The sequence below is a fragment of the Saccharopolyspora dendranthemae genome (assembly GCF_007829955.1).
In the GTDB taxonomy this organism is placed as follows: Bacteria; Actinomycetota; Actinomycetes; order Mycobacteriales; family Pseudonocardiaceae; genus Saccharopolyspora; species Saccharopolyspora dendranthemae.
This window is the reverse complement of sequence record NZ_VIWX01000003.1, coordinates 281,413-396,755: the sequence shown is the minus strand read 5'-3', so window position 1 is coordinate 396,755 and position 115,343 is coordinate 281,413. Positions and strand designations below refer to the sequence as shown.

102 protein-coding genes, 2 tRNA genes and 1 pseudogene (2 of these 105 only partly in view) are annotated in these 115,343 nt (G+C 69.5%); 54 read left to right on the top strand and 51 right to left on the bottom strand.

Annotated elements, in window-relative coordinates; translation table 11 throughout:
* Positions 1-1,137, bottom strand: partial view of an extracellular solute-binding protein gene (locus FHU35_RS17030; RefSeq protein WP_145740794.1) — the 5' portion only. 198 nt of this gene lie to the left of the window's left edge; the window shows 1,137 of its 1,335 coding nt (coding positions 1-1,137); the start codon lies at positions 1,135-1,137; its stop codon lies beyond the left edge, outside the window.
* Between the two features lie 121 nt (positions 1,138-1,258).
* On the opposite strand from FHU35_RS17030, the gene FHU35_RS17025 reads away from it, so the two are divergent.
* Complete coding sequence (locus tag FHU35_RS17025; RefSeq protein WP_145740792.1) at positions 1,259-2,473, top strand: ROK family transcriptional regulator; 1,215 nt, start codon at positions 1,259-1,261, stop codon at positions 2,471-2,473.
* On the opposite strand, the gene FHU35_RS17020 is transcribed toward FHU35_RS17025, so the two are convergent.
* The 9 genes from FHU35_RS17020 to FHU35_RS16980 all read right to left on the bottom strand — a co-directional run bounded on the left by FHU35_RS17020 (position 2,441) and on the right by FHU35_RS16980 (position 15,109).
* Positions 2,441-3,307: an SGNH/GDSL hydrolase family protein gene (locus FHU35_RS17020; RefSeq protein ID WP_246110364.1), complete on the bottom strand. Its 867-nt coding sequence runs from the start codon at positions 3,305-3,307 to the stop codon at positions 2,441-2,443. The genes FHU35_RS17025 and FHU35_RS17020 overlap by 33 nt on opposite strands.
* Before the next feature lie 206 nt (positions 3,308-3,513).
* Entirely contained in the window at positions 3,514-5,790 is a 2,277-nt protein-coding gene (locus FHU35_RS17015) for a translocation/assembly module TamB domain-containing protein (protein ID WP_145740790.1), read from the bottom strand.
* Positions 5,791-6,153: 363 nt separating this feature from the next.
* Positions 6,154-6,906 carry an amino acid ABC transporter ATP-binding protein gene (locus tag FHU35_RS17010; protein ID WP_145740788.1) on the bottom strand — a complete coding sequence of 251 codons (753 nt, stop codon included), beginning with the start codon at positions 6,904-6,906 and terminating at the stop codon, positions 6,154-6,156.
* The gene (locus FHU35_RS17005; protein WP_145741475.1) at positions 6,903-7,700 is read right to left on the bottom strand and encodes an amino acid ABC transporter permease; all 798 of its coding nucleotides are present in this window, start codon (positions 7,698-7,700) and stop codon (positions 6,903-6,905) included. Before FHU35_RS17005 ends, FHU35_RS17010 begins: the two co-directional genes overlap by 4 nt.
* A gap of 143 nt (positions 7,701-7,843) precedes the next feature.
* Positions 7,844-8,656 (bottom strand): basic amino acid ABC transporter substrate-binding protein, encoded by an 813-nt coding sequence (locus FHU35_RS17000; protein WP_145740783.1) that lies wholly within the window; start codon positions 8,654-8,656, stop codon positions 7,844-7,846.
* A gap of 524 nt (positions 8,657-9,180) precedes the next feature.
* Entirely contained in the window at positions 9,181-11,286 is a 2,106-nt protein-coding gene (locus FHU35_RS16995) for a VanW family protein (RefSeq protein WP_145740780.1), read from the bottom strand.
* An 86-nt stretch (positions 11,287-11,372) separates the two neighbouring features.
* Positions 11,373-11,693 carry a GroES family chaperonin gene (locus tag FHU35_RS16990; RefSeq protein WP_145740778.1) on the bottom strand — a complete coding sequence of 107 codons (321 nt, stop codon included), beginning with the start codon at positions 11,691-11,693 and terminating at the stop codon, positions 11,373-11,375.
* Between the two features lie 202 nt (positions 11,694-11,895).
* Positions 11,896-13,863 (bottom strand): NHL domain-containing thioredoxin family protein, encoded by a 1,968-nt coding sequence (locus FHU35_RS16985; protein WP_145740776.1) that lies wholly within the window; start codon positions 13,861-13,863, stop codon positions 11,896-11,898.
* Between the two features lie 334 nt (positions 13,864-14,197).
* On the bottom strand, positions 14,198-15,109 hold the full coding sequence (locus FHU35_RS16980; protein ID WP_145740774.1) for a LysR family transcriptional regulator: 912 nt from the start codon (positions 15,107-15,109) through the stop codon (positions 14,198-14,200).
* Positions 15,110-15,185: 76 nt separating this feature from the next.
* Between FHU35_RS16980 and FHU35_RS16975 the strand changes: the two genes are divergently transcribed.
* The 3 genes from FHU35_RS16975 (at position 15,186) to FHU35_RS16965 (ending at position 18,393) form a co-directional block, all read left to right on the top strand.
* The gene (locus FHU35_RS16975; RefSeq protein ID WP_342788512.1) at positions 15,186-16,643 is read left to right on the top strand and encodes an MFS transporter; all 1,458 of its coding nucleotides are present in this window, start codon (positions 15,186-15,188) and stop codon (positions 16,641-16,643) included.
* On the top strand, positions 16,528-17,307 hold the full coding sequence (locus FHU35_RS16970) for an aminoglycoside phosphotransferase family protein (protein WP_484336724.1): 780 nt from the start codon (positions 16,528-16,530) through the stop codon (positions 17,305-17,307). The genes FHU35_RS16975 and FHU35_RS16970 overlap by 116 nt, the downstream gene beginning before the upstream one ends.
* Positions 17,308-17,427: 120 nt before the next feature.
* Positions 17,428-18,393, top strand: coding sequence for a glycoside hydrolase family 26 protein (locus FHU35_RS16965; protein WP_222429411.1), 966 nt, complete (start codon positions 17,428-17,430; stop codon positions 18,391-18,393).
* A 400-nt stretch (positions 18,394-18,793) separates the two neighbouring features.
* Here the strand turns inward: FHU35_RS16965 and FHU35_RS16960 are convergent, their stop codons facing one another.
* Together FHU35_RS16960 and FHU35_RS16955 are read right to left on the bottom strand one after the other, a co-directional pair.
* Positions 18,794-19,984, bottom strand: coding sequence for an AAA family ATPase (locus tag FHU35_RS16960; protein ID WP_145740770.1), 1,191 nt, complete (start codon positions 19,982-19,984; stop codon positions 18,794-18,796).
* Positions 19,985-20,215: 231 nt separating this feature from the next.
* On the bottom strand, positions 20,216-21,493 hold the full coding sequence (locus tag FHU35_RS16955; protein ID WP_145740768.1) for an acetyl-CoA C-acetyltransferase: 1,278 nt from the start codon (positions 21,491-21,493) through the stop codon (positions 20,216-20,218).
* A 126-nt stretch (positions 21,494-21,619) separates the two neighbouring features.
* Here FHU35_RS16955 and FHU35_RS16950 point away from each other — a divergent pair, with 126 nt between their 5' ends.
* Both FHU35_RS16950 and FHU35_RS16945 read left to right on the top strand, forming a co-directional pair.
* The gene (locus FHU35_RS16950; RefSeq protein WP_145740766.1) at positions 21,620-22,951 is read left to right on the top strand and encodes a 3-oxoacyl-ACP reductase; all 1,332 of its coding nucleotides are present in this window, start codon (positions 21,620-21,622) and stop codon (positions 22,949-22,951) included.
* Positions 22,952-22,965: 14 nt separating this feature from the next.
* On the top strand, positions 22,966-23,802 hold the full coding sequence (locus tag FHU35_RS16945; RefSeq protein WP_145740763.1) for a MaoC/PaaZ C-terminal domain-containing protein: 837 nt from the start codon (positions 22,966-22,968) through the stop codon (positions 23,800-23,802).
* 71 nt (positions 23,803-23,873) lie between these two features.
* On the opposite strand, the gene FHU35_RS16940 is transcribed toward FHU35_RS16945, so the two are convergent.
* The gene (locus FHU35_RS16940; RefSeq protein ID WP_425474150.1) at positions 23,874-24,506 is read right to left on the bottom strand and encodes a TetR/AcrR family transcriptional regulator; all 633 of its coding nucleotides are present in this window, start codon (positions 24,504-24,506) and stop codon (positions 23,874-23,876) included.
* 174 nt (positions 24,507-24,680) lie between these two features.
* Between FHU35_RS16940 and FHU35_RS16935 the strand changes: the two genes are divergently transcribed.
* The 3 genes from FHU35_RS16935 (at position 24,681) to FHU35_RS16925 (ending at position 26,550) form a co-directional block, all read left to right on the top strand.
* On the top strand, positions 24,681-25,232 hold the full coding sequence (locus tag FHU35_RS16935) for an SCP2 sterol-binding domain-containing protein (RefSeq protein ID WP_425474149.1): 552 nt from the start codon (positions 24,681-24,683) through the stop codon (positions 25,230-25,232).
* Positions 25,233-25,691: 459 nt separating this feature from the next.
* Positions 25,692-25,976: a hypothetical protein gene (locus FHU35_RS16930; protein WP_425474148.1), complete on the top strand. Its 285-nt coding sequence runs from the start codon at positions 25,692-25,694 to the stop codon at positions 25,974-25,976.
* 79 nt (positions 25,977-26,055) lie between these two features.
* Positions 26,056-26,550 (top strand): pyridoxamine 5'-phosphate oxidase family protein, encoded by a 495-nt coding sequence (locus tag FHU35_RS16925; RefSeq protein ID WP_246110362.1) that lies wholly within the window; start codon positions 26,056-26,058, stop codon positions 26,548-26,550.
* A gap of 40 nt (positions 26,551-26,590) precedes the next feature.
* Here FHU35_RS16925 and FHU35_RS16920 read toward each other — a convergent pair whose 3' ends face one another.
* From FHU35_RS16920 to pdhA, 3 genes are read right to left on the bottom strand one after another with little or no spacing between them, the layout of a single operon-like run.
* Entirely contained in the window at positions 26,591-27,934 is a 1,344-nt protein-coding gene (locus FHU35_RS16920) for a dihydrolipoamide acetyltransferase family protein (protein ID WP_145740757.1), read from the bottom strand.
* A gap of 13 nt (positions 27,935-27,947) precedes the next feature.
* Positions 27,948-28,964, bottom strand: a complete 1,017-nt coding sequence (locus tag FHU35_RS16915) for an alpha-ketoacid dehydrogenase subunit beta (RefSeq protein ID WP_145740755.1) — start codon at positions 28,962-28,964, stop codon at positions 27,948-27,950.
* The gene (gene pdhA, locus FHU35_RS16910) at positions 28,964-30,205 is read right to left on the bottom strand and encodes a pyruvate dehydrogenase (acetyl-transferring) E1 component subunit alpha (protein WP_145740752.1); all 1,242 of its coding nucleotides are present in this window, start codon (positions 30,203-30,205) and stop codon (positions 28,964-28,966) included. Before pdhA ends, FHU35_RS16915 begins: the two co-directional genes overlap by 1 nt.
* Before the next feature lie 465 nt (positions 30,206-30,670).
* On the opposite strand from pdhA, the gene FHU35_RS16905 reads away from it, so the two are divergent.
* The 4 genes from FHU35_RS16905 (at position 30,671) to FHU35_RS16890 (ending at position 34,300) form a co-directional block, all read left to right on the top strand.
* Positions 30,671-31,315 (top strand): GOLPH3/VPS74 family protein, encoded by a 645-nt coding sequence (locus FHU35_RS16905; protein WP_145740750.1) that lies wholly within the window; start codon positions 30,671-30,673, stop codon positions 31,313-31,315.
* Between the two features lie 65 nt (positions 31,316-31,380).
* Positions 31,381-32,796: a M20/M25/M40 family metallo-hydrolase gene (locus tag FHU35_RS16900; RefSeq protein WP_186459467.1), complete on the top strand. Its 1,416-nt coding sequence runs from the start codon at positions 31,381-31,383 to the stop codon at positions 32,794-32,796.
* Entirely contained in the window at positions 32,793-33,638 is an 846-nt protein-coding gene (locus FHU35_RS16895; protein ID WP_186459466.1) for an ABC transporter ATP-binding protein, read from the top strand. Before FHU35_RS16900 ends, FHU35_RS16895 begins: the two co-directional genes overlap by 4 nt.
* Positions 33,635-34,300 (top strand): hypothetical protein, encoded by a 666-nt coding sequence (locus FHU35_RS16890; RefSeq protein ID WP_145740748.1) that lies wholly within the window; start codon positions 33,635-33,637, stop codon positions 34,298-34,300. The genes FHU35_RS16895 and FHU35_RS16890 overlap by 4 nt, the downstream gene beginning before the upstream one ends.
* On the opposite strand, the gene FHU35_RS16885 is transcribed toward FHU35_RS16890, so the two are convergent.
* The 6 genes from FHU35_RS16885 to FHU35_RS16855 form a co-directional block, all read right to left on the bottom strand.
* A complete protein-coding gene (locus FHU35_RS16885; RefSeq protein WP_145740746.1) occupies positions 34,264-34,458 on the bottom strand; it encodes a PspC domain-containing protein in 195 nt (64 codons plus the stop codon). The two genes, FHU35_RS16890 and FHU35_RS16885, sit on opposite strands and share 37 nt — an antisense overlap.
* A 162-nt stretch (positions 34,459-34,620) precedes the next feature.
* Complete coding sequence (locus FHU35_RS16880) at positions 34,621-35,841, bottom strand: IS30 family transposase (RefSeq protein ID WP_186459227.1); 1,221 nt, start codon at positions 35,839-35,841, stop codon at positions 34,621-34,623.
* Between the two features lie 80 nt (positions 35,842-35,921).
* On the bottom strand, positions 35,922-36,326 hold the full coding sequence (locus FHU35_RS16875; protein WP_145740744.1) for a hypothetical protein: 405 nt from the start codon (positions 36,324-36,326) through the stop codon (positions 35,922-35,924).
* Positions 36,327-36,355: 29 nt separating this feature from the next.
* Entirely contained in the window at positions 36,356-37,996 is a 1,641-nt protein-coding gene (locus FHU35_RS16870; protein WP_425474147.1) for a glycosyltransferase family 87 protein, read from the bottom strand.
* Positions 37,997-38,074: 78 nt separating this feature from the next.
* Positions 38,075-41,119, bottom strand: coding sequence for a transglycosylase domain-containing protein (locus tag FHU35_RS16865; RefSeq protein ID WP_186459465.1), 3,045 nt, complete (start codon positions 41,117-41,119; stop codon positions 38,075-38,077).
* Positions 41,120-41,221: 102 nt separating this feature from the next.
* The gene (locus tag FHU35_RS16855; RefSeq protein WP_222429410.1) at positions 41,222-41,626 is read right to left on the bottom strand and encodes a DUF5318 domain-containing protein; all 405 of its coding nucleotides are present in this window, start codon (positions 41,624-41,626) and stop codon (positions 41,222-41,224) included.
* Between the two features lie 213 nt (positions 41,627-41,839).
* On the opposite strand from FHU35_RS16855, the gene FHU35_RS16850 reads away from it, so the two are divergent.
* Both FHU35_RS16850 and FHU35_RS16845 read left to right on the top strand, forming a co-directional pair.
* Complete coding sequence (locus tag FHU35_RS16850; RefSeq protein WP_145740733.1) at positions 41,840-42,463, top strand: PadR family transcriptional regulator; 624 nt, start codon at positions 41,840-41,842, stop codon at positions 42,461-42,463.
* On the top strand, positions 42,460-43,581 hold the full coding sequence (locus tag FHU35_RS16845) for an inositol-3-phosphate synthase (RefSeq protein WP_425474146.1): 1,122 nt from the start codon (positions 42,460-42,462) through the stop codon (positions 43,579-43,581). Before FHU35_RS16850 ends, FHU35_RS16845 begins: the two co-directional genes overlap by 4 nt.
* A 111-nt stretch (positions 43,582-43,692) precedes the next feature.
* Here FHU35_RS16845 and FHU35_RS16840 read toward each other — a convergent pair whose 3' ends face one another.
* Entirely contained in the window at positions 43,693-44,535 is an 843-nt protein-coding gene (locus FHU35_RS16840) for a GGDEF domain-containing protein (protein WP_246110361.1), read from the bottom strand.
* A 354-nt stretch (positions 44,536-44,889) separates the two neighbouring features.
* Here FHU35_RS16840 and FHU35_RS16835 point away from each other — a divergent pair, with 354 nt between their 5' ends.
* Positions 44,890-46,194 (top strand): glycosyltransferase 87 family protein, encoded by a 1,305-nt coding sequence (locus FHU35_RS16835; protein ID WP_145740728.1) that lies wholly within the window; start codon positions 44,890-44,892, stop codon positions 46,192-46,194.
* A gap of 58 nt (positions 46,195-46,252) precedes the next feature.
* Here the strand turns inward: FHU35_RS16835 and FHU35_RS16830 are convergent, their stop codons facing one another.
* Together FHU35_RS16830 and FHU35_RS16825 are read right to left on the bottom strand one after the other, a co-directional pair.
* The gene (locus FHU35_RS16830; RefSeq protein ID WP_145740726.1) at positions 46,253-47,377 is read right to left on the bottom strand and encodes a hypothetical protein; all 1,125 of its coding nucleotides are present in this window, start codon (positions 47,375-47,377) and stop codon (positions 46,253-46,255) included.
* A gap of 161 nt (positions 47,378-47,538) precedes the next feature.
* On the bottom strand, positions 47,539-48,309 hold the full coding sequence (locus FHU35_RS16825; RefSeq protein ID WP_145740724.1) for a hypothetical protein: 771 nt from the start codon (positions 48,307-48,309) through the stop codon (positions 47,539-47,541).
* Positions 48,310-48,623: 314 nt separating this feature from the next.
* On the opposite strand from FHU35_RS16825, the gene FHU35_RS16820 reads away from it, so the two are divergent.
* On the top strand, positions 48,624-49,832 hold the full coding sequence (locus tag FHU35_RS16820) for an AI-2E family transporter (protein WP_145740722.1): 1,209 nt from the start codon (positions 48,624-48,626) through the stop codon (positions 49,830-49,832).
* A gap of 257 nt (positions 49,833-50,089) precedes the next feature.
* Here the strand turns inward: FHU35_RS16820 and FHU35_RS16815 are convergent, their stop codons facing one another.
* Complete coding sequence (locus tag FHU35_RS16815; protein WP_145740720.1) at positions 50,090-51,286, bottom strand: diguanylate cyclase; 1,197 nt, start codon at positions 51,284-51,286, stop codon at positions 50,090-50,092.
* Between the two features lie 208 nt (positions 51,287-51,494).
* On the opposite strand from FHU35_RS16815, the gene macS reads away from it, so the two are divergent.
* Together macS and FHU35_RS16805 are read left to right on the top strand one after the other, a co-directional pair.
* Positions 51,495-52,670, top strand: coding sequence for a MacS family sensor histidine kinase (macS, locus tag FHU35_RS16810; RefSeq protein WP_222429409.1), 1,176 nt, complete (start codon positions 51,495-51,497; stop codon positions 52,668-52,670).
* Positions 52,667-53,344: a response regulator gene (locus FHU35_RS16805; protein ID WP_145740717.1), complete on the top strand. Its 678-nt coding sequence runs from the start codon at positions 52,667-52,669 to the stop codon at positions 53,342-53,344. Before macS ends, FHU35_RS16805 begins: the two co-directional genes overlap by 4 nt.
* 24 nt (positions 53,345-53,368) lie before the next feature.
* Here FHU35_RS16805 and ptsP read toward each other — a convergent pair whose 3' ends face one another.
* Positions 53,369-55,003 (bottom strand): phosphoenolpyruvate--protein phosphotransferase, encoded by a 1,635-nt coding sequence (gene ptsP / locus FHU35_RS16800; protein ID WP_145740715.1) that lies wholly within the window; start codon positions 55,001-55,003, stop codon positions 53,369-53,371.
* A 257-nt stretch (positions 55,004-55,260) separates the two neighbouring features.
* On the opposite strand from ptsP, the gene FHU35_RS16795 reads away from it, so the two are divergent.
* Positions 55,261-55,545 (top strand): hypothetical protein, encoded by a 285-nt coding sequence (locus tag FHU35_RS16795; protein ID WP_145740713.1) that lies wholly within the window; start codon positions 55,261-55,263, stop codon positions 55,543-55,545.
* 238 nt (positions 55,546-55,783) lie between these two features.
* On the opposite strand, the gene FHU35_RS16790 is transcribed toward FHU35_RS16795, so the two are convergent.
* Positions 55,784-56,050 carry a mycoredoxin gene (locus tag FHU35_RS16790; RefSeq protein WP_145740711.1) on the bottom strand — a complete coding sequence of 89 codons (267 nt, stop codon included), beginning with the start codon at positions 56,048-56,050 and terminating at the stop codon, positions 55,784-55,786.
* A 188-nt stretch (positions 56,051-56,238) separates the two neighbouring features.
* On the opposite strand from FHU35_RS16790, the gene FHU35_RS16785 reads away from it, so the two are divergent.
* Positions 56,239-56,937, top strand: a complete 699-nt coding sequence (locus FHU35_RS16785) for a TetR/AcrR family transcriptional regulator (protein WP_145740709.1) — start codon at positions 56,239-56,241, stop codon at positions 56,935-56,937.
* 1 nt (position 56,938) lies between these two features.
* Here FHU35_RS16785 and FHU35_RS16780 read toward each other — a convergent pair whose 3' ends face one another.
* Complete coding sequence (locus FHU35_RS16780; RefSeq protein ID WP_145740707.1) at positions 56,939-57,322, bottom strand: hypothetical protein; 384 nt, start codon at positions 57,320-57,322, stop codon at positions 56,939-56,941.
* Positions 57,323-57,505: 183 nt separating this feature from the next.
* On the opposite strand from FHU35_RS16780, the gene FHU35_RS16775 reads away from it, so the two are divergent.
* Complete coding sequence (locus FHU35_RS16775) at positions 57,506-58,144, top strand: phosphatase PAP2 family protein (protein WP_425474145.1); 639 nt, start codon at positions 57,506-57,508, stop codon at positions 58,142-58,144.
* On the opposite strand, the gene FHU35_RS16770 is transcribed toward FHU35_RS16775, so the two are convergent.
* From FHU35_RS16770 to dnaN (FHU35_RS16755), 4 genes are all read right to left on the bottom strand, one after another.
* A complete protein-coding gene (locus FHU35_RS16770) occupies positions 58,132-59,331 on the bottom strand; it encodes an MAB_1171c family putative transporter (protein WP_145740705.1) in 1,200 nt (399 codons plus the stop codon). The genes FHU35_RS16775 and FHU35_RS16770 overlap by 13 nt on opposite strands.
* Complete coding sequence (locus tag FHU35_RS16765; RefSeq protein ID WP_145740703.1) at positions 59,328-59,975, bottom strand: M48 family metalloprotease; 648 nt, start codon at positions 59,973-59,975, stop codon at positions 59,328-59,330. The genes FHU35_RS16770 and FHU35_RS16765 overlap by 4 nt, the downstream gene beginning before the upstream one ends.
* Positions 59,965-60,372 (bottom strand): helix-turn-helix domain-containing protein, encoded by a 408-nt coding sequence (locus FHU35_RS16760; protein WP_145740701.1) that lies wholly within the window; start codon positions 60,370-60,372, stop codon positions 59,965-59,967. Before FHU35_RS16760 ends, FHU35_RS16765 begins: the two co-directional genes overlap by 11 nt.
* A 186-nt stretch (positions 60,373-60,558) precedes the next feature.
* The gene (gene dnaN, locus FHU35_RS16755; protein ID WP_145740699.1) at positions 60,559-61,647 is read right to left on the bottom strand and encodes a DNA polymerase III subunit beta; all 1,089 of its coding nucleotides are present in this window, start codon (positions 61,645-61,647) and stop codon (positions 60,559-60,561) included.
* Between the two features lie 501 nt (positions 61,648-62,148).
* Here dnaN (FHU35_RS16755) and FHU35_RS16750 point away from each other — a divergent pair.
* The 4 genes from FHU35_RS16750 to FHU35_RS16735 are packed head-to-tail and all read left to right on the top strand — an operon-like array spanning position 62,149 to position 65,311.
* A complete protein-coding gene (locus FHU35_RS16750; RefSeq protein ID WP_246110360.1) occupies positions 62,149-63,267 on the top strand; it encodes an ATP-binding protein in 1,119 nt (372 codons plus the stop codon).
* Positions 63,264-63,671: a roadblock/LC7 domain-containing protein gene (locus FHU35_RS16745; protein ID WP_145740694.1), complete on the top strand. Its 408-nt coding sequence runs from the start codon at positions 63,264-63,266 to the stop codon at positions 63,669-63,671. Before FHU35_RS16750 ends, FHU35_RS16745 begins: the two co-directional genes overlap by 4 nt.
* Entirely contained in the window at positions 63,668-64,015 is a 348-nt protein-coding gene (locus FHU35_RS16740; protein ID WP_145740692.1) for a DUF742 domain-containing protein, read from the top strand. The genes FHU35_RS16745 and FHU35_RS16740 overlap by 4 nt, the downstream gene beginning before the upstream one ends.
* Positions 64,016-64,030: 15 nt before the next feature.
* Positions 64,031-65,311: a cytochrome P450 family protein gene (locus tag FHU35_RS16735; protein WP_145740690.1), complete on the top strand. Its 1,281-nt coding sequence runs from the start codon at positions 64,031-64,033 to the stop codon at positions 65,309-65,311.
* Here FHU35_RS16735 and FHU35_RS16730 read toward each other — a convergent pair whose 3' ends face one another.
* The 3 genes from FHU35_RS16730 to leuS form a co-directional block, all read right to left on the bottom strand.
* Positions 65,312-66,277 carry a hypothetical protein gene (locus tag FHU35_RS16730; protein WP_145740687.1) on the bottom strand — a complete coding sequence of 322 codons (966 nt, stop codon included), beginning with the start codon at positions 66,275-66,277 and terminating at the stop codon, positions 65,312-65,314. It abuts the gene before it with no gap.
* Between the two features lie 197 nt (positions 66,278-66,474).
* Positions 66,475-68,418, bottom strand: a complete 1,944-nt coding sequence (locus FHU35_RS16725) for an acyl-CoA dehydrogenase family protein (RefSeq protein WP_186459464.1) — start codon at positions 68,416-68,418, stop codon at positions 66,475-66,477.
* A 225-nt stretch (positions 68,419-68,643) separates the two neighbouring features.
* Positions 68,644-71,550, bottom strand: a complete 2,907-nt coding sequence (gene leuS / locus FHU35_RS16720; protein ID WP_145740685.1) for a leucine--tRNA ligase — start codon at positions 71,548-71,550, stop codon at positions 68,644-68,646.
* A gap of 291 nt (positions 71,551-71,841) precedes the next feature.
* Between leuS and FHU35_RS16715 the strand changes: the two genes are divergently transcribed.
* A complete protein-coding gene (locus FHU35_RS16715; RefSeq protein WP_145740683.1) occupies positions 71,842-72,243 on the top strand; it encodes an SdpI family protein in 402 nt (133 codons plus the stop codon).
* A 115-nt stretch (positions 72,244-72,358) separates the two neighbouring features.
* Here FHU35_RS16715 and FHU35_RS16710 read toward each other — a convergent pair whose 3' ends face one another.
* Together FHU35_RS16710 and FHU35_RS16705 are read right to left on the bottom strand one after the other, a co-directional pair.
* Positions 72,359-72,931 (bottom strand): YqgE/AlgH family protein, encoded by a 573-nt coding sequence (locus FHU35_RS16710; protein WP_145740681.1) that lies wholly within the window; start codon positions 72,929-72,931, stop codon positions 72,359-72,361.
* A 151-nt stretch (positions 72,932-73,082) separates the two neighbouring features.
* A complete protein-coding gene (locus tag FHU35_RS16705; protein ID WP_246110359.1) occupies positions 73,083-74,567 on the bottom strand; it encodes a CCA tRNA nucleotidyltransferase in 1,485 nt (494 codons plus the stop codon).
* Positions 74,568-74,691: 124 nt separating this feature from the next.
* Here FHU35_RS16705 and FHU35_RS16700 point away from each other — a divergent pair, with 124 nt between their 5' ends.
* From FHU35_RS16700 to FHU35_RS16660, 9 genes are all read left to right on the top strand, one after another.
* Positions 74,692-75,264 (top strand): NUDIX hydrolase, encoded by a 573-nt coding sequence (locus tag FHU35_RS16700; protein WP_145740679.1) that lies wholly within the window; start codon positions 74,692-74,694, stop codon positions 75,262-75,264.
* Positions 75,261-77,471, top strand: a complete 2,211-nt coding sequence (locus FHU35_RS16695; protein WP_145740677.1) for a DUF6049 family protein — start codon at positions 75,261-75,263, stop codon at positions 77,469-77,471. The genes FHU35_RS16700 and FHU35_RS16695 overlap by 4 nt, the downstream gene beginning before the upstream one ends.
* Positions 77,472-77,613: 142 nt before the next feature.
* The gene (murJ, locus tag FHU35_RS16690; protein ID WP_246110358.1) at positions 77,614-79,422 is read left to right on the top strand and encodes a murein biosynthesis integral membrane protein MurJ; all 1,809 of its coding nucleotides are present in this window, start codon (positions 77,614-77,616) and stop codon (positions 79,420-79,422) included.
* A gap of 84 nt (positions 79,423-79,506) precedes the next feature.
* Entirely contained in the window at positions 79,507-81,063 is a 1,557-nt protein-coding gene (locus FHU35_RS16685) for a protein kinase family protein (protein WP_145740675.1), read from the top strand.
* Between the two features lie 132 nt (positions 81,064-81,195).
* The gene (sigM, locus tag FHU35_RS16680) at positions 81,196-81,801 is read left to right on the top strand and encodes an RNA polymerase sigma factor SigM (RefSeq protein WP_145740672.1); all 606 of its coding nucleotides are present in this window, start codon (positions 81,196-81,198) and stop codon (positions 81,799-81,801) included.
* Positions 81,798-82,604, top strand: coding sequence for an anti-sigma factor (locus FHU35_RS16675; RefSeq protein WP_145740670.1), 807 nt, complete (start codon positions 81,798-81,800; stop codon positions 82,602-82,604). Before sigM ends, FHU35_RS16675 begins: the two co-directional genes overlap by 4 nt.
* Positions 82,605-82,938: 334 nt before the next feature.
* Positions 82,939-83,919, top strand: a complete 981-nt coding sequence (gene trxB, locus FHU35_RS16670) for a thioredoxin-disulfide reductase (RefSeq protein ID WP_145740668.1) — start codon at positions 82,939-82,941, stop codon at positions 83,917-83,919.
* 55 nt (positions 83,920-83,974) lie between these two features.
* Positions 83,975-84,307, top strand: coding sequence for a thioredoxin (gene trxA / locus FHU35_RS16665; protein WP_484336723.1), 333 nt, complete (start codon positions 83,975-83,977; stop codon positions 84,305-84,307).
* A gap of 349 nt (positions 84,308-84,656) precedes the next feature.
* A complete protein-coding gene (locus FHU35_RS16660; RefSeq protein ID WP_145740663.1) occupies positions 84,657-85,805 on the top strand; it encodes an N-acetylmuramoyl-L-alanine amidase in 1,149 nt (382 codons plus the stop codon).
* Positions 85,806-85,893: 88 nt separating this feature from the next.
* Here the strand turns inward: FHU35_RS16660 and FHU35_RS16655 are convergent, their stop codons facing one another.
* Positions 85,894-86,520 (bottom strand): GNAT family N-acetyltransferase, encoded by a 627-nt coding sequence (locus FHU35_RS16655; protein ID WP_145740660.1) that lies wholly within the window; start codon positions 86,518-86,520, stop codon positions 85,894-85,896.
* Between the two features lie 405 nt (positions 86,521-86,925).
* Here FHU35_RS16655 and FHU35_RS16650 point away from each other — a divergent pair, with 405 nt between their 5' ends.
* Positions 86,926-88,263, top strand: coding sequence for an aminotransferase-like domain-containing protein (locus tag FHU35_RS16650; RefSeq protein WP_145740658.1), 1,338 nt, complete (start codon positions 86,926-86,928; stop codon positions 88,261-88,263).
* A 79-nt stretch (positions 88,264-88,342) separates the two neighbouring features.
* A complete protein-coding gene (locus tag FHU35_RS16645; protein ID WP_145740655.1) occupies positions 88,343-89,293 on the top strand; it encodes a D-alanine--D-alanine ligase family protein in 951 nt (316 codons plus the stop codon).
* Positions 89,294-89,439: 146 nt separating this feature from the next.
* Here the strand turns inward: FHU35_RS16645 and FHU35_RS16640 are convergent, their stop codons facing one another.
* The 8 genes from FHU35_RS16640 to rpmH all read right to left on the bottom strand — a co-directional run bounded on the left by FHU35_RS16640 (position 89,440) and on the right by rpmH (position 94,893).
* Positions 89,440-90,450, bottom strand: coding sequence for a ParB/RepB/Spo0J family partition protein (locus FHU35_RS16640; RefSeq protein WP_145740653.1), 1,011 nt, complete (start codon positions 90,448-90,450; stop codon positions 89,440-89,442).
* A complete protein-coding gene (locus FHU35_RS16635; RefSeq protein WP_281290242.1) occupies positions 90,447-91,376 on the bottom strand; it encodes a ParA family protein in 930 nt (309 codons plus the stop codon). Before FHU35_RS16635 ends, FHU35_RS16640 begins: the two co-directional genes overlap by 4 nt.
* Positions 91,377-91,438: 62 nt before the next feature.
* The gene (gene rsmG, locus FHU35_RS16630; RefSeq protein WP_145740651.1) at positions 91,439-92,134 is read right to left on the bottom strand and encodes a 16S rRNA (guanine(527)-N(7))-methyltransferase RsmG; all 696 of its coding nucleotides are present in this window, start codon (positions 92,132-92,134) and stop codon (positions 91,439-91,441) included.
* Positions 92,135-92,417: 283 nt separating this feature from the next.
* Complete coding sequence (locus FHU35_RS16625; protein ID WP_145740649.1) at positions 92,418-92,981, bottom strand: Jag family protein; 564 nt, start codon at positions 92,979-92,981, stop codon at positions 92,418-92,420.
* Between the two features lie 33 nt (positions 92,982-93,014).
* Positions 93,015-93,953, bottom strand: coding sequence for a membrane protein insertase YidC (gene yidC, locus FHU35_RS16620; RefSeq protein ID WP_145740647.1), 939 nt, complete (start codon positions 93,951-93,953; stop codon positions 93,015-93,017).
* Between the two features lie 5 nt (positions 93,954-93,958).
* Positions 93,959-94,288, bottom strand: coding sequence for a membrane protein insertion efficiency factor YidD (gene yidD / locus FHU35_RS16615; RefSeq protein ID WP_145740645.1), 330 nt, complete (start codon positions 94,286-94,288; stop codon positions 93,959-93,961).
* A gap of 17 nt (positions 94,289-94,305) precedes the next feature.
* On the bottom strand, positions 94,306-94,737 hold the full coding sequence (rnpA, locus tag FHU35_RS16610; RefSeq protein WP_145740643.1) for a ribonuclease P protein component: 432 nt from the start codon (positions 94,735-94,737) through the stop codon (positions 94,306-94,308).
* A 12-nt stretch (positions 94,738-94,749) separates the two neighbouring features.
* A complete protein-coding gene (rpmH, locus tag FHU35_RS16605) occupies positions 94,750-94,893 on the bottom strand; it encodes a 50S ribosomal protein L34 (RefSeq protein ID WP_132626978.1) in 144 nt (47 codons plus the stop codon).
* Positions 94,894-95,561: 668 nt separating this feature from the next.
* On the opposite strand from rpmH, the gene dnaA reads away from it, so the two are divergent.
* From dnaA to FHU35_RS16555, 11 genes and pseudogenes are all read left to right on the top strand, one after another.
* A complete protein-coding gene (gene dnaA, locus FHU35_RS16600) occupies positions 95,562-97,412 on the top strand; it encodes a chromosomal replication initiator protein DnaA (RefSeq protein WP_145740641.1) in 1,851 nt (616 codons plus the stop codon).
* A 1,220-nt stretch (positions 97,413-98,632) separates the two neighbouring features.
* Positions 98,633-99,757, top strand: a complete 1,125-nt coding sequence (gene dnaN, locus FHU35_RS16595; protein WP_145740639.1) for a DNA polymerase III subunit beta — start codon at positions 98,633-98,635, stop codon at positions 99,755-99,757.
* A gap of 172 nt (positions 99,758-99,929) precedes the next feature.
* Entirely contained in the window at positions 99,930-100,817 is an 888-nt protein-coding gene (gnd, locus tag FHU35_RS16590; protein ID WP_145740636.1) for a phosphogluconate dehydrogenase (NAD(+)-dependent, decarboxylating), read from the top strand.
* A 325-nt stretch (positions 100,818-101,142) separates the two neighbouring features.
* Positions 101,143-102,330 carry a DNA replication/repair protein RecF gene (gene recF / locus FHU35_RS16585; protein ID WP_145740634.1) on the top strand — a complete coding sequence of 396 codons (1,188 nt, stop codon included), beginning with the start codon at positions 101,143-101,145 and terminating at the stop codon, positions 102,328-102,330.
* A gap of 91 nt (positions 102,331-102,421) precedes the next feature.
* Positions 102,422-103,009, top strand: coding sequence for a DciA family protein (locus FHU35_RS16580; protein WP_186459493.1), 588 nt, complete (start codon positions 102,422-102,424; stop codon positions 103,007-103,009).
* Positions 103,010-103,397: 388 nt separating this feature from the next.
* On the top strand, positions 103,398-105,371 hold the full coding sequence (gyrB, locus tag FHU35_RS16575) for a DNA topoisomerase (ATP-hydrolyzing) subunit B (RefSeq protein ID WP_145740632.1): 1,974 nt from the start codon (positions 103,398-103,400) through the stop codon (positions 105,369-105,371).
* Between the two features lie 49 nt (positions 105,372-105,420).
* Positions 105,421-107,916 carry a DNA gyrase subunit A gene (gene gyrA, locus FHU35_RS16570; protein ID WP_145740630.1) on the top strand — a complete coding sequence of 832 codons (2,496 nt, stop codon included), beginning with the start codon at positions 105,421-105,423 and terminating at the stop codon, positions 107,914-107,916.
* A gap of 77 nt (positions 107,917-107,993) precedes the next feature.
* On the top strand, positions 107,994-108,881 hold the full coding sequence (locus FHU35_RS16565) for a DUF3566 domain-containing protein (protein WP_145740628.1): 888 nt from the start codon (positions 107,994-107,996) through the stop codon (positions 108,879-108,881).
* Between the two features lie 126 nt (positions 108,882-109,007).
* Positions 109,008-109,081 (top strand) — tRNA-Ile (locus FHU35_RS16560).
* 79 nt (positions 109,082-109,160) lie between these two features.
* Positions 109,161-109,268, top strand: a pseudogene (locus tag FHU35_RS29655) (DLW-39 family protein); the annotation flags it as partial.
* Between the two features lie 45 nt (positions 109,269-109,313).
* Positions 109,314-109,386: transfer RNA gene (locus tag FHU35_RS16555), tRNA-Ala, on the top strand.
* A 170-nt stretch (positions 109,387-109,556) separates the two neighbouring features.
* Here FHU35_RS16555 and FHU35_RS16550 read toward each other — a convergent pair.
* The gene (locus FHU35_RS16550) at positions 109,557-110,123 is read right to left on the bottom strand and encodes a hypothetical protein (RefSeq protein WP_145740626.1); all 567 of its coding nucleotides are present in this window, start codon (positions 110,121-110,123) and stop codon (positions 109,557-109,559) included.
* Positions 110,124-110,284: 161 nt separating this feature from the next.
* Between FHU35_RS16550 and FHU35_RS16545 the strand changes: the two genes are divergently transcribed.
* Positions 110,285-110,833 carry a peptidylprolyl isomerase gene (locus tag FHU35_RS16545; protein ID WP_186459462.1) on the top strand — a complete coding sequence of 183 codons (549 nt, stop codon included), beginning with the start codon at positions 110,285-110,287 and terminating at the stop codon, positions 110,831-110,833.
* 231 nt (positions 110,834-111,064) lie between these two features.
* Entirely contained in the window at positions 111,065-111,778 is a 714-nt protein-coding gene (locus tag FHU35_RS16540; RefSeq protein ID WP_342788510.1) for a rhomboid family intramembrane serine protease, read from the top strand.
* Position 111,779: 1 nt separating this feature from the next.
* Here FHU35_RS16540 and FHU35_RS16535 read toward each other — a convergent pair whose 3' ends face one another.
* Both FHU35_RS16535 and crgA read right to left on the bottom strand, forming a co-directional pair.
* Positions 111,780-112,169, bottom strand: a complete 390-nt coding sequence (locus FHU35_RS16535) for a PH domain-containing protein (protein WP_145740622.1) — start codon at positions 112,167-112,169, stop codon at positions 111,780-111,782.
* 261 nt (positions 112,170-112,430) lie between these two features.
* On the bottom strand, positions 112,431-112,697 hold the full coding sequence (gene crgA / locus FHU35_RS16530; RefSeq protein ID WP_145740620.1) for a cell division protein CrgA: 267 nt from the start codon (positions 112,695-112,697) through the stop codon (positions 112,431-112,433).
* A 155-nt stretch (positions 112,698-112,852) separates the two neighbouring features.
* Between crgA and FHU35_RS16525 the strand changes: the two genes are divergently transcribed.
* The 3 genes from FHU35_RS16525 to FHU35_RS16520 are packed head-to-tail and all read left to right on the top strand — an operon-like array spanning position 112,853 to position 114,531.
* A complete protein-coding gene (locus FHU35_RS16525; protein WP_145740617.1) occupies positions 112,853-113,686 on the top strand; it encodes a class E sortase in 834 nt (277 codons plus the stop codon).
* On the top strand, positions 113,686-113,841 hold the full coding sequence (locus tag FHU35_RS29325) for a hypothetical protein (protein ID WP_186459461.1): 156 nt from the start codon (positions 113,686-113,688) through the stop codon (positions 113,839-113,841). The genes FHU35_RS16525 and FHU35_RS29325 overlap by 1 nt, the downstream gene beginning before the upstream one ends.
* 51 nt (positions 113,842-113,892) lie before the next feature.
* On the top strand, positions 113,893-114,531 hold the full coding sequence (locus FHU35_RS16520; RefSeq protein WP_145740616.1) for an aminodeoxychorismate/anthranilate synthase component II: 639 nt from the start codon (positions 113,893-113,895) through the stop codon (positions 114,529-114,531).
* A 73-nt stretch (positions 114,532-114,604) separates the two neighbouring features.
* Here the strand turns inward: FHU35_RS16520 and pknB are convergent, their stop codons facing one another.
* Positions 114,605-115,343 carry the 3' portion of a Stk1 family PASTA domain-containing Ser/Thr kinase gene (gene pknB / locus FHU35_RS16515; RefSeq protein ID WP_145740614.1) on the bottom strand. It continues 1,220 nt past the right edge of the window, so 739 of the gene's 1,959 nt are visible here — the last part of the coding sequence; its start codon lies off the right edge, out of view — the gene reads right to left on this strand; the stop codon is at positions 114,605-114,607.

The window sequence follows — 115,343 nt, the reverse complement described above, 5'->3', positions numbered from 1 at the left end:
GTTGGCCCCGGTCACCCGCGGGTCGGCGGCGGCATCGGCCCGCGCCGGGAGGTTCCCGGTGGCCGCCGAGTACTGCACCACGTTGTCCTTGCTCAGCGCCTGCTTGATGAACTCGAAGGAGTCGTCGGGCTTGTCGGTCTCCGCGCTGATCGCCAGCGTCCAGCCGCCGGAGAGCGTCACGGTCCCGGGCGCCTGGCCGAACTGGGTGGGCATCGGTGTGGCGGACATGGTCTGGGCCCAGTCCGTCCAGCCCGCGTCCTGCCAGTTGCCGGAGGCGAAGCTGCCGTCGAGCCGGATGCCGACCTTGCCCTCCTGGGCGAGCTGGTCGCGCTGGTTCTTGTCGTACTGGGCGTCGGCGATCTGCGGCTTGCTCTGCGTCAGGTTCTCGCCGACCGCCGTGGACAGGAAGCTCATCGCGTCGGTGAACCCCTTGCTGGGCGCGATCCACTTGCGCTGCTGCTCGTCGTGGAGGGTCCCGGTTTCGGTTCCGTAGAGCAGCATTTCGACGGTCTGCATGCTCACCGACTCGCCTTCGGCCTTGCCCAGCGGCATGTCGATGCCGATCACGTCGGGACGCTTCTGCTTGATCTGGCGGGCCGCGGCCAGGACGTCCTCCCAGTTGCGCGGCGTCCACTCCTCCGGCAGCCCGACCTCGGCGAACAGCTGCCGGTTGTACCAGAGCCCTCGGGTGTCGGTGTCGAGCGGAACGCCGTAGATGCGGCCGTCGGCGGCCTTGCCCGCCTGCTTGGTCGTGCCGATGTAGGAGGAGTTCCAGTCCGGCCACCGCGCGAGCCGGTCGTCCAGCGGCAGCAGGTAGCCGGCGTCGACGTCGGAGTTGACCTGGAAGCTGTCCTCGTAGAGCACGTCCGGCGCGGTGGACTTCGAGCGCATCCGCAGCTGGAGCTTGGACAGGTACTCGCTCTCGGGCGCCACGACCGGGTCGAGCTTGACGTGCTTGCCGGGGTGCGCCTGCTCGTACTGCTGCTTGACGCGCTGCATCAGCACGTCCACCTGCAGCGTGTTGCCGTAGCGGTGGTAGGCGACGGTGATCGTGTTCGGGTCCTCGGCGGATCCGCCGCAGGCGGACAGGCCCAGGGCAGCGGTGAGGATGGCGGCTAACGCAGTTCTCCGGCGCATCTGGCTCCTCCGGCCTGTGACGCTTGCGGCTAACCTGAGATCCGGATCACACTCGTGGGCAACATAAGTCCAAACGTTTGCACAAGTCAATGATCTTGCGGGTCTCAACGAGGAGCGCTGCATGACCAATCCGTCGTGGCAAGGCACCAACCTGCCCCGAGTCGGTGGGTTCAACCGCGCGGTCGTGCTCGACACGATCCGCCGCCACGGCGAGATCAGCCGCGTCGAACTGGCGCAGCGGACCGGGCTGACCGCGCAGACGATGTCCAACATCGTGCGGGCGCTGATGGACGACGGCCTGGTCACCGAGAACGGGCACGCGCCCTCCACCGGCGGCAAGCGCCGGGTGCTGCTGAAGGTCGTGCCCGACGCGTACACCGCCGTCGGACTGCACCTCGATCCGGAGCGCATCACCGGCGTGCTCGTCGACCTCGCCGGCGGCGTCCGGCTGCGCGCCACCCGGCGCCTCCCCGCCGACGCCACGCCCGCCTCCATCGCGGCCGCGCTGACCCGCATCGGGCAGCAGCTGGTGCGCCGCTCGGGACTCGAAGCCGAACGCGTGCTCGGCGTCGGCCTCGCCGTGCCGGGACCGCTGGATCCCGCGCACCGCACGGTCCTCGACCCGCCCAACCTCGACGGCTGGACCGAGGTCCCGCTCGCCGACCTCGTCGAAGAGCGCTTCGGACTGCCGGTGGTGATGGACAACGACGCGACCGCCGCCGCGATCGGCGAGCGCTGGTCCGGCTGCGCGCAGCGCTCCGGCTCGTTCGTCTACGTCTACCTGGGAACCGGCGTGGGCATCGGCGTCGTGCTCGGCGATCAGGTGCACCGCGGGGTCAGCAACAACGCGGGCGAGATCGGGCACGTGCACAGCGGCGGCGCGCGGGAGTGCCACTGCGGCAGGCGGGGCTGCCTGGAGGCCTACTGCTCGATGCGGTCCATCGTGGCCGACTGGCGCACCGCCATCGGCCGCCCGGCACCCACCTCGGTGGCCGCCGCCTACGACCAGCTGTGCCGCGACGCGGTGGCCGGCGAGCCCGCGGCCCGCAAGGTGCTGCGGCAGACCGCGACCCGGCTCGGCCAGGCCCTCGCGTCGGTGGTCAGCGTGCTGGACGTGGACCGCGTGGTGCTCGGCGGACCCGCGCTGCGGCAGGTCTCCGAGCTGGTGCGCAACCGGGTGTCGAAGGTGATCACCGCGCAGGTGTGGGCACCCCAGGTCCGCCCGGTGCGCGTGGAGAACGCGCTGATCGGCGAGGACGCCGCGGCGGTCGGCGCGGCGTCACTGGTGTTCGACCACGCCTACTCACCCCGCCTGAACACGCTGCTGGGTTCCTGACACGGCGTCCGCGACGGCGTTGCCGAAGGCCGTCATGCCGAGGGCGTTCGGGTGCAGGGGAGCGGCCCAGGAGGTCGGGACGACGCCCTCGAAGTACTTCTGCTCCGGCGCCTGGCAGACGTCGTGGCCCTCGCTGACCGGTCCGAGGTCGACGAAGGTCGCGCCGTGCGCACGAGCCCGCTCACCGAGCCGGGCGCTGAGGTCGTCCACGCTGGACTGGATGTAGTCGGCGTCGCGCGCCCACATCGGCTGCTTCGGGTAGCAGCCCCCCGGCGGCAGGTAGGTGCCGTAGCCGACCACCACGACCTCGGCGTTCGGCGCTCGGTCGGTGATCTCCTCCAGCGCCTCGTCGAAGTCCGGGGTGAGCTCGTCGATGCGCTCGGCGAGCTCGTCGCCGTTGGCGGTGAAGCTGTCCGCGCAGGACTTCCCGACCGGCTCGGGGAAGGCGTTCAAGCACGAGATCGCGGCCTGGACCAGTCCGACGTCGTTGCCGCCGATGGTCACCGTGACCAGGTCGGTGCTGTCGCTCAGCGCCTCGTACTGCGGGGGGAGAACCGCGTGCTGCCTGCCCGCGAAGTCCTCGGTCTTGGCGCCGGAGCACGTCACGTCCTTGAGCTCGGCGCCCAGCCTCGCCGCCGCGACCTGCGGGTAGTTCTTCGTCGAGCGGAAGCACAGCAGGTTCGGGTCCGGGCTCGGGACCAGCGGGCCAGCCGCCGCCGAATCCCCCATCGCCACGTACTCGAACCCGTCCCGCTCAGCTCCTGCGGGAGCGCCCGAACCCAGCAACGCCACAACACCGACACCGGCAACGACGGACGACCGGATTCCGACCACGCAGACCTCCCGAGCCGATCAAGGCAACAACTCCTCGATCTGAGCACGAAATCCGCCCCCGGCCCCTGGAGAACACCCGCTCGCGAGCAGGAATCCCCCGAAGGGAGGGGTCTTTTCGAACGTCGCGCGACGTTCGACTGCCCGATTTCGGACTCGAAACTCCGCGCGACATGCGCATCACCCGAGGTGGCGTCGCGAACCCGGGATCACTGGATGTCGCGGCGCAGCGCCCGGGTGATGCCCGCCGCGACCGTGGTCGCCAGGATCCAGCCCGCCGCGATGAGCGCGACGGTGATCCACTGCGAGGTGCCCTGGGTCTTCCACATGACGTCGTGGCCCAGGTTGATGATCGGAACCAGCTGGTCGACGGTGTAGAGCAGCGGGCTCCAGTGCGGGTGATCCTCGGCGTTGATCGGCGTCAGCGGGCCGTGCGACGAGAACCAGGTGGTGCCCGCCGCCGTGAGCAGCACCAGCCAGATCAGCGCGCGCAACGGCCGGTAGCCGTAGCTGACGGTCACCAGCTGCAGCAGGCTCCACAACCGGACCGGCGGCCGGAACACCGCGCGGCTGGAGGCCGCGATCGACTTGTAGCGGTGCCGCTGCTTCTCGATCAGGACCGTGACCGCGTGCTCCTCGTTGCCGTTGCCGCTGAAGACCCGCGCGAGCTGGTCGTAGGAACCCGGCTGGTAGCGATCACCGGAGTTGGCCCGGAGCCAGGCAAGCCGCTCCTGGACCTTGCGCACGTCGGTGGGTTCGACGCTGTCGGTGAAGTTGTCGTAGCTGAAGTCCTCGACGTCGACGCCGCCGCTGGCCTCCCACAGCCGGGCGTTGTCCGCGAGCAGCTCGCACTGGGCCTGCCGCAGCAGGATCCGGCCCCTCGGCGGGTCGTCGACGCTGAGCGTCAGCTCCTGCACCACCATGCCGAACCCATTGATCGCGTTGCGGCTCAACCCGTCCCCGAGCCGGGCGCCCCAGAAGTTGGCCTGCCTGCCGATCTCGGCCCTGCGCAGCTGCACCTCGCCCTCGGACACGAACGCCCGGACTCCCGACGCGCACACCAGGTCTCGCGCGATCCGCGCTCCGCGCAGGTCGACCGAGGGCTTGTAGGCGAGCTTGTGCCGGTGCCAGGCGGGTTTCGTGAGCTCGGTGGCGCGGAAGTCGACGTTCGCGCCGATCGAGGCGCCCTGCAGCTGGATCGACCCGCTCACATCGGCTTCCCGGCAGTCGAAGTTGCTGCCGACGATCACCCGGGACGCCTGCAGCACGTCGGTCCGCGCGCCGGTCAAGCGCGCCCGGTTGAGCTGGAAGCTGCCGTGCACCTGCACGTCCGTCATCCGCCACTCGCCCCAGACGTCGACCCGCCCGGCGGCGAGGTTGCCGCGGATCTCGGTCCCGTCGATGTGCAGCGCGCGCAGCGAGCGGTCCACCGCGGCCCGGGCCGACTGCGCCCAGGTGAGGTCGATCTGCGCGCCGGAGAGCCGGAGATCTCCCTCTATCCGGGCGCTGACCATGCGAATCGTGCCGCCGCTGCGGAAGTTCTCGTCCATCTCGACGTCACCGGCGACGTGGCTGCGGTCGGCGATGAGCGTGCTGGTCGGGTCGTCGTAGGGCGACTCACCGCGCCTCGGCGGGCTCATCCCGGGTTCCAGGACGGCATCGCGCATCCGCAGGTCGCCGGCGATGGTCGCGCTCGGGATGAAGATCAGCCCGGCCACCGTGAAGGACTTGCCGGTGCTCGGGTCGGCGTCGCAGCGCAGCGACCCGCCGAGCTGGATCCCGTTGGCGTTGAGCGCCAACCGGCCTCGGTTGCGCAGCGTCGCTCCCGCCAGCGTGAGGTTGCCGCCGATCTTGGCGCCGGGGATGCGGATCTCGCCCGCGACGGTGATCCGCATGGCCAGCATCGCCCCGGCCACGGTCAGCCGGTCGGCGTAGATGGCGCGGCGGCCGGGGTTGTTCAGGTCGCTGCCGTTGAGCAGCAGCGATCCGCCGAGCTCGGCGTCGGCGAGGTCGATGACCCCGTCGCGGCTGGTGCAGTGCAGCAGGTGGGTGTCGCTGGTGGTGCGGAGGTTTCGCCCCTGCATCCCGGGCAGCAGGCACTCCCGCAGGACCAGACCGGCCATCGACGCCTGCCGGACGTCGGGCGCTTCCACGAACCGGCAGCGGACGAACTCCAGCAGGTACGGCAGTTCGGCGGCGCGCAGGTTCAGGCGGCCGCTGATCACCGCGTCCTGGATGAGGATCACCGGCTGCTGCCGGGCTCGCCGCTGGAACGGACGCCAGCTCGATTCGTCCGGGGACTCGATCAGCCGCCGGGAGAGGAAATCGCCGCGGATCTCCTGCTCCGGATCGTGGTCCTCGGCCTGCACGTCGAGCTGCTCGCCCTCGGGCGTCTCCTGCCTGCCCTGCCGCAGCAGCTCGTCCACCCGCCGCTCGGCCGCGGTCAGCGGACCGTTGCCGTTCTCCCTCACCTTGCCGCTAGGCACAGCAGCCCCCGAAACCCCGCGAAACGTTGTCGATCATCTACCTATTAGGACGTCTGACCACCGCTTGAGGTTTCGCCCCACGCCAGAAAACACCGGGATGGCGTATTTCCCCTGCCGTTCCACGTGAAACGGCCCCGGCGTGTCGCAAACCGACACGCCGGGGCCGTTCGGGGTTGTTCAACGGGGCGGAGCCGCTGCTTCAGGTGTGGGACTCAGCCCGCACCGCCGCGGGTTCTGACACGTCTTCTGGGGAGGACAGCCGTAGCGCCGCGTATCCGCTCATACTCAAGTCGCGGATCCCGGACCCAGAAGGCGTGTCAGGTTCCGCCACCCGCACCGCCACGCAACTCAATTCATGAAGCCTCAGTCCGTCTGGACCGGGTTGAGGACTCGGGCGAGGAAGGCCTGGGTGCGCTCTTCCTTGGGGTCGCTGATGACCTCCGCCGCGGGCCCCTGCTCGACGATGCCGCCGCCGTCCATGAACAGCACGCGGTCGGCGACCTCGCGGGCGAACTGCATCTCGTGGGTCACCACCAGCATCGTCATGCCCTCGTCGGCGAGCTGCCGCATCACGCCGAGCACGTCGCCGACCAGCTCCGGGTCCAGCGCGGACGTCGGTTCGTCGAAGAGCATCACGTGCGGGTTCATCGACAGCGCCCGCGCGATCGCGACCCGCTGCTGCTGACCGCCGGAGAGCTGCGCCGGCATCGAGTCGGCCTTCTCGGAGAGCCCGACCTTCGCCAGGTTCTCCTTCGCGACCTTCTCCGACTCCTCCTTCGAACGGCCCAGCACCTTGCGCTGCGCCACCGTCAGGTTCTCCAGCACCGACAGGTGGGAGAAGAGGTTGAACTGCTGGAAGACCATGCCGACGTGGCGGCGCGCGCCATCGAGGTCGGTTTCCGGGTCGGTCAGCTCGGTGCCGTCCACCGAAACCTTGCCCGCGGAAGGCTCTTCCAGCAGGTTCACGCAGCGCAGCAGGGTCGACTTGCCGGAGCCGGAGGGCCCGATGACGCACACGACCTCACCGCGCTCGACCTGCACGTCGATGTCGCGCAGCACTTCCAGCGAGCCGAAGGACTTGCTCAGCCCGGAGAGCTCGATCATCACGTCGCTCACTTGGTGGCCCCCTTGGTCCGGACGCCGCCGAATTTGCGCTCCAGCAGGTCGGAGACGCGGGACAGCGGAATCGTGATGATCAGATAGCACAGACCGGCGATCAGGATCGGCGTCAGCGACTGGTACTGGTTCAGCGCCCCGCGCCCGAACTTCGCCAGCTCGTACTGGCTGACGGACAGCCCCAGCAGGTAGATCAGCGAGGAGTCCTTGGTCAGCAGGATCAGCTCGTTGGTCAGCGGCGGGAGGATGATCCGGAACGCCTGCGGCAGCACCACGGTCACCATCGTGCGGCTCGACGACATGCCCAGCGAGCGGGCCGCCTCGACCTGCCCCTTCGGCACGGCCTGGATACCCGCGCGGATCGTCTCGGCCATGTAGGCCGCGCCGACCAGGCCGAGGCTCAGCATCACGGTCGAGAGGTTGGTGAACTTGACGCCGAACGCGATCGGCAGGCCGTAGCCGAACGCGATGAACACCAGCAGCGCGGGAAGTCCGCGGAACAACTCGATGTAGCCGGTGGCGATCCACCGGTAGGGGGCGACCGGCGACATCTTCATCAGCGCCAGCAGGACCGCCAGCGCGAGGCCGAACGCGAAGCCCACCGCGGTGTAGAGGACGGTGTTGAGCAGCGCGGTGGTGATCACGTCGGGGAACTGGGCCTTCGCGACCTCGACGTTGAAGAACGCCCGGCCGATCGAACCCCAGTCCGCGACGAAGACCAGCGCCGCGACGGCCACGATCAGCACCGCGTACTGGATGCCGAGGTTGAGCCGTGCCCGCTGTCGTCGGCCCATGCCTGCCTTGGGCCGCTCGATCTCGGTTGTCATCGACTTCTCTCCATGTATCCGGCGGGCACCGCGACGGTGTTCACGGCCCCGCAGCACCGTTCGGGGCCGGCGTGATCGACGCCGGCCCCGATCAGGCACGAATCAGCGGGTCACTCCGGCTTCTTGCCGAACCACTTCTCGTAGATGCGGTCGTACTCACCGGACTGCTTGGCCTTGGCCAGCGCTTCGTTGACCTTGGTCTGCAGCGCGGTGTTGCCCTTGCGGACGCCGATGCCGTACTTGTCGCCGGTCACGAACTCCTTGGTGACCTCGACGTCCTGGTTGTTCTTGGCGAAGCTGTAGAGCACGCCGTTGTCGTTGATCGCGGCGTCGACGCGGTTGATCTGCACGCCGTTCTGCTGCAGGGCCAGGTCGTCGAAGTCCACGACCTCGTAACCGAACTCGGCCTTGTGCGCCTCGGCGTAGTCCTTGCCGGTGGTGCCGACCTGCACGCCCAGCTTCTTGCCGCGCAGCTGGGAGAGGTCGGTGATGCCCGAGCCCTTCTTGACCATCAGCGCCTGCTCGGCATCGAAGTACGGGTCGGAGAAGTCCAGGTTCTGCTTGCGGGAGTCGGTGATGGTCATCGCGGCGGCGGCCACGTCGCACTGACCGCTGTTGAGCGACTCGCCCGACTGGATGCCTTCGTCGAAGGGAGCGTCGACGATCTTCTGCTGCACACCGAGGTCGCGCGCGACCAGGTCGACCAGATCGACGTCGAAGCCGACGATCTTGCCGCCCTCGCCGGGGAACTGGAACGGCTCGTAGGGCAGGTGGGTGCAGGTGGTCAGCGACCCCGGAGCGATGAGGCTGAGCTCGCCGCCCTGGCCACCGCCGCCCGTGGATTCGACACAACCTGTCACTGCCACAGCCAGGCTCAGCGCGGGCAGCACTGCCAGCGCACGGAGGGTTCTGCGACGCGCCACGATGTAACTCCTAGTAGGTGAGAACGCGGGTGCTCGAATGGTGCCACTCGATCGGACGTAAACCCAATACCTCGTGTTGCGAATCCATCAAGTTCGCCGAAAACCGCGATCCACCCATCAGCCACCGCACGGCAAACCTGCCTCACCAGGACCGGTCGAGCGAGATAATTTCCGGCGCTCACACGTCTTCCACACCGGAACCACGCCCTCCCCACCGCTCTGACCTCGCCGATCTGTGTCCACCACCACGACTCCCACCCCGACCCTCCACCACGCACAGTGGCCGACGCTCCCCCGAACACCGACATGTCGACATCTCGCCAACCCGACACCGCCCTCGGGAACACGTCGGACCCGCCTCGCGCCCACCGCGGGGAGGGACCCGCCCGGAGGCCACGTCGCGAGGGTGCCGTTCGTCGCCATGTCGACAAGTCCCCGCGCCGGGGGTGTCGACAAGTCCCCAAGACGACGAAAGGGCCCTTCCCGGATCCGGGAAGGGCCCTCTTCGTGGGTGTTTCAGCTGATCAGCGCGGTGCTGCTGGTGGGCAGTGGATGATCGGCTGCGGGTTGTACTTGACCTTCTTGTTCTCGGTGCGGACCTCGCCGGTCGTGATGTCCCGGATGGTCCGGGTGTCGACGACGGTGAAGCCGGGCGCGCCCTTGCTCGGGCTGCACGGACCGTTCGTCGGCCCCGGCTTCTCCACCGGCGGCGTCGGTTCGGTGCGCGGGCCCGTCGACGACTGCACGTCGAACTGCTTGGTGCCCCAGAGCTTCACCTTGATCGACGACGGCGTCCACTCGGTGGTGATCAAGATGCCGCTCTTGGCGACGTTCTTGAACTTCACGTCGATGATGCTCGCACCGCTCGGCGACTGGAACACCGTCGCCTCGCGACCGGCCGGGTAGCGGCTGATGTAGTAGCTGTGCGGCTTGTGCTCGATGTCCTTCATGCCCGCGAAGTACGAGGCGTTGAAGATCGTGGTCGCGAACTGCGAGATGCCGCCGCCCACGGCCTTGCCCGGGTGGCCGTCCTCGATGATCCCCGACTCCACGTAGCCCTGCGGGACACCGCGCGGACCCGTGTAGCCGTTGAGGCTGAACGTCTCGCCCGGACGCAGCAGCGCGCCGTTGACCTGCTCGGCGACCCGGCGGATGTTCACGCCCGAAGCCGGTTCGAAACCGCCGGTCTCGAACTCGCCGACGACCTCGCGGATGCCCAGCTGGTTGGCCTGGTCAGTGGTGAACTGCGCCGGCGCGGGCACGTAGACCGCCTGCACCGCGCGGTCCTGCGGCTTGGTGACGGTGTCGAGCATCGGCGCCAGGGACTTCTCCCAGTCCACGCCGACGCCGTCCTCCGACGGGTGCACGACCGGGGCGCCGCCCTCGACCTTGATCTCGGCGTTCTTGCCCGGCTTCATGGTGTCGCGCAGCTGCGGTTCGAGCGCCCCGACCAGCGCCGCGCCGTCGAGGTCGGCCTTCAGCCCGCCCTGGCCGTCGGGGGTGAAGCGCAGCGCCTGGGCGATCGCCTCCGGCTCCAGCGTCGCGTTCTTGCCCTGCCCGCGCACCGTCACCGGAGCGGACACCGCGGGCTCGGCGATCTGGTGCAGCGCCTTCTGCACGCCCTCGCGGGTCGTGCTCACCGGAAGCTGCGTGACCGGCAGCGGGATCGTCTTGCCCTCGGCCCACTTCGCCTGCACCGCGTCCGCCGCGTGCTGGATGTCGAGGTTCTGGCCGGGCACCGGGTTCACCGGGATCGGCTTGGTGCCCTCGAAGCGGATGTTGCCGTCCGTGGGCTCCAGGCCCAGCTGGGGGCTGACCTCCTGCAACGCGGCCACCAACTGCTCCCGGTCGCTGTTGCTGACCGGGACGACGTCGTGGGTGCTGAACAGCGAGCCGATCCGGGTGAAGGGGTTCAGCGGCTGGTCATCGGCCTTCTTGACGGTCTCGGCCCAGTCCATCTGCAGGCCGACGTCGGCGGGCTTGACCGTGGCGCCGCGGTCACCGACCTGCAGGCGCACCGGCTTGTTCAGGCCCGGTTCGAGCTCGTCGCGGAGCTTGGTCTCGGCGGCGGCGGGGTCGAGCGTCCCCACGTCCACACCGGCGACGACGGTGCCGCGCGGCAGCGAGCCGCTGGTGAACAGCAGGTCACCGACGTAGAGGAGGACCAGCGCCGCGGCGGCGGCACCGGCGATCAGGCCGCCCTTGAGGAGCTTCTGCCGCTTCTCGTCGGCGGGCCTCGGCTCGTCGTCATGCGCGTTCCAGCCGAGCTGGGTGCCCGCAACGCCCCCGTACCCGCCACGCGCGCCACCGGGGTTGGTCTGCTCGACATCGCGGTAGGCGGTGGGCTGGTCGGAGCCGTGGTACGCCGTGGGCTGATCCGAGCCGACGGCGTTGATGGTCTGCGTGGCGCCGAGGGGGAAACCGCTGAAGTCAGCGGGCAGCGCGGCGATCTGCTGGGTGCGCTCGCTGTCCGACTCGGACGTGGGCGGTCCGCTCTGACCGTGGGGGTCCTGAACGGGCCAGGCCTGCTGCGTTGTCTCGGCGTCGGACGCGTTCTGCTGGTCCGAGTCGGTGCGCAGCCGTTCGGTGGACGGATCCGCACCGTTGCGGTTGTCGTGGTTTTCCGGCACCGCTTCCCCTTCTCCTGTCGGTCGTGCGGTGGGGGCGTTGGAAGTGCTCGCCCGCTCTCGCCGGGAGCCCGGCCAGGGGGCGCCGACTACAGGTACAGGCCCGTGCCCTGCTCGGTCTGCTCCGTGGCCACGGCGTGCAGATCCCGCTCCCGCATCACCAAGTAGGCCTGGCCCTGGACCTCGACCTCGTACTGCTCATCGGGGTTGAACAGGACCTGGTCACCGACCTTGACGGTCCGCACGTGACTTCCCACGCCGAAGACCTCTCCCCAGATCAGCCGCTTGGCCATCTGCGCGGTCGCCGGAATCACGATCCCGCCGCTGCTGCGGCGTTCCCCGGATTCGGCGGCGATGCGCACCATGACCCTGTCGTGCAGCATCTGGATTTCGAGCTTGGCATCGGTCACCCGAAGAGTTTACGTGCCCCCACCGGGTGACCCGAGGACCAGGGGCCCCTCGAAACACCGCGTTGACCACGCAATTCGCGATCGCGCAGGGCAATGCGCGTCGAAGGGGCCGGCCCCTGGTGGGACCGGCCCCTTCCGCACGCTCACGACCTGGGGTTTTGGAGTGAGTACCAGAACGGTCTCAATTCACCCGCCGCGCTGGTCAGGCGTCCAGACCGCCCATCACCAGCGGGAGCCGGCCCGGTCCGCCGGGCGAGAGGGTGATCGGCACGCCCCAGTCCTGGCGGGTGAGCCGGCACGCGGGGTGCTCGATCTCATCGTCGTCGTCGCAGCTCGCGGCCTGGGCGACCACGTGCAGGACGCCGTGCTCCACGCCCTCGGCCAGCACCAGGCGACGCGTCAGGTCGGTGCCCACGCCCGCGCCCTCGACCAGCAGGCCCTCGGGCGTCGAGGTGATCTCCAACCGGGTGGAGGGCCCGTACCGCTCGTCGAGCTTGGTGCCCGGCGGCGGAGTGAACACCACCGCGAGCTCCACCTCACCCGATCCGATCTCGGTGGCGGGCCGCTTGACCTGCTGCGACGCACCGTCGATCAGCTTCGCCGCCAGACCGGGCGGCACCGGGCGCTCCAGCCGGTGCGCGGCGGAGGCCACCACGACCAGCTCTCCGTCGACGACGGTCGCACCAGAAGGCTCTGCGACGTCCGTGGCCAGCGTGGACACCTCGTCGGCAGCGGGTTCGTAGCGGCGGATCGCACCGTTGTAGGTGTCGCAGACCGCGACCGAACCGTCCGGCAGCACGGTGACCCCGAGCGGGTGCTGGAGCAGCGCCTCGTCCGCAGGTCCGTCGGCGTGCCCGAAGTCGAACAGGCCGGTGCCCACGGCCGTGCGGATCGCGAACCCGTCGTCGGCGGCTTCCACCCAGCGCAGCGCGGAGGTCTCCGAATCGGCCAGCCACAGCTTGTCGCCCCCGTCGGCGAGGCCCGAGGGCTGCGCGAAGAAGGCCTCCTCGGCCGCACCGTCGCGCAGTCCTTCCACCGTGGTGCCCGCGAAGCGGCGGACCTCGCCGGTGCGCGGGTCGAACAGACCGAGGGTGTGATTCCCGGCCATCGCGATCACCACACCGCCGGCGGGCTCCCACCACGCGACGTCCCACGGGCTGGTCAGCGGCGTCTCCAGCGCGGGGCCGCCGTCGGATCCGTCCCGCCACTGCTCACCGGTGCCCGCCAGAGTCGTCACCTCGCCGTCGGAGAGCCGCAGTCCGCGCAGCAGGTGGTTCACGGTGTCGGCGACGATCACGTCGTAGCCGGCCTCCGCGGCCACCTCCGCGGGCAGCGCCGCGAGCCCGGCGGGCTCGGCGAACGTCGGCTCGACGCCGTCGGCGCGCCCGCGCTCACCGGTGCCGATGCGCCGCACGACGGTCTCGCCGTCGGCCTCGAACTCCACGAGCGAGTGGTTCGCCGAGTCCGAGACCAGCAGGTTCCCGCTGCTGAGCGCGATCACCTTGCCCGGGAAGCGCAGCGTCGTCGCGGGCGCGGGCGGCGGCACGTACGGGCCGTCGCCGCGGTGCAGCGTCCCCTTGGCGTCGTGCTCGGCCACGACCTCGGCGATCACGCTGCGCAAGGCCTCGACGTGCCCCTCACCTGCGGCGACGTGCACGACGTAGCCCTCGGGGTCGATCACGACGAGGGTCGGCCACGCCTTCACGGCGTAGTTCTGCCAGGTGGTCAGCTCGGGGTCGTCGAGCACCGGGTGGTGCACGGCGTAGCGCTCGACGGCCGCGATCAGCGCGTCCGGGTCGGCTTCGTGCTCGAACTTCGGCGAGTGCACGCCGACGGTCACGAGCTCCTCGGCGAACTCGGCTTCCAGCGGGCGGAGCTCGTCGATCACGTGCAGGCAGTTGATGCAGCAGAAGGTCCAGAAGTCCAGGACCACGACCTTGCCGCGGAAGTCGGCGAGCCGGAGCTCGGCGCCTCCGGTGTTCAACCACTGCCGTCCCACGAGCTCGGCGGCCCGCACCCGGCCTCGACGTTTCTGCTGCTCAGTCACATCGGGAGTCAACAACACCGCCCGCGCGTCCTGTTCCCAGCCCGACCCGATCGAGCCGAACGTCACGCGACCCGGCAGCCCGCTCCTGGACACCACGCGCCTGCGGACCCGCGACCTGGGCATCTCCCAGTTTTAGTCCAAACCGAGCCATGATCATGTCCGTTTTGCCCACCTAGTTTGGACTAAAACTGGGAAATGTCTCCCCGATCGGACGACGCGCCCACACCGCGCCCAACGCGAGAGGCGCATTGGCGGGCGCCGGGTCAGCGGGGTGGGGTGCCGGGTCAGCGGGGTGGATCAACCGAGGCGGAAGGTGTTGAGGACTTCGAGGCCGCTGAGGATGCCTACGAGGGTCAGGACCAGGCATGCGGCGATGGCCGAGAGCGTCCAGGGGCGGCGGCGTGCGGTTTCAAGAACTCGATCACCCGTAGCTGAGGAGAGGAATCCGCCCATCGGCTCAGGGTGGGGGGAGGAGGGTTTTCGCCGTGGTGGTGATGGTGGTGAGGGCTGTTCTGGCCATCGGGTGGGTGCTGCCGCCGAGCCGGGTGGCGGCGAGGATCCGGCGGGCCGGGGCCGGTTCGCCGTGCAGCGGGATGCGGACGACGGGCCAGTCGTGCAGGCGCGCGAGCCGGGAGACCAGGATGACGCCGAAGTGGTGCGCGACCAGCGCCGTTCCGGTCTCCCACTCGTCGGCGTAGTGCGCGATGTTCGGGCTGAACCCGGCTGACATGCAGGCCGCGCGCATCAGCTGGTGGTAGCTGCTGTCCGGGCGGCCGACGATCCACTGCTCGTCGGCCGCGTCCGCCAGCCTCACCCGGGTGCGGTCGGCCAACCGGTGACCGCGGGGCACCACCAGGTCCAGCGGGTCGTCGACGAGCGGCCGCTGGTCGAAGCGCTCGTCGGCGGACGGCGGCAGGTCAGCGGTGTTGATGACCAGCGCCAGATCGGCGTCGCCGGAGAGCAGCAGGTCGAAGCAGCGCTCCGGTTCCGCCTCGATCACCCGGACCCGGGCGTGCGGGTAGTGCTCCCGCAGCGCCGACGCGGCAGGCGGCAGCAGGCGGGTGGCGGCGGTCGAGAACCCGCACAGCGTGAACGACCCGCTGAGCTCGTCGGTGGTCGCCGCGAGCTCCGCGTAGGCGCGCTCGACCTGGGCGTGCAGCACCTCCGCGTGGCGCAGCACGGTCCTGGCCGCGGCGGTGAGCTTGATGCCGCGGCCGGATTGGACGACCAGCTCCGTTCCGAGCTCCTCGGCCAGCTGCCTCAGCTGGTACGACACCGCCGAAGGCGTGTAGTTGAGAGCAGCCGCGGCGGCGGTGACGGTCCCGTGGTGCGACACCATCTGCAGCACCTTGAGCCGAGGGTCGATCATGCGAACATTGTGCACGGTCATCATGAGAAACGTTTGATTTTCCTCAGCGTTCTGCATCGGCAGGCTGGGTCCCGTGATGCCCACAGCGCCCCCGCCAACCCCCGTCCGCTCCCGCTCGCTGCACACCGGTCTCTACGTCCTCGTCCTGCTGACCGTCGGCGCTTACCTCCCGAGCCCGCTGCTGCCCGGCTACCAGCACGCGTTCGGCTTCAGCGACCTGTCCATGACCCTGATCTACGCCACGTTCGCACTGGTCAGCGCACCTGCTCTGCTGCTCATCGGACCGGCCACCGACGTCGTGGGCCCGCGCGGGGTGCTGCGCGTCAGCCTGGTCGCGGGCGCCGTCGCCTCGCTCTGCTTCGCGCTCGCCTCCGGCCCGATGTGGCTGGTGGCCGGCCGCGCCGCGCAGGGCATCGCGCTGGGCGCGGCGACCAGTGCGGCGACCGTGCTGATCAGCGCGAACGCACGAGCGCGCGGTCCGCTGCTGGCCGGCACCGCGTTCGTGGCGGGCACCGCGGCCGGGCCCGTCGTGGGCGGCGCCCTCGCCCAGTACGCACCGGCGCCGTTCACGCTGCCCTACGTCCTGCACCTGGTCGCGCTGGGCTACGGCTGGTTCCTCGCCTCGTCCCTGCCCAGGCCCACCGCACCGGTCGGCCGATGGCGGCCCGCCCCGCCGCGGATCCCGGCCGGGATGCGGTCGGTGTTCGGCTTCTCGGCGGCGACCGGTTTCCTCGCCTGGACCGTGGTCGGCCTGTTCCTCGCGCTGATCCCGGCGCTGCTCGACCGCGCGGGACACACCGACCTGGCGCTGTCCGGGTGCGTGCTCGGCGCGGTCCTGATCTGCTCGCTGCTGACCCAGCCGCTGGTGGGCCGCTTCGGCCCGCGGCGGGCGCAGTCGCTCGGGCTCACCGCGCTGTTCGCCGGGCTCGTAATGCTGGCCCTGACCAGCGGCGATTCGGCGTTGGTCACGCTGATCGCCGCCATCACGGCCGGTGCGGGCAACGGGCTGGCCTACGGCGGTGCCACCGCCGCCGTGGAGGCCGCAGCACCCCCGGGCCAACGCGGCTCGATCACCGGAGCGCTCTACCTCGCCTTCTACCTCGGAGCCGGCTGCCCCGCGATCGCGGTCGGGCTGATCAGCCTCGGGCACGAGCTGGCCACGGCGACCTCGTGGGTCGCGGCCGTGGCCGCCGCGCTCGTGCTGCTGACCGCGATGTGCGGAAAATCGGTCGCACCGGACGTTCCGGCACGGCAACATCAGCGGAATGCCGACGAACGACGGAGAACGCACTTCACGAGCGCTGAACGCGGCGGTGGCCGCGGGCCGGGAGCTGGGTCTCGACGTGACCGAGCCCCGCGTGCTGCACGACCTGTTCTCGGTCGTCGTTCACCTCGCCCCGGCGCCGGTGGTCGTGCGAGTGCCGGTGGTCCTGCCCCGGTGCAACGAACTCGCAGCTCAGGCGGCGAGGCAGCGCAACGAGCTCGACGTGGTGGCGTGGCTGGCCGAACAGGGACACCCGGTGATCCCGCCTAGCCCGCTGGTCCCTCGGGAACCCGTCCAGCGCGACGGGTTCTCGATGACCTTCTGGCAGTTCACCGAGATCGTCGAGGACGTCGAGCCCGACTACGTGCGCAACGCGGGCCTGGTCGCCGACCTGCACCGAGCGCTGCGCGACTACCCGGGTGAGCTGCCGTTCCTCTCGGCCGCCGAACCGCAGATGATCACCGACTCCCTCGACGACCTCGAAGCCCGGCCCGACCTGCTGGATCCCGCCGATCTCGACCGGGCCCGGCAGCAGTGGCAGGTGCTGGAACCGCTGGTGACCTCCCGCGCGGCGTTCGAGGCCGAGTTCCAGGTCGACCTGCAGCCGGTGCACGGCGATGCGGCGCCGTTCAACATCGTTCCGACCCCGGACGGCGCGCTCTACGCCGACTTCGAGCTGGTCACGATCGGTCCGGTCGAGTGGGACCTGGCGGCTTTCGGCCCGGAGTGCGAGGCGTCCTACGACACCCGCGCCCGCTCCCTCGGACTGCGCGAGCTGGACGAGCGGGTGCTGCGCTTCGTCAACGCCGTCGGCGAGCTGCGGTCCGTGGCGTGCTTGGCGCTCGTACCGCAGCTGCCCATGTTGGCCGAGGCGATCAAACCGGCCATCGACGAGTGGCGGGCCACGCCCTTCACCGGAGGTCTGAGCGGCTGAGCCTGGTGATCCTCCCGGCGCGGCGATCGGAGCAGCGCGCGGCGAATACCCGTCAACGGTGTTCCCAGAGGTGCACCTGTTCCGGAGACTCCTGATCCTCCGAGACGATCAGGAGGCGCCATGCGCCGTCGTGCCCTCGCCCTGCTCGCATCCACCGCATGCCTGGCGGCCTTCTCCGCACCGGCGCACGCCGCACCTCCGGCGGATCCGCTGGAGTTCCTGAAGTCGATCACCGGCAGCTCCGTGCTCTCCGGCCAGCACAACAAGGAACCGCTGTCGGACCCGACGCGGTGGACGCAGAAGATCCACGACATCACCGGGGACTACCCGGGCCTGTGGGGCGGCGACTTCCTGTTCGCCGAGTCCGACGTGCAGCAGCGCCAGAACCTCGTCGACGAGGCGATCAACCAGTGGAACAACGGTGCCCTCGTGACGCTGACCTGGCACGTCTGCCCGCCGACGCAGGGATCGTCGTGCGGCTGGGAGGACGGCGTCATGAGCGAGCTGTCCGACGACCAGTGGGCGCAGCTGATCACCGACGGCAGCGAGCTCAACCGCGCGTGGAAGTCGCGACTCGACGAGGCCGTGCCCTACCTGCGACAACTCCAAGACGCCGGGGTGCGGGTGCTGTGGCGGCCGCTGCACGAGATCAACGACGGCTGGTCCTGGTGGGGCGGGCGCCCGGGCCCCGACGGCAGCGCCGCGCTGTACCGGATCACCCACGAGCACCTGGACCAGCAGGGGCTGACGAACCTGGTGTGGAACTGGAACGTCAAGGACTCCAGCATCACCGGGCTGCAGGACTACTGGCCCACCGACGACCGGGTCGACGTCGCCAGCATCGACGTCTGGGAGAAGGCCACGCCGTCCCAGGCCGACTACGAGGCGATGAAGCAGGTCGCGGCCGGCCGCCCGATCGCGCTGGGCGAGGTGGGCACCGTCCCCGCGCCCGAGCTCCTCGACGCCCAGCCGGACTGGTCGTACTTCATGCTCTGGGCCGAGTACCTCGACCAGAACGACCCCGCCGAGGTGCAGCGGACCTACTGGGACGACCGGGTCCTCGTCCTCGACGAAATGCAGGGTTGATCAGGGGTTTCCCGAGCGCGGCGGCGCAGTGGCGCGGGCTGGGGAGCGGGGCGGAACGGCCCCGGAAATTGGAAAGCCCCGCGATGCTGCCAGGTCGGGGGTCCGACAGCACCGCGGGGTCATCATGAATATCGACACCCACCCTGAGTTCGTTACACATGCCGGTTGTTGTGTTTCAGATCACTCGACATCACCTGTACTGGCGACACCAGGCGACCGATCCCGCACGCGGGGTACCGATCACCGGGCTCCCTAACCGCGTATTCGGGAATCTAGCGTCAGGGGAATACGGACTTAGAATGCTCGATGAAGGGTGCGCGCCTCGGCAGCGGGCGGTTTTGGTCCGAACCGCCCACGATCGATATCCGTCCGGCCAGTTCGGACCAAAAACTGCCCCGCCTCAGTCCTGGGTGAGGAGGTAGCGGCCGAAGTGGGGGACCGTGAAGGCGATCTGCCCTCGCTCGCCGGAGTAGACGAGCCCCTTCTTGATCAGCGCGTCGCGGGCGGGCGACAACGAGGACGGACGTCGCTCCAGGTACTCCGCGATCCTGGCCGTGGGCGCCGGTTCGTCCTTGCCCTCGACGAGCTCGGCCATCGCGCGCAGGTACTCGCGCTCGGCGGGGGTCGCTCGTTCGTAGCGCGATCCAAAGAAGCCGACCGCCAGCTCCGACTCGGCCTCCGGGGCGGCGAGCCGGACGTCCTCCTCGGCGATCTCGGTGCGCACGGCCGCGTCCCAGGTCGCCTTCCCGTAGGCCTGCACGAAGTACGGGTAACCACCGGAAACCGTGAACAGCGTGTCGAGCGCAGCCGGGGTGATCTCGGCTTCCTCCCGCTCTATCGGAGCGATCACCGCGCGATCGGCGTCGGAGCGGTCCAGCCGGTCGATCCGGACGTAGCGGAACAACCGCTCCGAGTAGGACTTGCTGGCCGACAGGACCGCGGGCACGTGCGGCAGGCCCGCGCCGACGACCACCAGCGGCGCGCCCGACTGGGAGAGCTCGTGGCACGCGGCGCACAGCGCGGAGACGTCCTCCGCCTGCACGTCCTGCATCTCGTCGAGCAGCAGCGCGATGCCGGTCCCGACGTCGGCCGCCAGGTCCGCGACCTCCGTGAACAGCTCGACGAGGTCGATCTCGATGTCGCCGGAGTCGGCTCGCCCCACGGCCGCGGGCACGTCGATGCCCGGTTGCCAGCGGTCGCGCAGCTTCGCGTCGTTCGGGTTGGCCTTCAAGGCGAAGGCCTTCAGCACGGCCAGGACCTCCTCGACCCGGTCCGGTGCGCGGTGGCGGACGGCCAGGTCGCGGATCGCGCGGTGCAGGGCGGCGGACAGCGGCCGGCGCAGGCCCGCCTCCGGGCGCGCCTCGACCTTGCCCGCGCCCCAGCCGCGCCGGACCGCCATCGAGCGCAGCTCGCCGAGCAGCACCGTCTTGCCGACGCCGCGCAGTCCGGTCAGCACCAGGCTCCGTTCCGGACGGCCTCGGGAGACGCGTTCCAGCACGACCTCGAAGGCGTCCAGTTCGCGGGTGCGTCCGGCCAGCTCGGGCGGTCGCTGTCCGGCGCCGGGGGCGAAGGGGTTGCGAACCGGGTCCATAACCGTCGGACTGTATCCGCGTTTCTAGCTCAGATTCGATACTTGGCGAGATTCCGGTAGCGGCGTTTCGCCTCCGCCCGTGCCGCGACCGGGTCCCGGCTTCCGCCGAGATCCGGTTCCTCGCGACGTATCCCGTCGTATAGCGATATTGCTAGATGAACGTATGCGGCACGATGCGCATGCAAAAGCCCCGGTGACGGGGGCACCGGGGCTTTTGAATCAGACCGCGCGTCAGCGCTCGACGACGGCGGTGAGGCCCTGACCACCTGCGGCGCAGATCGAGATCAGGCCCTTGCCCTTGCCCTTCTCCGCGAGGAGCTTGGCGAGGGTGGCCACGATGCGACCGCCGGTCGCGGCGAACGGGTGGCCCGCGGCCAGCGACGAGCCGTTGACGTTGAGCTTCGCGGTGTCGATCTCGCCCAGGACCTTGTCCCGGCCCAGGCGGTTCTTGCAGAAGTCCGGGTCTTCCCAGGCCTTCAGCGTCGAGAGCACCTGCGAGGCGAACGCCTCGTGGATCTCGTAGAAGTCGAAGTCGCCGAGCTGCAGCTTGTTGCGGTCCAGCAGCTTCGGCACCGCGTAGGCGGGGGCCATCAGCAGGCCCTCGTCGCCGCTGACGTGGTCGACGGCGGCAGGCGCGATGTCCGACAGGTAGGCGAGAACCGGGACGTTGTTGGCCTTGGCCCACTCCTCGCTGGCCAGCAGCACCGTGGAGGCGCCGTCGGTCAGCGGGGTCGAGTTGCCCGCGGTCATCGTGGCGCCCTCGCCCTTGCCGAAGACCGGCTGGAGCTTCGCGAGCTTCTCCACGGAGCTGCCGGGACGCAGGTTCTGGTCCTTGGCCACGCCCTGGAACGAGGTGAGCAGGTCGTCGAAGAAGCCGCGGTCGTACGCGGCGGCCAGCCGGTGGTGGCTGCGCGCGGCGAGCTCGTCCTGCGCTTCGCGGGTGATCTCCCAGTCCAGGGCCGTCTTGGCCGCGTGCTCGCCCATGGACAGCCCGGTGCGCGGCTCGGAGTTCTGCGGGATCTCCGGCACCACGTGCTGCGGCCGAGCACCGGCCAGAGCCTTGATCTTGGCGCCGGTGCTCTTGGCGTGGTTGGCCTTGAGCAGCACCCGGCGGAAGTCGTCGTTGACCGCGATGGGCGCGTCGCTGGCGGAGTCGACGCCGCCGCCGATGCCGACCTCGATCTGCCCGAGCGCGATCTTGTTCGCGACGGAGACGATGGCTTCGAGCCCGGTCGCGCACGCCATCTGCACGTCGTGAGCGGGGGTCCGCGGGTCGAGCTTGGAACCCAGCACGGTCTCGCGCGCGAGGTTGAAGTCGCGGCTGTGCTTGAGCACGGCGCCGGCGACGAACTCGTCTACCGTCTTGTCCGAGAGACCGAAGCGGGCGACGAGTCCGTCGAGCGCTGCGGTCAGCATGTCTTGGTTGGACGCGCGAGCGAAGGGGCCGCCGGATCGCGCGAACGGGATCCGATTGCCGCCGAGGATCGCGACTCGCCGAGCGGTGGCCATGACTACTCCCTCGTTGCTGGTTCGTTCCTGGCCAATCTAACCTACCCGTGGGTAGGTTAGCCGTCGAGTGACCGCGCGACTTCGTGTCCGAACCCTCATGAACCGCCTCCTCGGGAGTATCTGAAGATGTCCGATCGATACCAGCAGTTCACCCAGTCCGCGTTCGGGCGCCAGTTCGTCAAGAAGCTGGGGCTGCCCGACCCGACCCCGCTGCGCCGCTTCAAGCCCGGCGAGCCGCTGATCACCGGGCCGGTGCTGCTCGGCGGTTCGGGCCGGCTCACCGACTCCCTGAACGCGACCTTGCAGGAGGTCGGTGCCGACGTCCGCAAGGAGCGCGCCGACGGCGAGCGCTACGCCGCGCTGGTCTTCGACGCCACCGGCATCACCTCCAGCGAGGGCCTGCGCGCGCTGTACGACTTCTTCGCGCCCGCGATCCGGCAGATCGAGGGCAGCGGTCGGCTGATCGTCCTGGGCACTCAGCCGGAGAGCCTGTCCGACCCGCGCGCGGCGACCGCGCAGCGGGCCCTGGAGGGCTTCACCCGCACCGCGGGCAAGGAGCTCAAGCGCGGTGCCACCGCCCAGCTGGTCTACGTCGCCGACGGTGCCGAGAAGGCCACCGACTCCACGCTCCGCTTCCTGCTGTCCGGCAAGTCGGCCTACGTGTCCGGCCAGGTCGTCCGCATCGGCAAGGCCGACGTGCCGGAGATCGCCCAGGCCCGCCCGCTGCAGGACAAGATCGCGCTGGTCACCGGCGCGTCCCGCGGCATCGGTGCGGCCATCGCCGAGACCCTCGCCCGCGACGGTGCGCACGTCGTGTGCCTGGACGTGCCCGCGCAGGGCGGCGAGCTCAGCGAGGTCGCCAACCGCATCGGCGGCTCGACGCTGCAGCTCGACATCACCGCCGAGGACGCGCCTGACAAGCTCGCCGAGCACTTCACCGAGCGCTTCGACGGCCTGGACGTCGTGGTGCACAACGCGGGCATCACCCGCGACAAGACGATCGGCCGGATGAGCGAGGCCCAGTGGGACTCGGTGCTCGCGGTGAACCTGTCCTCGCAGGAGCGGATCAACGACAAGCTCCTCGGCAAGGACTCCCCGCTGCGCGCCGGTGGCCGGATCATCTGCGTGTCGTCGATGAGCGGCATCGCGGGCAACGTCGGCCAGAGCAACTACGCCGCGTCGAAGGCGGGCGTGATCGGCCACGTGCAGTCCATCGCGCCGCTGGCCGCGAAGAAGGGCGCCACGATCAACGCGGTCGCGCCGGGCTTCATCGAGACCAAGATGACCGCCGCGATCCCGCTGTTCGTGCGGGAGGCCGGCCGTCGGATGAACAGCATGTCGCAGGGCGGGCTGCCGGTCGACGTCGCCGAGACCATCGCCTGGTACGCCAACCCCGCTTCGGCCGGCGTCAACGGCAACGTGGTCCGCGTCTGCGGCCAGAGCCTGCTCGGCGCCTGAGGTCAGGAGAGGACATGCCCGAACTTTCCACCGCTCCGAGCCTGGGGCCGCTGTACCTCAAGGCGGCCGCGACCGGCCCGACCCGGCGCGGCGGCGAGCTGCCCGGCACCGAGTACGTGCGTCGCGACATCGCCGTCGATCCGGTGGAGCTCGCCGAGTACAACCGGGTCTGCGGGTTCCGGCTGCGCGACGAGCTGCCGATCACCTACCCGCACATCCTGTCGTTCCCCGCGTCGGTGCAGTTGATGACCGACAAGGGGTTCCCGTTCCCGCTGGTCGGCCTGGTGCACGTGGCCAACCGGATCCAGCAGGACCGGCCGCTGCTGGTGACCGACGTGCTGACGCAGTCGGTCCGGGTCGCCGACCTCCGCCCGCACCCGAAGGGCAAGCAGTTCGACGTGGTCACCGAGACCAGCGCGGGTGGCGAGGTGGTGTGGCGCGAGACCAGCACCTACCTGCGGGTGGGCAAGCGGGACGAGAACGCGCCGCAGAAGGAGCGCCGGGAGATCGAACCGGGTTCCGCGTCCGGGACCTGGCGGGTCCCCGCCGACATCGGCCGTGAGTACGCGGCGGTGTCCGGCGACCGCAACCCGATCCACCTGCACCCGCTGACGGCCAAGGCCTTCGGCTTCCCGAAGGCGATCGCGCACGGCATGTGGTCCAAGGCCCGCTGCCTCGCGGCCCTCGAGGGACGGCTGCCGGACGCGTTCACCGTCGACGTCGACTTCGCCAAGCCCTTGCTGCTGCCGTCGAAGGCCGACTTCACGATGCGTCCGGCGGGCTCCGGCTGGGACTTCGCACTGCACTCCCGGTCCGGGAAACCCCACCTCACGGGCTCCGTCACGGCCTGACGCGGCTCACCGGAACACGAAGACCGCGGTTCGCGCAGGTGCGAGAACCGCGGTCTTCGTCGTTCTGCCGGTCAGGAGCCCGTGGGGTCCTCGGACTGGGGGATCGTCGAGGAGGGGAACCAGGAGCGGCCCTCGACGAGCTCGCCGAAGCCGAGCCAGAGCATGTTCATCAGGCGCATGGCCATGCCCTCGGCGGTGAACTCGGGATGCTGGAACCACCACTCGACGAGCGCTTCGCCTGCTCCGACCAGGGCCGCCGCGAAGGGCTCGGTCTGCTCGGACTGCATGGGCTGCGGCTGGTTCGTGGTGGCCTCGGCGAGCAGCGCCGCGATCAGCTCGGTGGCGCGCACCCGCCACTCGGAGAGCTCCTGGACGTAGGGCTCGCCGGGCACATCGCCCTGGCGGTGCAGCAGTTGCCAGCCCGCCTTGTTGTCGTGCACGTACTCGAAGAACATGTGCAGCCGGTGCCAGAGCTGGTCGGCCGGGGTCAGGTCGGTCCCGATGTCGGCGCCGATGGCGTCCACGAGCTTGGCGGCTTCGCGACGAACGCAGGCGATGAACAGCTCGTCCTTGGCGCCGAGGTAGGCGTAGAGCATCGGCTTGGAAATGCTCGCCGTCTCCGCGATCTCGTCCATCGACGCGTTGTGGAAGCCGTGCTTGGCGAACACCTCCACGGCGGCGTCGAGGATCTGTCGTTCACGCACAGCCCTGGGCAAACGCCGGGATCGGGGGCGCTCGCTGGCCCGTTGATCTTCCATCTCACCTCATACGCTGGTAATTCGCCTCAGGCTAGTGGAGAGGGACCCGGGTCCGGAGGCTTGCCCGCCAACCTACTCGCCCGTAGTCTTACTCCCCAGTAGGTAATGGAGGTGGCAGCGTTGCCTCAATCCCCGATCGACCCGATCAGCGCGCTCGCCGAGGTCGACCCCCGGCAGATCGACAAGGCCGAGCTGGTCGAGATGCTGCACGCCGCCTCCCACGCCGCCAACGAGGGGCTGGACCTCAGCTCCCTGAGCGCTGAGCGTTTCGCACAACTGATCTCACGCGCGTCGACCGAACAGCTCAAGGCCGTCCTCTCCCGGCCGGAGCTGAGCGAGAGCATCGTCGACGAGATCTTCCGCCGCATGAGCCGGCACTACCAGCCAGAGAACGCCAAGCGCAGCCACGCGGTGGTGAACTGGCGGATCGGCAAGGACGACGACCTGCTGCACTACGAGTGCGAGCTCGACCAGCGCGGCTGCCAGGTGACCAAGGGTTCCCAGAGCGACGCCGGGACGGTCACGATCACCATGACCCCGCTCGACTTCGTGCAGCTGACCTCGGGGAACACCACCGCTCCGAAGCTGGTCATGGCACGGCGGGTCAGGCTCGCAGGCGACATCGGGTTCGCGGTCAACCTGCCCAAGCTCTTCCAGATCCCCAAGGCCTGAATCGCACCACCGGACACCGGGTCGCCGGAAAGCCCCCCACGACGACCCGGGCCCAGGCGAACGGACCGCGCTCGGCGAATCCAGCGGAGCCGGTCCGTTCGCGGTCTTCCCAGTAGCAGATCAACGTGATCCCCGGGTTAACCGCAGGTCAGTGGCATATGACACGGTGCGGAATTGCACAACGGGTACCGGTGTTGATTCCACAGAGGGCAGTATGCGGCCTGGCGGATGTGTGAGATCGATTCATCGAGCCGGATCGTGATCGTTGTTGCACCATGTGCGTGGGCAGGGCGCAACAGCCTGGTCCGATTGGATGAACGGCGGGTCGCCGCGTCAGGATGAGCGGCGGCACGCGTCCCACCGATGAGCGAAGGGCCTGGTCCCTTCGGCCCATCGACGAGCTCCGCGGGGAGAGCTCGGCTCGGCCAACGCTTCGATGACGAACGGGAGGGCGAAGCGGTGAAGAAGTTGACGACCCCAGAGGTGGAGACACCGATCTTCCGGGAGCTCAACAAGGAGCTCGGCGAACTGCCGGAGATCGACATCCACGACTTCGACAAGCACGCGTTCGACTTTCTCCGCGAGTACGACGAGCAGAAGTCCCAGGAGCCCGAGCAGGACGCCCCGGCGGAGGCGGCGGAACCCGTCGCCGTGTCGGCAGGCTCCGCAGCTTCGGGATCAGGCTCTTCGAGCTCCGGTACTTCCGGATCCCGCCGCGGCGGACGCCGCCGCAAGGGGAACTGAGCAGACTTGGCCGAACGGCCCGCACCGCATCCGGGGGGATCGCGGTGCGGGCCGTTCGTCTGTCCGGACGCTTCCGTCGGTGCCCTCTGCCACTCTGACCGGCATGACCGGATGGCAGGAATTCGCTGATCAGGAACCCGAGCTGGCCGCCGCGGCCCGGGCACGGCTGGAATCGGCCCGGCACCACGTGCTGGCGACGCTGCGCGGGGACGGCGCTCCGCGGGTCAGCGGCACGGAGGTCAGCTGGTACGACGGTGAGCTGACCTTCGGTTCGATGCCCGGTGCCCGCAAGGCCCGCGACCTGCAGCGCGACGGGCGATTCGCGCTGCACACCAACCCCGGCGACGGCACGATGGCCGATCCCGACGTCAAGATCGCCGGCGTCGCGACCGAGGTCACCGGCGACGAGCAGAGCACGTGGGTGGCCGAGGTCCAGGCGCCGCAGTCCGACGCGCACCTCTTCCGCTGCGCGATCACCGAGGTGGTCACGACGAAGGTCTCCGACGACCAGACCCACCTGGTGATCACCTCGTGGACCCCTGAACTGGGAGTTCGAGTCTTCAAGCGCACGTGAGGGGCGCCCCCGGGATCCGGGAGCGCCCCTCCGCCGTGCCTCAGTAGGTGAACGCCATGCTCGGGTTCGCCAGCAGCGCGCCGACGTCGGCGAGGTACTGGGAACCCTGCTGCCCGTCGACCACGCGGTGGTCGAAGCTCAGCGCCAGCTGGCAGACCTTGCGCGGCACCACCTGTCCGTCGACCACCCACGGCATGTCGCGGATCGCGCCGAACGCGAGGATCGCGGACTCACCGGGGTTGATGATCGGCGTGCCGGTGTCGACGCCGAAGACGCCGACGTTGGTGATGGTGATCGTGCCGCCGACCATGTCCGCCGGGGCCGTCTTGCCGTCCCTGGCGGTGGTGGTCAGCTGCTCCAGCGCCTCGGCCAGCTCCCGCAGGGACATCCGGTCGGCGTCGCGGACCTTGGGCACCACCAGGCCGCGCGGCGTGGCCGCCGCGACCCCGAGGTGCACGTAGTCCTTGTAGACGATCTCGCCGGCCGCCTCGTCCCAGGTCGCGTTGACGTCCGGGGTCCGGCGGGCGGCCAGGCACATGGCCTTGGCCGCGAACGCCAGCGGCGTGATCTTCACCCCGCGCAGCGCCGGGTCCGACTTGAGCTGCTCGCGCAGCTCCATCATCGGCGTGACGTCGACCGTCAGGAACTCGGTGACGTGCGGCGCGGTGAACGCGCTCTCCACCATGGCCTGCGCGGTCGCCTTCCGGACGCCCTTGATCGGGACCCGCCGCTCGCGGTCACCGGCCGGAACGGCCGCGGGAGCGTCGGTCCGGGACCCGGCCGGTGCTGCCGCGGATTCCACGTCCTCGCGGGTGATCACCCCGCCCGTGCCCGAGCCCGCGAGGGAGCGCAGGTCCACGCCGAGCCCCTTGGCGAGCTTCCGGACCGGCGGCTTGGCCAGCGGGACGTGCCCGACGGCCTCCTGGACCTGCGGTTTCCGCGGTTCCGGCGGTGCGGCGACGGTGGCCACGGCCGTGCCGTTGGACTCCGTGCCGTTGGTGGCCGCGTGCCGGTCCTTGCGCGGACGCCGCTTGGCCGAGGACGTCCGCGGGCCGTAGCCGACCAGCGTGGCGATCCGGCCGTTGGACTCCTCGCCGATCTTGCCGGAGCTCGCGTCCGGCTCCGGTTCCGGTTCGGCGGCACCGGCCATCTCGATGCTGATGATCGGCGTGCCGACCTCGACGGTCTGACCGGGCTCCACCAGCAGTTCGCGGATCGTGCCCGCCCACGGGCAGGGCAGCTCCACGGAGGCCTTGGCCGTCTCGATCTCCACGATCACCTGGTTGACCGTGACGTTCTCGCCGGGCTGCACCTTCCAGCCGACGATCTCCGCCTCGGTCAACCCCTCGCCGACGTCGGGCAGGGGGAAACTCTTGAGCGCCATCGATGAACTCCCCTCAGTACGCCAGCGAACGGTCGACGACGTCCAGCACCCGGTCGAGGTCGGGCAGGAAGCCCTCCTCCAACTTCGACGGCGGGTAGGGCGCGTCGAACCCGGTCGCCCGCAGCACCGGGGCCTCCAGCGAGTAGAAGCACTCCTGCTGCACCCGGCCGGCGATCTCCGAGGTGACCGACGATTCCGACGGCGCCTCGCTGACCAGCACCAACCGGCCGGTGCGCCGCACCGACTCGCACACCGGACCCAGGTCCAGCGGGGACAGCGCGCGCAGGTCGATGACCTCCAGGTCCAGCCCGTCCTCGGCGGCCGCGACCGCCGCGTCGAGGCAGGTGCGCACCATCGGGCCGTAGGCCGCGACGGTCACCGCCGAGCCGGGCCGCACGACCCGGGAGCTCAGCAGCGGCAGCGGATCGATCGTGGTGTCGAGCTCGGCCTTCTCGTAGTAGCGGCGCTTGGGCTCGAAGAACAGCACCGGGTCGTCGGACTCGATGGCCTGCTGCAACATCCAGTAGGCGTCCACCGGGTTCGAGCAGGACACCACCTTCAGGCCCGCGATGTGCGCGAACAGCGATTCCGGCGACTCCGAGTGGTGCTCGACCGCGCCGATGCCGCCGCCGTAGGGGACCCGGATGACGATCGGCACCTTGACCTTGCCCTGGCTGCGGAAGTGCAGCTTCGCGAGCTGGCTGATGATCTGGTCGAAGCCGGGGAAGATGAATCCGTCGAACTGGATCTCGCACACCGGCCGGTAGCCGCGAATGGCCAGGCCGATCGCGGTGCCGATGATCCCGGACTCGGCCAGCGGGGTGTCGAGCACCCGGTGCTCGCCGAAGTCCTTCTGCAGGCCGTCGGTGATCCGGAAGACACCGCCGAGCTTGCCGACGTCCTCACCCATCACCAGCACCTTCGGGTCGCGCTCCAGCGACGCGCGCAGCCCCATGTTCAGCGCCTTGGCGATGGTGACGGTCTGGGTTCCCGGCGCGGTGGTCGGGCGTTCGAGAGCGGGCGCGGCCATCAGTGCGCACCTCCTGCCATCGCGTCCGCGCCGGCGGTCTCGTCGGCGAATCCGGCCAGGTAGCGCAGGTGGTCCTCGCGCTGCGCGGCGATCTGCGGGGTCTCCTCGGCGTACACCTGCGAGAACATCCGCTCCGGTGGCGGTTCGGGCATGGAGAAGCAGAAGTCTCGGAACCTCGCCGCGAGCTCGTCGGCCTCGGCGTCGATGGAGTCGAAGAACTCCTGGTCAGCGGCGTGCTCCCGGATCAGGTGCACCCGCAGGCGCTCGATCGGGTCCTTGAGCTTCCACGCTTCGTGCTCGTCCGACATCCGGTAGCGGGTCGGGTCGTCGGAGGTGGTGTGGGCGTCCATCCGGTAGGTGAACGCCTCGATGAGCACCGGCCCGTTGCCGGTGCGGCACTCCTCCAGCGCCCACTTCGAGACCGCGAGGCTGGCCAGCACGTCGTTGCCGTCCACCCGGATGCCGGGGAAGCCGTACCCGCTGGCGCGCTGGTAGAGCGGCACTCGGGTCTGGCGCTCCAGGGGCTCGGAGATCGCCCACTGGTTGTTCTGGCAGAAGAAGACGACCGGCGAGTCGTAGACGGCCGACCACACCATGGCCTCGTGGACGTCGCCCTGGCTGGTGGCGCCGTCGCCGAAGAACACCATGGTGGCTTCGCCGTCGGGGTCGCCGACCTTGCCGTCGAAGCGCTGGCCCATCGCGTAGCCGGTGGCGTTGAGGCATTGGTTGCCGATGACGATCGTGTACAGGTGGAACCCGGTGCTCGCGGGGTCCCAGCTGCCGTGGTCGGTCCCACGGAAGATCCCCAGCAGTTCGGTGGGGTCGATGCCGCGAGTCCAGGCCACGCCGTGCTCCCGATAGCTCGGGAAAGCCATGTCCTGGGGCTTCAGCGCCCTGCCCGCCCCGATCTGGGCGGCTTCCTGGCCGAGCAGCGGTACCCAGATGCCGAGCTGGCCCTGGCGCTGCAGCGCGTTCCCCTCCCGGTCGGCGCGGCGAACCAGCACCATGTCGCGGTACAGGCCGCGCAGCTGCTCGGGGGAGATGTCGATGTCGAATTCCGGGTGCTGGACCCGCTGGCCTTCTGGGGTGAGGAGCTGAACGAGATCAGCCCCGCCTTCACTCGTCGCGCGCAAACCGGCGATCACCTGTTCCCGTGTGGGCTTGGCTGCGGTTGCGGCAGGGAGGTCGGTGGGGTTCGCGGGCGGATTGTCTGAAGAGGACGTCCATTTCTCGGGGGACATGTGTGATCTCCTCGTCTCGCGCCGACGGCCACCGCTTGTGGCGGTGGTGACCGGCTTGCCCCGCTAGCCTGCCTCGGACCTGGTGGGTCACCCGGTCAGCCCAGCGGAGCGGTGGATCGCTCCTCGTCATCCTGGCACGAAAACCACGTGGTCCGTGAGCCCTGCCACAGGGAGTGGATCGGTTCAGCAGCGAGCGGTCCGCTCCCGTGAGATCACGTTAGTTCTTCTGTGGACGGAGTGAATTCGCAGGTCATCGAATTAATGGACGCCCGACTAACGACTTACGGACCATTGCGGTACCGATATTGGGGAGGCGGGGCGGTGGGTTGCGCAAATACGACAACACCCACCCCGGTGATGGCTGACCCGAACAGACCAGCGGCAGGCGCACGAGTTGACCTGACAAACGTCACGAGCTGCGACGAATCCGCGCACTGGCCTCCGGTTCGCTGCCAGACTCCTGGCATGACCACCTTGAGCCTGCCCGAGGAGTTCGTGCTGCTCCTGCACAAGCCGAACGGCTCGTACTACGCCTCCTCCAACCACGTCGGCGCCGCCGAGCTGGGCGAGCTGGTGCTCACCGGTCGCGTCGGCATCGAGAACAAGAAGCTGCGCGTGCTCGACGCCGAGCCCAGCGGCACCGCCTGGATCGACGAGAGCATCGCGCTGATCAACCGCAAGGCCGGGGCCAAGAACAAACCCGTGGCCGCGACGACCTACATCCAGAGCCGAGGCCCGGCCCGCAAGCAGCACGCCGAGGCGCTCGCCGCACGCGGGCTGGTGCGGCACGAGCGCACCAAGTGGCTGATGTTCACCAGCAACTCCTTCACGCCCGACCCGGGCACGCGGGACGTGCTGATCGCCCGCGTGCGCGCCGCCGCGCGCAACGAGGTCGCGCTCGACGAACGCCTCGCGCTGCTGGCGGCGCTGGTGCACGCCACCGGGCTGCACTCGCACTTCGGCCTGGACCGGGCCGAGCGCAAGCGGCTCAAGGAGATCAGCAAGGGCGAGCAGCTCGGCGAGGCCGTCCGCGACGTGATCGCGCAGACCACCGCCGCCATCGCCGTGACCACCGCGGCCGCGGCCAGCGCGGGCGCCGCGGGCAGCTGACGGCATCACGCCACTCGCCCCAGGAGGTCCGGACAACTCCCGGAACCCGGCATAGGATCGCGCCCGTGGATCGAGCTGCTGCTGCCAAGACCGTTGACCAGGCGTGGGACGAGGCGATTCTGCCGAGCCTCTCCGATCTGGTGAGGATTCCCGCGGTGTCGCCGTCGTTCGACGCCGACTGGGAGAACACCGGATACCTCGACGCCGCCATCGAGCACGTGCGGGCCTGGATCGACGGCCGCGGGATCGAAGGCGCCGAGATCGACGTCGTGAGACTCCCCGGGCGAACCCCGCTGCTGCTGGTGGACGTGCCGGGCTCGTCCGGCGCGCCGGACGAGTCGGTGCTGCTCTACGGCCACCTCGACAAGCAGCCGCCGGTCGGCGGCTGGTCCGAGGGCCTTGGCCCGTGGACGCCGGTGGTCCGCGACGGCAAGCTCTACGGCCGCGGCGCCGCCGACGACGGCTACGCCGGGTACGCGGCGGTCACCGCGATCGAAGCCGTCCGCGCGAACGGCGGCGCGCACGCGCGCTGCGTCGTGCTGCTGGAGACCGGCGAGGAGTCCGGCAGCCCCGACCTGCCCGCCTACCTGGAGCACCTGCGCGACCGGCTCGGCGCCGTGTCGCTGGTGGTGTGCCTGGACTCCGGCGCGGGCGACTACCAGCGGATGTGGCTGACCAACTCGCTGCGCGGGATGGTGCAGCTGGAGGTCGAGGTGCAGGTGCTCGACTCCGGGCTGCACTCGGGCATCGCCAGCGGCATCGTGCCCAGCTCGTTCCGGATCATCCGGCAGCTGCTGGACCGCATCGAGGACTCGCGGACCGGCGAGATCCTGCTGCCCGAGCTCAACGTGGACATCCCCGCGAACCGGGTCGCCGAGACCCGGGCCGCCGTCGCCGCCGTTCCCGGCATGGTCCGCGACTCCGTGCCGTGGCCCGAGGGACTGCGGCCGGTCGACGAGGACGAGGTCGAGCTGGCGCTGAACAACTTCTGGCGTCCGACGCTGTCGGTGATCGGCGCGGACGGCCTGCCCAAGCCCGCCGACGCGGGCAACGTGCTGCGGCCGTCGACGACGCTGCAGCTGAGCTTCCGGTTGCCGCCCACCGCCGACCCCGAGACCGCGCTGGAAGCCGTGCAGCGGCGCCTGTCCGAGGACGTCCCCTACGGCGCCCAGGTCAGCTTCGGGCACGCGGAGGCCGGCCTCGGCTGGAACGCCCCGGACCCGGCGTCCTGGCTCTCGGACGCCCTCAACACCGCAGGTGAGGAGATCTTCGGGGCCGAGTGGCGGACGATGGGTCTGGGCGGATCGATCCCGTTCATGGGCCTGCTGCACGAGGCCTACCCGGACGCCCAGTTCGTGGTCACCGGCGCGCTCGGCCCGGACAGCAACGCGCACGTCCCGGACGAGAGCCTCGACCTCGCCTTCGCCGCGAAGATCACCAGCGCCATCGCCTACGTCCTCGACGCGCACGCGACCCGGTGACCGTCGACGCGGCGCAGCCCGTCTCCGCCCAGCCCGTCGTGGCCGCGTCCGGCGTGGCCAAGCGGCACGGCGAGCGGGCGGTGCTGCGCGGCGTCGACCTGGTGGTCCGCCCCGGTGAGATCGTCGGCGTCCTGGGCGCCAACGGGACCGGGAAGTCGACCTTGCTGCGGATCCTGGCCGGGGTGTCCCGGCCGTCCGCCGGTGCTGTCCGGACCGTGCCGCGGGTGGGTCACGTGCCAGACAGGTTCCCGGCCCAGCAGCGGATGAGCGCTCGCGCCTACCTCCGGCACCTCGGCAGGATCAGCGGCCTGACCAGGAGTGACGCCGATGATCGGGCTGCTCGCTGGTTGGCGCGGTTCGCGCTGGCCGGTGGTCCGGACACCCCGCTGCGGGACCTGTCCAAGGGCAACGCGCAGAAGGTGGCGCTCGCCCAGGCGCTGCTGGCCGAACCGGAGCTGCTCGTGCTCGACGAACCGTGGTCGGGGCTGGACGCCGAGACCCGCCCGGTGCTCTCCGAGGTCATCGACGAGGTGGCGGCCGACGGCGCGGCCGTCGTGTTCACCGACCACCGGCCGGAGTTCGTCCGCGCCACCGCGACCCGGTCCTACCGGTTGACCGGCGGACGGCTCGCCGAGCTCGAAGCGGGGCTCGCGCTCTGCCGGATCGTGCTGCGCGGCGGACGGGACGCGGACTGGGCGGCGCACGACGGCGTGGTCGGCGTCCGGCACGGCCGGAACGTGGAGCTCGACGTGGACCTGGCGCGACGGGAGGCCGTGCTGGCCGAGGCGATCCGGTCGGGCTGCGCGGTGCTCGCGGTGGATTCGGCCGGCGGGCCCCGATGATCGCGCTGGTCCGCTACCAGTTCGCCGAGCTCGGCCACTCCCAGCGATACCTGCCGCCGGTGCTCGTCCACCTGGGAGTGCTGGCCGTGCTGAGCAGAGCGAACCCAGGACCCGTGCTCCCCGGATACGCGGTGACGGCCGCGTCCTCGCTGCTGGTGTCCGGTTGGTTGATCATCGCGCTGGCCGGGATCTCCGGCCCGGAGCAGCGCGCGGTCGTGGCCGCGCACGCGGGCTCGTTCACCCGCGTGCTGATCAGCATGGTGCTGACCGTCCTGGCCTGCTCGGCGGGGCTCGCGGTGCTGGCGGTGGGCTGGGGCGCCGTCACGCACGGCGCCCACGTCCCACCGGGCACGCTCGCCCTGGGAGTCCTCGTCCACCTGATCTGCTCGGCCTTCGGCATCGCCGTGGCGCTGCCGTGCTCGCCGCTGGTGATCCCCCGCATCGGATACACCCTGGTCGCGGCGGTGGTCCTGCTGACGGTGGCGCTGCTGGCGAAGTGGGTTCCCCTCGCGTTCCCGCTGCTGTTCGCCCTCGGCACCGACACCGCACCCCCTGCGGTGCTCGCGCAGGCCGCTCTCACGGCAGTGCTGCTGCTGGTCCTGACCACGGCGTTCACCGCGTGGCGTCAGGACTTCGGGATGAGGACCCAGAGCACGAGGTAGACCACGAACTGCGGTCCGGGAAGCAGGCAGGACAGCAGGAACAAGGCCCGCACGGTGTTCGGCCCCATGCCGAAGCGCCGCGCCAGCCCGGCGCAGACCCCGGCGATCATCGCCTGGTCGTGGGGACGTTGCAGAGAAGTCTTCTGGTAGGTCGTCATGCACCAAGGATGCGTCGCCGGCGGCTGCGGAACCTCAGGGAAGAGCCCTGACCAACCCCCGAGCTCGCCCCCGGCGAGGGGCACGTCGGAGGCGTTCCGGGACCGTCGCGTGGAGCGGGTGGCCGACAGCACCCAGTTTTAGTCCAAACCGAGGAGGCGGTTTCAACCGGTGGTTGCAACTTGGTTTGGTGTGGACAGTAGTTGGTGGAGTGCTTCGGCGGGGGTGCGCCAGGCGAGTGTTTTGCGGGGGCGGCCGTTGAGTTCGGTGGCGACGTCGGCGAGGTGTTCGGGGCTGTGCCGGGAGAGGTCGGTGCCTTTGGGGAAGTACTGGCGGAGCAGGCCGTTGGTGTTTTCGTTGGTGCCGCGTTGCCAGGGGCTGTGGGGGTCGCAGAAGTAGATATCGAGGTCTGTGGCCAGGGTGATGTCGGTGTGCCTGGCCATTTCGCTGCCCTGGTCCCAGGTCAGAGACCTGCGCAAGTGGGTGGGCAGGGTGTGGATGGCGGTGATCATCTGGTTTTTGACGTGCTCAGCGTCCTTGCCTTCGGGCAGGTGTAGCAGCATGCAGAACCGGGTGGAGCGCTCAACCAGGGTGCCGATCACCGAGCCGTTGTCCTGACCGGCGATCAGGTCGCCTTCCCAATGTCCGGGCACCGCGCGGTCGGTGGCCTCCGCGGGCCGCTCGGAAATACTGATCATGTCGGGGATGCGGCCGACGCGTTCCCGCCGGGCATCGGGCATCCGCCGTGGCCGGCGCAACGCCCGGCCGGTCCGCAGACACGTGGCCAACTCCCGGCGCAATGCGCCCCTGCCCTGCACATACAGAGACTGATAGATCGACTCGTGCGACACCCGCTTCTCCGGTCGGTCGGGAAACTCCTCGGCGAGCCTGGCACTGATCTGTTCCGGAGACCAACACTGCCGCAGCCGCTGCTGAACGTGGTCGCGTAACTCGGTGTCGGCAGCCAGTTTCGCGGTCTTCGGACGCCGCGCACGCCGCTGACTCGCGCTCTGGGCGGTACTGGCCCGATACCCACGCTCACCAGTGGTGTTGCGGTCCAGCTCACGACCGATCGTGGACCGATGCCGCCCCAACCGGCGAGCGATCTCGGCCCGGCTATGCCCCTGCGCACGCAGGACGGCAATCTCCTCCCGCTCGGCACACGACAAAAACCGACCCGAACACTCACCCACACCATTACCCACCACCCCGCCAGCCTGGGTGAACCACCGCTTACCCGACGTCAACGACACACCCGCCACAGCACTGGCCGCCCCCAACGACAACCCACCACGCACCCCAGCCCAAAACACCACCCGCACCTCACGCGGCTCCACCGGACGACCCACCAGCGCACACTCCCTACAACACAACAGGAGTTGCAACGACCGCTTGAACCCGCGGGAGCATTCGTGCCCGAAATGTCTGCTCAGTTTGGACTAAAACTGGGATCTGGCGACGATCCTCAGCAGGCCGGGGTGTACGTGCGGGTTGCTAGGACCTGGTCTCCGGAGGTGACCTGGATCGTCGTGCGGGTGTTGTTGGGCAGCGAGGTGCTGGAAACGACCAGGCCCTTGGCCCCCACCGAACCGGAACCCTTGCGCTCACCGTTGACCTTGACCTCGAAGGGGGTCATCGGCGCGTCCGGACCTGCGGAGATGCGGTATTCGACGACCGGGGTGCGGGCCGGGTCGGGGAACGCGGGCGCCAGCATCGGCATCGCGGCGACCATGGCCGACATGTCCTGGCACCGGGCCTCGCCGAGCTGGACCTGGACCGGGGCCGGCGGCGCGGCCGCACCGGCCGTGGCCGCGGCGGGGATGGCCACCGCGACGGCGGCGAGAACGACGGTCAGCATGCGACCTGGCATCTGCGAAGCACCTCCACGAAGAGATCGGATCAGCGCTTCGAAGCTAGAGCCCCCCGGGTGAGCGTGAGAGCCCGCTGCCCCCAACGAGCGACACCGGGTAACACGAACCGGTCGCGGGAACCGTCGAGCGGGCCGCCGCACGGATCGTCGATGCCGCCGGGGTGATCGCCCCGCACGGTCAGCGCGGTGCGCACCTTGTCGCGGGCCGGGTCGAGGATCTCGCGGATGATCAGCACGCACAGCGCCACGACCATCGCGTCCCGGACCAGAACCGCGCCCAGGAACCAGCCCTCGGGCAAGCCCTTGTTCGCCGTGCCCAGGTAGTAGTACATGCGCGGAGCCCACACCGCCGCGTCGATGATCATCCAGCTCAGCAGCAGCCGCCAGCGCGGCAACGCCAGCACCGCCAGCGGCACCAGCCACAGCGAGTACTGCGGGCTCCACACCTTGTTGGTCAGCAGGAACGCCGCCACCACCAGGAAGCACAGCTGCGCGACCCGCGGTCGGGTCGGCGCCGCCAGCGCCAGCCACCCGATCGCCAGGCACGCCAGCAGGAACAGCCCGAGGCTGACGGCGTTGAGCACCACCGGTGTCGCGCCCGGCGGCAGCTGACCGTCGAACCCGCCCCAGCCGGTGAAGTGCATCAGCACGTTGTAGAGCGAGTCCGGGTCGGCCGAGCGCTGGCTGTTCAACCGGAAGAACTCGCCCCAGCCCGCCGGGTACGCCAGCAGGATCGGGACGTTCACCGCCAGCCACGCCAGTGCGGCGGCCAGCACCGCCCGCACGGCGTCGGGCAGCTTCCCCGCGCGCCAGGCGAGGATCAGCAGCGGTCCGAGCAAGAACAGAGGGTAGAGCTTGGCGGCTCCACCGATGCCGATCAGCACCCCGGCCAGCACGGGTCGTCGTCGCGACCACGCGAGCAGCCCAGCGGTGCCCAGCGCCGCGGCCAGCGCGTCGAAGTTGGTGAAGGCGTGCGCCACGACCAGCGGTGAGACCGCGGCGAGCGCGACGTCCCAGACGCGGCGGCGAGCCAGCAGCACCAGCGCCCAGATCGTCACCAGCCAGGCCGCGGCGAGCCAGAACGCGGTGACGTTGAAGTACAGCACGCTGGCCAGCCCGCCGGGCAGCCAGCCGAAACCGGCCAGGGTGGCCCAGCCGTCGGCGGCGCGGGCGTTGATCCACTGGAAGATCCCGGTCAGCACCGGGTATTCCATGTACCGGACCTGCTCCTTGGGCGTGCCCTGGTTCTCCACCCACCCCGTCTTGTACGGGAACGCGTCGTCGGGAGCGAGATCTCCCACGCCGTAGCGCGGGATGATGTCGGTGTAGCACATGGCGGTGTACTGCTTGCTGTTCCGCCAGTCCAGCTGCGGCCCGCTGCTGGTGTCGTAGGTGATCTGGCAGGGGGCCTTGAACAGCCACGCCGCCGCCAGCGTCAGCACCGCGAGCAGCAGGATCACCCGCAGCGGGGTCCAGAACCACTGCCGCCCGACCTGCGCGTGCCTGCCCAGCGGTCCGCCGAAGAGGCGGCTGACCTTGCGGGGGAGCGGTTCGGTCCAGGTCGGCGGGATGCGGTCCGCAGGTGAGAGGGACGAGCTGTCCACCGCCGCCGCTAACTCGTTGCCCGAGGACGCCGCTGTTGCCCGATCGGCGGTTTCGTTGGTGGACACGCCCGGATGCTACTTGGCCCGGAAAAGCCGGAGGGGCACCCGCCGGGTCGGCGGATGCCCCTCTCGGATCAGCTCCGGCTACTCGCCGAACCGACGCGTCGGTGCGACGTCACCGGGCTCGTCGGGACTGCTCGTGTCCGACGGGCACGGCGGCTCGAAGAAGCCACCGCAGCCTTCGTCGTCACCGGGCTTGGTCTTGCTGGTGGTCGGGTCCTGGTCCTGCGAATCGCTCGGCATCGTGGGCGGCGGTTCCGACGAGGACGGCGGCTCCGACGATGTCGGAGGCGGCGGCAGCGGGATGTCCTGGAACTGACCGATGGTGTCGGCCTTCTTGAACTGCTCGACCTTGAGGCCCTTGTGGTAGTTGTTCATGAACTGCTGCCACACCATCGCCGGGTACTTGCCGCCGTAGAAGCTGGTGCCCGAGTTGTCCTCCAGCGGGACGTTGCGGCCGTTCTCGCTGGCCAGCATCGACACCGACGCGGACAGCTGCGGCGTGGCACCGATCATCCACGCGGTGGCGTTGTCCTTGGTGTCCAGGTACTGGTGCGTACCGGTCTTGGACATCACCGGCCGGTTGCCGTCCAGGCCGCGCTTGGCGTGGTCGGCGACCTCGAACATCGACGCGATGGTGTTGTAGGCCAGCTTCGCGGCTTCCGACTCCGACTCGTCGTAGAGCGTCTTGACCGGCTCGTTGTGGACCTTGACCGGCGGCCCTTCGCGCGGCGTGATCTCGCTGACCAGGTGCGGGGTGTGGGACTTCCCCTGGTTCGCCAGCGTCGCGTACGCGTTGGCCATGTCGATCGGCTTGACCGGGTACATGCCCAGCGCGACACCGGACTGGGTGTCGCCGTTGGAGTTCTGCAAGGTCTTGGTGGAGCCCTTGCCCGACTTGTACTCCTCGGGAATGCCGGCGGCGTGCGCGGCCTCGGCGATGGCCGGTGGTCCGGTCCGGGTCGCGATGTTGACGAACACGGTGTTCACCGACTTCGTCATCGCCTCGCGAACACCGCAATGGGTCGGCACGTCGCAGGCCACGTTCGGGGCGTTGGCGAAGTCGGTTCCCGCGATCTTCTGCGGGCTGCTGCCGTCGTAGAACTCACCGATGCCCAGGCCCTTGTGCAGCCCCGCCAGCACCGCGAACGGCTTGAACGACGACCCGGGTTCGGTGGGCGCGACCGCCCAGTCGTACCCGCCGACGTCACCGCCGCCGCCGTAGTAGGCCTTGACCTCACCGGTCTTCGGCTCGATCGCCACCAGCGACGTCTTGATGTTGTCCGGCAGCGTGTTCTCCGCCTGGGTGGTGGCCGCGTCGACCGCCGCCTTCTGCGCTCGCGGGTCGATCGTCGTCTTGATCTTGTAACCCTCGCGGGCCAGCGTGTCCTCGTCGTAGCCGGTCTCCTCCAGCTCGCGGAGCACCTGGTCCTTGATCTTGAACTGGTCCGGTGTCAGCCGCCGGTCGATCCGCCAGTCGTTCTGACCCCGGGTCTCCGGGAGCTGCAGGCCCTGGCGCTCGGACGCGGGCAGGAGCCCGTTCTTGACCATCTGGTCGAGGACGTAGTTGAACCGCGTGTCGGCCTGCTCCAGGTCCTCGCGCGGGTCGTTGCCCTTCGGGCGCTGCACCATGCCCGCCAGCACCGAGGCCTCGGCCGGCGTGATCTCGCTGGGCTTCTTGCCGAAGTAGGCGTTGGCCGCCGCGGTGATGCCGTTGGCGCCTCGGCCGTAGTAAGCGGTGTTGAGGTACGACAGCAGGATGTCGTCCTTCGTCCGCTCGTTGGTGATCTTGAACGCCAGCACGATCTCCTTGATCTTGCGGACGTAGGTCGGGTCCGACTTGTTGAGCTCCAGGTCCAGCTTGATGAACTGCTGGGTGATGGTGGAGCCACCGCCGACGCCGGAGCCGGTGAACATGAAGAACACCGACCGGGCGATGCCCTGGAAGTCGAAGCCGGGGTTGGTGTAGAAGCTCGCGTCCTCGGCGGAGATCGTCGCGTCGCGCAGCGGCTTGGACACGTCGTTGAGGTCGCGGATCACCTCGCGCGAACCGTCCGAGCTCACCGTCGCCAGCGGCGAGTCGTCCGCGTAGGTGATGGTGATCGGCTGCTTCATGTTGAGCAGCTTCTGCTCGTCCGGCGCCTCCCAGAAGAGGTAGCCGTAGATGAACACCAGCGTCGGGATGATCACTGCCGCTGCCGCACCCACGTAGCAGGTCCGGCGGATCCGCCGCCACATGACGGCGCGCTTGGCTTGGGCGGCACTCATTTCGTCGTCCGGATCCTCGCTGTCATCTCTGCCCGGGTACCCGGCACCGCCGACGTCCGCGGCGCCGGTGCTGCTGCGGTCGCCGAGCTGGTCGTCGCCGTACGGGTCGTCATCAAGATCATCAGCGTAGTAGTTGTACGTCGCCTGGTCCGAGTGCGTCAGCAGGTTCGGCTCGCGGGAGAAACCGGGGCTCCCCGAAGCGGCACCGGCCGCACCAGCACCGGCCCCGCCGGCGGCTGCGGCTCCACCAGCGGCAGCGGCTCCTGCGGCTCCTGCCGCGCCGGCAGCTCCGGCCGCGGCGGCTCCGGACGCACCGGAACCTCCCCGGTCACCGCTGCTCGGGGCCTGCGGGAGGTTCTGCGTCGGCGCTTCGCCCGGCGGTTGCGGGGGACGGCCCGGCGGAGGCTGCTGCCCGGCGGGCTGCTGTCCCGGACGGCCGGGAGGCGGGGGAGGCGGCGACGGCGAGTAGCTCGTCGCGTCGTCCTCTCCGCTTAACCGGCTGCTCAGCGAGCTCGAACCCGGCGCGGAGTCGTCGTCGAACGACGGCGTCCAGGCACCGGTCGACTCCTCCGGGGTCTCGGCCCCGGGCCACTGCGGCGGCTGCCCGCCTGCCTGACCGGGACGTCCCGGTGGGGGCGGGGGCTGCTGACCACCGGCTCCCGGACGACCACCGGGCTGCTCTCCCGGCCACGCCGGACCACCGTTCGGCGGCGGGGGCCCACCGGCCGGGCGCTGCGGCGGTCCTTGCTGACCGCCCGGCTGCTGGCCCGGGTGCTGCGGTGGGGGTGGCGTGGGGCGACCGTCGGGGTTCGGATGCCGGGAGTGGCGGCCCTTGCCATGGTCGTCACGCTCGTCGTTCACGAGTTGGCCTCCAGGACAGGCGTCGGGGCGACGCCGGTGATGCGTTCACGTCGGGGGTGCGCCGCATCGGCGCGGTTGGGCGTGCCGGGTGCACGACCGATCTCACTCCGCTGCAGTCTTGCGCCCGGATCGGCCGTTGTTCAAGCCGTCGGTCCCGAGCACGTAGGACAGCACCAGGTGGTTCCAGTTACATGTGCGGCACACCTCAACGACGTAGACGTTGAACTCCTCGAACAGGTTGGCCATCCGGTCCAGCTCTTCGGGCTTGCGCGCCGATCCGGACGCGTGCTTGAGAGCGTCGCCGAACACCCAGGAGACCTGGGTCAGCTCTTCCTTCCTGCACACGGGGCAGGTGGTGTCGCTGGGTTCACCGTGGAACTTCGCCGCCTGAAGAAGGTACGGGTCGGCGTCGCAGACCTCCATCACCCCGACGCGGCCAGCGTGCAACTGCGCGAGCAGCGCCCGGCGCTGCAACGCGTAGTCGACCACTTGCCTTTGGGTCCGCACGACCACAGGGTACGTGCCGCCTCGGTCCGCTCCATGCGCCGTTCAGGGCAGGCGGGTATCTCCGCTGTCACGTGCGGTGACGCCGAACACCCCCGGCACCGCTCGATGGTGAAGCCCGATATATCGGCGCGATATACTCCAGCGCGGTGCCCGGGTCAGCGTTGACACTCGTCATTATTCGCGGCGCCTATTAGACGCTCGTAGGAGGTGCAGATGCTCGAACTCGCGGTGCTCGGGCTGCTGCACAACACCTCGATGCACGGCTACGAGCTGCGCAAGCAGCTCAACGACACTCTCGGCGTGTTCCGCGCGCTGTCCTGCGGTTCGCTCTACCCGACGTTGCGCAGGCTGTGCCGGTCCGGGCTGATCGAGGAGGAATCGGACACCGAGGAGTCGAAGGCCTGGGGCCGCCGCGCCCGCCGCGTGTACCGCATCACCACCGCCGGTGAGCAGCGCTTCGACGAGCTCGTCACCGACAGCGGTCCCCGAGCCTGCGAGGACAACGCCTTCGGCGTGCACGTGGTGTTCTTCTCCCGCACGCCGGCCGAGGCGCGGATGCGCATCCTGCTGGCCCGGCGCCGTCGAGTGGAGGAGCGGCAGGAGGGTCTGCGCAGCGCGCTGGCCCGTTCCGGGGACTGCCTGGACCGCTACACGCGGGAACTGCACCGGCTCCGGCTGGACCACAGCGAACGCGAGGTTCGCTGGCTGGACGAGATCATCGAGGCCGAACGAGTCGAGCAGGCAGCTGCCTCGGCGACCGGGCGACCCGATGCCGGTGGGAACCCGGATGCGGGTCACCAGCCACCGGCTCAAATCACGCAAGGACACGACAGATGACCAAGAAGGAGGGCCCTGCCATGGGCGGAGATCGTCCCGGTCGCGCGGTGCGAGTGGCGATCGTCGGCGTTGGGAACTGCGCTGCATCGCTGGTGCAGGGCGTGCACTACTACTCCGACGCCGATCCGGGCACCAGGGTGCCCGGGTTGATGCACGTCGCCTTCGGCGACTACCACGTCAGCGACGTGAAGTTCGTCGCCGCGTTCGACGTGGACGCCAAGAAGGTGGGTCGGGACCTCTCCGAGGCCATCGTCGCCAGCGAGAACAACACCATCAAGATCGCCGACGTCCCCCCGCTGGGCGTCACCGTGCAGCGCGGCCACACCCACGACGGTCTCGGCCGGTTCTACCGGGAGACCATCGAGGAGTCCGACGAGCAGCCGGTCGACGTGGTCCAGGCGCTGCGCGACGCCGAGGTCGACGTCCTGGTGTCCTACCTGCCGGTCGGGTCCGAGGACGCCGACAAGTTCTACGCGCAGTGCGCGATCGACGCGGGCGTGGCCTTCGTCAACGCGCTACCGGTGTTCATCGCCTCCGACCCGGAGTGGGCGGCGAAGTTCACCGAGGCCGGCGTGCCGATCGTCGGCGACGACATCAAGTCGCAGGTCGGCGCCACCATCACGCACCGCGTGCTGGCCAAGCTGTTCGAGGACCGGGGCGTGCACCTGGACCGCACGATGCAGCTCAACGTCGGCGGCAACATGGACTTCATGAACATGAAGGAGCTGGAGCGGCTGGAGTCCAAGAAGACCTCCAAGACGCAGTCGGTGACGTCGCAGGTCGACCGCGACCTGGGCAAGCGCAACGTGCACATCGGTCCGTCGGACTACGTGCCGTGGCTGGACGACCGCAAGTGGGCCTACATCCGGCTCGAGGGTCGCGCCTTCGGCGACGTGCCGCTGAACCTGGAGTACAAGCTCGAGGTGTGGGACTCGCCGAACTCGGCGGGCATCATCATCGACGCGATCCGCGCCGCCAAGATCGCCAAGGACCGCGGTGTCGGGGGACCGATCCTGTCGGCGTCCTCGTACTTCATGAAGTCGCCTCCGGAGCAGTACTCCGACTCCGACGCCTACCAGGCCGTCGAGGACTTCATCGCGGGCGAGACCGACAGCTGACCTTCGCCGAGCAGAAGCGGGGCACCCACCTCACCGTGGGTGCCCCGCTTCGTTCAGCAGGGGTTGTTCGACCCACGCAGTACCTCCCTCCTAGTCGGCGACCAGGTCCTTCTAGGAACCGACCCGCGACGCGAGCTGCTGCTCCGCGCGGGCCAGCACCGAGTGCACCGAGGCCAGGCCGTCGGTGGTCACCCAGGAAACGCGCAGGCCCGGGCGGACCCGCTTGCGGCCGACGCGCATCGGCCAGCCGGCCACCTCGCGCGCGTGGGCGGCGATGCGCTCGCCCGTTCCGCTGGGGTGTTCGGCGACCACGGCGAACTCGTCCCCGCCGTAGCGCGCGACGGTGTGCTCGTCGCTGAGCCCTTCTCGAAGCCGACCGGCCAGCATCGAGAGCATCTCGTCGCCGCGCTCGAAGCCGTGCGTGGCGTTGAACTCGGCCAGCTGCTGGACGTCGATGAGCACCAGGGTCGAGAGCGTCCCGCGCATGCGGGAGCGGACCAGCGACTGCTCGAGGCGGTCCAGCAGCAGCACGCGGCCGGGCAGACCGGTCAGCGGGTCGAGCAGCCCGGAGGAGTGCGAGACGTCGGTCTCGACGGACTGCAGCAGGACCAGGACTCGCCTGCGCCCCTGCACCGTCACGGCGTGGTAGTCGGCCCAGATGCGGCTCTCGGTGCGACCGTTGATGATGACGAGCGGGATGGACAGCGGGCAGCCGGCGCGCAGCACCTGACCGGCCAGGTCTGCCCAGTCGGGCATCGGCGAACCGGTGTCGTCGCGGACCTGCCAGTCGTGGGGACGGGTTCCGGTCAGCAGGTCGGCGCGGTCCAGCTGCATCAGCTCGGCGGCGACGTCGTTCGTGGCCAGCACCTGGCCGCGCTCATCGGTCAGCAGCACCCCGACGTTCAGCCCGCTGACGAGTTCGTCCCACATCGGTGCCAGCTGGGCTGCAGCCACGTCAAGGACACTCATTCGGCCCCCTCCCTCCCCACCAAACGGAGCAGTCCGTCCGAGCCTCCCCTTGTTGGTAGGAGCTTTTCAAGAGCAAAGCGACCACCCGTAATGGTGGTTTCACGCTCCGCTTATAACGCTGCGTCAAGGCTTCTGCACCACCTTCCCCACGCGTCACCTCGAAGACCGGATTTTGATCATTCATGCAGGTGAAACACGATCGAGAAAGCCCCGCGAAACATCTCGGAACCGCTATCGATAGAGAGTGCGTGACGAACGGGTTCCCGCCCGATCCCGCACGTCCGACTGCGCCGAGGCCATCTCTACCCTTGAGCGGCAGTGGTACCGAGAGGATGGTGCATGCCAATGCCCGGAACCGCGGATCTGGTTCCGCTGGCCGAGCGAATGCGTGGTCACCGGTCGCTGTTGACCGTCATCGCGATCGCTGAACTGATCGCCATCGTGGTGGTCTCGACCGTCAACACCCACGACCACATCGACGGAGAGGTCTACCGGCAGGGCGCCCAGGCGCTGCTGGCGGGCCGCGACCTCTACCACAACCTGCCGCCCACCGAGTCCGGCCTGCTGCTGCCGTTCATCTACCCGCCGTTCGCCGCCATCGTGTTCGCGCCGCTGGCGCTGGTGCCCAAGGTGCTGTCCACCGCGGTGATCATGCTGGTCAGCCACCTCGCGCTGCTGACCACGCTGTACGTGGTGCTGCGAGAGTCGACGTTCCTGCAGGCGCACCGGGACAGGGTGCTGCTGGTGACCGCCGTCGTGCTGCCGTTCGCCACGATCAGCGAGCCGGTGATGGAGACCATCACCTACGCGCAGATCAACATCGTGCTGATGGCGCTGGTCGTGGTGGACCTGCTGTGGCGGGTGGAGGGCACCAAGAAGCTGCCCTACCCGCGCGGGCTGCTGATCGGCATCGCCGCGGGCATCAAGCTCACGCCGCTGGTGTTCCTGCTCCTCCCGCTGCTGCGCAAGGACTTCAGGACCATCGCGGTCTCGTTGCTGACCTTCGTGGCGACCGCGCTGGTCGGGTTGCTGATCACCTTCGACAACGCCCGCCGGTTCTGGCTCCAGGAGATGTTCGCCAACAGCCACGTCAACTTCGGGCCGAAGTTCACCGGTGACGCATCGACCTACGCGGGCAACCAGTCGCTGAAGTCGCTGCTGTCGAAGCTCAGCGCGCCGAACCTGACGCTCGTGCTGGCCGTGATCGCGCTGCTCGTGCTGGGGCTGGCCGTGCTGGGGATGATCAACGCCATCCGCCAGCGGGACCTGCCGACAGCCGTGGTGCTCAACGGCGTGCTCGGGCTGCTGCTCTCGCCGATCTCCTGGTCGCACCACTGGGTCTGGGCCATCCCCGGGCTCGTGCTGCTGGCCGGTGCGGCCTACGTGCGGCGCGACTGGGCGATGCTGCTGATGACGACGCTGATCGGCTCGTTCTTCATGATGGGCCCGCACTGGAAGATGCCGCAGGGCAAGGGCCTCGAGCTGACCTGGAGCTTCTTCGAGCAGTTCGTCGGCAACTCCTACGTCTACTTCGGCGTCGCTTACCTGGCCTACAACGGCTACCTGTGGTGGCGCGAGCGGGACCGGACGCCGGTGGACATCCCCCGGGCGGAGAAGCCGCCGGTCACGCCCGAACCGCTGTGACCCCCTGACGCGAACGAGGCCCCGTCCGGCTGGACGGGGCCTCGTTCGTCGAGGTCGATCAGATGCGGTTCATCACGACGGTCTCGGCGTTGTCGAAGCGGTGCATCATCTCGGGGCTGATGGCCGGCATCGGCAGGGTGACGTCGGGAGCACCGGTCATGCCGGACAGCAGCGGCAGCTCGGATCGGGGCGCGACCATCGTCCGCGCGGAGAGCACGGTGTCCTCCAGCGCGGCGGTGATCCGGCTCGGCGCCGGTCCGGAGGTCTGCCCGTCCTGCAGGGCGTTGAGCTTCCCGAAGCCCGGGATCGGCGCGGATAGGCCCGGTCCGCCGCGCTCGACCGCGCCCGGCACCTTCGACAGCTCCAGCAGCGAGAGGCCGGACAGCGGGGGCACCTCGGTGGCCGGGGCCTGGCGCTCGCCCGGCACGTCCAGCGGCACGAAGTCCACCGGGGCGGCCGGGGGAGCCGGGGGCTCGGCCAGTGCCGCGGACAGCACGAGCGGCGGCACGGTGCGCAGGTCGCTGCGCAGACCGCCCACGTCGGCGGAGGTCAGGTCGACCGAGTCGGTGGCCAGCAGCCCACCGGTCTCGACCGGGACCTCCTCGCGAGCGGACAGCGCGCCCTCGTAGAGCTCGATGATCCCGTTGGCCGGGCCGAAACCGTCGAAGTAGACGAGGTCGTCGTGCGGGATGACCAGCTCGGCCGTCTGCGGACCGCGGTCCGCGGCGCGCTCGCGCACGACGTCGCCGATCGACGCGGACCAGCTCAGCGAGCGGTGGAAACCCTCGGCCGGGGTGACCGGGGCCTGGCCCTGCGGCGAACGGCGCAGGTCGAGCGGCTTGGCCTCGGAGGGATCAGCCGCCCAGCCCGCGAGCTTGAGCGGCGACTCCTGGAACCGGATCGCGGGGATCTCGCGGGTCAGCTCGGCAGCGGACTCGTCGAGCTGACCGCGGCGGGTTTCCACCACCGGCCTGGTGTGCTGCGCACCGTCTGCGAACAGGTCTCCGGCCAGGCAACGGCCCAGCGGCGCAGTCTCGTCGAGCGCGGGCGGGAACACCGACTCTCCCAACGGCATCGGACGCTGCTGACAGGCATCCCCGGCGGAAGCGACCCCCGTTCCGACGGCCAGCATGCCACCAGTGACCAGCGCGGTCTGCACGCCGCGCTTCGCCCAAGTCTGCATGGATCTTCTCCTTCACAAGGCTCCCCGCGTTCCGGGGGGAAATCAACTTCGAGCGCCGCACCGTCATCAGAACTTGATCATGGGCGGGCGGCGGTGGACTCAGATCGCGAAGTCGCCGGCACGCTGGTTCGCCACACTGCGAATCACGGCCGGTCAGCGGGTCAGTCGGGCGTCGCGCCGGGGCGCGGCGACGGCACCCCGCGCAGCACCTCGTCGCGGTCGTCCGCGCACGCGTCCGGGCGGACGTCGTCGGCGCGCGGCGCCGCCGGGTACCAGCCGGGCAGACCGGATCCCTGCTGGTGGCCGTCCGACGTCGTGGCGCAGCCGGATGAAGCGGGCAACGCCGAGATTCCGCCCGGGTACTCGTGCTCGGGGACGGGCGGAACGGCCGGTACGGGGTGTCCGGTCGCCCGGACAAGGCTGTTCACCTGCGGATGTGCCGCGGGCTGCTCGGGTTCGGGGATGCTCACGACCGGTTCCGGCAGCGGGCTGTCCGCCTGCCGGTCCGGCCCTGCGACGGGTTCCACCGGCGCAGTGGGAGGTCCGGTCTCCTCGGACGTCTCGGGTGTCTCGGCGGTCTCCTCGTCGAGACCGCCGACCAGGTGCCCGACCGGTTCGCCGGGCACGAGCTCGAGCGGGTCCAACTGCTCGAGCGGGAACGAAGCGGGTCCGGCCTGCTGCACCTTCTCCAGCGCGGCCTCCGGGAGGTCCGCGGCATCGCCGGTGAGCGCGGCGGCCTCGGACAGCACCGGAGCTCCGGTCAGCGGAGGAGGCTCGACGAGCTCCCCGACGGGTTCGTCGGGCTCCGCTTCCGCGGGCTGGCCGAACAGCAAGGCCGCGGAGGTTCCGGCTGCCGCCGTGCCCGCCAGGACCAGGGCACGGCCCAGGAACCGCCGTGCGGCGGTCTGCGTCGTACGGTCACGGACGGACATCGCGGTGCCAGAACCTCCTCGGCCTGCTGTGGCTCCCCCACGGAGCTTCGTCCTCCCTCGCGACGGGAACTCTGTCAAAACAAGGTCGTCTTCCGTAAGCGCAGAGAAGCCGGTTCGCTACATCGTGTTACACACCTCGACTTGCCGATCCGCCCGAACCGGACATCCACCCCACGCCCACCCGCGCGGGAACCGCGGTTCCCGCAAGCCCGGACCCGCGGGAGGAACCGGGCCGGATCGGTGTTCACGTGCGGTTGTGGATCAGGAAGGACGTTGTGCGGTTGGCGCCCGGTGATCGGCGCTACGGTGACGGGGTGAGCGAGCTCAAGATCAGCAGGCCGGAAGACGCTTCGACGGCGATCCCCCGGGTGCTCCGGGTGTCCGCGGCGGTGAGCTGGCGATTGCTGGTGATCGCCGCCAGCCTGTACGTGCTGGGCATGATCATCGGGCGGATCTACGTCGTGGTGATCCCGGTGGCCATCGCGCTGCTGCTGGCGGCACTGCTGGCGCCGCTGGTGTCGTGGCTGGCGCACCGCAGGGTTCCCCAGGCGCTGGCGACGGCACTCGTGCTGATCGGCGGTCTCGCGGTGGTCGGCGGGGTGTTCAGCTTCGTCATCAACGCGTTCATCAACGGGTTCCCCGACCTGCAGCGCCAGGTGCTGGCGAGCCTCGACGCGCTGAAGTCCTGGTTGGCGATCTCCCCGCTGCACATCAACGAGGCGCAGATCGGCCAGTACCTGGAGCAGGCGCGCGAGTGGCTGCAGACCAACCAGGCCGCGCTGACCAGCGGCGCGCTGTCCACGGCCTCCACGTTCGGCAACTTCCTGACCGGACTGGTGCTCGCGCTGTTCACGCTCATCTACTTCCTCTACGACGGTCGCCGCGTCTGGCTGTTCCTGGTCCGGTTGGCACCGCGCCAGGTGCGCGACCGGGTGGACCACGCGGGCATCGCCGGGTTCACCTCGCTGGTCGGGTTCGTGCGCGCGACCGTGCTGGTCGCCGTGGTGGACGCGCTGGGCATCGGGCTCGGACTGGTCCTGCTGGGCGTTCCGCTGGCGATCCCGCTGGCCGCACTGGTGTTCCTCGGCGGCTTCGTGCCGATCATCGGTGCCGTCGCCTCGGGGGCTGTCGCGGTGCTGATCGCGCTGGTGACCAAGGGCTGGGTCGTCGCGGTGATCCTGGTCGGCATCGTGCTGGCCGTGCAGCAGCTGGAGGGCAACGTGCTCCAGCCGCTGATCCTCGGTCGCGCGGTGCGGATCCACGCGCTGGGCGTCGTGCTGGCGATCAGCATCGGCGTGGTCATCAACGGCATCGTCGGCGCGCTGCTGGCGATCCCCATGGTCGCGGTGCTCAACTCGGCGATCCGCGCGCTGCTCGCCGACGAGGAGGAGTTCCTGAACGCCCCCTCCGCCGGAGAACCGAAACCCGGTGACTCCACGAAGCCCGCGGACGACGAGTCCGACGACGACGTCGTGGACAAGAAGGCCGACGCGGACGAACCCGACGACGAGAAGAAGAACTAGACACCCGGCCCGCTGAGGGTCATGTCAAATGCGGCGGTAGCCGCTGTGTCAGGTGTGGGACTCAGCCGGCACCGCCGCGGCGGGTGCCGTTGTTTCAAGTGTGGGACTCAGCCCGCACCGCCGCGGGTTCTGACACGTCTTCTGGCGAGTACGCCGCGACGCCGTGTATTGGCATACATCAGGAGTGGCGCACGGAGTCCAGAAGACGTGTCAGGTTCCGCCACCCGCACCGCCACGCAAGCCGGATAAAAGAGAACTCAAGCCACTGTGACTGCGTTTCGGCCTGCTGCTTTGGCTGCGAGCATCGCGGCGTCCGCGGCCACCAGCAGGTCGGTCAGCTCGTAGTCGAACCGGCCCGTGGTCGCCACCCCGATGCTGACGGTCAGCCCGGTGAGTTCCCGGTTCTCGCCGTGGATGTCGCGGGCGCGCACCGACAAGGTCGTGGTGGACGCCCGGATCCGGTCCGCGACCCGGTAGGCGGTCTCGTCCTGGGTGCCGGGCAGCAGCACGACGAACTCCTCACCGCCGAAGCGACCCACCAGGTCGTCGCGGCGGACGTTCTTCTGGAGCATCCGCGCGAACTCGGCCAGCACGGTGTCGCCGGCCAGGTGGCCGAGCTCGTCGTTGACCCGCTTGAAGCGGTCGAGGTCCAGGAGCAGCAGCGCGGCCGGTTGCTGCCGCTGGCGGGCGCGCATCAGCTCGACCCGGGCGAGGCGTTCCCAGTGCGTGGAGTTGGCCAGCCCGGTCTTGCCGTCGTGCTGGGCGCTCCGCCGCCACTGCGGGAGCTGGCTGGCGAGGTCGAGCAGGATCATCGGAGGCCCGGCGAGCAGCGCGGCGAGCGGAGCGGCCACCATCGCGACGGCCATCAGCCCGCCGAGGCTCGCTCCGACGATGCCCAGCAGCACGTCGATGGGTTCGCCGAGCACGGTCGTGCGCGCAGCTCCGGGCTCGCGCAGCTGGAGTCCGCCCGCGACCACCACTGCCCGCACGACGAGCAGCACCACGCCGACGGCGAAGAAGCTCGATCCCGTCCACACCGGTTCGTCCCAGCCGGCGACCAACCGCGCGGCGAACGTGGCGACGGTGGTGGCGGCGGTGGTGAACAGCCAGCGGTGCGCTTCGGGCCGGTCGTGCAGAACTCCGTGCAGCGTGGGCCCGAGCAGCAGGAGCACGAGAAGATTCGGTGGCAGCAGCAGGATTCCGGCTGCGAGGTAGACGATGTGCAGGGTCCACGGGTCGCGACGGATCTGCCGCCGGATGTTGATCGACACCGAGGTGATCACGATGGTCGCGCCCGCGGTCGAGGCGAGCGCGGCGAAGTTCATCAGGTCGTCGGCGCCCGGTTGCCGACCGGTCACGAACACGAGGACGACCAACGCGAGCGCCAGCGCTTGGACCAGCAGGACGTAGCCGATCGCAGCAGGGCGCATCCGCCACAACAACCAGTCCCGCATTGCCACCTCCGGCCCGGAGCCTGGCACAGCGAATGAGCACACCGAAGCACAACGGGAAAACCGCGAACGGCGTTTCGCGGTGAACACCCCCGACCGGGCGTTGCCGATCGGCGGATCGGACGAGTGCGGGGCATTTCGCATTCCCGCCCACGCGATTCCACAACGGAGCCCGCGTGGGGCAGGATGGTCGCCGGGGAAGGGGTTCGAGTTGACGGGTTCGCACGCATCGCCGGTGCCACCGCACGTGGCCGACGGTCGAACGCCGCTGTGGCGAGGGCACAACGTCTTTCGCATCGTGGCGTTCTTCTACGCCGCGTCCTGGTTCGTCATGTTGTACGACAAGTACGAGCGGCCGCGGCTGGCGGCGGCCTGCTTGGCCTGCATGGCCGTGTGGACCGCGTTCACCGTCTGGAAGTACCGGACCAGGGCCGGTCGCACCAACCGCCTGGTGGCCGCCGACGTCGTGGTGGTCAACGCGCTGTTCCTGCTCAACGAGCTCATCCTGACCGAGACGCAGATGAACTCGCCGGACCCGTCGGTGGTGACGGTCTGGCACTCCACCGGGGTCACCGCGGCGGCCGTGCAGTGGGGGATGACGGGCGGTCTCGCCACCGGGATCATCGAGGCGGCGGGAAACCTGCTGGTGCGGGGCCGGATCGGCTCGGACATGGCGCTGGACACGGTGCTGCTCATCGGGGTGGGGCTGGTGATCGGCTTGAACTCCGACCACGCGCGCCGGTCCACCGAGCGACTCGCGCACGCGCTGCGCACCGAAGCCGCCACGGCGGAACGGGAACGGCTGGCGCGGTCCATCCACGACAGCGTTCTGCAGGTGCTGGCCAGGGTTCGCCGGCGCGGCGCGGAGCTCGGCGGGGAAGCGGCCGAGCTCGCGGAACTGGCCGGGGAGCAGGAGATCAAGCTGCGCTCGCTGATCGCCACCAAGCCGGAGACCACAGAGGACGGTGAGACCGATCTGGCGGCCCGGCTGCAGGTCCTGCGCACCGCGCGGGTGCACGTCTCGGTACCGGGCAACCCGGTTCTGCTGAGCGAGCAGCTCAGCGCGGATCTCGCGGCGGTGGTCCGGGAGGCGCTGGCCAACGTCGACAAGCACGCGGGCGAGCAGACCCAGGCGTGGGTGCTGCTGGAGGAGCTGCCCGACGAGATCGTGCTCAGCGTCCGCGACGACGGACCGGGAATTCCCGAGGGGCGGTTGGACGAGGCCGCGGCCGAGGGGCGGATGGGGATCGCGAAGTCCATCAAGGGACGGGTCACCGCCTTGGGTGGGATGATCACTCTCGACACGGCGCCGGGCGAGGGGACCGAGTGGGAGGTCCGGGTCCCGCGCACCGCGGAGCCGAAACGCCGCCGAGGAGGACAGCGATGAGCGAACCGCCGGTCACCGTGATGGTCGTCGACGACCACCCGATGTGGCGGGACGGCGTCGCGCGCGATTTGAGCGAGCGCGGTTTCGAGGTCCGCGCCACCGCGAGCGACGCCACGTCGGCGCTGCGGATCGCGCGGACGGTGACGCCCGACGTGGTGCTGATGGACCTCAACCTCGGGGACACCTCGGGTGTTGAGGCCACGCTGCAGATCACCCAGGAGATCCCCGGCACGCGGGTGCTGGTGCTGTCGGCCAGCGGCGAGCACGCCGACGTGCTGGAGGCGGTGAAGGCCGGTGCTTCGGGCTACCTGGTCAAGTCCGCGTCGGCGGAGGAGCTGGTGGACGCGGTCCGCCGCACGGCCGCCGGAGACGCGGTGTTCACCGCGGGGCTGGCCGGGCTGGTGTTGGGCGAGTACCGCCGGATGGCGATCACGCCGGATTCCGAGCACCAGGCCCCGCAGCTGACCGAGCGCGAGACCGACGTGCTGCGCCTGGTCGCCAAGGGCATGACGGCCCGGCAGATCGCGACCAAGCTGGTGATCTCCCACCGCACGGTGGAGAACCACGTGCAGTCGACCTTGCGCAAGCTGCAGCTGCACAACCGCGTCGAGCTGGCCCGCTACGCCATCGAGCACGGCCTCGACCAGGACGGGGAGTCCGAAGAGCAGGAGTGATCCGCTCGGCGCTCCCCGCCGGGGTCAGGCCAGGGTCGTCTTCGTGGTCTGCCGCGCCGCCGCCGCGCTGGGCGCCTCCAGCGCGGCCTCCGCCGCCTTGCGGAACGTGGCGTGCGGGTGCTGCGCGAGAGCGGCGCCGACGGCTCGGACGGCCGAGGCGTTCATCGACACGCTCGTGACGCCCAGTCCCGCCAGCACTCCGGCCAGGTGCGGGTCGGAGGCGGCCTCGCCGCAGACACCTACCGATTTGTCGACCTGTCGACCCGCCTGGCCGATCATCGCGATGAGCCGCAGCAGCGCGGGCTGCCACGGGTCGTTGAGGCCGGCGAGCGCGCCGGCCATCCGGTCGGCGGCGAAGACGTACTGCGCCAGGTCGTTGGTGCCGATGCTGACGAAGTCCACCGCCTGCAGGATCTCCGACGCCGAGAGCGCTGCCGCGGGCACCTCGATCATCACGCCCGCCCGGTCGAGACCGCCTGCGCGGGCGCGTTCGGCGAACCAGCCGGCCTCGTCGGCGGTGGCGACCATCGGCGCCATCACCGACACCTCGGCTCCGGTGTCCTGGGCGGCACCGGCGATGGCTTCGAGCTGCTTGTCGAGCAGGTCGGGCTGGTCGAAGGCGACCCGCAGCCCGCGCACGCCCAGCGCCGGGTTCGGCTCGGTCCCCATGTCCAGGAACGACAGCGGTTTGTCGGCGCCCGCGTCGAGGGTCCTCACGATCACGGGCTTGCCCGCGAACGGGGTGAGCACCTCGGCGTAGGCGGCGCGCTGGGTGGCCACGTCGGGTTCGGCATCGGCGCCGAGGTAGCAGAACTCGGTGCGGAACAGCCCGACGCCTTGCGCCCCTGCCGCGACCGCACCGGTGGAGTCGGTGGCCGACCCGACGTTGGCGAGTACCTTGACCGGCACCCCGTCGGCGGTCTGCCCGACGCCGTCCCATTCGGCGTGCGCGGGCGGCTGGGCGGCGCGCACCTCCACCGCGGTCTCGGAGAGCTCGACGTCGCCCTCGTCGCCGTCGACGGTGGCGCCGGCGGCGATCGCGTCGAGCACGCCGCGAACCGCGACGACGGCCGGGATCCCCAGCGCACGCGCGAGGATCGCGGTGTGGCTGGTGGGTCCGCCTTCCTCGGTGACCAGCGCGAGAACCAGCTTCGGATCGAGGTCGGCGGTGTCGGCGGGCGCGAGGTCGCGCGCCACGAGAACGCTCGGGGCGGAGAGCTCGGGGACGCCGGGCGGTGTCACGCCTGCGAGCTCGGCGATGATCCGGTCCCGCACGTCGTGGACGTCGCGGGCGCGCTCGGCCATGTACCCACCGGCGGCGCGCAGCGCGTCGGCGAAACCGTTGGCGGCCTCGTGGACGGCGCGGGCGGCGGGCACCGACCGGGTGGCGACGAGCTGCTCGGCCTGCGAGATCAGGGCCGGGTCCATGGCCATCGCCGCGGTGGTCTCCAGCACGGCCTTGGCGTCCCCGCCGACCCTGCCTGCGCGCTGGAACAACCCGTCGGCGACCGCGTCGGCGGCGGGGCGGATCCGTGCGGCCTCGGCGACCTGGTCGGTCGGGGCGGGGGTGGCGGCGGGCTCGGGCAACGGGTCGGCCACCCGGGCGATCGGCCCGGCGGCGCGGCCGGAGCTGACTCCGACACCAGTCAAACGCGACATGGTCTAGACCATACCTTTCCGAGTTGCGCAGCAGAAGCATCCGGCGCGGATACGACACGCACCGCAACACCCTGCTCATCACCAGCGTAAGGACGCGATCCCCGTTTGGCTTGATCGTGTGAGCCAGGGGGCACACGCGCAGTGCCACAGCGGGTTCCTACGTCACCCGTCTGCAGCAGCCCGTGACGTTACTCATAGGTAACAACTGAGTAGCCGTACGGATCCGGTCCGCACCCCTGAAATCGCAGGCTGGAGCCATGGCAATCACCGCAGCGCTCATCGAACCGAAGATCGACGCGGATTGGTTCGCGGACCGGCTCAACACCGTCGCGACCTTCTTCGCCGCCCAACCCAAGCCGGCGGACGACGACCGGACGACCGAACCCCGATCCGAAATTCCCGCGCGGGTGGATCCTGTTCCAGGAGAGCCCGTCGACACCAGCCATCACGGCGAATCCCACTATCCGGTCGCGTCGTCGGACGCACCCGGCAAACACGATCCGGCCGAATCCCGGAAAAGATCGAGCAAAAGGCACGAATAGGCTTTTGAGCAGGCGAAACGCAGTGAATCGCGATATTCATGTGCTCTCGGACACAAATGATTATTCCGCCATTGATCCACCGTTCGAGCGAATTCAGGCGTCAAGGTGGATCTTTTCCAGGGGAGTTGCCGTCAAACTGAACAGGTTGTCGCTCGTCGGTATTCGCGCCATCGACGATCGCAACCTGCTGTGGGCCGGCCGCAACGCCCCCCGTGCGGTCGGCCCTCAGCGCAGCACCTCAGGCGGGGAGCAGGTGCGGGGCGTGCTCGGTCACGGCCGCGATCACCTCGCGGGCCGAGGGGTTGACCGCCTTCCAGTCCCCGATCACCACGGTCGGCACGGTCTCGTTGCCATCGGCGATGGAGCGCACGACGCTCGCCGCTTCCGGGTCCTGCCAGATGTCGACCTCGTCGTAGGCCAGGCCCGAGCGCTTGAGCCCGGAGCGCAGAGCCATGCAGAACGGGCAGCCCGGCCTGCTGTACACGGTGACTTGTTCGGCGGACATCCGACCTCCAGGTTCGGCCACGACTTGCAGTCTTCGAGCTTGAACAATCGAAACGGCGAAATCATTCGCACGAGACGCAGCTCATGTCGTCCACACAGGACGTCTTGGAGCCCGATGGTGACGCCCGTTACGGTCTGACTCGACGTCCCACGAGCCGGACGCCAATCCTGGACCGAGGGGTAGGGGACATGACCGAGCTGTCTCCGCGCGAGCGCGCGCGGGCGGCCACCGAGCACGACATCCGGCGACGCGCCCGGATGCTGCTCGCCGAGCACGGCAGCGACGCGGTGACGCTCCGAGCGATCGCCCGCGAGCTGGGCATCACCGCTCCCGCCCTCTACCGCTACTACTCCTCCCGCGAAGACCTGCTGGGGCAGCTGTGCGACGACATCTGCGCCGAGCTCTCCGAGGACCTGTCGGCCGCGTTCGACCCGGCCAGCGAGAGCTTCCTGGACCGCACCTTCGCGGTCTGCCGCCGGTTCCGGTCGTGGGCGCTGGCCCACCCCAAGGAGTTCGCGCTGGTCTTCGCCACGCCGAAGGACCGCGCCCAGCAACCGGATCGCTTCGCCGGGGTGTTCCTGAGCATCGTCGCCCCGATGTTGTGGGAGAACCCCAACGTCGAGGACAAGGTCAAGGAGCCGGTGGACCTGCCGGACCTGTCGGCCCAGCAGAAGTCCCTGGCCGACGCCTTCTCCAGCGAGGGCATCGAGATGCCCCCGGAAGCGCTGGACGCCGAGGCGGTCTACTTCCTGATGCGCTGGTGGGTGCGCTTGTACGGGCACATCGCGCTGGAGGTCTTCGGCCGCTTCCCGTTCGACCTGTTCCACGCCGATCAGCTCTTCGACTCGACCTTGCACGAGCTGGCGGAGGAAAGCGGCCTGACCTGACTCAGTGTGGTCGCGTCACCCCAGGGCCTAGAAGAACCTTCACCCTGGGGTGAAAGGTCTCAACTACGAACGGAACGACCAGGCGGTGCTTGCCGACGTAGGGCGGCGGTTCCGTCCTCGCGCGCACCCGGACCCCCGGTTCGAGCTCCCGCTCCTCGCGCATCATCTCCATGAGAAGCGTTGTGAATTCAGTGAACTTGGCGATCGGCTGGGTGGCGTTCCGCTGCACCTGCCACACGTCGAGGGCGCCGGGACCGGCCCCCGCGTGCTTGCCGTGCCCACCCCGCAGCGGGAAGACCAGCAGGAAGAGGGCCGTCACCAAGAGTGTTCCCCCGGAAGCGATACCTCCCGGCGAGTGCACCAGAAGCATGATGGTTTCAGTCATGTTGTCACATCTCCTTTTTCATCAGTCCGATGTGGAAACCGTAGCGATCCCAACACGACTCGTCACGAGCGCGGGTCCAGAACTCCTCGCGGGCCGGGGCTGCGGTCCGCCCGAGGCAACGGGTGAGCTGCTCCCGGCCCCGCGCGCCGGGCATGTGAAACTCTGCCTGTGGACGCCCGCCCGATGACCGAGGACACCATGACCGACTCCACCGACGTCAGCCCTGCTCGCGGAGCGAGGGCGCGCGCCGCGCACGTCCTCACCGAGGTGTTCGCGCCGTGGGTGATCGTGGTGCTGCTGCCGCTGGCCGTGGCGTGGCAGGCCACCCACCGGCTGCTGCCCGCGCTCGGCTGGGGCCTGCTGGTGGCCGCCACCAGCAGCATCCTGCCGATGGGTGTGATCGTCTGGGGCGCTCGCACCGGGCGGTGGGACAGCCACCACGTGCGCGACCGGGCCGGGCGAGCCGTGCCGTTCCTCGCGCTGATCGTCATGAGCCTGGTCGGGCTCGGCCTGCTCGTGGCCCTGGGCGCTCCGTGGCCGCTGATCGCGCTCGACATCTCCATGATCGGCTCCCTGTTCGTCACGGGCGCGATCACGGCCTGGTGGAAGGTGTCCATGCACTCGGCGGTGGCCTCGGGAGCGGTGGTGATCCTCGCGGTGATCTACCACCCGGCGTGGTGGGCCCTGATGGTGCTCGTGGCGGCGATCTCGTGGTCCCGCGTGCAGATCCGCGACCACACCACCGCGCAGGTCACCGCGGGCGCGATCGTCGGAGCCGTCGTCGGAGGCGGCCTGTTCACGACCCTGCTCTACGCCGTCTGATCCGCTTCGGCCCGGGCGCGAGCGTTCGCCACGATCGGTGAGCGGTCCACGAGCCGGCCGAGCCCGATCAGCCACGCCGCCTCGGTGTGCGGGTCGGAGGCCACCCCGCGGTAGGGCACCGCGCTCTCGCCCGGCCGGGACCGGTGCGGACGCCCCGCGGCGTGGGAGTCCAGCGCGACCGCGAGCGATGCGGCCTCGACGACCTGGTGCGCGCGCCGCTCGCCGAGCCCGGCCCGCTCCGCTTCCTGCTGCGCCCAGGAAGCCGCGTCCGGGTGGACGTGGGAGCGCAGCACGAGCTGCGCGTCCCGGATCTCCACCACCCGCCGGTACAGCGCGAAGCGGGCGTCGGCCCGCGCGTACATCTCGGACGGCAGCGTGATCTGCGGCAGTTCGGTGGCGAGCCGGTGCCACAGCGGGTGCAGCCTCCGGACCTGGTGCGCCGCGCGCACCCAGGACGCGAGGACCGCGCAGCGCGGCCCCCAGACCGGCATGGTCGCGCCGAGGGCCACCAGCACCACGCACACCGCGGCGCACGTCCCCGCCACCGGGACCAGCACGCCGGGGTCGCGGCCGCCGACCACCGAGAGCGCAGCACCGATCTTGGCCACCGCCCAGGCCGCAGAAGCGACGCACCCCGCCTGGATCGTCCGCAGCCCCGCGCGCAGCCACAGACCCGTGGTCTGCACGACGTAGCGGCCGACGAACAGGGCGAACACCGTGGTGGCCCACCCGATGTAGAGGGCGAACACGAGGAGGTAGGCCGCCACGCGCGGATGGTCGGCGTAGGCGCCCAAGAAGGACGGGTGGGACGGGACCCCGGCCCCGAGCAGCAGCACCGCCATCAGCGCCGCCGCGGTGAGCATCACCGGCACTTGGACCTTCATCACGCGGCGGGCGCGGGCGGACTCGTGCAGCAGGTGCGCCAGCAGGCCGTGCACGCACACCGCCGCGACCATGGCCAGGACGTTGGCGACCAGGCGACCGACGTTGGCGATCGGCTCCCACTCCGACACCAGGGCCAGGGAAGCCGGAGCGACCAGCGCCGCGGACAGCCCGACGCTGCCGATCGCACCGCACAGGTAGAGCACGCTGGGCCGGGTCTCGCGGCGGAGCTGGACCTGAGCGGCCTTGCTGAGCGCGGCCAGCACGGCGATGATCCCGGCGCACTGCAGGACGACGCTGGTCATCGCTTCTCGGGCCCCCGCCGGCGGGCGCTGTCGAAGGTCGCCTGGATCTCGCGCAGGGTGCGGCCGGGCGCGGCCTGCTTGCGCACGCGCCGCGGCGGAGCCGGAGCGCGGCCCGCGCGGTACAGGTACAGGCTCGCGACCAGTTCGGCCTGCTGCTCGGCCGCGGCGTCGAACGCGCTCGGCGACCGTCCCAGGACGCTGCGGATGAGTTCCGGCGAGAGGTCCGGGACCAGGGCGGCGACCATCGGGGAATCCGCCAGCTTGGTGTCGGAGTGCCCGCACACCAGGTGCCCCACCTCGTGCAGGATGATGTGCTCCTCGTGCAGCGGGGTGCTGGGCACGTAGCCGATCACGTCCCGGTCCGAGAGCGAGATCAGCGCACCGCACGGACTTTCGGACTCCACTGTGGACACCTGGCGCAGCTCGATCGGGCGTCCGCGGGCCTCCGACAGCTCGGCGATGAAGGTGCGCAGGTCCCACGGCGTCGGCAGCGGGAGCGCGCCTGCCAGCTCGTGGCACCGCGCGGTCATGTCGCGTTGCGAGCGATCGTCAGGGGTGTCGTCGTGACCAGGGCGCACGTCGATCACCAGGCGCGCGCAGCGGAACGACGTGGGCATCGGGTCGGGATCATGATCATGGCTCATCGCGCCTCACCGTGTTGCTGGCGCGCAGGTCCTCCACCACGCCCCGGATGCGGTCGGCCTGCGCCTGGGTCAGCCCGCGCAACGAGATCGACTCCACGCCGCTGTCGCGCAGCTCCCGGAGCTCCACCAGGGTCGCCAGCTGCGCGCGCACCTCGTCGCCGTGGTCGCCGGAGTTGAACGCGTCGAGCGGCACGCCGAAGAACTCGGCGAGCGCCCGCAGGTGCTGCCACCCCGGGTTCGGCGACTCGCCCGACAAGATCTTGTAGAGCTGCGACAGGCTGATCCCGGTGGCCGCGGAGATTTCCCTGACCTCGCGCGGCTTTCCGGTGTCGGGGTCGGGGAAGTTCTCACGCAGCCAGGCCAGCCTCTCGGCCAGCGCGTCCCCTTGCTCGTTCATCGCACTCCCCGCACTTCGCCGGCGCGCCCCCACGCCCGTGGCCGTGTTTGACGAATTCTCGCATTCGATACTAATGTCTGTCCACGATTCCACTATCGTGGAATCATCGCTGGGGGCTGGAAACTGGGGGTGCGTCGGGACAGGGATGCGGGAGGCGACCCGCGCCCTGCCCCGATGCGGATCTCCTCAGAGCCGCCGGGGCATGAGGACGTAGTGCAGCTCGGGAGATTCGGGCGTGGTGATGACGGTGGCCCGGCGCGCGCCGTTGCGAAGCCGGAGGCGGACTTCGGCCTCACCGAAGGGCCGGAGCGCGTCGGCGAGGTAGCGCGGGTGGTAGGCCGTGACGATCCGGTCGCCTCCGGTGGTGGCCTTGAGGGTTTCCTCGGCATCGCCGAACTGCGGATTCGTCGCGCGGAGCCGGAGCTCGCCGTCGCCGGACTCCACGACCAGACCGGCCTGGTGCCCGACGAACGGGGTGAGCCGGCGGACCGCGTCCGCGAAGTCGGCAGCGGGAAACCTGGCCTCCCCGTCGAAGTCCTCAGCGAGGTGGCGCCCTTCGTCCGGGAACGACGCGTCCAGCACCGCGCTCGTCACCTCGGCGCCGTCCCAGCCGAAACCGACCCGGTCGGAGTCCGCGCGCAGCGAGACCTCGTCGCCGCGCGCCTGTTTCGCCACCTCGCTCAGCAGACCGGCCGGCACCAGGACGTCCAGCTCGTCGACCTCGCCGCACCAGGGCAAGCGGGCCACCGCCATCCGGAACCGGTCGGTGCCCACCAGGGTCAGCCGGTCGCTGCGGACCCGCAGGTGCACGCCGGTGAACACCGGCAGCGCGTCGTCCCGCGACGCCGACGACGCCGCCACGGCGGCCAGCCGCAGCCGACCGGTGGGCAACCTGCCCACCTCGGGCGGTGCCTGACGAACCCCCGGGTGCGAGCTGATGTCCAGCAGCGGGATCGCGAACCGCGCGGTCGGTGTGCGCACGGCGAGCCTGGTGCCCTCCACCACGAGCCGGACGCTGGGAGCGTCGAGGTTGCGCAGGGTTTCGGCCAGCGGGCGGGCCGGGACGAGCACCTGACCTTCGGCGTGCGCCTGGCACTGGCAGCCCAGCCGGACATCGCGTTCCCGGTCGGTTCCCGCGAGCTCGATCCGGTCGGCTCGCGCGGTGAGCACGACGCCGTCCAGCACGGGGTTCGGGTTCCGGCCGGGCAACAGCTTGACCAGGTCGGCGGCGACCGCCGCCAGGGCGCGCGCCGGGACCGTCAGATCGAGTTCCACGCCCGGAAGCTAGCCGCGCGCACCGACATCGACGGAAGAATGATCACCAATCGCGCGGGGCATTGTAGCGATCAGCAAGAGTTCCGGGCGTGATTCACCGCATTGGGTATTCTGCAGCGGGATCATGAATGCGACGCCGAATTCGGTTGTCCGAGTTCGCGGATTTCCGTCGTTCGGCGCAGTACCGGCGGGTCGCCCCCTGGTTGTCACTGAGCGCATCCGAATGCTGATCAAACGGGTCCGAACGATCACGCGTGTGTCGCAATGGCACGCTACTCACTCGGCAAGCGAGCAGGTCACGCGGCTCAACACGTCACGATCAGTGCTTGTTTGCGGAGTAAAGCATTTTCGATTGTCGCCCCATCAGCGTGGTAACTTCGACGATCCCAGCGATTCCGAATTCCTTCACGCACGCTAACGACGGAGCACTCCCAAGTGGACGTGGCATTGTGGGTTGCCCTCGCGGCAATCGTAGTGATTCTGCTGGCCTTCCTCGTTTCCTTGCAGCGCCTCAAGTTCCAGATCCGGCTGCGCGATGAAGAAGCGCACCACTTGGTCACTCGACGGCTTCCCGCGCTGATGGACGCCGAGCGCGGCCTGCCCATCGACGTGCCCGGACCGCTGCGGTCCCACCTCGCCGACACGCCCTTCCACCAGGAGATGCAGACCGCCATCGGCCAGTTCGCGGGTTTCGCCGACGAGACCCGCCAACGCGCCGACAGGGCCGCGAAAGCGACCCTGATCTCCACGATGCGCGGCGTGCAGAGCCTCGCCAACGAGCAGCAGCTCGCGATCAGCGAGATGCAGCACGAGCACGACGATCCCGCCGTGCTCGCCGGCCTGATGAAGATCGACCACGCGAACTCGCAGCTCGTGCGGAGGGCCCAGGCCACCGCCGTGCTGTGCGGGACCTGGCCCGGTCAGCAGCGCTCCGCGGCGCCGGTGCTCGACGTGGTGCGCGGCGCGACCTCCCGCATCCGCGACTACCTGCGGATCGAGGTGCACTCCGAGAGCGAGCTCGCGGTCTCCAGCCGGGCCGTGGAACCCGTCGTGCTCGCGCTCGCGGAGCTGCTCGACAACGCTGCGCGCTACTCGCAGCCCGCCACGCAGGTCCAGGTGCACTTCCAGCCCGCCCACAACGGGCTGTCGGTCGTCGTCGACGACGCCGGGGTCGGCATGAACCCCGAAGCTCGGGAACGCGCGAAAGCCCTGCTCACCGGGCGGGAGGTCGTCGACATCAACAAGCTCGGCGACCCGCCGCAGATCGGCTTCGCGCTCGCCGGGGTGCTCGCCGCCCGCTACGGGTTCAAGGTCTTCGTGGAAACCGCCTCGCCCTACGGGGGAATGCGCGCGGTGCTGTTCCTGCCCAACGAACTGCTCGCCAAGACCGAAACATCAGCACCCGCTCCGGCGATGAGCGAACCGGCGGCTCAGCAGCAGACCAGCACCGGACTGCCCCAGCGGCAGCGCCGGAGCCACTCCGTGCCCGCGCAGACCGCCGAGCACGACAACTGGGGAACGGGCAAGCCATCGGTGATGGGCGCGTGGCAACGCGGCAGCCTCACCGGTCGCGGGTCCGAGGAGAAACCGGACGACGAAAAGGGAACCTCCGAGCCATGAACAGCAATCGGCAGCACGACCTGGGGTGGATGCTCGACGAGGCACTGCGGATCCCGGAGGCGAGGCACGCGATCCTGCTGTCCTCCGACGGCCTGCTGATGGCCCACTCCGCGGACATCACCTCCGACGAGGCCGACAGGCACGCCGCGGCCATGTCCGGCCTGCAGTCGTTGGCCCGGGCCAACGCCGCGTTCTGCGGAGCCACCGAGAAGTCCTGGCAGCAGACCATCACCGAGTACGACCACGGCTACGTCTTCCTCGTCGCCGCGGGCCCGCGCGCCTACGTCGCCGCCTCCGCCGGCCACGGCGTGGACGTCGAGACGATGTCCCACCGGCTGATGGAACTCGTCCAGCGGCTCGGGAAGGAACTCAGCACCGGTCAGCGCATCGGTGAGTTCGCGTGAAGCGCGAGCGCGCGTTGGTCCGTCCGCACGTCGTCACCCGCGGCCGGGCCCGGCCGACGCGCAACACCTTCGAGATGGACACCCAGATCTACGCGGTGCGCGAGGCCTCACCCGGCGCGGCCGGGCCCGAGATGCGGCGCGTGCTCCGGCTCTGCCGCGACGGGGCGATGTCGGTCGCCGAGGTCGCCGGGCATCTCAGGTTGCCGATGAGCGTCACGAAGGTGCTGCTCGGCGACCTGCTGGACAGCGGGCACATCGTCACGCGCAGCGCCCAGCACGACCTGCAGGCACCGGACCTCGACCTGCTGCAGAACGTCCTGGACGGGCTTCGAGCCAGCTTGTAGAGAGCAGGAGACTTCGTGACCGAGGATCGAACCCGGCTGCACGGGCCGGAATTCGCCGCCGACCCGCACGCCGTCTACCAGCGGTTGCGACAGGCGGGCCCGACCGCGCCGGTGGAGATCGCGCCCGACGTGCCCGCGACGCTGGTGCTCGGCTACGCCGAAGCCCTCCAGGTGCTGCGGGATCCCGCGAACTTCCCCAAGGACCCCCGCGCCTGGCAGGGAGGCGTGCCGCAGAACTGCCCGGTGCTGCCGCGGATGAGCTACCGGCCGAACTGCACGTTCCTCGACGGGCCGGCGCACACCCGGCTGCGCGGAGCGGTGACCGACGCGCTCGCGCGCATCGACACCCGGGAACTGCGCACGCACCTGGAGGAGACCGCGGACGCGCTGATCGACCGCTTCGCCTCCGACGGCAAGGCCGATCTCGTGGAGCAGTACGCGCGGGTGCTGCCGCTGCTGATGGTCACCCGCATCTGCGGTGCACCCCCGGTGATCTCGGAGAAGATCGTCTCCGGTGCGCTGGCCCTGTTCGACGGGGTCGACGGCGGGCGGGGGATCGACACCGCCGTCGCCGAGCTCGTCGCCAGCAAGCGGAGCGATCCGGGCCCCGACGTCGTGTCCTGGCTGCTGGCGCACCAGGCCGGCCTGACCGATGACGAGGCCGTGCACCAGGTGGTTCTGCTGTGCAGCGCCGGGAGCGAACCGCTGCAGAACCTCATCGCCAACACGTTGCGGTTGCTGCTGATCGACGAGCGCTTCGCGGGCGACCTCTCCGGTGGCAGCCTCCCGGTGGCCGACGCGCTCGACGAGGTGCTGTGGTCGGACCCGCCGATCGCCAACCGCGGCACCGTCTTCCCACCCCGCGAGGTTCAGGTCGGCGGCAACCCGGTGCCCGCGGACCAGCCGCTGCTGATCAGCTTCGCCGGCGCCAACACCGATCCCGCCGTGTCCGCGGGAGGACGCGTGGGCAACCGCGCGCACGTCGCCTTCGGCGCGGGCAGGCACGCGTGCCCGACGCCCGCGCAGCGCATCGCGCGGATGACCGGCACCGTCGCCGTCGAGCGCGTCCTGGACCGGTTACCCGACCTGGAGACCGCCGTCCCCGCCGACGCGCTGGAGTGGAAGTCCGGCCCGTTCCACCGGGCCCCGGCCTCGCTGCCGGTGCTCTTCCCACCACCGCCCAAGCAGATCCAGCCCTGGCTCGGCCCGCCCGCGCCCCTCGCCCGGCGCCTGCCCGGCCCCCGCGAGGAGACCGGGCGGTGGGCGGCGCTCAGCAGGTGGCTGCGCGGCGGTTGATCACAGGCCCGAGACCGAGGCCTCGTGCAGGTTCTCGATGACGTTGCGGGCGTCCGGGTACTGGTAGGAACCGGATTCGTAGAGCACGTAGGCCTTTCCACCCAGGTCGTCGATGCCCTCGGACATGCTCGGCGAGCGGAAGCAGCGCGTCGACGGGATGTCGATGTCGGTGGCGCCCTTGTCGATCACGTACAGGTTGCTGCGCACGTCGCGGGAGAGCGAGGTGCTGTAGACGAACTTGTCGCCGGTGACCATCAGGCCTTGCGTGCCCTTCGGGATCTCGAAGGACTTGCCGGTGGTGAGCGTGCCGTCGGCGGCGACGTCGTAGGCGTACATCTTCTCGCGGCCGTCGCGGCTGTACTTGCCCGCGTAGAGCGTGTTCCCGTCGCCGGACAGGAACGACGCGCCGTAGACCTCGCGGGCCTCGCCGGTCTGCTTGACGTAGGGACTGCCTTCGGCCTTCAGGGCGTCGGCGAGCTCGCTGAGCTTGTACTTGCGGACGGTGTAGTGGCCCTCGGCGTTGTTCCTGCCGGTCACGAACGCCCAGCCGCGGGCGATCGCGATGCCGCTGGCGTGGGTTTCGGCGATCTCGACGTCACCGACGGTCTTGCCGGAGGAGGGGTCGACGCCGTAGATCTTGGCGTTCGAACCGTCCTTGCCGTAGGCGCTCATCAGCAGCAGGCCGTTGCCCGCGCCGTCCCAGTCCTTCCACGCCGCCAGGCCCTGCGGGGTGTGCTCCGGCAGTCCCGGGATCTTCGGGCCCGCGCTGAACTTCTCGTCGTAGGTGTAGCCCGCCGACTCACCGGGGTAGAAGGAAGCGTCCTGACCGCTGGAGTCGTCATCGCAGGCGATCGCCGCGGCCTCGGCGGCAGCACCGGTCTCAGCGGCAGCACCGGTCGCGGGCACGCCGAACAGCAAAGCGCCGCTCACCGCGGCGACAACGGATTTCCGGACCAGCGCTCTCATCGTTTCTCCCTCAGTGGCGTTCGACATCTGCCCACTGAGACGCACCCGGGACGTTTCGGTTCCCCTTTCCCAGGATTGGGAAGTTTTCATGAAAACTTCCCACCTCCCCACCCCCGGTGATCCTGGTTCCCGTGGGTGGGGGAAGTTTTCATGAGAACTTCCCCCACCCACGAGATCACCTCGTCGAGAGAACGAGATCAGGGGAGTGGGTTCGCCTTGTCGTGGGCGATCATCGTGTCCTGGCGGGAAGATTCGGCTCCGGTGGCGATCGGCGCGGTGAGCCACTGCCGCGGGAGGCCGAAGGCCTCGACCAGGTCGACGGCGTGCGGGCGGAGTTCGCCGCAGAGCTTGTTGATCGCCTGCGTGATGGACTTGGCACGGCGCGGGCTGATCCGCTCGTGCTCCAGGAACCACGCCTTGTCCTCCTCGATGATGGACAGGGCGTAGAGGTCGCAGAGCTTGTCGAGGATCTCGGCGTTGCGCGGGTCCTCGCAGCGGTCGACGGCGGCGACGAACGCGTCCAGCACCAGCCTGTCGATGTGCACCCGAGCCGCGCGCAGCACGTGGTCCTGAGCGTTGTTGAACACCTCGAAGGCGTTGTCCTTGTTGGCCTTCCGCAGTCGGCGGCCCAGCCCGTCGAGGACGTGCTCCTCGCGGTCGTCGAAGATCTTCAGCTGCCAGCCGCGGTCGAGGATGTCGTCCTTGTTCGAGGCGTCGATGATGCGCTGCACGATCGAGTTCGCCGCGGAGCGCTCGATGACCGCGCCGACGAACTGGTCCGCGACGAACTTCGCGAGGCCCAGCGTGCCGATCCCGTCGAACTGGTCCTTGTAGTTGGTCAGCAGCCCCTTCGCGACCAGCTGCAGCAGGACCGTGTTGTCGCCCTCGAACGTGGTGAACACGTCGGTGTCGGCCTTGAGCCCGGCGAGCTGGTTCTCGGTGAGGTAGCCGGCGCCGCCGCAGGCCTCGCGGCAGGTCTGGATGGTGTGCGTGGCGTGCCAGGTGGTGACCGCCTTCAGCCCGGCGGCTCGGGATTCCAGCTCGCGCTGGGCGCGCTCGTCACCACCGCGCTGCACCTCGTCGAGCGCCTGCACCAGCTCCTCCTGCGCGAAGTGCAGGGCGAACGACTTCGCCAGGGCGGGAAGGAGTTTCCGCTGGTGCGCCAGGTAGTCGAGGACGACGACCTCGTGGTCCGCGTCCGGCCGGTCGAACTGGCGGCGGGTCTCGCCGTAGCGCAGCGCGATCTCCAGTGCCAGCTTCGCCGCCGCGCCCGAGGTGCCCGCGACCGAGATCCGTCCGCGGATCAAGGTGCCGAGCATGGTGAAGAACCGCTTGCCCTGGCTGTCGATCGGGCTGCTGTAGGTGCCGTCCGCGGCGACGTCGCCGTAGCGGTTGAGCAGGTTCGCGCGAGGCACCCGCACCTGGTCGAAGTAGATGCGGCCGTTGTCGACCCCGTTGAGCCCGGCCTTGCGACCGCAGTCCTCGATCCGCACGCCCTCGCAGGTGTTCCCGGCCTCGTCGCGGAGGGGGACCATCAGCGCGTGCACGCCGTGGCTCTCGCCCTCGGTGATGAGCTGTGCAAACACCACGGCCATCCGGCCGTCGCGGGCCGCGTTGCCGATGTACTCCTTGCGGGCGGCCTCGTGCGGGGTGTGGACCACGAACTCCTGCGTGGCCGCGTCGTAGGTGGCGGTGGTGCGCAGGCTCTGGACGTCGGAACCGTGGCCGGTCTCGGTCATCGCGAAGCAGCCGGGCAGTTCGACGCTCATGATGTCGCGCAGGTAGCGCTCGTGGTGGCGCTCGGTGCCCAGCGCGACGACGGCCCCGCCGAACAGGCCCCACTGGACGCCGGACTTGACCATCAGCGACAGGTTGCCGCACAGCATCTCCAGCGAGACCACCGAACCGCCCTGGTCGTTCCCGCCGCCCTGGGCCGACGGGAACCCGAGCTCGGGAACACCGGACTTGGCCAGCAGGCGCAGCTGCTCCAGGGTGCGCGCGCGGTGGCTCTCGGTGTCGAGCCCGTCGGCGTCGCCCAGGTCGCTCTCACGCAGCGCCGCGCGGACGGTCTCGCGGACCGAGGCCCACCGCCCGTCGAGCAGGGTGCGGAGCTCGCTCGCGTCGAATGCCGGGTTGGTCATCGAGACCTCCAGTATCTCGTCCGATGCCGCCACCGTAGTTACCGGCGAGTAACCTCGCTATGCGACGTGGCTCACCACGCAGCGTAGTGCGGTACCGCCCGTCAGCCGCTCAGACACGACCGCACCACCCGGGGCGGAGACGACGATCTCCCCCGGCCTCCGGGGAGGCCGAGGGAGATCGGGTGGTGGGGGTGTTCGGTTCGGGATCGTGGTGGTCGGGAACCGTCAGGCGACGATGTTGACCAGGCGGTTGGGGACGACGATGACCTTGCGCGGGTCGTTGCCGTCCAGGGCCGCCGCGATCTTCTCGTCGGCCAGGGCCGCCGCCTTGACGGCGTCCTGGTCGGCCGAGGCCGGGACCTGGATTCGAGAGCGCACCTTGCCGTTGACCTGGATCGGGTACTCGATCGAGTCCTCGACCAGGTATTGCTCGTCGGCGACCGGGAACGGCCCGTGCGCCAGGCTCTCGGTGCGGCCCAAGCGGGTCCACAGCTCCTCGGCCAGGTGCGGGGTCAGCGGCGCCACCATCAGCACCAGCGGCTCGACCACCGAACGCGGCGTGCCCGCGGTCGACGCGTAGGTCTTGGTGATCCGGTTGTTGAACTCGATCAGCTTCGCCACGGCCGTGTTGAACCGCAGCTCGGCGAAGTCCTCCCGGACGCCCGCGATCGTCTTGTGCAGGGCGCGCAGCATCTCGGTGTCCGGCTCGGCGTCGGTCACCCGCAGCTCGCCGCTGCTCTCGTCGACGACGTTGCGCCACAGCCGCTGCAGGAACCGGTGCGAGCCGACGACGTCCTTGGTCACCCACGGACGCGAGGCCTCCAGCGGGCCCATCGACATCTCGTAGAGCCGCAGCGTGTCCACGCCGTAGGCGTCGGCCATCTCGTCCGGCGACACCGAGTTCTTCAGGCTCTTGCCCATCTTCCCGTACTCGCGGAAGACCTCTTCGCCCTGGTAGGAGAACTTCCCGCCGGACTCGGTGACCTCCTCGGCCGGGACGTAGACGCCCCGCGCGTCGGTGAAGGCGAAGGCCTGGATGTAGCCCTGGTTGTACAGCCGCCGGTAGGGCTCCTCCGAGGACACGTGGCCCAGGTCGTGCAGCACCTTGTGCCAGAAGCGGGAGTACAGCAGGTGCAGCACCGCGTGCTCCACGCCGCCGACGTACAGGTCGACGCCGCCCGGGTCGTTGCCACCGTGGGCCTGCGGGTTCTTGCCCATCCAGTACTGCTCGTTGGCCGGGTCGACGAACCGCTCGGAGTTGTCCGGGTCGATGTAGCGCAGCTGGTACCAGCAGGAACCCGCCCACTGCGGCATGACGTTGGTGTCGCGCTCGTAGTGCCGGAGCCCGTCGCCCAGGTCCAGCTCGACGTGGCGCCAGGCCTCGGCCTTCGCCAGCGGCGGCTCCGGGCTGGAGTTCGCGTCCTCCGGGTCGAAGGTGCGCGGCGAGTAGTCCTCGACCTCCGGCAGCTCGACCGGCAGCTGGTCCTCCGGCAGCGCGCGCGGCACGCCGTCGGAGCCGTAGACGATCGGGAACGGCTCTCCCCAGTACCGCTGCCGTGCGAACAGCCAGTCGCGCAGCTTGTACTGGACCGTGCCGCGACCGTGGCCGTGCTCCTCCAGCCACGCGATGACCGTCTTCTTCGCGTCCGCGATGTCCAAGCCGTTCAGGCTCAGGCCGGTGGTCTCCGATGCGGAGTTGATGGCCGGTCCGTCACCGGTGTAGGCGTCGCCGTCGAAGCCTTCGGCCGGCTGCACGGTGCGGATGATCGGCAGGCCCAGCGTCGTGGCGAAGTCCCAGTCGCGCTGGTCCTGGCCGGGGACGGCCATGATCGCGCCGGTGCCGTAGCCCATCAGCACGTAGTCGGCGATGAAGACCGGGATGCGGGCGCCGTTGACCGGGTTCGTGGCGTGAGCACCGATGAAGACGCCGGTCTTCTCCTTGTTCTCCTGCCGGTCCAGGTCCGACTTCATCGACGCGGCCCGCCGGTAGGCGGCCACGGCGTCCGCCGGGGTGGCCGCGCCGCCGGTCCAGCGCTCGTCCGCGCCGTCCGGCCACGAGGCGGTGACCAGCTCGTCGACCAGCGGGTGTTCCGGCGCCAGCACCATGTAGGTGGCGCCGAAGAGGGTGTCCGGACGGGTCGTGAAGACCTCGACGGAACGACCGGACTCGCCGATCGGGAACTCGACGTTGGCGCCCTGCGAGCGGCCGATCCAGTTCCGCTGCATCGTCTTGACCTTGTCCGGCCAGTCCAGCCGGTCCAGATCGTCGACCAGGCGGTCCGCGTAGGCGGTGATCCGCATCATCCACTGCTTCAGGTTCCGGCGGAACACCGGGAAGTTGCCGCGCTCGGTCAGCCCGTCCGCGGTCACCTCCTCGTTGGCCACCACGGTGCCCAGGCCGGGTGCCCAGTTGACCGGTGCCTCGGACAGGTAGGCCAGCCGGTGCGCATCGACGACCTCGGTGCGCTCGGCCTCGGACAGCTCCGCCCACGGGCGGCCGTCCGGCGTCGCGCGCTCGCCGGCGGCGAACTCGGTCTCCAGCTCGCTGATCCGCCGCGCGCGGCCCTTGCCGCCGTCGGCGTCCGGGTCGTACCAGGCGTTGAAGATCTGCAGGAAGATCCACTGCGTCCACCGGTAGAACTCGATGTCGGTGGTGGCGATGCGGCGGCGCTCGTCGTGCCCCAGGCCCAGCCGGCGGATCTGGCCCAGGAAGCGCTGGATGTTGGCCTCGGTCGTGGTGCGCGGGTGCGTGCCCGTCTGCACCGCGTACTGCTCGGCGGGCAGGCCGAAGGAGTCGAAGCCCATCGTGTGCAGCACGTTGCGGCCCTGCATCCGGTGGAAGCGGGCGTAGACGTCGCTGCCGATGTAGCCCAGCGGGTGGCCGACGTGCAGGCCGGAACCGGACGGGTACGGGAACATGTCCTGGACGAACAGCTTGTCCTCGGGCACCGCGCCGTCGGCGAGCGGGCCCGTCGGGTTCGGCGCGTGGAACGTGCCGCGCTCGGTCCACTCCCGCTGCCAGCGCTGCTCGATCTCGGTGGCGGTACCCGCCGTGTACCGGAACGGCGGGACTTCCTCTGCTGAAGAAGCCGCCGACCCGGCCGTGTTGGCCCCTTCTGGCTGGCCAGTCATGTTCTGCGTCCTTCCCTGCTCCGCCGGAACGCGCGCGTTCGTGCGCACCAGTGTGCCGCCCCCCGAAAACGGAAAACCCCCCAGGCCCTGGTCGGGCATGAGGGGTCGCCGCGCTGAACCGGTCTCATCGGCTCAACGCGGCCTCGCAAGAAGCAGCCTCGCGCTCATACCTCCAGCGTATCGGACCAGGCGAAACCTTTTCCGGCCAGCCGTTCGGCGGGACGTGTGGGGCAAGGCACCTCGAGGCGATGTCCGGCAGATCGCCCCCGGGCGGAGGTTTAGGCTGCTGGGGTGCTCGCTGTTCAGGTGGTCCTTTGCGCGGTTCTGATCCTCGGCGGAGCGGCCCTGCTGCTGCTCGGGTTCCGGGGCTTCCGGGGTTCGCTGCCCCTCAACACCTACGTCGGCGTGCGGACCCCCGCCGCGATGCGCAGCGAAGAGGCCTTCGAGCTCGCCAACCGGGCCGCCGGTCCGGCGATGCTCGCCGCCGGTGCGATCGCCGCGCTGGCCGGGATCTCGATGCCGGCGCTGGCGAGCGGGTTCAGCGTCGCGATGGTCGCGGTGCTCGGCCTGGTCGGCGCGTTCGTGCTGATGACCCTGGGCGGGGTTGTGGGCAACCGCGCCGCCGAGACCGTGCCCGCCCCTGCACAGGCAGGTGGCTGCGGCGGTTGCGCGGGCGGCTGCTGCGGCGGCTGACCAGTGCGTTCGCGCTTGTCCCCAAGCTATCCACAGGCAGTTGTCCACAGGCTGTGGAGAAGTGGTCGTGGGGAAGTTTTCATGAGAACTTCCCCACCTGCCGAACAGGTCCTGGTCAGTTCAGCTTGACGTCTCCGGGATGGGTGGCCAGGAACGCCAGCGGCGGCCCCTGCCTGCGCAGCACCCTCGACCACAGCTCGGTGTCCGGATCGGCGATGACGTCGTCCGGCAGCGCGGGGACGACCAGCCAGTCACCCCGGTCGAGCTCGCCCGCCAGCTGTCCCGCGTCCCAGCCCGCGTAGCCCGCGAAGAAGCGCAGTCCCCGGGCCCTGGGCGCGAGCGCCTCCGGATCACCGTCGAGGTCGACCAGTCCCACCGGGCCGCGCACCCCGACCACGCCGTCGATGGCCGCGACGTCCTCGCCTGCCCGCAGCGCGGCCAGGCAGATGGCCGTGCTCTGCTCGACGGGCCCGCCCACGAACAACGACGGGGGGAGGGTCGCGTGGTCACCCCACTTCGGGAGCACGTCGTTGACCGCGACCTCGCTCGGCCGGTTCAGCACGACGCCGAGGGTGCCCTCCGACCGGTGGTGGATGACGTAGACGACGGTGCGCCGGAAGTTCTTGTCCATCAGCTGCGGAGCAGCGACCAGCAGCGTCCCCGGCTCCACCTCAGCGTCCGATCCCACCTCCGCATGATCTCACCGGATGACCGGAGCTGACCCCTTCCCGGCGCAACAAGATGGGCGGAAAGCCGGAAATCGATACGAATCAGCGATGACCATCGAGAACTAATACTCAATGGTCATCGTTCAGTATTAATACCGACCCAGCGGAAGGTCACTGACCAGGCGTTTCGATGCCCTGCTCGCGGGCCCAGCGGTGGAGTTCCTCGATGGCCTCCTCGCGGGACATCGGTCCGCGATCGAGCCGGAGTTCCTTGAGGTGCTTCCACGCCTTGCCCACGACCGGCCCCGGATCCACCCCGAGCAGCCCCATGATCTCGTTGCCGTCGAGGTCCGGGCGAACCTTCGCCAAGTCCTCCTCGGCGGCGATCCGGTCGATCCGCTCCTCGAGGTCGTCGTACGCGCGCTGCAGCGCGCCGGCCTTGCGCTTGTTGCGGGTCGTGCAGTCGGCGCGAACCAGCTTGTGCAGCCGGGGCAGCAGCGGACCCGCGTCGCTGACGTAGCGGCGGACCGCCGAATCGGTCCACTGCCCGTCGCTGTAGCCGTGGAACCGCAGGTGCAGGAACACCAGGTCGGAGACCCGGTTGATGACGTCCTTGGGGTAGCGCAGCGCCCGCAGCCGCTTGCGGGTCATCTTCGCCCCGACCACCTCGTGGTGGTGGAAGCTGACCCCGCCGCCGGACTCGAATCGCCTGGTGGCGGGCTTGCCGATGTCGTGCAGCAGAGCCGCCAGCCGCAGCACCAGGTCCGGTTCGGCGTCCGGGTCCGCGGCCTTCTCCAGGTCGATCGCCTGGTCGAGCACGGTCAGCGAGTGGCGGTAGACGTCCTTGTGCTGGTGGTGCTCGTCGATCTCCAGCTTCATCGCGGGCAGCTCGGGAAGCACGTGCTCGGCCAGGCCGGAGTCCACCAGCAGCTCCACGCCGCGCCGCGGGTGCTGTCCGCACAGCAGCTTCGACAGCTCCACCTGCACCCGCTCCGGGGTGATCCGGGCGATCTCGCCGGACATCTCGGTCATCGCCGCCACCACCCGGTCGCTGGGCTCGAAGCCCAGCTGAGCGACGAAGCGGGCCGCGCGCAGCATCCGCAGCGGGTCGTCGGCGAAGGACTCCTCGGGCGTCGCCGGGGTGTCGAGCCGTTCGGCGACCAGGTCGGTCATGCCGCCGTGCAGGTCCACGAAGGTGCGCTCGGGCAGCTCGATGGCCATCGCGTTGACGGTGAAGTCCCGGCGCAGCAGATCGCCTTCGATGCTGTCGCCGAAGTCCACCTCGGGGTTGCGGCCGACGCGGTCGTAGCTGTCGGCGCGGAAGGTGGTGATCTCGACCGCGGTGCCGTGCCGGAAGGCGCCGAGCGTGCCGAACTGGATCCCGGTGTCCCAGATCGTCTCCGCCCACCCGCTCAGCAGCTCGCGGACCTGCTCGGGCCGCGCGTCGGTGGTGAAGTCCAGATCGGTGCCCAGGCGCCCCAGCAGCGCGTCCCGCACGCTGCCGCCCACCAGGTACAACCGGTGCCCGGCCGCGGCGAACCGCTTGCCCAGCTCTTCGGCGACCGGTGCGACCTTGATCAGCTCGACGACCGCGTTGCGCTGCGCGTCCCGCTCCAAGGACGTCTGATCGGAACCGGAGGGCTGCTCGTTCGACACGATTAACCAGGGTATAGCCCGCTGAACCGCGCCCACGACGCGCGCTCGCAACAGCGCCGGCGTTCCACCGCCCGCGCCGCTCCAGCGAGACGACCCGCGATCGCGAAACCACTACCATCAGGGCATGCCCCCGTCGCCCGGCCGCTCCGGCGGTTCCCAGCCGGGGCGTCGAAACCGGCGCCGACGGCGTCGGCTGCGGACGGTCGACGAAACCTCGGCCGGTGGACTGGTGATCGACAGCGCTCACGAGCTGGCTGCGATCATCGGGAGGTTGGATCGCAGGGGGCGGCTGTTGTGGTCGCTGCCGAAGGGGCACATCGAGCCTGGTGAGACGCCGGAGCAGACCGCGGTGCGGGAAGTCACCGAGGAAACCGGCATCATCGGCCGTGTCGTCACCGCGATCGGCACCATCGATTACTGGTTCGTCGCGGGAAATCGGCGAATCCACAAGACCGTTCACCACTTCCTGATGGACGCGGTGGGCGGAGAGCTGTCCGACGAGGACGTGGAGGTCACCGAGGTGGCATGGGTGCCGCTCGGTGAGCTGGACGAGGTGTTGGCCTACGCCGACGAACGCCGGCTGGTGCGCCGGGCCCTGAGCCTGCGCGACGGTGGCGATCACGGCGGCGCCGGTCTCGCGGGAAGCGAGCGCCTCGGGGCACGACCGACAAGAGGGAGCGGGACGGAGCAGACGTGAGGTTCCTGCTGGCCGCGCTGAGCGCGGTGCTGTTGTTCGCGATGCTGCCGGTGATGCCGGCGACCGCGCAGAGCGGCAGTTCAGCCGACTTCGACGTGACCAAGGTCACGCCCTCGGTGGTGGGTGAGGGATCTCCGGGTGAAGTCGTCGTCAGCGGCCGGCTGACCAACTCGGGCTCGCGCGCGCTCACCGGCGTCCAGGCCCGCATCGAGCGCGGCGCACCGCCGAGCAGCGAGCCCGCGCTGCAGCGGGCCATGAGCGAAGAGACCGACGGCATCACCCAGCCCGCCTCCTCGCCGGTCACCGACCGGCTCGAACCCGGCCAGTCGATGCCGATCCAGATCCGGGTCCCGCTGACCGGCGCGAACTCGCTCCAGCTCACCGAGCCCGGCGTCTACCCGCTGGTGGTCGACATCCAGTCGGGACGCGGGCAGGCCGCCGAAGCCCAGTTCCTGCTGCCGGTCAGCGCGCTGCCCGGCCAGCCGCCGCAGCGTCCCGCGCAACCGACTCCGACGTCCCTGGTGGTGCCGATCGTCGACACCCCGCGGCTGGAGCGCGAAGCGCTGCCCGGCGGGCGCGCGGTGCTGGTCGACGACCAGCTGTCCACGTCGCTGGCCCCCGGCGGACGGCTCTACGACCTCGTGGAGGCCATCAGCGACAGCGCGCGGGCCGGTTCCTCGCTGGGCAACGCGATGTGCTTCGCCATCGACCCCGACCTGCTGATCACCGCCAAGGCCATGCAGGGCGGCTACCAGGTCCGCCAGCCCAACGGCACCCTCGTCGAGGGCATCGGCCGCTCCGCGGCGGACCTGTGGCTGACCAAGCTGCGCCAGGCCACCACCGGCCGCTGCGTGATCTCGCTGCCCTACGCCGACGCCGACGTCGTCGCGCTGGGTCGCGCCGGGCTCAGCGACCTGGTCGACGGAGCGATGGACGGCTCCCAGCTGATCAGCGCCCAGGACGGGCTCGGTGTGGAACCGCGGGACGTCATGTGGCCGATCGAGGGCGCCCTGCCCGACCCGCCGGTCGGCGACCTGCCCTCGACGATGCTGCTCGACACCCGGTCGATGAACATCCCGGCCGGATCGCTGTCACCGGTCAAGCTGCGCGGGCAGAACCGGACCGCCATCCCCATCGACCCGCTGCTGGCGTCGGCGCTGGACCCCAACCGCGACACCAAGCAAGAGGTCACCGAGCCCTCACCGCCGCACGGCAGCGGGCTGAGCGCGCAGAACGCGCTCGGCGCGCTGGCCTTCCGGGCCACCAACGCCTTCGTGCCGAACGGGACCTCGGTGATGGTGCCGCCGCGCCGCTGGAACATGCGAGCCGATGACCTGCGCGGACTGCTCACCGGCCTGTCGAAGCTGGACGCCGACGGACTGATCCGGCTCACCGCCCTGCCCTCGCCGAACCCGGCGACGCTGGAGGAAGCCGAGCTGACCTACCCGGTGCAGGCCGGGGGCTCGGAGATCCCGCGCGAGGTGGTCGACGCGCTGGCGGCGCAGAACTTCAAGGTCGGCGACCTCGCCCGCTCCTCCGACGCGGACCGGGCCCAGACCGTCTCGCCGGGCCGGGTGACCACCCCGCTGCGGAACGGCCTGCTGCACGGCGTCTCCAGCGCCTGGCGCGGCAACTCCGGCGCGGCCGAGGACTGGGTCCGGCGTTCCACCGGCCCGATCAACGACATGCTCGGCAAGGTCCGCATCGAGGAGTACCCGGGCACGACCAACCGGTTGTCCTCCGACAGCCCGATCCCGGTCACCGTGGTCAACGACCTGCCGTTCACCGTCGGCATCCGGTTCAAGATCCCCACGGTTCCCGGCGTCGAGGTGCAGCACGACTTCGGCGGTGGTCTGGCCACCGTCCCCGCCAACGGCAGGCGCCAGTTCATGCTGGAGGCGTCCGCGCAGCGCGCGGGCCGGTTCATGGTCGACATCAGCGTGACGGCCGAGTCCGGCACCCCGCTCGGGACGACCAAGCGGCTGCCGATGGAGTCCACCGAGTACGGCGCCATGATCCCGTGGCTGACCGGCATCGCGGGAGCCGTGCTGGTGCTGATGTCGATCCGCCGGATCGTGAAGAAGGCCAAGGGCCGCAGGGAGCGCAAGGCCGGTTCCCAGCCGTCGGCGGACGCCGCCGAGACCCAGCCGCTGGCGCACGCCTCGACCGTCGCCTGGCCGCAGCGGGACGCCGACGGCGAAGTCTGAGCAACACGGCGAGGTCTGAGCAACACGGCGAGGTCCGAGCAACCGGGTCGTGGACCCGAACGAGTGGCACGACCGCCTCTGAGATCCTGGTGCGAACGTCCCGGTCTCCCGGGTGGCGCAGGCGCGGATAAGGATTGACGCAGTGAACCGACAAGATCCACGGCGGACGAGCGGGCGGCCCGACGGCCCGACCATGCCGATCCACCGCACCCCCGTGCCGGGAGCCAACGGCAGGCAGGGCTGGCACGTCGCCGAGACGCAGCCGATCTCCGCGATCCCCGCCGAACCCGGGCCGGACCAGGCCTTCGAGCAGGCCGCGGAGCAGACGCAGATCATCCGACCGGTCTCGCCCGGCAAGCCGTCGCTGCTCAAGGCGAGCGGTTCGATGGCCATCGCGACGCTGATCAGCCGGATCACCGGATTCCTGTGGAAGCTGCTGCTGGCCTTCGCCGTCGGCTTCAGCGTCGTCAACGACTCGTTCAACGTCTCCAACACGCTGCCCAACAGCATCTTCGAGCTGCTCATCGGCGGCGTGCTGACCAGCGTCGTGGTGCCGGTGCTGGTGCGCTCGCAGAAGGCCGACGCCGACGGCGGTCAGCGGTTCGTGCAGCAGATGATGACGCTGGCCGTGGTGGTGCTGGGCATCGGCACGATCATCGCCGTGGTCTGCGCCCCGCTGCTGACCTGGATCTTCGTCACCGAGTCGGACACGTCCAACACCGATCTGGTCAACGTCCTGGCCTACCTGCTGCTGCCGCAGATCTTCTTCTACGGCCTGTCCGCGCTGGCCGGCGCGATCCTGCAGTCGAAGCAGATCTTCAGCCCGCCGGCCTGGGCGCCGGTGGTCAACAACCTGGTCGTGATCGTCACGATCGGCGTCTACATGCTGCTGCCCGGCGAGATGTCGCTGGACCCCGTCTCGATGACCGACGCGCACGTCCTGGTGCTGGGCCTCGGCGTCACGCTCGGCGTGGTCAGCCAGGCCGCCATCCAGGTGCCCGCGCTGCGCGCCACCGGGTTCACCTTCCGCTGGCGCTGGGGCTGGGACTCGCGGCTCTCGGAGTTCGGCGGGCTGGCGCTGTGGATGCTGGCCTACGTCGCGGTCAGCCAGGTCGGCCTGATCGCGCTGAGCCGGGTGGCCTTCACCGGCGACGCGGGCGGCTGGTCGACCTACAACTACGTCTGGATGCTGCTGCAGCTGCCCTACGGCGTCATCGGCTTCTCGATCATGACCGCGATCCTGCCCCGCATGTCGGCGGCGGCCGCGGACGGCGACTACGCCAAGGTGATCGACGACCTGTCGCTGGGCAACCGGCTCTCGACGGTGACGCTGATGCCGGTCAGCGCCATCATGACCGCGCTCGGCGTGCCGCTGGCGCTGTCGCTGTTCGCGCTGCGCGGCGAGACCGGATCGGCCACGACGCTCGGTCTGGCACTGGCGATTTCCGCCTTCGGCGTGCTGCCGTACGCGCTGACGATGATGCAGATGCGGACGTTCAACTCGCTCAACGACGCCCGCACGCCGACGCTGATCATGGTCGTGATGACGGTCGCGAAGGTGCTGCTGGCGATCCTGGTCGCCGCGATGCTGCCGCCGGACCAGATCGTGTTCGGCCTGACCTTCGTCAACTCGTTCACCTTCATCGTGGGCTGGCTGGTCGGCGAGGCGTGGCTGCGGCATCGGCTCGGACCGCTCGGAAGTCGCCGATTCCTGGTCACATTGGGCAAATCGCTCATCGCGTCGGTGATCGGCGGACTCGCCGCCTGGGGTGTCGCCCTCGGCATCGACGCGCTGGTACCGGGATCGGCCGGAGCCGGAACCGGCTGGCTGCAGCTGCTCATCGGCAGCGCGGTCGGCTTCGCGGTGATCTTCGGGATCATGTCGATGCTTCGGGTGGCCGAACTTCAACCCGCCATCGGGCGCCTCGCCGGTTTGCTGCGTCGTCGCTGACATTCCCGTCACGTACCCTCATGTAGGAAGTCTCCTTCCGTGAGGGCAACCCGTAGGCGGACCGGAGGGAGCGGGAGAGGGAAGGTGACCAGCAAACCGACCGAGCGGATCGCGGCGGACAGCGAAGAACCGGAAGCCGATGCTTCGACGGAGCAGCTCACACCCGGCCGGGTTTTGGATCACGGCCGGTACCGGCTGCTCTCCAAAGTCGGCACCGACGAGCGCTGCAACGCCGAACTGTGGCGTGCCAAGGACGGAGTCCTGGGCCGCGACGTCGCGCTGACGATCCTGATCGGGGATCGCGCCGACGCCGAGGCCGCCACCAACGCGCGACGCACCCTGGAACGCGCGATGCACGCCAGCACCTTCAACCACGTCGGCGTCGCGCGGGTGCTCGACGTCGTCACCCAGTCCGCAGGTGATCCCCCCGGCGTTCTCGGCCTGGTCATCGCCGAGTGGACGCACGGCACGGACCTCCTGGACCTGGTCGCCGAAGGACCGCTGCCTCCCGGCACCGCTGCTCGGCTGATGCAGCCGCTGGCGGCCGCCGTCGAGTCGGCGCACCACGCGGGCCTGGTCCTGGGCGCCGATCACCCCCAGCGCATCCGGGTCACACCGGAAGGCGAAGTGCGGATGGCGTTCCCCGGGCCGCTCTCGCACGCGACCTCCAGCGACGACGTGCGGGGCCTCGGCGCCGCGCTGTACCTGCTGCTGACCGGTCGCTGGGCGCTGGGCGACGCGCCCGAGGCCCTGCCGCCGGCACCGACCGGACCGGACGGAAACCTCGTCGCACCACGCACTCTCCGCCCGACCGTGCCGATGGAGCTGTCCACCGTCGCGGTCCGGGCGCTGGGCAACCCGGATTCGACCGGCACCACCGGTGGAGTCCGCACGGGTGCCGCGGTGCTGCGCGTGCTGGAGCAGTACGCGACGTACGAACCCGCCAACACGCTCGCCGGCGGCACACCGCCGGCCGAGTCGAACGAGGTGTGGCGTCGCGACGATCCGAAGCCGGACCACGCGAAGCGCCGCAAGCTCGCGATCAGCGTGGGAGTGCTGGCCGTCGCGACGATCCTGGTGATCGGCTGGATCGCCGTCGGCGTGATCGGCATCTTCACCGAGTCGAACCAGCAGAGCGGCACCGGCCAGGTGATCCAGGGCAACAACCCGGGCACCGCCGCGCAACAACCGCGGCCGGCGGCACCGGTGCGGATCTCGGAGGGCACGTCCTACACGGCGAAGGGCGAGCCCGACGCGCCGAACCGGATCAACAACCTGTTCGACGGCGATCCGAGCACGCACTGGTCGACCTTCGGCTACTTCCAGCAGCTCGGTCCCGGCGGCATCAACACCGCGACCGGTGCCGTGCTGACCCTGGAACGTCCTGCGGTGCTGCAGCAGATCGTCATCAACTCGCCCAGCGCGGGGACGAAGGTGGAGATCCGCCAGGTCGACGGTTCGCCGAGCATGGACTCCAAGCTGCTCGGCGGCGGAGTCCTCGCCGCCGGTGACACGCCGATCCAGCTGGAGGCGGCCGCGCCCAGCAGCAAGATCCTGGTCGTGGTCACCGAGCTGGCGCAGAACGGCGGGCAGTTCACCTCGCAGATCAACGAGATCGCGCTGACCGGATCGGCCGCCTGACCCGGCGACACGACGAGCGGACGTGATCACCAGCGTGATCACGTCCGCTCCTCTCGTTGCTGACCAGGGAAATCCGGTCGCGTTCGACGCACGCGCCCTGGGGCCTTCTCACGATCAGTATTGTCATGACCCGTGTCTGTCCCTGCCCCCTCAGACGCCGAACTCATAGCGGCGCACGCACACGGGGATCCACATGCGTTCTCCGAACTCTTCCGCCGACATCGGGACCGGCTGTGGGCCGTGGCGCTGCGGACCATGCGCGATCCCGACGAAGCGGCCGACGCGCTGCAGGACGCCATGATCTCGGCCTTCCGCAACGCCGCGTCGTTCCGCGCCGAATCGCGGGTCACCACCTGGCTGCACCGGATCGTGGTGAACGCGTGCCTGGACCGGATCCGGCGCCGTCAGGCGAGGCCCACGGTTCCGCTGCCCGAAACGGGCCCCGAACCGGCGGTCCCGCGCGACGCGATCGCCGATCGGGACACCAGCATGGTCGTGCAGGAAGCGCTGTCCCAGCTCCCCGAGGACCAGCGAGCGGCGATCGTCCTGGTCGACGTCGAGGGGTATTCGGTGGCCGAGGCCGCCGCGATGCTCGGCGTCGCCGACGGCACCGTCAAGAGCCGCTGCGCACGCGGGCGGGCAAGACTCGCGAAACTTCTGGGGCACCTGCGGAACCCAAGTGCAGATGCGAACGTCCCAGATGACGCTATGGCAATGCGTCGACGGGAGGGACGATGAGTGGGGAGAGCCGGCGCGCGGAAGCGCCGCAGGGACCACCCTGGTCCCTTGACCTCCTGGCCGATCTGCACGCGGGAGTGCTGGATGGCCCGACCGCCGACGAACTGCGTCGTCAGGTCGAAGCGGACCCGGAGGCCCGGGAGATCATGGCGGCGCTGGACGCCACCAGCACCGATCTCGCCGACCTGCCGCCGCTGACCATTCCCGACGACGTCTCCGCGCGCATCGACGCCGCCCTGCAGGACGAGGTCCGCAACTGGGACCACGCCCCGCAGCAGTCGCCCGCGCCGCCGGCACCCGCTGCCGGTGAGGCCCAGGTCGTCGACTTCGCCGCGGCCAAGGCCCGCCGACGTCGCAGGACCACCATCGGGGCCGGTCTGGTGGGCGTCGCCGCCGCGGCCGCGGCCGTGATCGTCGCGGTGCTGCCGGGAACCGGCGAGGACAGCAACACCGCCCAGCCACCCGTCCCGAACACCCAGCCAGGCGGTGGTCAGGGGGCTCCGCTGGCCCTGAGCGGCGACCAGGTCACCCTCGACGGGCAGCAGTTCTCGCAGGTCATGTCCTCGGACCAGTACATCTCGACGCTCGCAGACCCGCAGCAGCTGATCGGCTGCCTGCAGGCCAACGGCGTCCGGGGCGGAAAACCGATGGGGGCCCGCGAGATCACCCTCGACGGCCGACCGGGTCAGCTGCTGATCCTGCCGGGCGGCGGCATCGGCAAGTTCCGCCTCCTGGCGGTCGGTCCCGACTGCGGCACGGGACACCCCTCGACGATCTCCGACAGCACCTTCGGTGGCGGCTGAGACCTGATCTCGCGCTCGTTCCGCTCGCCGGACGACGAGCGGGTCCTCCGGGGCCGGGAGCCGCGCCTGGCGGACGCTCATCGGCGTCCCCGCTCCCTCCCGGAGGAACCGCAGGTCGCGAGGCCGTTCCGCGACTCCCGTCCACCCGCGCTCGACCCGGTCCCGGCAGGCGCTGCCCGCGCGTGCCGGGACCGTCGTCGCGACGAGATCCAGGCGCGGTGTGCTCTGCGGCACCGGGTCCCTGAGATCGGGAACATCGCCGAATAGGATCGCGTTGATGCCAATACCGTCACGCTCCTCGCGCGGCGGAGACGCGACGAAGGGAAGGGGCACGGTGACCAGCGACGTCCGCAACGTGATCATCGTCGGTTCCGGTCCTGCCGGCTACACCGCTGCGGTGTACGCGGCACGGGCAGAGCTGGAGCCGGTGATCTTCGAGGGAACCCAGTTCGGTGGCGCACTGATGACCACCACCGACGTGGAGAACTACCCCGGGTTCTCCGACGGGATCATGGGTCCCGACCTGATGGAGCAGATGCGCTCCCAGGCCCAGCGCTTCGGCGCCGAGCTGCGCACCGAGGACGTCGAGCGCATCGACCTCTCCGGTGACGTCAAGACCGTCGTCGCCAACGGGGTGGAGCACAAGGCCCGCGCCGTCATCCTCGCGATGGGTGCCGCGGCCCGCTACCTCGACGTCCCGGGCGAGGAAACCCTGCTCGGCCGCGGCGTGTCCGCCTGCGCCACCTGCGACGGGTTCTTCTTCCGCGACCAGGACATCGCCGTCATCGGCGGCGGTGACTCGGCGATGGAGGAGGCCACCTTCCTGACCCGCTTCGCGAAGTCGGTGACCATCATCCACCGCCGCGACGAGTTCCGCTCCTCCAAGATCATGCTGGAGCGCGCGCGGGCCAACGAGAAGATCAAGTGGCTGACCAACAAGGCCGTCGACGAGGTCCAGGGCGAGGGCAAGGTCGCCGGGCTGAAGCTGCGCGACACCGCCACCGGTGAGACCTCCGAGCTGGCGGTCAGCGGGATGTTCGTGGCCATCGGCCACGACCCGCGCAGCCAGCTGGTCCGCGGCCAGGTCACCCTCGACGACGAGGGCTACGTGCAGGTCGAGCAGCCCGGCACGCACACCGGCATCCCCGGCGTGTTCGCCTGCGGCGACCTGGTGGACCACACCTACCGGCAGGCCATCACCGCCGCCGGTTCCGGTTGCTCCGCCGCGATCGACGCCGAGCGCTGGCTCGCCGAGCACGAGACCCCGCAGGCCGAGGTCGCCTCCGAGCTGGTCGGCGGCGGCTACGGGGCCTGACCCCGAGCTCACCGTTCGACACCCAGACCACTTCAACCGAAGCAGAAACAGGGAGATGAACATGGCCGGCAACACCGTGACCGTGGACGCCGATTCCTTCAAGAGCACCGTCCTGGACAGCGACAAGCCCGTGCTGGTCGACTTCTGGGCGACCTGGTGCGGCCCATGCAAGATGGTCGCCCCGGTGCTGGAGGAGATCGCCGACGAGCACGCCGACAAGATCACCGTCGCCAAGCTCGACATCGACCAGAACCCCAGCGTGTCCCGCGACTACCAGGTGATGTCGGTCCCGACCCTGCTGGTCTTCCAGAACGGCGAGCCGGTCAAGCAGATCGTCGGCGCCAAGCCGAAGGCCGCTCTGCTGTCGGACCTCTCCGACTACCTGTGATGTCGCTCGTGTGATGTCGCTGTGAAGTCCGCCTCGTTTCGAGGCAACCGAATAACGCGCACCCGCCGTCTTGTCGATAGGACAGTGACGGCGGGTTCGTGCTTTCACGATGGCTGCTCCCACTGCGGCAACGCGTTCCACCGCAGCGAGGGATCACTCGTGTACGGTCCGTTGTCGCACGTCCGGCCCGGTGCTCGTAGGCCGCAGCGCCGGGGTACGGCACGCAAGGCACAATGACCCGACGGGTCCGACAGCCCGCGGGCCCGCTCCGCAACGCGAAAGACTCGGGACAACCCCGATCATCCTCCGCGTCGGTGTCGCGCCGACGCCTGAATCGAGCGAGGAGTGCATGCAGCTGCTCCACCGCGGTGACGTCGGTCCGGCCGTTGCCGAGATCAAGAACACCCTTGCGTCGCTGGGACTGCTGCCGGCCAACGGCCGGCCGGGGCCCGCGCTCTTCGACGAAGCGGTGGAACAAGCGGTACGCGGTTTTCAGCAGCAGCGCGGCCTGATCACCGACGGCGTCGTCGGCTCGGCCACCTATCGCGCACTCACCGACGCCCGCTGGCGCCTCGGCGACCGCTCGCTGGCGTTCCTGGTGTCCAAGCCGATCAGCGGTGACGACGTGTTCGCCCTGCAGGAGCGCCTGCTGGAGCTGGGCTACGACGCGGGCCGCCCCGACGGGATCTTCAGCGCGGAGACGGAGCAGGCGCTGCGCAGCTTCCAGCGCGACTACGGGCTCACCCCGGACGGCATCTGCGGTCCCGGCACGTTGCGCGCGCTCAAGCAGCTCGCCCCCAAGGTCCGCGGTGGCCGGCCGGTGTTCCTCCGCGAGCAGGAGAAGGTGCGCCGGGCCGGACCGCGGCTGCGCGGCAAGCGCATCGTGATCGACCCCGGCCACGGGGGCGGCGACCGCGGCGTCACCTCGGGCGACGTCTCCGAGGCCGACCTGACCTGGGACCTGGCCCGCCGGCTCGAAGGCCGGATGGTGGCCACCGGCATGGAAGCGCTGATCACGCGCGGCCCCAACGCCTGCCCGCCGGACGCCGACCGCGCCAAGTTCGCCAACGAGGCCGGTGCCGACATGTTCCTGTCGCTGCACGCGGACGCCAACCCGTCCTCGCTGGCCGAGGGCGTCGCGAGCTTCCACTTCGGCACCGGCAACGGCACCACCTCGACGGTGGGGGAGGCGCTCGCCGGGTTCCTGCAGCGCGAGATCGTGGCCCGCACCGGCATGCGCGACTGCCGCACCCACCCGAAGACCTGGGACGTCCTGCGGCTGACCCGGATGCCCGCGGTGCGGATGGAGATCGGTTACCTGACCAACGACGGCGACCGCAACCGGCTGCTCGACCCGGCGTTCCGCGACGTGGTGGCCGAAGGCCTGCTGGTCGCGGTCAAGCGCCTCTACCTGCTCGGCAAGGACGACCAGCCGACGGGCACGTTCACCTTCGACGATCTGCTGCGCCACGAGCTGGCGCGCGCCGAGGGCGCCTGAGAACTCCTGCACCCGCTTCCACCGGACCTTCCCCGCGCGAGCCCGTTTCCGGCCGTCGGAGAACCGCTGACGAGCGCGCGTCGCGGTCCTAGGCGCGTCCGACCGCCGGCTCCGCCGTGGTGATCGTGACCGAGGTCAGCAAGCGCTCCAGGGCGGCCTCGACGTCTTCCTTCCAGCTGATGGCCGTGCGCAGCTCCAGGCGCATGCGCGGCCACTTCGGGTGCTGGCGAACGGTCTTGAAGCCGACCTGCTGGAGGAACCCGGCCGGGATCACGCAGCCCTCGGCTTCGCCGCTGAGATCGCCGAAGGCCTCCACGGCCTTCACCCCGCGCCTGGTCAGGTCCTTGGCGACGTTCTGGACCAGCACGCGCCCGAGACCGCCCTCCTCGAACTCGGAGGTCACCTTGAGCGCGGTGAGCAGCACGGCATCCGCGCTCACCGGCGCGGTGGGGAAGGACGCCGCTCGCGGCACGGCGGCCGGCGGCGCGTAGATCGCATACCCGGCGGGTACGCCGTCGACGTAGATGATGCGACCGCAGGAACCCCACTCCAGCAGCACGCTGGAGACCCAGGCTTCCTTCTCCAGCTCGGTCTCGCCGAACTCCTCCGCCTGCTCCCTGATGTGCGGCGCCAGTTCCCAGTAGACGCACCGGCGACACCGCGGGGGCAGGTGGTCGAGGTTGTCCAACGTGACGCCGACCACACGTCGCGACACCTGACCTCCCGGAAAACCAAGCAGAACCCGCGCACCACAACGGCGGGAGTATCGCCAGAATAGGCCGCTCGCCTGCCGGACGGGAAGCACCGCTACTCACGGGAACCGCCTCGAAGGGGTGACGTCCCTAACCACGTGCGCGAACAAGATCCAACGGGCGAACTCCGCGGACCAGCGCCAGCCTGTTGTTCCACGTGAAACATCCGGCACGACCACTCACGAATAACAACGTCCGCGGCCCCGCCGGCACGGCTCGCACCTCTCCCGGACCAGCGGATCGCGGGGGTCACGGGAGAGGCCTGTTACACGAGGGGTACTCATCGACGATAGGGCCTATAGAATCGCCCGATCGTTTGTACGAGGTACAAACACGCTGGTGCGCCTAACCGAAACGGGAGCGCGATTATGTCGGATCAAGGAAGCCAACCGGACCAGCCTGACCACTCGGTGGACAAGGCCGCCCGCAACCTGGACGCGTACCGGGCGCGCTACGCCGAGCGGACGGCCGGAATGACCGCCTCCGAGATCCGAGCTCTCTTCGCCGTCGCCAGCCGCCCCGAGGTGGTCTCGCTGGCCGGGGGCATGCCCAACCTCGCCGCGCTGCCGCTGGACTCGCTGGCCACCGAGGTGGCCCGCCTCGTGTCCGAGGACGGGCAGGTGGCGCTGCAGTACGGCTCCGCGCACGGGGTTCCGGAGCTGCGCGAGCAGATCTGCGAGGTGATGGCCCTCGAGGGCATCAGCGCGCACCCGGACGACGTCGTCGTGACCGCCGGCTCCCAGATGGGCCTGGACATGGTCACCCGCATCTTCTGCGACCCGGGCGACGTGATCCTGGCCGAAGGCCCGTCCTACGTCGGCGCGCTGGGCTCGTTCGGCGCCTACCAGGCCGAGGTCGTCCACGTGGCGATGGACGAGGACGGCCTGCAGCCGGAGGCGCTCCGCCAGGCGATCGCCGACCTGGAGAAGCAGAACAAGCGGATCAAGTTCCTCTACACGATCCCCAACTTCCACAACCCCGGCGGCATCACCCTGGCGGTGAACAGGCGGGCTGAGGTCCTGGAGATCTGCCGCCAGGCCGACATCCTCGTGGTCGAGGACAACCCGTACGGGCTGCTGGGCTTCGACGGCAAGCCGTACCCGGCGCTGCGCAGCATGGACCCGGACAACGTGGTGTACCTGGGTTCGTTCTCGAAGACCTTCGCCTCGGGGCTGCGGGTGGGCTGGGTGCTGGCCCCGCTGGCCATCCGGGAGAAGCTGGTGCTGACGGCCGAGTCCGCCACGCTGTGCCCTCCCACGTTGAACCAGATGATCGTCTCCCGCTACCTCTCGACGCACGACTGGCAAGGTCAGATCAAGATCTTCCAGGAGCAGTACCGCGAGCGCCGGGACGCGATGATGGCCGCGCTGGAGCAGTACATGCCGGCGGGGTGCACGTGGACGAAGCCCGATGGCGGCTTCTTCGTCTGGCTGACCGTGCCGGAGGGCGTGGACACGAAGGCGATGCTGCCCCGCGCGGTCACGCAACGCGTGGCCTACGTGTCGGGCACCGGCTTCTACCGGGACGGCTTCGGCAGCCGGCAGATGCGGCTCTCGTACTGCTACCCGACGCCGGAGCGCATCCGCGAGGGCGTGCGCAGGCTCGCCAACACGCTGTCCGAGGAGATGGAGCTGGTCCGCACCTTCGGTACCGTGCCGCCCAGGAGCGTGCCGGGCCCGCAGGCGCCGTCGCCCGACACCGCGTGAGTTTGACTCATCCACACGACCGGTCCACTGCGCCTCATCCGGTGCAGTGGACCGCTACTTTTCCGAGGTGCTGAAGAGAGTGTCTGATCGCTGGGTTGCCGTGCTCGCCGGTGGGCTTTCGCACGAGCGCGATGTGTCGCTGCGTTCCGGCCGCAGGTTGTCCGCCGCGCTGCGCTCGGCCGGCATGACCGTTGCCGAGTGGGATGCGGACTCGCGTCTGCTGTCCCGCCTCACCGAGGAGCGGCCGGACGCGGTCGTCGTCGCCCTGCACGGCGGGGAAGGGGAGAACGGTTCCGTCCAGGCGGTGCTGGAGATGCTCGGCATCCCCTACGTCGGCACCGGCCCGCACGCGTCCCGCCGCACCTGGGACAAGCCCAATGCCAAGGCTGAGGTGGCCCGTGCCGGGCTGACGACCCCGGACTGGGTCGCACTCCCGCACGCGACCTTCCGCGAGCTGGGAGCGCAAGCAGTGCTGGACGCGCTCGTGAACAAGCTCGGTCTTCCCCTGATGCTCAAGCCCGACCAGGGCGGCTCGGGGCTCGGCGCCCAGGTCGTGCGCGACACGGCGAACCTCCCCTCGGCGATGGTGGGCGCGCTGTCCTACGGCGACGCGGTCCTCGTCGAGCGCTTCATCGAGGGGACCGAGGTCGCGATCACGGTCGTCGAGGGTGAGGACGGCCCGGAGGCGCTTCCGGCGGTGGAGATCGAACCGGCAGACGGCGTCTACGACTACACCGCCCGCTACACCGCCGGGCTGACGAACTACCGCTCTCCGGCGGACATCTCCGCGGAGACGGCCGCGGCAGCGGGCGAGCTGGCGATCGCCGCGCACAAGCTGCTCGGCCTCCGCGACATCTCTCGCACGGACGCGATCATCGACACCGACGGCGTTCCGCACTTCCTCGACGCGAAGGTGTCGCCCGGGCTGACCGAGACCTCGCTGCTGCCGATGGCGGTCGAGGCCGCCGGGCGCTCGCTGGGGGAGACCTACGCCGGACTCGTCGAGCGGGCCATCGAGCGCGGGAACTGACTCGCGCAGGTTTCACGTGAAACAAGAGCGGCGGACTCCGTGGAGTCCGCCGCTCTTGTTGTCGCGCTAGCGGCGATGCCGCCTGATCGCGATCAGTGATGTTCAGTCACTCACGGTCATCGTCACCGTGACGTAAGGTCCCGGTGTCATTCCTCGTTGATTCCGCGGGCTTCTTTGCCCAAGATCATCTCTGCAATGCGCTCGAGATCGTCGATCGACCCGTACTCGATGACGATCTTGCCCTTCCGGCTTCCACGGGACACCTTCACCTTGGTGTCGAAGTGGTTGGCGAGCCGGTCGGCCAGCCGGTCGAAGCCGGGGGCCTGGATCTGCTTCTTCGCCGAGGACTTCTCCTTGGCCGGCGCCTCGGACTTCTTGAGGGTCACCTGCTCCTCGGTCGCGCGGACGGACAGCCCCTCCGCCACGATCCGCTTCGCGAGGTCCTCCTGATGCCCGAGGTCCTCCAGGCTCAGCAGAGCCCGCGCGTGGCCCGCCGACAGCACGCCGACGGCGACCCGGCGCTGCACTTCGAGGGGGAGGCGCAGCAGCCGGATGGTGTTGGTGATGACCGGACGGCTCCGGCCGATCCGCTCCGCGAGTTCATCGTGGGTGACTCCGAACTCGTCGAGCAGCTGCTGGTAGGCCGCCGCCTCTTCCAGCGGGTTCAGCTGCACGCGGTGGATGTTCTCCAGCAGCGCGTCCCGGAGGAGCGCGTCGTCCTTGGTCTCCCGGACGATCGCGGGGATGTACTCCAGGCCTGCCAGCTGGGAAGCGCGCCACCGGCGCTCACCCATGATCAGCTCATACTCATCGCCCTCGATCTCGCGCACCACGATGGGCTGCATGAGCCCGAATTCGCGGATCGAGTGCTCCAACTCGTTGAGCGCTTCCTCGTCGAAGACCTGACGAGGCTGCTTCGGGTTGGGAGTGATCGACGCGATGGCGATCTCTTTGTAGACCGCTCCCGCAACGGACCCCTGCGCCGAGTCCTCTGTTTCACGTGAAACAGAGGACTCCGGCTCGGAATTTCCGTAGGCGGGCCCGCCGCGAACCCCGGAAGTCGTTCCGCCCATCGTGGCGCCATCGGCACCCACCGGGGGAGCGCTCGGGATCAACGCGGCGATGCCGCGGCCCAGACCACCTCGTCGCTCGGTCATGCTGTCTTCCTCTCGGCACCCCGCTCCGCGATCTCTCGCGCCGCGTCCAGGTAGCTCATGGAGCCTCGTGAACCCGGATCGTAGGTCAGCACCGTCTGACCAAAGCCCGGAGCCTCGGAAATCTTCACGCTACGCGGAATCACCGTCCGCAGGGTCAGATCACCGAAATGACCACGCACCTCGGCGGTGACCTGATCGGCGAGCTTGGTGCGACCGTCGTACATGGTCAGCAGGATCGTCGAGACCCACAGCGCGGGGTTCAGGTGCGACTGCACCAGCTCGATGTTGCGGAGCAGCTGCCCCAGGCCTTCCAGCGCGTAGTACTCGCACTGGATCGGGATCAGCACCTCGTGAGCCGCGACCAACGCGTTCACCGTGAGCAGGCCGAGCGAGGGCGGGCAGTCCACGAAGACGTAGTCGAAGTCGAGCGCCTCGACCGCCTCCGAGTTCAAGGCCTCCTTCAGACGGCCTTCGCGCGCCACCATCGTCACGAGCTCGATCTCCGAGCCGGCCAGGTCGATCGTGGCCGGAACGCAGAAGAGGTTGTCGGACTGGGTGCTCTTGGCGGCCGCGTCCGCAACGCTGATCTCGCCGAGGAGGACCTCGTAGACCGACGGAACTCCGCCCCGGTGCTCGACGCCGAGCGCGGTGCTCGCGTTCCCCTGGGGGTCGAGGTCGATCACCAAGACCTTGAGCCCGTGCAGCGCCAGACCGGCCGCCAGGTTCACCGTGCTCGTCGTCTTGCCGACGCCACCCTTCTGGTTGGCCACGGTGATGATGCGCCGGTTCTTGGGGCGGGGGAGGTCCAGCTCGTCGGGGTGCAGCACGCGGGTGGCGCGCTGCGCTTCCTCCATGATCGGAGTCCAGCCGATGTCGTCACGGCCGAAGCTCATGGTGTTGCTCTCCGGGCCGGAGGGGAATCGCATGGCGCCCATCGCGCGCCCCCTTGTTTCACGTGAAACCCGACCCGCTCCGTTTTCCTCCGGATTCACCGTCCACGTTCCTTTCTCGCTCGACGTGTCTCACGACGCCGACCGGACGAGGTTCGGGCCGCCGCGACCCGCTCCACCACGACAACGGTCGTCGGCACATCGAGTACGCCGACACCGCATGATTTGACTTCGCCACGGCCGCCACCGACCGCGGCGATCGCCGCCGCATCCCGTTCGAGTTCCTCAGCCGCGCTTTCGCCCTTCATGGCGAGGAGGAGGCCGTCCTGCCGCAGCAGCGGGAGAGACCACTTCGCGAGCCGTTCCATCGGCGCCACGGCGCGAGCGGTCACGACATCCTGATCGGCAAGTCGTTCACGCACCGGACCCTCCTCGGCACGACCACGCACCACCTCAACGGTGAGCGCCAACTCGGTGATGACTTCCTGCAACCACGTCACCCGCCGAGCCATCGGCTCCAGCAAGGTGAGGGTGAGATCCGGGCGAGCGATCGCCAACGGGATGCCCGGCAACCCCGCCCCAGAGCCTACGTCCACAACCCGGCTTTGAGGGGGGAGCAACTCCGCAATCACAGCAGAGTTCAGCAGATGTCTTTCCCAGAGGCGGTCCAACTCGCGGGGACCGATCAATCCGCGGCGGATTCCATGCTCCTGGAGTAACTCGGCGAACCTCTCCGCCAACTCCACTCGCTCGCCGAAAACGGTCCGCGCCGCCTCGGGCACACCTCCGGTCAAGACATTCACCCCGCTGTTTCACGTGAAACCAAAGACTTCGTGTCTAGACTGCCGGATCGATGTCCGGGGTCGTGCACCAACCCGCTGTTTCACGTGAAACCGCGCCGAACGAGTACGCCGACGGCGGCATCACTCATTCAGCCAGAGCAGAGTTGCAGAAGCATTGCGGACCGACTACATGCCCAACCCAACCGCGGCCGGGCTCGCACCACTTATGGCCAAGTCGACAAAACGCCCCCGCCGGACCGGAGTCCGACGGGGGCGGTGAAGCGGGGGAGCGGTCTCAGCTCTTGAAGACGACCACCTTGCGGCTGGGCTCTTCGCCCTCGCTCTCGCTGTAGACCCCCTCGATCGCGGCGACCGCGTCGTGGATGATCTTGCGCTCGAACGGGGTCATCGGACGCAGCCGCGCCTCCTGCCCGGTCTTGAGGACCTCCTCGGCGGTGGAGCGACCGAGATCGGAGAGCTCCTCGCGCCGCCCGGCGCGCCACCCGGACACGTCGAGCATCAGGCGGCTGCGCACTCCGGTGTCCTGCTGGACCGCGAGCCGGGTCAGCTCCTGCAGCGCCTCCAGCACCTGGCCGCGACCGCCGACCAGCTTCTCGAGATCGGGTCCGCCGTCGACGCTCACCACGGCGCGGCCGGCTTCCACGTCGAGGTCGATGTCCCCGTCGTAGTCGAGCAGGTCGAGCAGCCGCTCCAGGTAATCGCCCGCGACGTCACCCTCCTGCACCAGCAGTGTCTCCGTGTTGGACGCCTCGGGGGAGGACTCGGCGGGGGCGTCAGTATTGGCGGGGGCGTTGGAGCCCTCGGCGACGGCCGGGCTCTCCTGCACAGTTTCAGACACTGGGTGTCTCCTCTCCAGGGGTTCGCGACGGGATCAGCGGGACTCGCCAGGCTTCTCCGTGTCGCGAGCGCGGTCTTCGATCACCCCGGGGATCTCACCGGGTTGGTCATCGGACGCCTTCTCAGCGGTGGCCGAATCAGCGGTGGCCGAAATCGTGCCTTCCGGGTTCGCGACCGCGGGCGCGTCGGCTGACGCAGCCTCCTCGCGGTCGATCCGGCGGTACACCACTCGTTGCTGTCCCAGCGTCCAGAAGTTGTTCGCGAGCCAGTAGATCAAGATGGCCAGCGGGAGGAACGGACCACCGACGATAGCGAACATCGGGAAGATCCACAGCATCAGTTTGTTGGTCATCGCCGCCTGCGGGTTGGCGGCGGCCTGCGCGCTCTGCCGCTCCAACGAGTGCCGGGCGGTGAAGTGGGTGGCGATCGCGGCCGCGATCATCAGCGGAACGGCCACCACCATCATCGACAGGCGATCCGTCCCGAAGGCCGCGAGCACGTCGGGAGCCTGGCTGAGGGTGTTGGACAGCTTCGCGCCGAACAGGTCGGCCTCGACGAAGGAGGCGACGTCGGCGGCGTTGAAGACGAAGTTCCCGGGGGCGCCGGGCTTGAAGCCGTTGAGCACGTGGAAGAGACCGATGAACACCGGGATCTGCACGAGCATGGGCAGGCAGCCGGACAGCGGGTTGAAGCCCTGCTCGGTCTGGAGCTTCTGCATCTCCGTCGCGAGCTTCTGCTTGTCGTCGCCGTGCTTCTCCTGCAGCTCTCGCACCAGGGGAGCGAAGTCCTGCATCTTCTTCATCGAGCGGACCTGGTGCACGAACGGCTTGAACAGAAGCGCGCGCAGCGTGAAGACGAGGAAGATGACCGACAGCGCCCAGGCGAACCCGCTCGAGGGTTCGAGCACGTAACCGAAGACCTTGTGCCAGAACCAGAGGATGGCCGACACGGGGTAGTAGATGAAGTCCAGCACGCGGGCTACTCCTCGGCGGGTTTGTCGGAAAGGCGAATGCCTGCTCGCCGCTCACGGGGTGGTGGGACCGGGTCCAGTCCTCCGGGGTGCCAGGGGCCGCAGCGCAGGAGCCGGCGGACGGTGAGCCATCCGCCGCGGAACAACCCGTGCACGGTCAGCGCCTCAACAGCGTAGGCGCTGCAGCTCGGGTAGAACCGGCACATCGGCGGCAGCAGCGGGGAGATGACCTTGCGGTACGCGTGGACGGGGCCGAGCAGGATCCAGGCGGACAGGTCGGCCTTGCGTCCCGCACGACTTTCGTCATGCGAATCGTCATGCCGCCAATCCGGTGCCATCTCCTACAACCCCGCCATCAACTGCTGCCCGGGCCATCGGAGCAACGGATGCGAAGTTTCTTCAACGCTCCGTCGATGTCCGCACCGAGTTCCCCGCTGGACGCGCCCGCCGCTGGAGGCAGCGCTCGAACCACCACCAGTGTGCCAGCGGGCAGGTCCGGAATGCGGTCTCGCATCAGGTGACGCAGACGACGAGCGACCCGGTGGCGGACCACCGCAACGCCCACGGCCTTGCTGACGACAAAACCCACCCGGGTCGAAGCAGACGAGTCCCGGGTGGGTGCCGTATTAGCTTGAGCCTCCGGCTCGGCCTCACCACTCATCCGAGCCCGGACCTGGTCCGGGCGCAGGACGTGGACCACCAAGCGGGGGCGTCCTGCCCGACGACCACGGCGGACCACCAGTCGGAAATCCTGGTTCCTGGTCAGCCGGGCTGCCGTGGGAAGCACGGCCGGACGCGATCAGGCAGAAAGCTGCGCGCGGCCCCGGCGACGGCGCGTGGCCACGATGGCCCGGCCGGCGCGAGTGCGCATGCGCAGCCGGAACCCGTGCTTCCTAGCACGGCGGCGGTTGTTCGGCTGGAAAGTGCGCTTGCCCTTGCTCACGGTCGGATCTCCCGGTTACTACAGGCACCGATGGTCGCCTTCGGACCACGGTTCGGTCTTGGTGTCCCCGGTTCTTGAAACCCGCAGGCCCGCAGGGAGCGGGCCAAGAGCCGCAAGGCCGGGCGTGATGTCGGCGCGCCGACATGCCCGCTGCACAAGCGGGGGACTGTACGAGGGTACGCCAGAGCCAACAGCAGGTGCACAGCCGGGGGTGGACATCCGGCGGCATCGGCGTCATAACGAAGGGCGCTGGGCCAGGCCGAGGCGTGATCGATCTTCTCCGGCGAGTCCGCGCTGGTGATCGCGACACCGCTCGTCGACACCGGAGAGCCTGCCACATCACGATCTCCGCGAGGCCCCCGGGATCTGCTTGTGGCTGAGGCCGCTGCTTGTTAGCGTGCCTCCCTGCGATGCCGCAGGACCGGTAGGTGGGAGCATCGGTTCGCAGTCAGGGGGACTGACCTCGATCGCAGAGGTAGGGCGGCCCCAGGGGGAAACACCGGAACGGTCTGCCGTACCTTCATACACACGTTGTGGACAACTCTGTGGACACGTGTGTCCATCGAGTCGCCCACCAGTGCCGCGGTACCCGCTACCCGTGCAACTGTGGGGGCTGGGGACCGGGACCGCAACCGGGGAGCAATCAAGCGAGGGGAGGGGAGCAGGCGGTGTCCGACCACCAAGCCGATCTCGATCGAGTTTGGGACGAGGTGGTGCAGGAGCTGTCCTCCGGCACTCTCTCGCCGCAGCAACGCGCGTGGATGCGGGTCACCCGCCCCATCGGGCTGCTCGACGGGACCGCGCTGCTGGCCGCTCCGAGCGACTTCGCGAAGGAAGCCATCGAACGCGCGCTGCGCGACCCCATCACCGATGCCCTGTCCCGCCGGCTGGGCCGCGACATCTCGCTCGCCGTGAAGGTCGACACCGCGGTGCCCGCGCCGACCCGTCCGGTCGCCGCGCCGGCACCCGCACCCGCTCCTGAGACCTGGAGCCCGCGCGGCGGGGACGATCAGTCCTCGCCCACCTACATCTCGGTACCCGGTTTCGGCGGCGACAGCCCGTACGGCCACACCGCTCACACCGGTTCGATCGGCCACACGGGATCCATCCCCGTCGTGCCCGGACCCGGTTCTCCCAGTTCAGAGGGTCAGGGAAAGCACGCGGCTCCGGATTCGCAGCCGACGCCCGCCGCGAACATCGACTTCCCGACGGCCGAGTTCAAGTGGCCCAACGGTGAGGTCCCGAAGCCGCAGTCCGCCAAGCCGGACCCGGAACCCGAGCCCGAGGAGGAGGAAGAACCGGTCGCGGAGACCTCCGCCGAACCGGAATCCTCCGACTCCGACGCCGGTCAGCCCGCCGCCGACGAGGGCGTGTGGCCGACCTTCGGCCGCGGCCAGGGCGGGCAGAACCCAGGTCAGACGATCCCGTCGGCCGAGCCCCAGCAGGGTCAGCCGTTCACGGCTCCCAAGCACGCGCCGCCGACCTCGCAGACCAGGCTCAACGCGAAGTACACCTTCGACACCTTCGTGATCGGTTCGTCGAACCGGTTCGCGCACGCTGCCGCGGTCGCCGCGGCCGAGGCACCGGCGCGGGCGTACAACCCGCTGTTCATCTGGGGCGAGTCGGGTCTCGGCAAGACGCACCTGCTGCACGCGGTCGGGCACTACACGCAGCGGCTGTTCCCGGGCATGCGGGTCCGCTACGTCTCGACCGAAGAGTTCACCAACGACTTCATCAACTCGCTGCGCGACGACCGGCAGGTGGCGTTCCAACGCCGATACCGCGACGTCGACGTGCTGCTGGTCGACGACATCCAGTTCTTGGAGGGCAAGGAAGGCACCCAGGAGGAGTTCTTCCACACCTTCAACACGCTGCACAACTCGAACAAGCAGATCGTGGTGTCCTCCGACCGGCCGCCGAAGGGGCTGCGCACGCTGGAAGACCGGCTGCGCACCCGGTTCGAGTGGGGTCTGATCACCGACATCCAGCCGCCTGAGCTGGAGACGCGGATCGCGATCCTCCGGAAGAAGGCCGCGCAGGACCGGATGAACGCGCCGGCCGACGTGCTGGAGTTCATCGCCTCGCGCATCGAGCGCAACATCCGCGAGCTGGAAGGCGCGCTGATCCGGGTCACCGCGTTCGCGTCGCTGAACCGGCAGCCGGTCGACCTGCAGCTGGCCGAGATCGTGCTGCGCGACCTGATCCCCGACTCGCAGACACCGGAGATCACCGCTCCGACGATCATGGCCGTCACCGCGGACTACTTCGGGGTGACCATGGACGACCTGTGCGGCCCGGGCAAGACGAAGGCGCTGGCCCAGGCGCGGCAGATCGCGATGTACCTGTGCCGGGAGCTGACGGACTCGTCGCTGCCCAAGATCGGTCAGTACTTCGGCAGCCGCGACCACACCACGGTCATGTACGCCGACAAGAAGATCCGCAAGGAGATGGCGGAGCGCCGGCGCGTGTACGAGCACGTCCAGGAGCTGACCGCCCGCATCAAGCAGCAGTCCCGCTGACCGACGGGTCCCCGCCGAGAACAACCGCCGTCCGAGTTGTTCTCGGCTCTTCTTTTCGGCCACCGCCCTGATCAGCAGGTCGGATCAAGCTCCTGACCTGCACGTTCAGAAACTCAGCCGCTCATTTGGCCGCTGACGGGCTTTTGCGGGTCCCCTGGTGTGATTCCCTAGGCCGCGAGCGACCGATCTTTCTGGTAGTGCCGCCTGCCGCGATCCACCCGCCCAGGCAGAAACCTTCGTCCGTTCCGACCCCGGTTCACCCCCGCGCGCGTGCCGGTGGGGAGCGGTCCCCGGGCGGGTTCGCGAGGTTTCTGTTCGGCCTGCCCGCTCCGATCCCCGGGCCCGAACAGAAAGATTCGGGCCAGATCCGGGCGTGACCGAGGGCCGCGGAACGCCTCAGCGCAAGGACCGAGCCCGAAAATCACCACTTTCAGTGTTCGTGCGGACGCGCTCAGTGCGACCGGGAACATTCACGGCGAGAACTTTTCTGGCCGGACGAGTGGGCCTCACCTCACCGCGTCGACAAAAAACGCGCGAAGGCGCCAGCTGTCCACAGAAATTCAATCCCCAGGCGTGACCTGCAATTTTCCCCATCCCATCCACATGCTGTGCACAAGCTGCTCACATGCTGAGGGCGGGTTGCCAACAGAGTTCCCACAACTCTGCCCACAACCCGACCGGTGGAGAACTCCCCATCCACCCCGGGATGGGTACAACCCGGGGTCTCACTGTGGATGGGAGTGTGGACAACTGGGGATGGTTGTGGAGCAACTCAAGACGGTCAGAAGTTGTCCACCACACGGCTGTCGCAGTCCCCGGTTACTTCCAGTTGCCATCCACACCGGAGCAGGCCACCCGACCAGCCCAAACGACGGTTGTCCCCACAACTCACAGGCCTTACTACTACTGCGGACATTTCTTCTCTTCTTAGAAAATAAGAAAAGAGAACTAGGGGCGGTGGATAAGTGGACAACTGGCGCCGCGAAGCTCGAACCCGCCTCGACCAAGTGCCCCGACCCGGATGCGGAGATCGGTGAGCACGCTCTACGGTGGAACTCCCCGCACCGAGACGCCCCGGCTCGAACTCCGAGCGAAGTTCTCCGGCGTTCTCGCTGCGGGATCGCTTCGCCCTCGATGCGGAGCACACCGAACCTTCCAGCCGCGCACGGCTCGACACAGTTCTCGGCAGCCGAGCCACGGCTGAAACCGAAAGGACACCCATGAAGATCCGCGTGGAGCGTGACGGTCTTGCCGACGCCGTCGCCTGGGTCGCGCGCAGCTTGCCGTCGCGGCCACCGGTTCCGGTGCTGGGCGGGGTGCTGCTCGATGCGAGTTCCGGGGAAGCGCTGACCATCTCCGGCTTCGACTACGAGGTCTCGGCGCAGGTCACCATCGAGGCCTCGATCGATGCCAGCGGGAAGACCCTGGTCTCGGGGCGTCTGCTGGCCGACATCACCAAGGCGTTGCCGGCGCGCCCGGTCGAGCTGACCGTCGACGGCTCCCGGGTGACGATCACCTGCGGCAGCTCCCGGTTCAGCCTGCCGACCATGCCGGTCGAGGACTACCCGGCGCTGCCGGACATGCCCGATCACGCCGGGTCCGTGCCCACCGACCTGTTCAGCGAGGCGGTCGGCCAGGTCGCCATCGCGGCGGGCAAGGACGACACGCTCCCGATGCTCACCGGCATCCGGATGGAGATCAACGCCGACAAGCTGACCATGGTCGCCACCGACCGGTTCCGGCTCGCGATGCGCGAGATCACCTGGGAGCCGGGCGCGGGCGTCGAGGACACCCAGGTGCTGGTCCCGGCCAAGACGCTCGCCGACTCGGCCAAGACGCTGGGCGCCGGCGCGAGCAAGGTGGAGATCTCGCTGGCCTCGGGTGACGGACTGCTCGGCCTGTCCGGCACGACCCGCCGGAACACCAGCCGCCTGCTGGACGCGGAGTTCCCCAAGTACCGCCAGCTGCTCCCGGCCGAGACCGCGGTGACCGCGAACATCGACGTCTCGCCGCTGGCCGAGGCGATCAAGCGCGTGTCGCTGGTGGCCGAGCGCGGCACGCAGGTCCGGCTCGAGTTCTCCGACCGGCTGCTGCGGCTGTCCGCCGGCGGTGACGACGAGGGCAGCGCCGAGGAAGAGCTCCCGATCGAGCTCGACGGCGAGGAGCTGACCATCGCGTTCAACCCGGCGTACCTGCTCGACGGGCTCAGCGCCCTGAAGTCCGAGCGCGCTCAGATGCAGTTCACCACCTCCAACCGCCCGGCGTTGATCAAGCCGATCGACGACAACGGCCAGGTCCAGGAGGGCTACCTCTACCTGTTGATGCCGGTCCGCCTGCCCGGCTGACGTTCGGCACGGCCGCGGTGGTGCGCGGCTCACATCCTGCGCACCACCCGGCTCGCTGCCCCGGTTCGTGGTCGTAGGCTCCGGCCAGATCGATTCAGCGGCGATGTCCGCTGCGCGGCCGGCCACGCGCCGACCTCCACAAGTCGACACACAGTTCGGATAGGGAGTTCCAGTGCAACTCGGGCTTGTCGGCCTCGGCCGAATGGGTTTCAACATGCGCGAGCGGCTGCGCGCCGCTGGTCACGAGGTCGTGGGCTACGACCGCAACCCGGACGTCACCGACGCGGCGTCCGTGGCGGAGTTGGTCGAGAAGCTGTCCGGTCCGCGGGTCGTGTGGATCATGGTTCCGCACGGCGACCCCACCCGGCAGACCGTCGAGGAGCTGTCCGGCCTGCTGTCCGCCGGTGACCTGGTGATCGAGGGCGGGAACTCCAAGTTCACCGATGACCAGGCGAACGCCGCGCTGCTCGCCGAGCACGGGATCAAGTACCTCGACGTCGGGGTGTCCGGTGGTGTCTGGGGCGCGAAGAACGGCTACGGCCTGATGGCCGGCGGTGACGCCGAGGACGTCGAGCGCGCGATGCCGATCTTCGACGCGCTGCGTCCGGAGGGGCCGCGCGACGAGGGCTTCGCCCACGCCGGTCCGGTCGGTGCCGGTCACTACGCGAAGATGGTGCACAACGGCATCGAGTACGGCTTGATGCAGGCCTACGCCGAGGGCTTCGAACTGCTCGCCGCCTCCGATGTCGTCACCGACGTGCCCGCCACGATCAAGGCCTGGAGCAAGGGCACCGTCGTGCGTTCCTGGTTGCTGGACCTGCTGGTCAACGCGCTGGAGGAGGACCCGGAGCTGGCCGAGCTGCGCGGCTACGTGCAGGACTCGGGCGAGGGCCGGTGGACCATCGAGGAAGCGATCAACAACTCGGTCCCGGCGCCGGTCATGACCGCCGCGCTCTACGCCCGCTTCGCTTCGCGCCAGGAGGACTCGCCCGCGATGAAGGCGGTCGCGGCGTTGCGCAACCAGTTCGGCGGCCACGCGGTGCAGAAGTCCGAGAGCTGATCGAACGGCACGTGGTGGTCCGGGGAAGTTCCCGCTGAGGCTTCCCCGCCACCCGCGCGTCCGGTCGTCGGCGACCCCGCGGAACGTCGACGAGGCGATTTGTCGACATGTCGTGCCGCGGGTGTCCGTGCTGGTCGCGGCACGCGGACAGCGGCGTCCGGCACGGTCCGGACCGCCGGTCCGGCCGAGCCGCGACCGGCGGCAGGTCCTGCGGCCAGGGCGCGCTCAGCCGAGTCGTGCCGCCCGGGGACGGGGGAGCCGGCGAAGATCGGCCGCCCGCACCGCCGCGCAAACGACCACCACAACCCAGATAAGTTGGATCGTCGTGTACGTGCGCCACTTGCAGGTCAACGACTTCCGGTCGTGGCCGCTCGCCGACCTCGAACTCGAACCCGGCATCACCGTGCTGGTCGGGTCGAACGGTCAGGGCAAGACGAACCTGGTCGAGGCGATCGGCTACGTCGCCACGCTCGGCTCGCACCGCGTTTCCAACGACGCGCCCCTGGTCCGCTACGGAGCGGCCCGGGCGGTGGTGCGGGCCGCCGTGGTCAACCACGGCCGGGAGCTGCTGGTCGAACTGGAGATCACCCCGGGCAAGGCCAACCGCGCCCGGATCAACCGGGGAGCGGCGGGCAAACCGCGCGACGTGCTGGGAATCCTGCGGACCGTGCTGTTCGCGCCGGAAGACCTCGCGATCGTGCGGGGAGACCCGGGCGAACGCCGCCGGTTCATGGACGAGCTGCTCGTCTCGCGCCAGCCGCGCTACGCCGGGATCCGCTCCGACTACGAGCGGGTGCTCAAGCAGCGCAGCGCGCTGCTGAAGTCGGCGGGCGCCGCGCGGCGGGGCGGAGCCAAGGCGGATCTGAGCACGTTGGCCGCCTGGGACGGCCACCTCGCGCGCTACGGCGCCGAGCTGCTGGCCGGGAGGCTCGCACTGGTGTCGTCCCTCGCCCCTCACGTGACCAGCGGATACGCCAACGTCGCCGCGACGGACGAGGCCTCGACGCCCTCCGGACGAGTCGCTGACCTGCGCTATCGCAGCAGTCTGGGCGAATCTCTGCCGGAGCGCTACGGGGTACCCGGGGCCCCGGAAGTGCCGTGGGAGGAGGCTGTGCCGGAACTGGAGGCCGCTCTGCTCGCGGAGCTGGAGCGAGCGCGGCCGCAGGAGATCGAGCGCGGCGTGTCGCTGGTCGGCCCGCACCGGGACGACCTGGATCTGCTGCTCGGCGAGCTGCCGGCGAAGGGCTACGCGAGTCACGGCGAATCGTGGTCGCTCGTCCTGGCGTTGCGGCTGGCTTCTTACCACTTGCTCACAGAGGATGGCGCCGAACCGGTGTTGATCCTGGACGACGTCTTCGCCGAGCTCGACCGCCGCAGGCGCGCCCGGCTCGCCGAGCTGGTCTCGGGCGCCGAGCAGGTGCTGGTGACGGCTGCGGTCGCGGAAGACGTCCCGCCGGAACTCTCCGGTGCCCGATTCGACGTCCGGGAAGGTGAGGTGCACCGTGCCGCCTGACGGAAGCGGACGAAAAGTTTCACGCAGAGTGATCGCGACCACGGATGGATCCGTGGAACTACCCACATCTGGGGATAACCCTGTGGATGGTGTGGATAACTCCGCGCCTTCGCGCGGCTCCGACGGCGCCGCGCTGCCCGATGACAAAACACCAGGTCAGACGATCGACGGCAGTGAGCTGGCCGGTCCGGACCTGGCTCGCGCGGCGTTGCAGGCCGCGCGCGAGCAGTCGGCCGCCAAGCGCAAGACGATGGGCAAGCCGGGCAAAACCGGCAAGCTGCGCACGCGCAGGCGTCGCGGCTGGGCAGGTGCGGGGCCCGACGACCGGGACCCGCAGCCGCTGGGCAGGCTCGCCGCGCGGATCGCCCAGGAGCACGGCTGGACGGACCACCTCTCCGGCGGTCAGGTCTTCGCCAAGTGGGGATCGCTGGTCGGCGAGGAGATCGCCGAGCACACGAAGCCGTTGCAGCTCAAGGACGGCGAGCTCACGGTCCAGGCGCAGTCCACGGCGTGGGCCACCCAGCTGCGGTTGCTGCAGCGGCAGATCCTCAAGCGCATCAGCGACGGGGTGGGGCGCGACGTGGTCAAGCGGATCAAGGTGCAGGGGCCTGCCGCGCCGAGCTGGCGATACGGCCCGCGGCACATCTCCGGACGTGGTCCGAGGGACACCTACGGCTAGGGAACTCCGGGCCGCGCGGGGTCCACGGGCGTGCGCGCAGGGGGTCCACCCGCAGGTCGGCGTCGCCCGGCGGCCGATCGGCGCGGAGAATTCCGAGCAAGCGCTCGCGGCTCTTCGATGGTGGATCGATCCGAGTTCTCGACTCTGTGAGCAAGCTAGGGGCGTCCTTGCCCCACTTCTGCGGCGGGGGACCAGTAGAATCAACGTGGGTGTGACCCGACGCGCTCCCCGCTCGTTGAACGGCGAGGGGTCCGCAGGCGGGCCGCACCGGGGTACGGCGCCGGCAGCCGAGTCGCCCCGAAGTGGTCGTAGAGCCGGAGCCGGTCACCGCGCCGGCATCGACCGATCACCGTGACAGCACAGTCGGCTCAAGGAGAAATCGAGGCCCGTGGCACCGAAGAAGAGCGAATACAACGCTTCATCAATCACCGTTCTTGAGGGCCTTGAGGCCGTCCGCAAGCGGCCCGGCATGTACATCGGTTCCACCGGTGAGCGCGGTCTGCACCACCTGGTCCAGGAGGTCGTGGACAACTCGGTCGACGAGGCGATGGCCGGGTACGCGTCCAAGGTCGAGGTCACCCTGCTCGCCGACGGTGGCGTGCGCGTCGTCGACGACGGTCGCGGCATCCCCGTCGACATGCACCCGGTCGAGAAGAAGCCGACCTTGGAGGTCGTGCTCACGGTCCTGCACGCGGGCGGCAAGTTCGGCGGCGACTCCTACGCCGTGTCCGGTGGTCTGCACGGCGTCGGTGTCTCCGTGGTCAACGCGCTCTCCACGGCGCTGGAGGCCGAGATCCACGTCGGCGGCAACGTGTGGCGGCAGCGCTACGAGGACTCCAAGCCGGTCGCCGAGGTCGAGCGCGGCGAGAAGACCAGCCGGTCCGGCACCTCGATCACCTTCTGGGCCGACCCCAAGATCTTCGAGACCACCACGTACAACATCGAGACGATCGCCCGCCGCCTCCAGGAGATGGCCTTCCTGAACAAGGGCCTGACCATCGTCCTGCGCGACGAGCGCGTCGCCGAGGACGAAGACGGTGGTGAGGACGCCCAGGGCAGCACGGCGAAGACCACCGAGCGGACCTACCACTACCCGGGCGGGCTCGAGGACTTCGTCAAGCACATCAACGCGACGAAGGAGCCGATCCACAAGAAGGTCGTCGCCTTCAACGCCGCCGGCAACGGGCACGAGCTGGAAGTCGCGCTGCAGTGGAACTCCGGCTTCAACCAGTCGGTCTACACGTTCGCCAACACGATCAACACGCACGAGGGCGGCACCCACGAGGAGGGCTTCCGGTCCGCGCTGACCCGCGTGGTCAACGCCTACGCCAAGGACAAGAAGCTGCTCAAGGACAAGGACGGCAGCCTCACCGGCGACGACGTCCGCGAGGGCCTGGCCGCGATCGTGTCGGTCAAGGTCTCCGAGCCGCAGTTCGAGGGTCAGACCAAGACCAAGCTGGGCAACACCGAGGTCAAGTCCTTCGTGCAGACCACCGCCTTCGAGTGGCTGACCGACTGGTTCGAGCGCAACCCCGCCGACGCGCGAACGATCGTGAACAAGGCGGTCTCCTCGGCGCAGGCGCGGATGGCCGCGCGCAAGGCCAAGGAGCTGGTCCGCCGCAAGAGCGCGATGGACATCGGCGGCCTGCCCGGCAAGCTCAAGGACTGCCAGTCCAACCAGCCGGACGAGTGCGAGCTCTACATCGTGGAGGGCGACTCCGCGGGTGGCTCGGCCAAGGAAGGCCGCGAGTCGCGCTTCCAGGCGATCCTGCCGCTGCGAGGCAAGATCATCAACGTGGAGAAGTCGCGGATCGACAAGGTCCTCAAGAACAACGAGGTCCAGGCGATCATCACCGCGCTGGGCACCGGCATCCACGACGAGTTCGACCTGTCGAAGCTGCGGTACCACAAGATCGTGCTGATGGCCGACGCCGACGTCGACGGCCAGCACATCCGGACCCTGCTGCTGACCCTGCTGTTCCGGTTCATGCGCCCGCTGATCGAGAACGGGCACGTGTTCCTCGCGCAGCCGCCGCTGTACAAGGTCAAGTGGCCGCGCGCGGAGCCCGAGTACGCCTACAGCGACAAGGAGCGCGACGCGCTGCTGGAGGCGGGCGCCGCCGCCGGGCGCAAGCTGCCCAAGGACGACGGCATCCAGCGCTACAAGGGTCTCGGTGAGATGAACGCCGACGAGCTCTGGGAGACCACCATGAACCCGGAGACCCGGCTGCTGCTGCAGGTCTCGCTGGACGACGCGGCCACCGCGGACGAGCTGTTCAGCGTGCTGATGGGCGAGGACGTCGAGGCGCGGCGCTCGTTCATCACCCGCAACGCGAAGGACGCGGGCTTCCTCGACGTGTGATCCACGCGCAGGTCAACCACCGAACTCTCCGAACGAGCAAGGGAAGAGCATGACGGACATCCTGCCGCCGGAACACGGTCGGGTCGAACCGGTCGAACTCCAGCAGGAGATGCAGAACTCCTACATCAACTACGCGATGAGCGTGATCGTCGCGCGTGCGCTCCCGGACGTGCGCGACGGTCTCAAGCCGGTGCACCGGCGCGTGTTGTACGCGATGTACGACTCGGGCTTCCGCCCCGACCGCGGCTACGTGAAGTGCTCGCGCGTCGTCGGCGACGTGATGGGCAACTACCACCCGCACGGTGACTCGGCGATCTACGACACCCTGGTCCGCCTCGCCCAGCCGTGGTCGATGCGCCACCCGCTGATCGACGGCCAGGGCAACTTCGGCTCGCCGGGCAACGACCCGGCCGCCGCCATGCGCTACACCGAGTCGCGGCTGGCGCCGTTGGCGATGCACATGCTCGCCGACATCGAAGAGGACACCGTCGACTTCTCCGACAACTACGACGGGCGCACGCAGGAGCCCGACGTGTTGCCGGCGCGGTTCCCGAACCTGCTGGTCAACGGCGGTGGCGGGATCGCGGTCGGGATGGCGACCAACATCCCGCCGCACAACCTGCGCGAGGTCGCCGACGGCGTCGTCTGGGCGCTGGAGCACCCCGAGTGCGATGACGACGAGCTGCTCGAAGCGATGATGGAGCGGATCAAGGGGCCGGACTTCCCGACCCGCGGTCTGGTCCTCGGCACCAACGCGATCGCCGACGCCTACCGGACCGGCCGCGGCTCCATCAAGATGCGGGCCGTCGTCTCGGTGGAGGAGGACAGCAAGGGACGCACCATGCTGGTCGTCACCGAGCTGCCGTACCAGGTGAACCCGGACAACCTCATCGAGAACATCGCCTCGATGCACCGGGAAGGCAAGATCACCGGCATCTCGGACATCGCCGACGAGTCCAACAGCAGGCGCGGCATGCGGATCGTCGTCACGCTCAAGCGCGACGCGATCCCGAAGGTCGTGCTCAACAACCTCTACAAGCACACCCAGCTGCAGACGACCTTCGGCGTCAACATGCTGGCGCTGGTCGACGGCGTGCCGCGCACGCTCCGGCTCGACCAGGTGATCCGGTACTACGTCAAGCACCAGATCGAGGTCATCGTCCGCCGGACCAGGTACCGGCTGCGCAAGGCCGAGGAGCGCGCCCACATCCTGCGCGGTCTGGTCAAGGCGCTGGACATGCTCGACGAGGTCATCGCGCTGATCCGCCGCTCGCCGACGGTCGACGACGCGCGCACCGGCCTGATCGAGCTGCTCGAGGTCGACGAGATCCAGGCGAACGCGATCCTGGAGATGCAGCTGCGCCGACTGGCCGCCCTGGAGCGCCAGAAGATCATCGACCAGCTGGCCGAGATCGAGCGGGAGATCGAGGACCTCAAGGACATCCTCGACAAGCCCGAGCGGCAGCGGCAGATCATCCGCGACGAGCTGATGGCGATCGTGGACAAGTACGGCGAGGACCGCCGCACCAAGATCGTCCCGTTCGAGGGCGAGGTCTCGATGGAAGACCTCATCGCCGACGAGGACGTGGTCGTCACGATCACCCGCACCGGCTACGCCAAGCGCACCCGCACCGACCTGTACCGGGCCCAGAAGCGCGGCGGCAAGGGAGTGCAGGGAGCAGCCCTGAAGCAGGACGACATCGTGTCGCACTTCTTCGTCTGCTCCACGCACGACTGGATCCTGTTCTTCACCAACAAGGGCCGGGTCTACCGCGCGAAGGCCTACGAACTGCCGGAGGCCAACCGGACCGCTCGCGGTCAGCACGTGGCCAACCTGCTGGCGTTCCAGCCGGACGAGCAGATCGCCCAGGTCATGCAGATCAAGGACTACACCGCTGCGCCGTACCTGGTCCTGGCGACCAAGAACGGCCTGGTCAAGAAGTCCCGTTTGACCGACTTCGATTCCAACCGATCGGGTGGTCTCATCGGGGTGAACCTGAAGGACGAGGACGAGCTCGTCGGCGCGGTGCTCTGCTCGGCCGACGACGACCTCCTGCTGGTGTCGGCGGAGGGGCAGTCGATCAGGTTCCACGCCTCCGACGAGGCGCTGCGTCCGATGGGCCGCGCCACCTCTGGTGTCCTGGGCATGCGGTTCAACGAGGGCGACGAACTGCTGGCGATGGGCGTGTGCCGGGAGGACCGGTACGTCCTGGTCGCCACGTCGCGCGGCTACGCGAAGCGGACCCCGATCGAGGACTACCCGGTCCAGGGCCGTGGCGGGAAGGGAGTGCTGACTCTTCAGTACGACCGCAAACGTGGCAGGCTTGTAGGGGCGCAGATCGTCGAGCTGGAGGACGAGCTGTACGCGATCACCTCCGCCGGCGGAGTCATCCGGACCACCGCCAAGGAGGTGCGCAAGGCCGGTCGGCAGACCAAGGGCGTTCGTCTGATGAACCTCGACGAGGGCTCGACCCTGCTGGCCGTGGCGCGCAACGCCGACGAGGCAGCGGATCCGGACGCCGCACCGGAGCCCAAGCAGGCGTGAGCGCAGCGCCGGAGAACTGAACACGCCGTGGTACGCCACGGGGCACACCGACACCGACGATCACCGAAGGATCGCTCGTGACAAGTTCCGAGAAGCCGGAGTCCTCGGACCCGCAGCAGGATGCGGGCCGCTCTTCGGCCAGCACCCAGACAGTCGACGACAAGGTCTCCACGACCGATTCCGAGGCTGCTGCCTCTGCGAACGGGACCGAGGAGTCCGGCTCGACCGCCGGCGACGGCGGCGGGGAGGCCCTCGACGGCACCGACTCGCCGCCGCCGTGGCAGCGCGGTTCGGCGTCCTCGGAGGACTCCTCCTCCGAGGACGAGCAGGATTCGGGCAGTCTTTCGGGATCGCTGGCGGCGGGTGCCCTCGGCGGCGCTGCGGCCGGCGGTGCCACCGATTCGGCGGCGGGCAGCCGCGAAACCGACGACACCCAGACGATCCCGAAGACCGTGTCCGACCAGGAGACGGTCCGCACGCAGATCCCGCAGTCCGCGCGCACCCAGGTGTCCTACACCGGTGCGGGTGCGGCCGCGGGTTCCGGCAGCGGCTCGGCGGCCTCGCGCAGCGCCTCCGGGACCTCCGCGCGGCGCCCCAGCCGGGGACCGCGCCGGGCGAGCCTGCAGATCAAGCGGTTCGACCCGTGGTCGGTGCTGAAGCTGGCGCTGGTGCTCAGCGTCGCGTTGTTCTTCGTGTGGATGATCGCCGTGGCGGTCCTCTACGGCGTGCTGGACGGCATGGGCGTCTGGGAGCAGCTCAACGGGACGTTCACCGAGCTGACCCAGCCGGACGACGCGGTGAACGAGCCGCTGATCAGCGCGGGCCGGGTGTTCGGCGTCGCCTCGATCATCGGCGCGATCAACATCGTGCTGATCACGGCGCTGGCGACGGTGGCCGCGTTCATCTACAACGTGGCGGCCGACTTCGCCGGCGGCATCGAGATCACGCTGTCCGAGCGCGAATGAGTCGTTGACCGGGCTGCGGCGGCGTTTTCCGAGGTCGGAGAGCGTCGCCGCGCCCGGCTCAGGCCGGATGACCCCCCGTCTCGGTGGTGGTACGCCGTACTGTAATGTTTGCAGCACAACGAACGAGGGCCTATAGCTCAGGCGGTTAGAGCGCTTCGCTGATAACGAAGAGGTCGAAGGTTCAAGTCCTTCTAGGCCCACTCGGGAAGTTCTTTCCCACTCCCTCAGACAGACCCGAACACCAACGGCACAGGTGCCGTGTTCTAGGAGGCGACCGGAATGAAGAAGCTGCTCGCACTCGCCGCAGTTGCCGGAGTCGTGCTGTTCGTGGTTCGTCGCAACAAGGCCGCCAAGGCCGAGGCCGACCTCTGGCGCGAGGCCACCGCGGAGGCCTGATCCTCAGGCCGGGGGCCCTGACCTCCGCCGCCGTTGGGGGACGTAGCTCAATTGGCAGAGCACCGCCTTTGCAAGGCGGGGGTTAGGGGTTCGATTCCCCTCGTCTCCACTCCGCTGACATGAACGCCCCGCTCGGTGCGGGGCGTTTTGTGCGTTCGGGCCACGGTTCGTTGCCGTTGTTGCTGAATTCTGAGTGTTTCCCACTCAGTGATCGCAGTGAATAGTAATAGCTCACAAGAAGAGGCCGGGCCCAGCGGGCCCGGCCTCTTCAGCGTTCGGTCACTGCTTCGGGGGGTTTGGCCTGGGGGTTTCCACCTTGGGCGGTTCGGGGAGGTGTCCGTCCGCCTCCGCCGGGGCGCGGTGGCGGGCCGGGTTCGTGCCGGGGGTGTGGGAGTCCCAGGGTTCGTCGTCCGCCACCGCCAGCGGGAGCTCCTCCGGACGACGGGTCAGCGCGAACGCCGCCGCCGCGAGACCCAGCACCATCAGCAGCAGGAGCATCCAGGGCCAGCGGCGTCGCTTCTTCACCGGCGTCGGGTCGATCCGGGCGGCCAGCCGCTTGCGGGACTCGGTCGTCCTCTTCTCCCACTCCGCTCGCCTCGCCTTGGCCTGCTTGGCGAGTTCCTTGCGGGACTTGCCCGTGGCGCGCTGCGCGATGAGCTCCTGCAGCTCCTCCGTCGAGTAACCGCGGTCGGCCAGCTCCCGCTCGGCCCTCGCCGCGGCTTGCTTGGACAGCACCATGCCCTGCTCGCTCGCGAGCTTCGCGCTGTGGCGGGCCTGCTTCATGCCGGTGCCGACCGCCTTGCCCACGGTCTCGCCGGCCTTGGCCATCGCGTTCACTTCATCCATCGCCTGTTGACCTCCTTGGCCTGGCTTGCCCACACCAACCCGGATATAGCGTATGAGCACATGTCAACCACGCCTCCACCGCGGAGCCGGGTAAAGGGCGCGGACCCGCCCATATTGCACCCAGACACCGCAATCGGCCCGCTCGATGGCAGGATGGTCAGGTGGCTGAAGACAACGGATCGCTCGTTGGGACGAAGTTGACCGCGACCCTGCACACCAATCAGGGCGACATCCGGATCAACTTGTTCCCCGACCAGGCGCCCAAGACCGTGAAAAACTTCGTGGGCCTCGCAGAGGGGACCCAGGAATACACGGAGCCGAACGCCAAGGGCGAACGCTCCGGCCCGTTCTACGACGGGGTGATCTTCCACCGGGTGATCGAGGGTTTCATGATCCAGACCGGTGACCCGACCGGCACGGGCCGCGGCGGCCCCGGTTACCAGTTCGGGGACGAGTTCCACCCGGAGCTGCAGTTCACCAAGCCGTACCTGCTCGCCATGGCGAACGCCGGGCCGAACACCAACGGCTCGCAGTTCTTCGTCTCCGTGGCGGCGACGTCCTGGCTGAACTACAAGCACACCATCTTCGGTGAGGTCGCCGACAAGGAGTCGCGCGAGGTGGTCGACACGATCGCCGGCACCGCGACCGGTCGCAACGACCGCCCGGTGAACGACATCGTCATCGAGAAGGTTTCGATCGAGCGCGGCTGACACCGCCCGGGAAAGCAGGTCTCGCCTGTGACTGTGCCACCCGGACCGACGCCCGGACCGGACGGGGCGCCACCGCAGTTACCCAGCTGCGCGCGGCACCCCGACCGGCCTACCGGGCTGCGTTGCACCCGGTGCGAACGTCCGGCCTGCCCGGAATGCCTGCGCGACGCATCCGTCGGGCAGCAGTGCGTCGATTGCGTCCGCGAGGGCGGCGCGACCGTCCGGCGGCCCGTGACGGTCGCCGGTGCGACGCTGCGCGACAAGCCGATCCTGGTGCCGCTGCTGATCGCGGCGAACGTCGCCGCGTACGTCCTCACCGCCGTGACGGCGGGCAACTTCGGGGCGAACTACCGCTCCGATCTGTTCGCGGACTACGCGCTCGTGCCGATGACGGTGGCCGGCGGCCAGTGGTGGCGCCTCGTCACGTCGGGGTTCCTGCACATCGGCGTGGTGCACCTGGTGATGAACATGATCGCCCTGTGGGTGATCGGACGGGACCTGGAGCTGCTGCTCGGTCGCGCGCGCTTCGCCGCCGTCTACGGGTTGTCGCTGCTCGGTGGCAGCGCCGCGGTCTTCTTGCTCGGCGTGGCCGAGAACCCGGTGGCAGGTGCTTCCGGCGCGGTGTACGGCCTGATGGGCGGTATCGCGGTCGCCGCGCTGCGTCTGAAGGTCAGCATGCGGCCGGTGATCACCGTGATCGCGCTGAACATCGTCGCGAGCGTGCTCATCCCCGGCATCTCGCTGCTCGGGCACGTCGGCGGGCTGATCCTGGGGGCTGCGTCGACGGCCGCCCTGGTCTACGCGCCGCGCGAGCGACGCAACGCGATTCAGGCGAGCGCGCTGATCGGACTGCTGGTCGTGCTGGTCGTCGTCCTGCTGGTCCGGGACGTCGCCTTCGGTGACCTGTCCTGCATCGGTTCCGGGCAGTACATCCGCTGCGGCTGAGTCACCTGCGCAGCGCGTGCAGCGCATCGGCCGCGTCGTAGGGGTCCTCGCCGAGGTCGAGCCGGGTGAGGATCGTCAGATCCGGGTTCGCGTCGAGTTCCAGGCTGGTGCCGGTCAGGCCCAGCCTGCGGGTCTCCCGGACGCGGATGGTGATCTCGTCCCACGAGTAGTGCCTGCGGCCGGTCAGGGCGCGCACGGTGATGCCGGTGCCGTCGGCGTGCAGCCGCGGGCGGCAGAGCGTGCCGAACGCGGACGCCGCGAGCAGCGCCAGGGCGAGCGCCGCCACGAACACCCGGTCGGTCGGGGTCGATGCGAGCCAGGCCCAGGCGGCGGCTCCCGCGGTGAGGACCCAGCCGCAGCCGACCAGCGCGGCCGGGGGCGCCCAACTCATCGAGTCCTCCGCGGTGTTCATGCCCATCCCGATATCGACGAGTTATCCACAGGACTTATCCCCACTGGGGACTAGTTACACATGTGTGTTTCGCTGACCGTCTGTCAAGTCATCAAAGGGATGAGTGAGCTCCGAAGGAGTTGACCCCTTCGGAGCTCGTGCACGAAGCGTCGTCGTGCTATCCGCTCGAATTGCGAGCGTCGCCGTCCGGCTTTATGGCAATGCGAAAGCCGAACGTCTACGCAGGTCAGCGGGGTGGTGTCAGCGCCACCGCATGGTCATCAGCAGCCCGACGATCATGAATGAGAAACCGACGGCGAAATTCCACCCGCCCAGGTCGCTCATGAATCCGATCTTGTCGCCCGCGATGTAGTTGGTGACCAGCCAGAGCAGCCCGATGAGCATCAGGCCGAGCATGACGGCGACGTAGATCGGGTGCGACGGGCCGACCGACTTCGCCTTGACCGGCGTCCGGCGATCGACAGCCGGGTTGGAGTCGTCCTTCTTGCGGACCTTGGACTTCGGCATAGGTGTCCTCGCCAGGTGATGCGGCACCGCCGTCCCGCGCCTCTCCGGGTTCTGCGCCGAGGGCGGCGGTACGGCTCCATTTCCACCTACCACGTTAACGTAATCACAGCGCTGATCCAGCACCCCTCGCAAAGCCGTGACCGGAGAGGAACGTCGTGGTTTCGTCCGTTCAGAGTCCGCCCCGGCCGCCGGGGGACTCCAGGAGCACCGCGCGAGCGGCGATCCGGATCTCCGGTGAACTGATGATCACCGCCGGCCTGGTGCTGCTGCTGTTCGTCTTCTACGTCGTCTACGTGACCGACCTGTTCACCGCGCGGGAGCAGGCGGACGCGACGGGACGGATGCGCAGCGAGTGGCACGACCAGCAGCGGCACCCGATCGCCGAACCGCCGCCGCCCGCGCGGGGGACCGGGTTCGCGCAGCTGTTCCTGCCGACGCTGGGACCGGACTCCGGCTTCACCGTGCTGGAGGGCACCGACCTCACGACCCTCAGCGGCGGACCGGGCCACTACTCCGGCACCGCCTGGCCGGGGGAGCAGGGGAACTTCGCGGTCGCCGGCCACCGGATCGGGCGGGGCGCGCCGTTCAACGAGCTGGACGAGCTGTCCTCCTGCGCGCCGATCGTGGTGGAGACCGCGACGCACTGGTACGTCTACCGGGTCCTGCCGATGCCGGGCGAGGCCGCGAGCTGGAACGGCGGCACCGGCGACCCGCGCTGCCAGGGCGTCGCGCCGATCCCGGCGCCCTACGACCACGTCGTCGGACGGCACGTGGTGCGGCCCGAGCAGGGCGAGGTGATCTTCCCGGTGCCCGGCCTGCCGCCGGAGGCGCTCCCGCGCGAGCGGCTCACCAGGTTGATCACCCTCACCACCTGCAACCCGGAGTTCTCCGCGCGCGAGCGGCTGATCGTCCACGGCGTGCTCACCACGCAGTACCCCAAGCTCGCCGACCACCCCGAGCTGCGGCCCCCGGAACTGGAGGAGCGCTGATGTACGCCTGGATCTGGCAGCACCTGCCCGGCCCGTTCCCGGCCAAGGCGCTCCTCGCGCTCGCGCTGGTCGCCGCGGTCGTCGCGCTGCTGCTGTTCGTGGTCTTCCCCTGGCTGGAACCGCTGCTCCCGTTCAACGACGTCACCACCGGGTAGAGCGGGGATCGGCCGGAAAATCGCGTTGAACCGGACGCGTAGGGTGGCGGAGTGCGTGTACTCGTGGTCGACAACTACGACAGCTTCGTCTACAACCTCGTGCAGTACCTCGCCCAGCTCGGCGCCGAGTGCGAGGTGCGCCGCAACGACGTGGTCACCGATGAGGACGTGGCCGCGGCCGACGGCGTGCTGTTCAGCCCCGGTCCCGGTACGCCGGACCGCGCGGGCCGGACGATGGAGCTGGTCCAGCGCTGCGCCGCCGAGCGCAAGCCGGTCTTCGGCGTGTGCCTCGGGCACCAGGCCATCGGCGCGGTGTGGGGCGGGACGGTCGAGCGCGCTCCCGAGCTGCTGCACGGCAAGGTCAGCGAGATCGAGCACTCCGGTGCGGGCGTGTTCGCCGGACTGCCGCAGCCCTTCATCGCCACCCGGTACCACTCGCTGATCGTGCGCGCCGACACCATCCCGGACGACTTCGAGGTCACCGCCAAGACCGATTCCGGCATCGTGATGGGCATGCGCCACCGCGAGCTGCCGGTCGAGGGCGTTCAGTTCCACCCCGAGTCGGTGCTCACCGACGGCGGTCACCGGATGCTCGCCAACTGGATGGCCTCCGCCGGGCACCCGGTCGCCGGACACCTGGTCGACCAGCTGGAAGCCGAGATGCGCGAGGTCGCGGCAGCAGCGCGCTGACCCGCGCAACTCCTCAGACGCGAAACGGGGCGGTGGCCGAGTGGCCACCGCCCCACTGTCGTCAGGTCGTCGATCAGGGGAAGGGGAAGATCCCGCCGCCGTCGCCCGGGGGCGAGCTGGTGCTGGAGCTGTCGTAGTCACCGATGTAGAGGGTGATCGACTGGTCCTTGCTGATCTTCTGCCCGGACTGCGGCGAGCTGCCCACGACCTTGTCGTCCTTGGTGATGTCACCGGTGGACTGCTTGGTCTCGGTGATCTCGCCGTTCCAGCCGGCGGCCTTCAGCGCGGACTCGGCCTGCGACTTCGACATGTTCTCCAGCTTGGGCATGGTGATCTGGTTGCCCTTGGAGACCACCAGGGTCACGGTCGAGCCGGTCCGTGCCTTGGTGCCGCCCGACGGGGACTGGTCGATGACCGTGTTCGTGGGCTGGTCGGAGTCGCGCTGCTCGACGCTGACCTTGAACCCGGCGCCCACCAGGAACGCCTTCGCCGTCTCCAGCTGCTGGCCGCGGAAGTCCTGCAGCTCGGTCTGCGGGATCGCCTGGCCGACCACGACGTTGATCGTCGTGCCCTTGGAGACCTCGGTGCCCTTGCTGTCCCAGTCCAGGATCTTGTCGACCAGCTTCGGGTCCGACGTCTCCTTGTGGTCCGGGTTCAGCCCGATCTTCAGGCCTGCCTTCTCGAGCTCCTGCTGCGCCTCGGTCATCGTGAGACCGGACAGGTCCGGGACCTGGGTGGCCTCCGGTCCGGTGCCCGCGCACAGCTCGATCTTGGTGCCCTCCTTGGTGCCCTGCGCCCCGGCCGGAGGGGTC

Excerpts from the sequence above, each read along its gene's own strand:
- ptsP (WP_145740715.1), bottom strand. The coding sequence starts at position 55,003 with ATGTCGCGTTTGACTGGTGTCGGAGTCAGCTCCGGCCGCGCCGCCGGG.
- FHU35_RS16725 (WP_186459464.1), bottom strand. The coding sequence starts at position 68,418 with ATGACCAACCCGGCATTCGACGCGAGCGAGCTCCGCACCCTGCTCGAC.
- FHU35_RS16885 (WP_145740746.1), bottom strand. The coding sequence starts at position 34,458 with ATGACGACCTACCAGAAGACTTCTCTGCAACGTCCCCACGACCAGGCG.
- FHU35_RS16770 (WP_145740705.1), bottom strand. The coding sequence starts at position 59,331 with ATGACCAGCGTCGTCCTGCAGTGCGCCGGGATCATCGCCGTGCTGGCC.
- FHU35_RS16650 (WP_145740658.1), top strand. The coding sequence starts at position 86,926 with ATGTCGGATCAAGGAAGCCAACCGGACCAGCCTGACCACTCGGTGGAC.
- FHU35_RS16780 (WP_145740707.1), bottom strand. The coding sequence starts at position 57,322 with ATGACTGAAACCATCATGCTTCTGGTGCACTCGCCGGGAGGTATCGCT.
- FHU35_RS17025 (WP_145740792.1), top strand. The coding sequence starts at position 1,259 with ATGACCAATCCGTCGTGGCAAGGCACCAACCTGCCCCGAGTCGGTGGG.
- FHU35_RS16905 (WP_145740750.1), top strand. The coding sequence starts at position 30,671 with ATGACCACCTTGAGCCTGCCCGAGGAGTTCGTGCTGCTCCTGCACAAG.
- FHU35_RS16845 (WP_425474146.1), top strand. The coding sequence starts at position 42,460 with ATGACCAAGAAGGAGGGCCCTGCCATGGGCGGAGATCGTCCCGGTCGC.
- FHU35_RS16745 (WP_145740694.1), top strand. The coding sequence starts at position 63,264 with ATGAACAGCAATCGGCAGCACGACCTGGGGTGGATGCTCGACGAGGCA.
- FHU35_RS16700 (WP_145740679.1), top strand. The coding sequence starts at position 74,692 with ATGCCCCCGTCGCCCGGCCGCTCCGGCGGTTCCCAGCCGGGGCGTCGA.
- FHU35_RS16955 (WP_145740768.1), bottom strand. The coding sequence starts at position 21,493 with ATGGCCACCGCTCGGCGAGTCGCGATCCTCGGCGGCAATCGGATCCCG.
- FHU35_RS16890 (WP_145740748.1), top strand. The coding sequence starts at position 33,635 with ATGATCGCGCTGGTCCGCTACCAGTTCGCCGAGCTCGGCCACTCCCAG.
- dnaN (WP_145740639.1), top strand. The coding sequence starts at position 98,633 with ATGAAGATCCGCGTGGAGCGTGACGGTCTTGCCGACGCCGTCGCCTGG.
- FHU35_RS16965 (WP_222429411.1), top strand. The coding sequence starts at position 17,428 with ATGCGCCGTCGTGCCCTCGCCCTGCTCGCATCCACCGCATGCCTGGCG.
- FHU35_RS16730 (WP_145740687.1), bottom strand. The coding sequence starts at position 66,277 with ATGAGAGCGCTGGTCCGGAAATCCGTTGTCGCCGCGGTGAGCGGCGCT.
- FHU35_RS16790 (WP_145740711.1), bottom strand. The coding sequence starts at position 56,050 with ATGTCCGCCGAACAAGTCACCGTGTACAGCAGGCCGGGCTGCCCGTTC.
- FHU35_RS16635 (WP_281290242.1), bottom strand. The coding sequence starts at position 91,376 with ATGCGATTCCCCTCCGGCCCGGAGAGCAACACCATGAGCTTCGGCCGT.
- FHU35_RS16785 (WP_145740709.1), top strand. The coding sequence starts at position 56,239 with ATGACCGAGCTGTCTCCGCGCGAGCGCGCGCGGGCGGCCACCGAGCAC.
- FHU35_RS16775 (WP_425474145.1), top strand. The coding sequence starts at position 57,506 with ATGACCGAGGACACCATGACCGACTCCACCGACGTCAGCCCTGCTCGC.
- trxA (WP_484336723.1), top strand. The coding sequence starts at position 83,975 with ATGAACATGGCCGGCAACACCGTGACCGTGGACGCCGATTCCTTCAAG.
- FHU35_RS16815 (WP_145740720.1), bottom strand. The coding sequence starts at position 51,286 with ATGCGGGACTGGTTGTTGTGGCGGATGCGCCCTGCTGCGATCGGCTAC.
- FHU35_RS16980 (WP_145740774.1), bottom strand. The coding sequence starts at position 15,109 with ATGATCGACCCTCGGCTCAAGGTGCTGCAGATGGTGTCGCACCACGGG.
- FHU35_RS16950 (WP_145740766.1), top strand. The coding sequence starts at position 21,620 with ATGTCCGATCGATACCAGCAGTTCACCCAGTCCGCGTTCGGGCGCCAG.
- FHU35_RS16550 (WP_145740626.1), bottom strand. The coding sequence starts at position 110,123 with ATGGATGAAGTGAACGCGATGGCCAAGGCCGGCGAGACCGTGGGCAAG.
- FHU35_RS16805 (WP_145740717.1), top strand. The coding sequence starts at position 52,667 with ATGAGCGAACCGCCGGTCACCGTGATGGTCGTCGACGACCACCCGATG.
- FHU35_RS16660 (WP_145740663.1), top strand. The coding sequence starts at position 84,657 with ATGCAGCTGCTCCACCGCGGTGACGTCGGTCCGGCCGTTGCCGAGATC.
- FHU35_RS16985 (WP_145740776.1), bottom strand. The coding sequence starts at position 13,863 with ATGCCCAGGTCGCGGGTCCGCAGGCGCGTGGTGTCCAGGAGCGGGCTG.
- FHU35_RS16875 (WP_145740744.1), bottom strand. The coding sequence starts at position 36,326 with ATGCCAGGTCGCATGCTGACCGTCGTTCTCGCCGCCGTCGCGGTGGCC.
- FHU35_RS16945 (WP_145740763.1), top strand. The coding sequence starts at position 22,966 with ATGCCCGAACTTTCCACCGCTCCGAGCCTGGGGCCGCTGTACCTCAAG.
- FHU35_RS16830 (WP_145740726.1), bottom strand. The coding sequence starts at position 47,377 with ATGCAGACTTGGGCGAAGCGCGGCGTGCAGACCGCGCTGGTCACTGGT.
- leuS (WP_145740685.1), bottom strand. The coding sequence starts at position 71,550 with ATGACTGGCCAGCCAGAAGGGGCCAACACGGCCGGGTCGGCGGCTTCT.
- yidD (WP_145740645.1), bottom strand. The coding sequence starts at position 94,288 with ATGGCACCGGATTGGCGGCATGACGATTCGCATGACGAAAGTCGTGCG.
- FHU35_RS16765 (WP_145740703.1), bottom strand. The coding sequence starts at position 59,975 with ATGAGCCATGATCATGATCCCGACCCGATGCCCACGTCGTTCCGCTGC.
- FHU35_RS29325 (WP_186459461.1), top strand. The coding sequence starts at position 113,686 with ATGTACGCCTGGATCTGGCAGCACCTGCCCGGCCCGTTCCCGGCCAAG.
- crgA (WP_145740620.1), bottom strand. The coding sequence starts at position 112,697 with ATGCCGAAGTCCAAGGTCCGCAAGAAGGACGACTCCAACCCGGCTGTC.
- FHU35_RS16850 (WP_145740733.1), top strand. The coding sequence starts at position 41,840 with ATGCTCGAACTCGCGGTGCTCGGGCTGCTGCACAACACCTCGATGCAC.
- FHU35_RS16535 (WP_145740622.1), bottom strand. The coding sequence starts at position 112,169 with ATGAGTTGGGCGCCCCCGGCCGCGCTGGTCGGCTGCGGCTGGGTCCTC.
- pdhA (WP_145740752.1), bottom strand. The coding sequence starts at position 30,205 with ATGTCCCCCGAGAAATGGACGTCCTCTTCAGACAATCCGCCCGCGAAC.
- FHU35_RS16760 (WP_145740701.1), bottom strand. The coding sequence starts at position 60,372 with ATGAACGAGCAAGGGGACGCGCTGGCCGAGAGGCTGGCCTGGCTGCGT.
- FHU35_RS17005 (WP_145741475.1), bottom strand. The coding sequence starts at position 7,700 with ATGGGCCGACGACAGCGGGCACGGCTCAACCTCGGCATCCAGTACGCG.
- FHU35_RS16915 (WP_145740755.1), bottom strand. The coding sequence starts at position 28,964 with ATGGCCGCGCCCGCTCTCGAACGCCCGACCACCGCGCCGGGAACCCAG.
- FHU35_RS16795 (WP_145740713.1), top strand. The coding sequence starts at position 55,261 with ATGGCAATCACCGCAGCGCTCATCGAACCGAAGATCGACGCGGATTGG.
- FHU35_RS16825 (WP_145740724.1), bottom strand. The coding sequence starts at position 48,309 with ATGTCCGTCCGTGACCGTACGACGCAGACCGCCGCACGGCGGTTCCTG.
- FHU35_RS16675 (WP_145740670.1), top strand. The coding sequence starts at position 81,798 with ATGAGTGGGGAGAGCCGGCGCGCGGAAGCGCCGCAGGGACCACCCTGG.
- FHU35_RS16835 (WP_145740728.1), top strand. The coding sequence starts at position 44,890 with ATGCCAATGCCCGGAACCGCGGATCTGGTTCCGCTGGCCGAGCGAATG.
- FHU35_RS16960 (WP_145740770.1), bottom strand. The coding sequence starts at position 19,984 with ATGGACCCGGTTCGCAACCCCTTCGCCCCCGGCGCCGGACAGCGACCG.
- gyrA (WP_145740630.1), top strand. The coding sequence starts at position 105,421 with ATGACGGACATCCTGCCGCCGGAACACGGTCGGGTCGAACCGGTCGAA.
- FHU35_RS16920 (WP_145740757.1), bottom strand. The coding sequence starts at position 27,934 with ATGGCGCTCAAGAGTTTCCCCCTGCCCGACGTCGGCGAGGGGTTGACC.
- FHU35_RS16975 (WP_342788512.1), top strand. The coding sequence starts at position 15,186 with ATGCCCACAGCGCCCCCGCCAACCCCCGTCCGCTCCCGCTCGCTGCAC.
- FHU35_RS16640 (WP_145740653.1), bottom strand. The coding sequence starts at position 90,450 with ATGACCGAGCGACGAGGTGGTCTGGGCCGCGGCATCGCCGCGTTGATC.